86 protein-coding genes, 1 tRNA gene and 1 pseudogene (2 of these 88 only partly in view) are annotated in these 115,343 nt (G+C 65.8%); 46 read left to right on the forward strand and 42 right to left on the reverse strand.

The annotated features are described in order from the left end of the window. Nucleotides 1-1,636, forward strand: the end of a protein-coding gene (gene mfd, locus GGR90_RS01995) for a transcription-repair coupling factor (RefSeq protein ID WP_209023529.1). Its footprint begins 1,853 nt before the window's first position; the window shows 1,636 of its 3,489 coding nt (coding positions 1,854-3,489); the start codon falls outside the window, past its left edge; it ends in the stop codon at nucleotides 1,634-1,636. On the opposite strand, the gene GGR90_RS02000 is transcribed toward mfd, so the two are convergent. The 3 genes from GGR90_RS02000 to GGR90_RS02010 form a co-directional block, all read right to left on the reverse strand. Then, on the reverse strand, nucleotides 1,578-2,786 hold the full coding sequence (locus GGR90_RS02000) for a GNAT family N-acetyltransferase (protein ID WP_167919000.1): 1,209 nt from the start codon (nucleotides 2,784-2,786) through the stop codon (nucleotides 1,578-1,580). The genes mfd and GGR90_RS02000 overlap by 59 nt on opposite strands. Then, nucleotides 2,783-3,640, reverse strand: coding sequence for a cupin-like domain-containing protein (locus tag GGR90_RS02005; protein ID WP_167919002.1), 858 nt, complete (start codon nucleotides 3,638-3,640; stop codon nucleotides 2,783-2,785). The genes GGR90_RS02000 and GGR90_RS02005 overlap by 4 nt, the downstream gene beginning before the upstream one ends. An 85-nt stretch (nucleotides 3,641-3,725) precedes the next feature. Next, the gene (locus GGR90_RS02010; RefSeq protein ID WP_167919004.1) at nucleotides 3,726-4,925 is read right to left on the reverse strand and encodes a GGDEF domain-containing phosphodiesterase; all 1,200 of its coding nucleotides are present in this window, start codon (nucleotides 4,923-4,925) and stop codon (nucleotides 3,726-3,728) included. Nucleotides 4,926-4,978: 53 nt separating this feature from the next. On the opposite strand from GGR90_RS02010, the gene moaA reads away from it, so the two are divergent. The 3 genes from moaA to GGR90_RS02025 all read left to right on the forward strand — a co-directional run bounded on the left by moaA (nucleotide 4,979) and on the right by GGR90_RS02025 (nucleotide 6,953). After that, nucleotides 4,979-6,001, forward strand: coding sequence for a GTP 3',8-cyclase MoaA (gene moaA, locus GGR90_RS02015; RefSeq protein WP_167919007.1), 1,023 nt, complete (start codon nucleotides 4,979-4,981; stop codon nucleotides 5,999-6,001). A 24-nt stretch (nucleotides 6,002-6,025) separates the two neighbouring features. After that, on the forward strand, nucleotides 6,026-6,796 hold the full coding sequence (locus tag GGR90_RS02020; RefSeq protein ID WP_167919009.1) for an NAD kinase: 771 nt from the start codon (nucleotides 6,026-6,028) through the stop codon (nucleotides 6,794-6,796). A gap of 82 nt (nucleotides 6,797-6,878) precedes the next feature. Then, nucleotides 6,879-6,953: transfer RNA gene (locus GGR90_RS02025), tRNA-Asn, on the forward strand. Between the two features lie 144 nt (nucleotides 6,954-7,097). On the opposite strand, the gene GGR90_RS02030 is transcribed toward GGR90_RS02025, so the two are convergent. Next, nucleotides 7,098-8,483, reverse strand: coding sequence for a spinster family MFS transporter (locus tag GGR90_RS02030; RefSeq protein ID WP_167919011.1), 1,386 nt, complete (start codon nucleotides 8,481-8,483; stop codon nucleotides 7,098-7,100). A gap of 181 nt (nucleotides 8,484-8,664) precedes the next feature. Here GGR90_RS02030 and GGR90_RS02035 point away from each other — a divergent pair, with 181 nt between their 5' ends. Continuing rightward, the gene (locus GGR90_RS02035; RefSeq protein ID WP_167919013.1) at nucleotides 8,665-10,806 is read left to right on the forward strand and encodes a TonB-dependent receptor; all 2,142 of its coding nucleotides are present in this window, start codon (nucleotides 8,665-8,667) and stop codon (nucleotides 10,804-10,806) included. A 69-nt stretch (nucleotides 10,807-10,875) separates the two neighbouring features. Continuing rightward, on the forward strand, nucleotides 10,876-11,346 hold the full coding sequence (locus tag GGR90_RS02040) for a DUF3237 domain-containing protein (RefSeq protein ID WP_167919015.1): 471 nt from the start codon (nucleotides 10,876-10,878) through the stop codon (nucleotides 11,344-11,346). 15 nt (nucleotides 11,347-11,361) lie between these two features. Here GGR90_RS02040 and GGR90_RS02045 read toward each other — a convergent pair whose 3' ends face one another. Genes GGR90_RS02045 through GGR90_RS02060 form a run of 4 tightly spaced genes read right to left on the reverse strand, consistent with a single transcriptional unit; the run spans nucleotide 11,362 to nucleotide 15,451 of the window. Then, nucleotides 11,362-11,646, reverse strand: a complete 285-nt coding sequence (locus GGR90_RS02045) for a hypothetical protein (RefSeq protein WP_167919017.1) — start codon at nucleotides 11,644-11,646, stop codon at nucleotides 11,362-11,364. 1 nt (nucleotide 11,647) lies between these two features. Beyond that, nucleotides 11,648-14,176, reverse strand: coding sequence for a cbb3-type cytochrome c oxidase subunit I (locus GGR90_RS02050; RefSeq protein WP_167919019.1), 2,529 nt, complete (start codon nucleotides 14,174-14,176; stop codon nucleotides 11,648-11,650). Next, the gene (gene coxB / locus GGR90_RS02055; RefSeq protein WP_167919021.1) at nucleotides 14,173-15,126 is read right to left on the reverse strand and encodes a cytochrome c oxidase subunit II; all 954 of its coding nucleotides are present in this window, start codon (nucleotides 15,124-15,126) and stop codon (nucleotides 14,173-14,175) included. The genes GGR90_RS02050 and coxB overlap by 4 nt, the downstream gene beginning before the upstream one ends. Further along, nucleotides 15,116-15,451: a c-type cytochrome gene (locus GGR90_RS02060; protein WP_245198358.1), complete on the reverse strand. Its 336-nt coding sequence runs from the start codon at nucleotides 15,449-15,451 to the stop codon at nucleotides 15,116-15,118. The genes coxB and GGR90_RS02060 overlap by 11 nt, the downstream gene beginning before the upstream one ends. Before the next feature lie 151 nt (nucleotides 15,452-15,602). Here GGR90_RS02060 and GGR90_RS19730 point away from each other — a divergent pair. Continuing rightward, a pseudogene (locus GGR90_RS19730) lies at nucleotides 15,603-16,115 on the forward strand (c-type cytochrome); the annotation flags it as partial. Between the two features lie 13 nt (nucleotides 16,116-16,128). Here the strand turns inward: GGR90_RS19730 and GGR90_RS02070 are convergent. Both GGR90_RS02070 and GGR90_RS02075 read right to left on the reverse strand, forming a co-directional pair. Then, nucleotides 16,129-16,791, reverse strand: a complete 663-nt coding sequence (locus tag GGR90_RS02070; protein ID WP_245198359.1) for a cytochrome b — start codon at nucleotides 16,789-16,791, stop codon at nucleotides 16,129-16,131. Further along, nucleotides 16,788-17,501, reverse strand: coding sequence for a cytochrome c oxidase assembly protein (locus GGR90_RS02075; protein ID WP_245198361.1), 714 nt, complete (start codon nucleotides 17,499-17,501; stop codon nucleotides 16,788-16,790). The genes GGR90_RS02070 and GGR90_RS02075 overlap by 4 nt, the downstream gene beginning before the upstream one ends. Before the next feature lie 159 nt (nucleotides 17,502-17,660). On the opposite strand from GGR90_RS02075, the gene GGR90_RS02080 reads away from it, so the two are divergent. Continuing rightward, nucleotides 17,661-18,221 (forward strand): protein-L-isoaspartate O-methyltransferase family protein, encoded by a 561-nt coding sequence (locus GGR90_RS02080; RefSeq protein ID WP_167919027.1) that lies wholly within the window; start codon nucleotides 17,661-17,663, stop codon nucleotides 18,219-18,221. Here the strand turns inward: GGR90_RS02080 and GGR90_RS02085 are convergent. Further along, on the reverse strand, nucleotides 18,218-20,887 hold the full coding sequence (locus GGR90_RS02085; RefSeq protein ID WP_209023530.1) for a sensor histidine kinase: 2,670 nt from the start codon (nucleotides 20,885-20,887) through the stop codon (nucleotides 18,218-18,220). The genes GGR90_RS02080 and GGR90_RS02085 overlap by 4 nt on opposite strands. Nucleotides 20,888-21,152: 265 nt before the next feature. On the opposite strand from GGR90_RS02085, the gene kdpF reads away from it, so the two are divergent. From kdpF to GGR90_RS02110, 5 genes are read left to right on the forward strand one after another with little or no spacing between them, the layout of a single operon-like run. Next, a complete protein-coding gene (gene kdpF / locus GGR90_RS19580; RefSeq protein WP_137753255.1) occupies nucleotides 21,153-21,242 on the forward strand; it encodes a K(+)-transporting ATPase subunit F in 90 nt (29 codons plus the stop codon). A gap of 13 nt (nucleotides 21,243-21,255) precedes the next feature. Further along, nucleotides 21,256-22,959 carry a potassium-transporting ATPase subunit KdpA gene (gene kdpA / locus GGR90_RS02095; protein ID WP_167919029.1) on the forward strand — a complete coding sequence of 568 codons (1,704 nt, stop codon included), beginning with the start codon at nucleotides 21,256-21,258 and terminating at the stop codon, nucleotides 22,957-22,959. Nucleotides 22,960-22,970: 11 nt separating this feature from the next. Then, entirely contained in the window at nucleotides 22,971-24,998 is a 2,028-nt protein-coding gene (gene kdpB, locus GGR90_RS02100; protein ID WP_209023531.1) for a potassium-transporting ATPase subunit KdpB, read from the forward strand. 9 nt (nucleotides 24,999-25,007) lie between these two features. Beyond that, nucleotides 25,008-25,595 (forward strand): potassium-transporting ATPase subunit KdpC, encoded by a 588-nt coding sequence (gene kdpC, locus GGR90_RS02105; RefSeq protein WP_167919033.1) that lies wholly within the window; start codon nucleotides 25,008-25,010, stop codon nucleotides 25,593-25,595. A gap of 9 nt (nucleotides 25,596-25,604) precedes the next feature. Then, nucleotides 25,605-26,297, forward strand: a complete 693-nt coding sequence (locus GGR90_RS02110) for a response regulator (protein ID WP_167919035.1) — start codon at nucleotides 25,605-25,607, stop codon at nucleotides 26,295-26,297. A gap of 37 nt (nucleotides 26,298-26,334) precedes the next feature. On the opposite strand, the gene GGR90_RS02115 is transcribed toward GGR90_RS02110, so the two are convergent. Continuing rightward, nucleotides 26,335-26,958: a hypothetical protein gene (locus GGR90_RS02115; protein WP_167919037.1), complete on the reverse strand. Its 624-nt coding sequence runs from the start codon at nucleotides 26,956-26,958 to the stop codon at nucleotides 26,335-26,337. Between the two features lie 56 nt (nucleotides 26,959-27,014). Next, entirely contained in the window at nucleotides 27,015-27,419 is a 405-nt protein-coding gene (locus tag GGR90_RS02120; protein ID WP_167919039.1) for a MarR family winged helix-turn-helix transcriptional regulator, read from the reverse strand. 70 nt (nucleotides 27,420-27,489) lie between these two features. On the opposite strand from GGR90_RS02120, the gene GGR90_RS02125 reads away from it, so the two are divergent. Genes GGR90_RS02125 through GGR90_RS02140 form a run of 4 tightly spaced genes read left to right on the forward strand, consistent with a single transcriptional unit; the run spans nucleotide 27,490 to nucleotide 33,198 of the window. Beyond that, entirely contained in the window at nucleotides 27,490-29,262 is a 1,773-nt protein-coding gene (locus tag GGR90_RS02125) for a chloride channel protein (protein ID WP_167919041.1), read from the forward strand. A gap of 32 nt (nucleotides 29,263-29,294) precedes the next feature. Next, a complete protein-coding gene (gene otsB, locus GGR90_RS02130; protein ID WP_167919050.1) occupies nucleotides 29,295-30,026 on the forward strand; it encodes a trehalose-phosphatase in 732 nt (243 codons plus the stop codon). After that, nucleotides 30,011-31,804 carry a glycoside hydrolase family 15 protein gene (locus GGR90_RS02135; RefSeq protein ID WP_209023533.1) on the forward strand — a complete coding sequence of 598 codons (1,794 nt, stop codon included), beginning with the start codon at nucleotides 30,011-30,013 and terminating at the stop codon, nucleotides 31,802-31,804. The genes otsB and GGR90_RS02135 overlap by 16 nt, the downstream gene beginning before the upstream one ends. Next, nucleotides 31,801-33,198, forward strand: a complete 1,398-nt coding sequence (locus GGR90_RS02140; protein WP_167919052.1) for an alpha,alpha-trehalose-phosphate synthase (UDP-forming) — start codon at nucleotides 31,801-31,803, stop codon at nucleotides 33,196-33,198. The genes GGR90_RS02135 and GGR90_RS02140 overlap by 4 nt, the downstream gene beginning before the upstream one ends. 30 nt (nucleotides 33,199-33,228) lie before the next feature. Here GGR90_RS02140 and GGR90_RS02145 read toward each other — a convergent pair whose 3' ends face one another. After that, nucleotides 33,229-34,944 (reverse strand): sulfatase-like hydrolase/transferase, encoded by a 1,716-nt coding sequence (locus GGR90_RS02145; protein WP_167919054.1) that lies wholly within the window; start codon nucleotides 34,942-34,944, stop codon nucleotides 33,229-33,231. Between the two features lie 213 nt (nucleotides 34,945-35,157). Between GGR90_RS02145 and GGR90_RS02150 the strand changes: the two genes are divergently transcribed. Then, nucleotides 35,158-37,983, forward strand: coding sequence for a TonB-dependent receptor (locus tag GGR90_RS02150; RefSeq protein ID WP_245198365.1), 2,826 nt, complete (start codon nucleotides 35,158-35,160; stop codon nucleotides 37,981-37,983). Between the two features lie 102 nt (nucleotides 37,984-38,085). Here GGR90_RS02150 and GGR90_RS02155 read toward each other — a convergent pair whose 3' ends face one another. From GGR90_RS02155 to GGR90_RS02165, 3 genes are read right to left on the reverse strand one after another with little or no spacing between them, the layout of a single operon-like run. Then, nucleotides 38,086-39,549, reverse strand: coding sequence for a sulfatase-like hydrolase/transferase (locus GGR90_RS02155; RefSeq protein WP_167919056.1), 1,464 nt, complete (start codon nucleotides 39,547-39,549; stop codon nucleotides 38,086-38,088). A gap of 16 nt (nucleotides 39,550-39,565) precedes the next feature. After that, complete coding sequence (locus GGR90_RS02160) at nucleotides 39,566-41,569, reverse strand: glycoside hydrolase family 2 protein (RefSeq protein WP_209023534.1); 2,004 nt, start codon at nucleotides 41,567-41,569, stop codon at nucleotides 39,566-39,568. Between the two features lie 32 nt (nucleotides 41,570-41,601). Continuing rightward, entirely contained in the window at nucleotides 41,602-42,906 is a 1,305-nt protein-coding gene (locus GGR90_RS02165) for an MFS transporter (RefSeq protein ID WP_167919058.1), read from the reverse strand. A 174-nt stretch (nucleotides 42,907-43,080) separates the two neighbouring features. On the opposite strand from GGR90_RS02165, the gene GGR90_RS02170 reads away from it, so the two are divergent. Next, entirely contained in the window at nucleotides 43,081-44,232 is a 1,152-nt protein-coding gene (locus GGR90_RS02170) for a cellulase family glycosylhydrolase (RefSeq protein ID WP_167919060.1), read from the forward strand. Then, entirely contained in the window at nucleotides 44,229-45,170 is a 942-nt protein-coding gene (locus GGR90_RS02175; RefSeq protein ID WP_342449875.1) for a family 43 glycosylhydrolase, read from the forward strand. Before GGR90_RS02170 ends, GGR90_RS02175 begins: the two co-directional genes overlap by 4 nt. 1 nt (nucleotide 45,171) lies before the next feature. Here GGR90_RS02175 and GGR90_RS02180 read toward each other — a convergent pair whose 3' ends face one another. Then, nucleotides 45,172-45,903, reverse strand: a complete 732-nt coding sequence (locus tag GGR90_RS02180; RefSeq protein WP_342449876.1) for a FadR/GntR family transcriptional regulator — start codon at nucleotides 45,901-45,903, stop codon at nucleotides 45,172-45,174. Nucleotides 45,904-46,037: 134 nt separating this feature from the next. On the opposite strand from GGR90_RS02180, the gene GGR90_RS02185 reads away from it, so the two are divergent. The 3 genes from GGR90_RS02185 to GGR90_RS02195 all read left to right on the forward strand — a co-directional run bounded on the left by GGR90_RS02185 (nucleotide 46,038) and on the right by GGR90_RS02195 (nucleotide 50,111). Further along, nucleotides 46,038-47,531 carry a sulfatase-like hydrolase/transferase gene (locus tag GGR90_RS02185; protein WP_245198366.1) on the forward strand — a complete coding sequence of 498 codons (1,494 nt, stop codon included), beginning with the start codon at nucleotides 46,038-46,040 and terminating at the stop codon, nucleotides 47,529-47,531. 97 nt (nucleotides 47,532-47,628) lie between these two features. Continuing rightward, complete coding sequence (locus GGR90_RS02190) at nucleotides 47,629-48,549, forward strand: formylglycine-generating enzyme family protein (protein ID WP_167920774.1); 921 nt, start codon at nucleotides 47,629-47,631, stop codon at nucleotides 48,547-48,549. Between the two features lie 2 nt (nucleotides 48,550-48,551). Beyond that, nucleotides 48,552-50,111, forward strand: coding sequence for a sulfatase (locus GGR90_RS02195; protein WP_245198367.1), 1,560 nt, complete (start codon nucleotides 48,552-48,554; stop codon nucleotides 50,109-50,111). A gap of 71 nt (nucleotides 50,112-50,182) precedes the next feature. Here GGR90_RS02195 and GGR90_RS02200 read toward each other — a convergent pair whose 3' ends face one another. The 6 genes from GGR90_RS02200 to GGR90_RS02225 form a co-directional block, all read right to left on the reverse strand. Continuing rightward, nucleotides 50,183-51,271 carry a glycoside hydrolase family 43 protein gene (locus tag GGR90_RS02200; protein ID WP_342449877.1) on the reverse strand — a complete coding sequence of 363 codons (1,089 nt, stop codon included), beginning with the start codon at nucleotides 51,269-51,271 and terminating at the stop codon, nucleotides 50,183-50,185. A gap of 17 nt (nucleotides 51,272-51,288) precedes the next feature. Next, entirely contained in the window at nucleotides 51,289-54,087 is a 2,799-nt protein-coding gene (locus GGR90_RS02205) for a TonB-dependent receptor (RefSeq protein ID WP_167919062.1), read from the reverse strand. 199 nt (nucleotides 54,088-54,286) lie between these two features. Further along, on the reverse strand, nucleotides 54,287-55,708 hold the full coding sequence (locus tag GGR90_RS02210; protein ID WP_167919064.1) for a sulfatase-like hydrolase/transferase: 1,422 nt from the start codon (nucleotides 55,706-55,708) through the stop codon (nucleotides 54,287-54,289). Nucleotides 55,709-55,734: 26 nt separating this feature from the next. After that, nucleotides 55,735-56,364: a 2-dehydro-3-deoxy-6-phosphogalactonate aldolase gene (locus GGR90_RS02215; RefSeq protein WP_167919066.1), complete on the reverse strand. Its 630-nt coding sequence runs from the start codon at nucleotides 56,362-56,364 to the stop codon at nucleotides 55,735-55,737. Beyond that, a complete protein-coding gene (locus tag GGR90_RS02220) occupies nucleotides 56,361-57,239 on the reverse strand; it encodes a 2-dehydro-3-deoxygalactonokinase (protein ID WP_167920777.1) in 879 nt (292 codons plus the stop codon). The genes GGR90_RS02215 and GGR90_RS02220 overlap by 4 nt, the downstream gene beginning before the upstream one ends. Next, entirely contained in the window at nucleotides 57,230-58,864 is a 1,635-nt protein-coding gene (locus GGR90_RS02225) for a sodium/sugar symporter (protein ID WP_167919068.1), read from the reverse strand. Before GGR90_RS02225 ends, GGR90_RS02220 begins: the two co-directional genes overlap by 10 nt. A gap of 126 nt (nucleotides 58,865-58,990) precedes the next feature. Here GGR90_RS02225 and GGR90_RS02230 point away from each other — a divergent pair, with 126 nt between their 5' ends. Then, the gene (locus GGR90_RS02230; RefSeq protein ID WP_167920778.1) at nucleotides 58,991-59,731 is read left to right on the forward strand and encodes a FadR/GntR family transcriptional regulator; all 741 of its coding nucleotides are present in this window, start codon (nucleotides 58,991-58,993) and stop codon (nucleotides 59,729-59,731) included. A gap of 15 nt (nucleotides 59,732-59,746) precedes the next feature. On the opposite strand, the gene GGR90_RS02235 is transcribed toward GGR90_RS02230, so the two are convergent. From GGR90_RS02235 to GGR90_RS02245, 3 genes are read right to left on the reverse strand one after another with little or no spacing between them, the layout of a single operon-like run. Then, entirely contained in the window at nucleotides 59,747-60,892 is a 1,146-nt protein-coding gene (locus GGR90_RS02235; RefSeq protein ID WP_167919070.1) for an aldose epimerase family protein, read from the reverse strand. Between the two features lie 13 nt (nucleotides 60,893-60,905). Beyond that, complete coding sequence (locus GGR90_RS02240; RefSeq protein ID WP_167919072.1) at nucleotides 60,906-61,760, reverse strand: SMP-30/gluconolactonase/LRE family protein; 855 nt, start codon at nucleotides 61,758-61,760, stop codon at nucleotides 60,906-60,908. After that, nucleotides 61,760-63,571 (reverse strand): IlvD/Edd family dehydratase, encoded by a 1,812-nt coding sequence (locus GGR90_RS02245; protein WP_167919074.1) that lies wholly within the window; start codon nucleotides 63,569-63,571, stop codon nucleotides 61,760-61,762. The genes GGR90_RS02240 and GGR90_RS02245 overlap by 1 nt, the downstream gene beginning before the upstream one ends. A gap of 112 nt (nucleotides 63,572-63,683) precedes the next feature. On the opposite strand from GGR90_RS02245, the gene GGR90_RS02250 reads away from it, so the two are divergent. Then, on the forward strand, nucleotides 63,684-64,601 hold the full coding sequence (locus tag GGR90_RS02250) for a Gfo/Idh/MocA family protein (protein WP_381448610.1): 918 nt from the start codon (nucleotides 63,684-63,686) through the stop codon (nucleotides 64,599-64,601). Nucleotides 64,602-64,714: 113 nt separating this feature from the next. On the opposite strand, the gene GGR90_RS02255 is transcribed toward GGR90_RS02250, so the two are convergent. The 4 genes from GGR90_RS02255 to GGR90_RS02270 all read right to left on the reverse strand — a co-directional run bounded on the left by GGR90_RS02255 (nucleotide 64,715) and on the right by GGR90_RS02270 (nucleotide 70,539). After that, nucleotides 64,715-66,622 carry a family 43 glycosylhydrolase gene (locus GGR90_RS02255; RefSeq protein ID WP_167919078.1) on the reverse strand — a complete coding sequence of 636 codons (1,908 nt, stop codon included), beginning with the start codon at nucleotides 66,620-66,622 and terminating at the stop codon, nucleotides 64,715-64,717. Continuing rightward, nucleotides 66,619-67,740 carry a hypothetical protein gene (locus GGR90_RS02260; RefSeq protein ID WP_209023535.1) on the reverse strand — a complete coding sequence of 374 codons (1,122 nt, stop codon included), beginning with the start codon at nucleotides 67,738-67,740 and terminating at the stop codon, nucleotides 66,619-66,621. Before GGR90_RS02260 ends, GGR90_RS02255 begins: the two co-directional genes overlap by 4 nt. Nucleotides 67,741-67,762: 22 nt before the next feature. Then, nucleotides 67,763-69,343: a sulfatase family protein gene (locus GGR90_RS02265; RefSeq protein ID WP_245198368.1), complete on the reverse strand. Its 1,581-nt coding sequence runs from the start codon at nucleotides 69,341-69,343 to the stop codon at nucleotides 67,763-67,765. Nucleotides 69,344-69,405: 62 nt separating this feature from the next. Next, complete coding sequence (locus GGR90_RS02270) at nucleotides 69,406-70,539, reverse strand: hypothetical protein (RefSeq protein WP_209023536.1); 1,134 nt, start codon at nucleotides 70,537-70,539, stop codon at nucleotides 69,406-69,408. A gap of 141 nt (nucleotides 70,540-70,680) precedes the next feature. Between GGR90_RS02270 and GGR90_RS02275 the strand changes: the two genes are divergently transcribed. Both GGR90_RS02275 and GGR90_RS02280 read left to right on the forward strand, forming a co-directional pair. Beyond that, a complete protein-coding gene (locus GGR90_RS02275) occupies nucleotides 70,681-72,105 on the forward strand; it encodes a sulfatase-like hydrolase/transferase (RefSeq protein ID WP_245198369.1) in 1,425 nt (474 codons plus the stop codon). A gap of 85 nt (nucleotides 72,106-72,190) precedes the next feature. Further along, nucleotides 72,191-74,929, forward strand: coding sequence for a TonB-dependent receptor (locus GGR90_RS02280; RefSeq protein WP_167919082.1), 2,739 nt, complete (start codon nucleotides 72,191-72,193; stop codon nucleotides 74,927-74,929). An 86-nt stretch (nucleotides 74,930-75,015) separates the two neighbouring features. Here the strand turns inward: GGR90_RS02280 and GGR90_RS02285 are convergent, their stop codons facing one another. Next, nucleotides 75,016-76,767 (reverse strand): arylsulfatase, encoded by a 1,752-nt coding sequence (locus tag GGR90_RS02285; RefSeq protein ID WP_167919084.1) that lies wholly within the window; start codon nucleotides 76,765-76,767, stop codon nucleotides 75,016-75,018. Nucleotides 76,768-77,006: 239 nt separating this feature from the next. Between GGR90_RS02285 and dgcN the strand changes: the two genes are divergently transcribed. The 7 genes from dgcN (at nucleotide 77,007) to GGR90_RS02320 (ending at nucleotide 87,490) form a co-directional block, all read left to right on the forward strand. Further along, nucleotides 77,007-78,044: an N-acetyltransferase DgcN gene (dgcN, locus tag GGR90_RS02290; protein ID WP_167919086.1), complete on the forward strand. Its 1,038-nt coding sequence runs from the start codon at nucleotides 77,007-77,009 to the stop codon at nucleotides 78,042-78,044. Next, nucleotides 78,002-78,991: an N-acetyl-D-Glu racemase DgcA gene (gene dgcA, locus GGR90_RS02295; RefSeq protein WP_167919088.1), complete on the forward strand. Its 990-nt coding sequence runs from the start codon at nucleotides 78,002-78,004 to the stop codon at nucleotides 78,989-78,991. Before dgcN ends, dgcA begins: the two co-directional genes overlap by 43 nt. 38 nt (nucleotides 78,992-79,029) lie before the next feature. Next, on the forward strand, nucleotides 79,030-80,664 hold the full coding sequence (locus GGR90_RS02300) for an N-acyl-D-amino-acid deacylase family protein (RefSeq protein ID WP_167919090.1): 1,635 nt from the start codon (nucleotides 79,030-79,032) through the stop codon (nucleotides 80,662-80,664). An 80-nt stretch (nucleotides 80,665-80,744) separates the two neighbouring features. Next, the gene (locus GGR90_RS02305) at nucleotides 80,745-83,585 is read left to right on the forward strand and encodes a TonB-dependent receptor domain-containing protein (protein WP_245198370.1); all 2,841 of its coding nucleotides are present in this window, start codon (nucleotides 80,745-80,747) and stop codon (nucleotides 83,583-83,585) included. A gap of 14 nt (nucleotides 83,586-83,599) precedes the next feature. Beyond that, complete coding sequence (locus GGR90_RS02310; protein WP_167919092.1) at nucleotides 83,600-85,174, forward strand: N-acyl-D-amino-acid deacylase family protein; 1,575 nt, start codon at nucleotides 83,600-83,602, stop codon at nucleotides 85,172-85,174. A 73-nt stretch (nucleotides 85,175-85,247) separates the two neighbouring features. Continuing rightward, nucleotides 85,248-86,132 carry a LysR family transcriptional regulator gene (locus GGR90_RS02315; protein ID WP_167919094.1) on the forward strand — a complete coding sequence of 295 codons (885 nt, stop codon included), beginning with the start codon at nucleotides 85,248-85,250 and terminating at the stop codon, nucleotides 86,130-86,132. A gap of 113 nt (nucleotides 86,133-86,245) precedes the next feature. Beyond that, complete coding sequence (locus GGR90_RS02320; RefSeq protein ID WP_167919096.1) at nucleotides 86,246-87,490, forward strand: dicarboxylate/amino acid:cation symporter; 1,245 nt, start codon at nucleotides 86,246-86,248, stop codon at nucleotides 87,488-87,490. A 135-nt stretch (nucleotides 87,491-87,625) separates the two neighbouring features. On the opposite strand, the gene GGR90_RS02325 is transcribed toward GGR90_RS02320, so the two are convergent. The 5 genes from GGR90_RS02325 to GGR90_RS02345 are packed head-to-tail and all read right to left on the reverse strand — an operon-like array spanning nucleotide 87,626 to nucleotide 97,411. Beyond that, a complete protein-coding gene (locus GGR90_RS02325) occupies nucleotides 87,626-89,671 on the reverse strand; it encodes a glycoside hydrolase family 97 protein (RefSeq protein ID WP_381448603.1) in 2,046 nt (681 codons plus the stop codon). Beyond that, entirely contained in the window at nucleotides 89,664-91,307 is a 1,644-nt protein-coding gene (locus GGR90_RS02330) for an alpha-amylase family glycosyl hydrolase (RefSeq protein WP_167919100.1), read from the reverse strand. Before GGR90_RS02330 ends, GGR90_RS02325 begins: the two co-directional genes overlap by 8 nt. Continuing rightward, nucleotides 91,304-93,088: an alpha-amylase family glycosyl hydrolase gene (locus GGR90_RS02335; protein ID WP_167919102.1), complete on the reverse strand. Its 1,785-nt coding sequence runs from the start codon at nucleotides 93,086-93,088 to the stop codon at nucleotides 91,304-91,306. The genes GGR90_RS02330 and GGR90_RS02335 overlap by 4 nt, the downstream gene beginning before the upstream one ends. After that, on the reverse strand, nucleotides 93,085-94,602 hold the full coding sequence (locus GGR90_RS02340) for a tryptophan halogenase family protein (RefSeq protein WP_167919104.1): 1,518 nt from the start codon (nucleotides 94,600-94,602) through the stop codon (nucleotides 93,085-93,087). Before GGR90_RS02340 ends, GGR90_RS02335 begins: the two co-directional genes overlap by 4 nt. A gap of 49 nt (nucleotides 94,603-94,651) precedes the next feature. Then, nucleotides 94,652-97,411 carry a TonB-dependent receptor gene (locus tag GGR90_RS02345; RefSeq protein ID WP_167919106.1) on the reverse strand — a complete coding sequence of 920 codons (2,760 nt, stop codon included), beginning with the start codon at nucleotides 97,409-97,411 and terminating at the stop codon, nucleotides 94,652-94,654. Nucleotides 97,412-97,729: 318 nt separating this feature from the next. Between GGR90_RS02345 and GGR90_RS02350 the strand changes: the two genes are divergently transcribed. Continuing rightward, a complete protein-coding gene (locus tag GGR90_RS02350) occupies nucleotides 97,730-98,764 on the forward strand; it encodes a LacI family DNA-binding transcriptional regulator (protein ID WP_167919109.1) in 1,035 nt (344 codons plus the stop codon). A 358-nt stretch (nucleotides 98,765-99,122) separates the two neighbouring features. Continuing rightward, a complete protein-coding gene (locus GGR90_RS02355; protein WP_167919113.1) occupies nucleotides 99,123-100,625 on the forward strand; it encodes an MFS transporter in 1,503 nt (500 codons plus the stop codon). Here the strand turns inward: GGR90_RS02355 and GGR90_RS02360 are convergent. From GGR90_RS02360 to GGR90_RS02370, 3 genes are all read right to left on the reverse strand, one after another. After that, complete coding sequence (locus GGR90_RS02360) at nucleotides 100,601-101,617, reverse strand: formylglycine-generating enzyme family protein (protein WP_167920783.1); 1,017 nt, start codon at nucleotides 101,615-101,617, stop codon at nucleotides 100,601-100,603. The two genes, GGR90_RS02355 and GGR90_RS02360, sit on opposite strands and share 25 nt — an antisense overlap. Before the next feature lie 61 nt (nucleotides 101,618-101,678). Continuing rightward, on the reverse strand, nucleotides 101,679-102,359 hold the full coding sequence (locus GGR90_RS02365) for a histidine utilization transcriptional repressor HutC (protein WP_342449879.1): 681 nt from the start codon (nucleotides 102,357-102,359) through the stop codon (nucleotides 101,679-101,681). Beyond that, the gene (locus GGR90_RS02370) at nucleotides 102,356-103,705 is read right to left on the reverse strand and encodes a formimidoylglutamate deiminase (RefSeq protein ID WP_167919118.1); all 1,350 of its coding nucleotides are present in this window, start codon (nucleotides 103,703-103,705) and stop codon (nucleotides 102,356-102,358) included. Before GGR90_RS02370 ends, GGR90_RS02365 begins: the two co-directional genes overlap by 4 nt. Before the next feature lie 29 nt (nucleotides 103,706-103,734). On the opposite strand from GGR90_RS02370, the gene hutI reads away from it, so the two are divergent. The 10 genes from hutI to GGR90_RS02420 all read left to right on the forward strand — a co-directional run bounded on the left by hutI (nucleotide 103,735) and on the right by GGR90_RS02420 (nucleotide 113,559). After that, nucleotides 103,735-104,946 (forward strand): imidazolonepropionase, encoded by a 1,212-nt coding sequence (gene hutI / locus GGR90_RS02375; RefSeq protein ID WP_167919120.1) that lies wholly within the window; start codon nucleotides 103,735-103,737, stop codon nucleotides 104,944-104,946. Continuing rightward, nucleotides 104,943-106,472 (forward strand): histidine ammonia-lyase, encoded by a 1,530-nt coding sequence (hutH, locus tag GGR90_RS02380; RefSeq protein WP_167919122.1) that lies wholly within the window; start codon nucleotides 104,943-104,945, stop codon nucleotides 106,470-106,472. Before hutI ends, hutH begins: the two co-directional genes overlap by 4 nt. Then, complete coding sequence (hutG, locus tag GGR90_RS02385; protein WP_167919124.1) at nucleotides 106,472-107,275, forward strand: N-formylglutamate deformylase; 804 nt, start codon at nucleotides 106,472-106,474, stop codon at nucleotides 107,273-107,275. Before hutH ends, hutG begins: the two co-directional genes overlap by 1 nt. Further along, nucleotides 107,272-108,951, forward strand: coding sequence for a urocanate hydratase (gene hutU, locus GGR90_RS02390; RefSeq protein ID WP_167919126.1), 1,680 nt, complete (start codon nucleotides 107,272-107,274; stop codon nucleotides 108,949-108,951). Before hutG ends, hutU begins: the two co-directional genes overlap by 4 nt. 66 nt (nucleotides 108,952-109,017) lie before the next feature. After that, nucleotides 109,018-110,181, forward strand: a complete 1,164-nt coding sequence (locus GGR90_RS02395; RefSeq protein ID WP_167919128.1) for an acyl-CoA dehydrogenase family protein — start codon at nucleotides 109,018-109,020, stop codon at nucleotides 110,179-110,181. After that, entirely contained in the window at nucleotides 110,181-111,020 is an 840-nt protein-coding gene (locus GGR90_RS02400; RefSeq protein ID WP_167919130.1) for an HTD2 family dehydratase, read from the forward strand. The genes GGR90_RS02395 and GGR90_RS02400 overlap by 1 nt, the downstream gene beginning before the upstream one ends. Nucleotides 111,021-111,237: 217 nt before the next feature. Beyond that, complete coding sequence (locus GGR90_RS02405; protein ID WP_167919132.1) at nucleotides 111,238-111,756, forward strand: hypothetical protein; 519 nt, start codon at nucleotides 111,238-111,240, stop codon at nucleotides 111,754-111,756. 78 nt (nucleotides 111,757-111,834) lie between these two features. Further along, entirely contained in the window at nucleotides 111,835-112,242 is a 408-nt protein-coding gene (locus GGR90_RS02410) for a hypothetical protein (RefSeq protein WP_167919135.1), read from the forward strand. Nucleotides 112,243-112,258: 16 nt separating this feature from the next. Further along, nucleotides 112,259-112,984, forward strand: a complete 726-nt coding sequence (locus tag GGR90_RS02415; RefSeq protein WP_167919137.1) for a C39 family peptidase — start codon at nucleotides 112,259-112,261, stop codon at nucleotides 112,982-112,984. 8 nt (nucleotides 112,985-112,992) lie between these two features. Next, nucleotides 112,993-113,559, forward strand: a complete 567-nt coding sequence (locus GGR90_RS02420; protein ID WP_167919140.1) for a hypothetical protein — start codon at nucleotides 112,993-112,995, stop codon at nucleotides 113,557-113,559. Between the two features lie 102 nt (nucleotides 113,560-113,661). On the opposite strand, the gene GGR90_RS02425 is transcribed toward GGR90_RS02420, so the two are convergent. Both GGR90_RS02425 and GGR90_RS02430 read right to left on the reverse strand, forming a co-directional pair. Then, complete coding sequence (locus tag GGR90_RS02425) at nucleotides 113,662-115,101, reverse strand: porin family protein (RefSeq protein ID WP_167919142.1); 1,440 nt, start codon at nucleotides 115,099-115,101, stop codon at nucleotides 113,662-113,664. Beyond that, a protein-coding gene (locus GGR90_RS02430; RefSeq protein WP_167919144.1) for a helix-turn-helix domain-containing protein crosses the window boundary here: on the reverse strand, nucleotides 115,098-115,343 show its final stretch. 435 nt of this gene lie beyond the right edge of the window; the window shows 246 of its 681 coding nt (coding positions 436-681); its start codon lies beyond the right edge, outside the window; its stop codon occupies nucleotides 115,098-115,100. Before GGR90_RS02430 ends, GGR90_RS02425 begins: the two co-directional genes overlap by 4 nt.

A 115,343-nucleotide genomic window follows, 5' to 3' on the forward strand; every position in this document is an offset into this window, starting at 1 on the left:
CCGCGCGATCGGCGACGTGCTCGCCGATATGGCCTCAGGGCGCCCGATGGACCGGCTCGTCTGCGGCGACGTCGGTTTCGGCAAGACCGAGGTCGCGCTGCGCGCGGCTTTCGTCGCCGCGATGGCGGGGGTGCAGGTCGCGCTCGTCTGTCCGACCACGCTGCTCGCGCGTCAGCATTACACCAATTTCGTCGAACGCTTCAAAGGCTTCCCAGTCAACATCGGCCGCCTGTCGCGCCTCGTCCCCGCTGGCGAAGCGCAGAAGACGCGCGACGGTCTCGCCAGCGGCCAGATCGACATCGTCGTCGGCACCCATGCCGTCATCGCGAAATCGGTCGAATTCAAAAACCTCGGCCTCGTCATCGTCGATGAGGAACAGCGGTTCGGCGTCGTCCACAAGGAGCGGCTGAAGCAGCTCAAGACCGACGTCCATGTGCTGACGCTGACTGCCACGCCGATCCCGCGCACGCTGCAGATGGCGATGTCGGGGCTACGCGAGCTCAGCGTGATCCAGACGCCGCCTGTCGACCGCCTCGCGGTCCGCACTTACGTGGCACCGTGGGATCCCGTGGTGATCCGCGAGGCGCTGCTCCGCGAACATGATCGCGGCGGGCAGAGCTTCTTCGTCACTCCACGCATCAAGGATCTGCCCGATATCGAGGAATTCCTGCGCACGCGGGTGCCCGAGGTTAAATATGTCGTCGCGCACGGCCAGATGGCGCCGGGCGAGGTCGAGGAGCGGATGAGCGCCTTTTACGACCGCAAATATGACGTGCTCGTCTCGACGACGATCGTCGAAAGCGGGCTCGACATTCCGAGCGCGAATACGCTGATCGTCCACCGCGCCGACCGCTTCGGCCTCGCGCAGCTTTACCAGCTCCGCGGCCGGGTCGGGCGGTCGAAGACGCGCGCCTATGCTTACCTCACGACGCCCGACACCGGCGGGATCACCGATACGGCGGAGAAGCGGCTCAAGCTGCTCGGCGATCTCGACACGCTGGGCGCGGGCTTCCAGCTCGCGAGCCACGACCTCGACATTCGCGGCGCGGGCAACCTCGTCGGCGACGAGCAGTCGGGGCATATCCGCGAGGTCGGCTTCGAACTTTATCAGTCGATGCTCGAGGAGGCGATCCTCGTCGCCAAGGCCGAGGGAATGGGCGCCGCGCCGCCGCGCGAAGCCTTGTCGCCGGTCATCACCGTCGACGCGCCGATCCTCATCCCCGAGGATTATGTCCCCGACCTGCCGCTGCGCATGGCGCTGTATCGCCGCCTCAACGACGCCGACGACCGCCCGGCGCTCGACGCCTTCGCCGCCGAGATGATCGACCGCTTCGGCCCGCTGCCGCCCGAAACCGCGAACCTCGTCCAGCTGATGGAGATCAAGGCAAACGCCAAGCTCGCGGGCATAGCGAAGCTCGACGTCGGCACCAAGGGCGCGCTCGTCAGCTTCCACGGCGATGCGTTCGCCAACGTCCCCGGCCTCATCGCCTATGTCGAGCGGCTGAAAGGCCGCGCGCGCATCCGCCCCGATAATAAATTGTCGATCAGCGGCGACTGGGTCAGCACGGGCGCCCGCCTCAACGGCGCGCTGCAACTATCGAAAGGTCTGGGGAAGCTGGCGCGGCAGAAGAGTTGACCGCGAGGAGATAGACGTCGCGGGCGCGCATCAGCCCGGCGAAGGCGAAGCGGCGAACCGGCGATCCGATCGCGACGACGCAATCGACGATCGTCCGGCTGTCGCCCCACAACGACCGGCATGCCCCGGCGCCCGCCGAGGTGCAGGTGTCGAAATGGATCGGCGGGCGCAGCCCGGCGACGTGATCCGCGACATGGCGCATCAGCAGCTGGCCCGGCGCATAGCTTCGAAATGCTTCGTCGAAAGCCATCTTGAACCCGAAGCCCCGGTCGCCGGTCACGAACCAGGACGACATGGCGAGCGGCCGCCCCGCCGCCGTCAGAGTCGCCCGGCCCAGCCGGCCGCATTCCCACCCGGCGCGCACCACGTCGCGGAACAGTTTCTCGGTCGCCGAATGGCAGGCGAGCGCGCTGCCCGCCCGGCCTTTCCAGCCCGCGCGTTCCATCGCCAGGAATGCCTCGACCCAGCGATCGCCATCGCCGTTCGCCGTGTGCAGGTCGACCGCGACCGGACCATGGTCGCGCGTCAGCCGCCGTTCGAGGCTGCGCAGGCGCGCGCGCGCCTTGATGCCCGCTCGCCCGCCGACCGCATCGCTCCCCGGCGCGCGGGCGGGGCGGTCGAAGCGGTCGACGATGCGAAAGCCCCGCCCCTCCCCCTCGCAATGCGCAAGCAGCGCGGCGCAGATGGGATCGTCCCACGCGAGCTGACGGCACTGGAGCCCGATTTCGCGACCTGCGTGGGCGTCGAGGAATGGCAGCAGCAGCGCCCAGAAGCGGTCTTCGGCGCCCGGCCGCACCAGCGGCGAGCCCAGGAACTGATTCGTCGCCAGCCAGCCTTGCCAATGCGGCGCCGGCCACCGCCCGAAACGCGCGCGCCGCACCAGCGGCAGGACGCCGACCCATTCGCCGCCGGCGCGCTCGACGATCGCCAACCGGATGAGCTGATCGTCACCCCCATGACGCAACGCCGCATCCATGAACCAGTGCTGCGCGAAGACGTTCGCGGCGCCGGCGCGATCGGACAGGTCCGCCCAACGTGCGCGATCGGCAGCGGTCAGGTCCACCGGCCGCTGGAAGCGAACGGCGTGATCGCCCTGCACGCCGAAGTGGCCGCCGGGACGGGCGTCGATGTGGAATGCCTGATGCCTCATAGCAATCCCGCGCGCCGCGCCGCGCGGGCGGCGAGCGCGTGCAATGCCGGCCGCTGCGGCCACACCGGCGGGCGCGACAGGCCGAGGCCGACGGCGCGCAGCAGCGGATTGACCGCCAGCGCCTCGCCGGTCGCCAGGCTCCAGTCGCTCTGCCAGGTCAGCGACAGCGACACCGACGGCCGCGACCCCGCCCGCACCCAATGCGGCGCGGCATGGGGGACATAGAGCGCGTCGCCGGGCGCCAGCCGGTGCACTATCGCCCGCGCTTCATATTCGGGACGCCACGGCAGCATATTGTCGCCGTCGCGATGGTGGGCCTCGCGCCGGTCCAATGGCAGGAAGGGCGGTTCGGGCGGATAGGTCGCGAAATCCTTGTCCCCCGCGATCTGGAACAGGATGTTATATTCGGCATCGAAGTGAAAGGGCGTCAGCGTCCCCGGGGCGGAGATGAAGACGAAAGCCTTGAGCGTCCGCCACGGGCCGGTCTTCGCCCCGACCACGCCTTCGATCTCGGCCATCAACGCGTGCAGAAACTCGCGATAACGGGGTATGTTCTGGACGAAGCGCAGCATGATCCAGTTGCCGTTGGTCCCGATCGCGCGGATCGTATCCGCAACCGGCGCCCGAGCCGTCCCGTCCATCGCGAACTCGCCGCCGTTGACGGCGTTGGCGATCCGCCTTTCGACATGCCCGGCGGGCAGCTCGCCCGCCGCGTCGGCCAGCGCCGGCAGAGTCAGCAGCGGATGATCGGTCAGCGCGTGTCGCAACACCGTGGGCGCGAGCGGATAGGCGCCGGACAGCCGGTCCAGTTCCGATGGCTCGAAAAACGCCCTGCCGGGCCTGTCAACGCACATTTCAACCCCCGGCCCAGCCCTTAGCCAGCGAGTTTGAAAGGCGGGTTAATGGCCCGATATGGGGATTTCCGCGCGGGCGGGCGGGTCAGTCGGCCAGCAGCGCCGGCAGTTCCTCCCCTGGCACCGGGCCCGATTTCAGGAAGCCCTGCCAGGTCGCGACGCCCAGTTCCTTCAGCCGCGCGAGCTGCGTCTTGTGCTCGATCCCCTCCGCCACCACGAGCAGCCCGAGCGCGCGCGCCAGGTCGACGATCGCGCGGACGACGATACGGTCGCGGTCGCTGCCGTCGATCGTTCGCGTAAAACCGCTGTCGATCTTCAGATAGTCGATCGGCAACCGCGCGAGCAGCGACAGGCTGGAATAGCCGGTCCCGAAATCGTCGATCGCGACCGCGACGCCGAGCGCGCGAATCTGCGCCAACTGGTCGGCCGCGCTCGCGGGATCGCTCAGCATCGCCTGTTCGGTGAGCTCGAGCGTCAGCCGGTCCGGATCGATCTTCGCCGCTTTCGCCATGGCTGCGAAGCGCCCAGCGAATTCGGGGTCGCCGAGGTCGGCGGCGGTGATGTTGAGCGAGACGCGCAGCTTGGCGAGCGCCTTGGGCCACGTCGCCATTTCGGCGAGCGCGACGCGGTGCGCATGTTCGGTGAGCTCGCATTCGAGCCGCGCCGCGCGCGCCGCGGTCACCAGCGGCCCCGCGCCGAGCAGGCCGAGCTCGGGATGCTGCCAGCGCAGCAACGCCTCGACCCCGGTCATCGCGCCGGTCGCAACGTCATATTGCGGCTGATAATGGATCACGACCTCGTTCTGCGACAGCGCGGCGTGGACCATCACACCGTCGCGGGCAGACGCCGGCCGGGCGAGCTGATCGCACGCAGCACGCAATTGCTCGGCGACCGATTCGCCCCGCGTGATCAGCGCGGCGGCGATGCGGATCGACAGGCGGCCGTTCGGATCGCCAACGATCGGTTCAGCGAGCGCGACGTGCAGTGCCCGCTCCTGCGCGCGGAGCGCCCCGAGCGACAGCGGCGTCGCGGGCACGATCAGAAAGCGCGGCCCGTCGAGCCGGTCGACGCACGATCCCTGCCCGAATTCGTCGCTCGCGAAATTTTCCAGCCGCCGCCCGATTTCATCGAGCACCGAATCGCCCGTCGCCGTCCCCGCGCTGTTGTTGATCCGCGCCATCTGGTCGACCTGGACCAGGATGACGCCGGCGTCGGCGTCGTGGCGCGCGTGCAGGACTTCGAGCTTGTGGGCACAGGCGGAAAGGGATTCGGACAGGCGATTCATCGGGCGTTCCTAGCAGGCTTTCCTTGCCAAGTTCGTGCCTTTTGCACCACAATATGTCCGTGGCTGTCCCATTATCTCACCCCGCCGCGTCGTCGGCGCCCCTGATCGACGGACTTGGCCGGCGGATCAGTTACTTGCGCCTGTCGGTTACCGATCGCTGCGACTTGCGCTGCCGCTATTGCATGGCGGAAGACATGATTTTCCTGCCCAAATCGGCGGTGCTCAGCATCGAGGAGATGGGCGAGCTGGCGGCGCGGTTCGTCGCGCGCGGCGTCCGCCGCATCCGCCTGACCGGCGGCGAGCCGCTCGTGCGGCGCGGTATCGATACGCTCGCGATGCGATTGGGCGCGCTGATCGGCCACGGCCTCGACGAGCTGACGCTGACCACCAACGCCATGCGGCTCGCCGAACATGCGCCGATGCTGGCGGCGGCCGGCGTCCGCCGCATCAACGTCAGTCTCGACACGCTCGATCCGGCGGCGTTCCGTCATATCACGCGCGTCGGCGATCTGGCCGTCGCGCTGCGCGGGATCGAAGCGGCGCGCAATGCGGGACTGGCGGTCAAGATCAATATGGTCGCGCTCGCCGGGCTTAACGAAGACCAGCTGCTCCCGATGCTCGATCATTGCGCCAGGGCCGGCTGCGACCTCACCCTCATCGAAACGATGCCGCTCGGCGAGATCGCGGACGACCGCAGCGATCATTATATCCCGCTTCACCAGTTCATCGCGCCGCTGCGCGAGGCGCGCGCCATCTATCCGGTCGACAAGCGGACCGGCGGCCCCGCGCGCTATTTCGCGGTCGAAGACAGCCCGGTGACGCTCGGCCTGATCACGCCGCTCAGCGACAATTTCTGCGCGACGTGCAACCGCATCCGCCTGACCGTCGAAGGCCGCGTCTATATGTGCCTCGGCAAGGATGACCATGTCGACCTGCGCGCCGCCCTGCGCGACGGCGGCGATGTCAACGGCTTGATCGATGCGGCATTGGCTGGCAAACCCCGCGCGCATGACTTTCATATCGAACGAGAGTCCAAACCGGCGGTCGCGCGTCATATGAGTGCAACGGGCGGCTGACAGGCTGTCCGGGAGGGGACCAAGATGCAACGCAAGATCGCGCTCGTCGCGTCGAACGCGCCCGCGGCGATGGAAGCGGAAGCCGAACTTCGCCCGCTCTACGACTTCGTCGACCTCGCGGAGGCCGACCTCTTGATCGCGCTCGGCGGCGACGGGTTCCTGCTGCACATGCTGCATCAGCTGCTCGACCAGCGGCGCAGCCTGCCCGTTTTCGGGATGAACCGCGGCACGATCGGCTTTCTGATGAACGAGTTTCGCGTCGAGGGGCTGCTCGATCGCATCGCCGCCGCGCGCCCCTATCTGATCCACCCCTTGTCGGGCGATATCACGACCATCAGCGGAGAACGGCACATATTGCCCGCGATCAACGAAATCTCGCTGCTCCGCGAAACGCGCCAGGCGGCAAAGCTCGAGGTGATGATCAACGAAAGGACGATGCTCGAGGAACTGGCGTGCGACGGCGTGCTCGTCTCGACCCCCGCCGGATCGACCGCTTACAATCTCAGCGCCAATGGCCCGATCCTGCCGCTCGATTCGGCGATGCTCGCACTGACGCCGATCAGCCCCTTCCGCCCGCGGCGTTGGCGCGGCGCGCTCGTCCCCGAATCGACGAGCATCCGCTTCAACGTCCGCGAAGCCGCCAAACGCCCGGTCAGCGCGGTCGCCGACCAGCGCGAGATCCGCGATGTGAAGACCGTGTTGGTGACCACCGACCGCAGCCGGCCGCTGACTTTGCTGTTCGATCCCGACCAGGGCCTCGACGAACGCATCGCGATGGAACAATTTATCGCCTGAGAGACACAAAGCCGCCAAAACCCTCTTGATAATTATATCGGTTGGCGGCAAAGGGGCCGCCTTATCCGCTTCGGCGGCGTGTTCCTCGGTAGCTCAGCGGTAGAGCAGTCGACTGTTAATCGACCGGTCGTAGGTTCGAATCCTACCCGGGGAGCCATTCTTTCAGACCTGCGAAAAGGCTACGCCAAAGCATTCTGGCTTTGCGCGATATTCGCTCGCAGTACCGCCCATATCCTGCGCACTTTCCGGTTACACCGGCGTAGCCACCCGAACCATAGGCCCATGGCAACGAGCGCACAGGTCAGCGGGCGGGATCCCCCGTCTCAGCCAGATCGCGAGCGAAGGCCGAAAAGCCCGCGGTCAGGGCGATTGCCGCAAGCGGCAGCGCCACGCCCGTCACCAGCGCGATCGAATAGCGCAGCGCGCCATCGTCGCCGAACAGATGGTCGGTGAGCAGCGCGATCAGCATCGGGCCGAAGCCGAGCCCAATCAGGTTGACGACGAAGAAATAGAGCGCGGTGACGCGGGCGCGATATTCGTTCGGCGTAATGAACTGCAGCGCCACCGTGCCGACGCCGTGCATCGTCAGCATGGGAAAGGCGAGCGCGAGCATGGCGAGGGCAAGCGTGGCGTCGGGCATCAGCACCGCGGCGAGCAAAGGCGGCCCGCCAAGCAGGATCGACAGGCGCATCACGCGCAGATGCGCATCGGCGACCCCTTTTGCGAACAATCGGTCGGCGAGCGTTCCGCCCGCCACCAGCCCCGCGGCGCCGCCCGTCGCCATGATGATACCGAACCACAGGCCGGCTTGCGAAACGTCCATGCCATAGGTGCGCGCGAAAAAGGTCGGCACCCACGCGATCACGCCATACATGACGAGCCCGATTAGCGACATGCCCGCGAACAGCGCCCCGAGCGAAGCCCGGTGTCCGGCCAGATGCGCCATAAATCCGGGCGCCGGCGGCGCCGCGTCGCCGCGCACGGCCGCAGGCTGTCGAACGCCGTGGCGTCGCGGCTCGCGCACCGTCAGCAACAGCAGGCACACGAGCAGCCCTGGCGCCGCGACCCACAGGAAAATCGTGCGCCACGCTTCGACCGGCCCGATCAGCGGCAGGTCGACCATCGGCGCCGCGAGGACCGCCTGAACGACGAACGAGCCGAGGATCAGCGCAACGCCCGAACCGAGCGGTACGCCGATCGAATAGACCGCCATCGCCCGTGCCAGCCGGTCGCGCGGAAAGGTGTCGCTGAGCATCGAATAGGCGGCGGGCGACAGCGCCGCCTCGCCGACCCCGACCCCCATGCGGGCCAGGAACAGCGTCGCATAGCTTCCCGCGAAGCCGCAACCGGCGGTCATCGCGCTCCAGAGCGCCACCCCGACGAGAATGAGATTCCGCCGGTTCCACCGGTCGGCGATCCACGCGATCGGCAGGCCGAGCACGGTATAGAATAAAGCGAAGGCGAGCCCGATGAGCAAGCTGACTTCGGTGTCCGAAATGTCCAGCGCGGCGCGGATCGGCGCGACGAGCAGGGTGAGGATCATCCGGTCGATGAAGGACAGCGTATAGGCGAGCAAAAGAACGCCGACGACGTACCAGCTGTAGAGGGGGCGCGGCCAGCCCTGCCCCGCTTCACCCGCGGCGGCCGCCTCGTCTTGCGATGCGCCTTTCGCGATGTCCGTCGCCATCGACCCCGTCCTCCCAATCGCCGCTCGCTCTTGCGCCGCAAGCCGGCCTGTTATATAGAAACAATTACTTAGAAGACTAAGTAAATTTGCGGCCGAGTCAAGCATGACCGGAACGTACGAAAAACAAAGTGTTGGGAGACGCGAGATGACAAATTTCCGAAGGAAGCAGTCTGTCCTCTTCTTGGCGGTCGCCGCGCTGCCAGCGGCCGCCACGGCGCAGGATTCGGCCGAAGATGCGAGCGGCGACATCATCGTCACGGCGCAGCGACAGGAACAACGGCTTCAGGATGTCCCGGTCTCGGTCACCGCTTTCGGCGCCGAACAGCTTCGCGACAACAGCATCGAAACCGTGCAGGATATCGCGCTCCGCACACCGGGCCTTGCGGTCAGCGCGGTCGATCCGGTCAACACCAACTTCGCGATGCGCGGCATCGGCAGCGCGCCGGGGATCAGCCAGAACGCCGGCGGCGACCCCTCGGTGGTCGTCTTCATCGACGGCGTCTATGCCGGACGCGGCGGTACGCCCGATCTCGACGCGCTCGACCTCGAACGCGTCGAGGTGCTGCGCGGTCCGCAAGGCACATTGTTCGGCAAGAATGCGATCGGCGGCCTCGTCCAGTTCATCAGCCGCAAGCCGACCGATGAGGAGAGCTTCTTTTTCGAGGGCACCTACGGCAATTACGACCGCTTCGGCGTGATCGCGCGCGGCAATATGGCGCTAACCGACAAGGTCTATCTGTCTGCAGGACTGTCGCACAAGCGGCGCGACGGCTTCGAATATAACGAAACCACGGGCAACGACGTCAACGACCTCAACCTGACGACGGGCCGCATCGCGCTGCGTTTCGTGCCCACCGACACGCTCGACATCATCCTGCGCGCCGACATCTCGCATCAGGACCAGAAGGGCAATCCGCGCCACAATAATTGCGACGCCAGCTTTCAGGGCGGCATCCACTGCGTCGGCATCAACCCCGATCCGCGCGTCGTGAACGCTTATATCGACGGCGAGGTCAAACGGACGATCCAGACCTATTCGGCCGAGGCCAACCTCGACCTGCCGTTCGGGACGCTCACTTCGCTCACCGCGCTGCGCAAGGTGAAGTTCAACTTCGTCACCCCCTTCTTCAGCAATCCGGTCAACCCGCCGGCGCAGATCGAATCGACGAGCTTCGGTGAAGAGGACAACAGTCAGTTCAGCCAGGAGCTGCGGCTTTCGTTCGATGCGTGGGACGGCCGGTTGAAGGGCCAGACGGGCGTCTATTTCCTGAAGGAGAACAACGACCGTATCGAAGGGCAGATTCAGGATTTTCCGACCCCCGCAAGCTCGGGGACGGGCATCTATCCGCAGTCGGTCGATGCGCGCAGCTTCGCCATCTTCGGTCAGGTCGATGTCGAGGTCGTGCCGTCGCTGACCGCAACGGTGGGCGCGCGCATGACATGGGAGCGCAAGAGCGGCCGCTTCGCCGGGTTCAAGGCCGACGACGGCCCGGGCCTGCCCCCGCCGCTGGGGTCGCTCGCCGGCTATGACGTGACCGGCAAGAAAAGCTGGAAGGCTTTCACCCCGCGCTTCGCGCTCAACTGGAAGGCGACCGACGACGTACTGCTCTATGCCTCGGTCGCGCGCGGTTACAAGAGCGGCGGTTTCCAGGGATTGTCGGGAACCGCAGCGGGCGCCTCCACCCCCTATGACCCCGAATTCGCCTGGGGCTATGAGGTCGGCGCGAAGACCGACTGGCTCGACCGCCGCCTGCGGCTCAATGTCGCGGCGTTCCGCACCGACTATTCGGACCTCCAGATCTCGCAGCTCATCCCGCTGTGCTGCGTCGTCGTCAGCAACGCGGCGAAAGCGCGGATCAAGGGAATCGAAGTCGAGGCCGTCGCGCGGCCGTTCGACGGGCTCCAGATCGACGGCAGCTACGCCTATCTCGATGCGAAGTTCACCGAATATACCATTCCCGGCCAGGATTATGCGGGCAATCGCCTGCCGCGTTCACCGAAGAACAAGTTCAACATCGGCGGCCAGTATGAAACCCCGATCGGCGACCTGTCGGCCAAGCTGCGCGTCGATTACAGCTGGGTCGACGATGCCTATTTCGAGGCGTCGAACATTCCGCAGCAACTCTGGCCTTCGCACGATAATCTGGATGCGCGGCTGTCGCTTTCTGGCCCAGACGAGCGCTGGGAGCTGTCGCTGTGGGGCAAGAATCTGACCGACGAGCTGACGCCGACCTATGTCACCTATTTCGGTCCCTTTCGTCAGATCCTGACGCCTTATGCGCCGCCGCGTACCTATGGCGTGACGGTCGCGTTCCGGATCTGATCGGGCACGCGCGGCGGCATCCCTTGCGCCGCCGCGCTCCCCTCCCCCTTTTTACCGAAAGGACGACCGATGGAAGAGCCCCGTTTCCGCCATCTTTGCTCATATAAGGCCAGCTTCACCGAGCCGCAGCAGATGATCGGCAAGGCGCATTTCGGGCGCCGGATGATCGCCGCGCTGACCGGCGGCGAGGTCGAGGGCGAGCGGCTGCACGGCCGCGTGATGCCGAGCGGGGGCGACTGGGCGACGATCGACGACAATGACACGTTGCGGCTCGACGCGCGCATCACGATGGAAACCCACGATGGCGCGCTGATCTATGTCTCCTATCGCGGCGTGCTGCGCCCGCTGTCGGTTGCGCACAAGCACGCACGGAAAGGCGGGCCGCAGACTCCCGAAGAAAAGGCCGAGGTCTATTTCCGCACGACGCCGATGTTCGAGACCGGCGACGACCGCTACCTGTGGCTCAACGACATCGTCGCCGTCGGGCTCGGCGCCAGCATCGGCGGCGCGGTTCGCTACGACGTGTTCGAGCTGCTTTAGCCGAGATATACGGCGCTAGCCGATCAGTGCGGGCAGCGCCTGCCAAACGATGGCGAGCGCGCTCAACGCAAGGCCGCCCAGCGCGACGCGCGCGCGCCAGCGCATGAATTCGCCCGCGCGGGAAAGCGGCAGCAGCCGCCAGGCGAGGACGGCGTCGGCCGCCAGACCCGACGCGGTGAGCAGCAAGACGGCGCCCCGCGACGCCGCGCTCTCCCCGGCAAATTCCCCGATGCCGTACAGCGCAAAGAAATGCCCTGCCCAGACCAGCAGCCCACCGAGCAGGATCGCCCATGTCCGCATTTCAGGTCATGCCGATCGCGCGGCCGAACAGCGCACCGGTCAAGCCCTGGGCGGCGGTGTAACAGAGGAAGAGCATCGCCAGGTCGACCGTGTTGCTGCGCGGCTGCGTCATCAACCCGCGCGCCACGCGCGCCGCGCAATAGGCCGCCATGAGCAGCCCGGTGCCGACGGCAAAAGCCTGGAGCGCCTGCAACGCCGCGATCACCGCACCCTGACCGCTCGCCTGCGGCGCGAGTCCCGCCGCGCTCCAGCCGGTCCAATCGAGCCAGAGCGCGCTCCCTGCCGCGAAGGCAGAAGCGAAGAAAAGGCCGACCGGCCAGCGCGCGTCGCGCTTGAGGAGCGGCCTCGCGGCGAGTGCCGCGAGAAAAGCGGCGCCATAGAGGAAATATATCGGCAGGCCCGCGGCCATCGACGGCGGCGGCGCCCAAAAGGCTGGCTGGTTCGAGGCGAGAAAGGCAAGGCTGAAAAGCGCCATGATGAAGATCATCGCCATCACGACGAGCAGGATGACCATCGTCCACCAGCCGTGGCTCGCAGGGCCTGTGACATAGGTCGGCACCATGATGCCCGCCCCGATATCGACCTCCTCATCCCTTACCGGTCGATCGGTTTCCCAGAGCCAGCGCAGTATCGAGACGACGGCGAGTATCGCGCTGACCCACGCGAAGCTGTAGGCCTGCACGGTCAGGGCGAGAAAAAAGCCCGCGGTGAAGACCGCCGCCGCGAAGGGCCAGGCCGAGGGGCCGGGCATGATCTGCAGATATTGGGGCTCGGCGAGCAAGGGGCTGGTGACGATCGTCTCGCGATGACCCGTCGCCGAGCCGGGAAGGAAATGGCGCCCCTTTGCGACATCCCCGGCGAGCCTGGGATCGTCACGCAGCGGCTCGCGGCTGCGCACGACGGGGATCGAACGCGCCGAGTAAAGCTCGCTCGGCAGCCATTCGAGCGTCGCGCCGTCATAGACATTGCCCGCGTTGCCGCCGCCGGGCGCGAGGCGGAAGTTGCGCGCAAGGTCGATCAGAAACAGCAACACCCCCAAGCCAAGCATGAACGCCCCGATCGTCGAAACGAGGTTCGGCAGCTCGAACCCCTGCCCCGGCAGATAGGTATAGACGCGCCGCGGCATGCCCTGGAGACCCGCGAGGTGCATCGGCAGGAAGGCGATATTCATGCCGGCGAACATCAGGGCGAACACCCATTTGGCGAGCCGCTCGGACAATGCGCGCCGGCTGACCATCGGCATCCAGTAATAGAAGGCGGCGAACAGCGGGAAGACCATGCCGCCGATCAGCACATAATGGAGGTGCGCGACGATGAAATAGCTGTCGTGCGCCTGCCAGTCGAAGGGCACCATCGCGACCATCACCCCGGTGAGCCCGCCGGTCACGAAGATGACAATGCTGCCGACAACGAACAGGCCCGGCGCGTTGAAGCTGCGCTGGCCGATCGCGAGCGTCGCGATCCACGAAAAGACCTGGAGGCCCGCGGGGAGGCTCACCGCCATTGAGGCGGCCGAGAAGAAGCCGGTCGTCATCGGCGGCATGCCGGTGGTGAACATATGATGCGCCCATACGCCGAAGCTGATGAAGCCCGTCGCGAGCATCGCGAGCACGATCAGCCGGTAACCGACGAGTTCGGTCTTGGCGACGGTCGCGACGATCATGCTCATCATGCCGGCGGCGGGCAGGAAGATGATGTAGACCTCGGGATGCCCGAAGAACCAGAAAAGATGCTGCCATAAAAGCGGATCGCCGCCGCGCGCCGCGTCGAAGAAGGGCCAATTGAACGCGCGCTCGATCTCGAGCAGCAAGGTGCCGAGAATGATGCTGGGAAAGGCGATGACGATCATCACCGCGAACACGAGCATCGCCCAAGCGAAGATCGGCATCTTGTCGAGGCTCATGCCCGGCGCGCGGGTCCGGAGCACCCCGACGATGATCTCGATCGCGCCGGCGATCGCGCTGATCTCGATGAAGCCGATGCCGAGCAGCCAGAAGTCGGTGTTGATCCCGGGGGAATAGGCTTTCGAGGTGAGCGGCGGATACATGAACCAGCCGCCATCGGGGGCAAGGCCGACGAAGATCGAAGCGAAGAAGCAGAGCCCGCCGACCGCATAAGCCCAGAAGGCATAAGCCGAGAGGCGCGGAAACGGCAGGTCGCGCGCCGCGAGCATCTGCGGCAATAGCAGCACCCCCGCCGCCTCGACCGCGGGCACCGCGAAGAGGAACATCATCACCGTGCCGTGCATGGTGAAGACCTGATTATAGGTCGCCTGCGGCAATATCTCGAGCATCGGTGCGGCGAGCTGCGCGCGCATCAGCAGCGCGAGGACGCCCGCCATCAGGAAGAAGAGAAAGGCGGTGCCGAGATAATAGATGCCGACATAATTATTGTTGACGACGGTCAGATATTCCCAGCCCTTCGGCTTGCACCAGATGCGCCGGAGTTCCTCTTCCTCACCCTCGGGGCGCGGCTCCTTGGTGGGGAATCGATCGTAGAGAGCGGGATCGAAGCCGGTCTCGGACCTCATTTCAGCGTCACCAGATAATCGCTGACGGCGCGCAGCTCGTCGCCGCTGAACTGGTGATAGGCGGGCATGCGGTTGCCCGGCTTGATCGCCTGGCTGTCGGCGATCCAGCCCGCCATCGTGCCGGGATTGTTCGGCAGGATTCCCGCGCCGAGCGTCCGGCGCGAACCGACATGGGTGAGGTCGGGGCCCGCCAGACCGTTCGCGGGGGTGCCGCGAATCGTGTGGCATGCCGCGCAGCCGCTCGACAGGAAAAGCGCGAGCCCGCGCCCCGCGCCAGCGCTTTCCGGCAACCGCGAGGCCCGCCAGCGCGCGAAATCCGCGGGGCTGTGCGCGACGACGATAAAACCCATCAGCGCGTGCGGCCCGCCGCAATATTCGGCGCATTGCCCCTTGTAGATGCCGGGGGCGTCGGCCTGGATGAGCAGCCGGTTGGTGCGCCCGGGAATCATGTCCATCTTGCCGCCGAGGCGCGGCACCCAAAAGCTGTGGATCACGTCGGCCGCCTCGAGTTCGAGCAGCACCGGCCTGCCGACCGGGATGTGCAACTCGTTCGCGTCGCGCAGCATCTCGCGGCCGTCGGCGTCCTGATAATGGACGCGCCACCACCACATTTCGCCGATGATCTTGACGCGCATCGCGTCACCGGCGACGCGCGTCGCCGACAGCGAGCTGGTGAGCGTCAGGCCCCAGATCAGCAATCCGGTGAGCACGACCGCCGGAAAGGCGAAGCCGAGCGCCCAGATCGCGCGCTCGCCGCCGAGCCGCGTCTTGAGCCTTGGCGGGCCGAAAAGCGCGATACCCAGCATCGCTAGCACGATCACCAGCACCGCGCCGCCGCCGAGCAGCAGCACCCAGGCGAGTGTCGTCACCGACTCCGCAAAAGGTCCGGCGGGGTCAAGCACTGGCGGCGGCCAGCCCCCGGCGGCAAGAGGCTCCGTCCTACTCGTCATGCAGGCTCGAAAGCCATGCGGCGATATCGCGCGCGTCGCGCTCGCTCATCGCGATAGCGGGCATTGTCGTTCCCGGTATCAGCGCCGGTGCGTCGCGGACGAAGCGGGCGAGCGGCGCGGGGCGATTGGGCAGCTCGCCCGCGATCAGCGCGCGATCGCCAAAACCCGCAAGCGGCGGTCCGACTCGTCCTTGGGGCCAATCGATACCGGGCATGGCATGGCAGGCGCCGCAGCCGAGGCGGTAGGCGGCGGCTTTGCCGCGCGCGATCGCGTCGGGGTCGGCGGTGCCGCTATCGATCGCCGGAGGGCTGCAGGCCGTCAGCATCATGCTCGTCAATCCGATCAAACCCCCTGCCCGGCGCATGGCCCTTCCTTCGTTTGCCCCCATCCTTCGCTTGCCTCCAAGGGAACCACCCCGCGGCGACAATGGTTCCCACAGGGTGCGCGCGCTGCCCCTCTTCCTTCTGGCCCCCTTGATGGGGTGCGGCGCGCCGCCGCATCAAAGCCCGTTCCGCGCGACGGGCGAGGTGATCGCGTTCAGTGGCGGCGACGGCGGGGCCAAGGCCGCCTGCGCGACGTGTCACGGGCTGGCGGGAGAAGGCGACGGCCGCGAGACCCCGCGCCTCGCCGGGCTCGACCCCGGCTATCTGCACCGCCAGCTCGACGATTATGCCAATGGCCGGCGCGATCACCTGGTGATGCGGACGATTGCGCTGCGGTTGGGCGACCGCGATCGCGCGAAAGTCTCGGCCTATTATGCGGGGTTGGCGCCGCCGCCGATGGAAGTCGGTGGCCGAAACGCCGCCGGCGAACGCCTCTACCGCCTCGGCGATCCAGGGCGCGGGCTAGCGGCGTGCGCGACGTGCCACGGCGCGGGCGGCGAAAGCGTCGGCGCGGGCAATCCGCCGCTCGCTGGTCAGCCCGCCGCCTATCTTGCCGCCCAGCTTCGGGCTTGGCGCGAGGGAAAGCGGCGTAACGATCCGCTCGGCGAGATGCGCGAAATCAGCCGCCGGCTTTCACCTTCCGAGGTCGCGGCGGTTTCGGCCTATGCGGCGGGGCTTTCTCCGCATCGCCCTCCAGATCGGGCAGCATCCCGCGCAACACATCGTGGCGATCCCAGAAATGATGCTTCAGCGCCGCCCCCACGTGGATCGGGATCATCGCCACCAGCAGGAGGATGAGCAGCGCGTGGATGCCCTCGCCCCAGTCGAGGATCCACCACTGGATCGCGGGCGCGAGCGTATCGAACGGCATATAGGGAAAAGGGACGATACCGGCGATCTTGAGCGGCTCGCCCTCGACCGCCGACCACATCGCCCAGCCGCTCAGGGGCAGGCCGAAAAAACAGACATAGAAGAGGATATGCGTGACATAGGCCGCCGCGGTCTGCCAGCCGAGGCGGTCGGCGTCGTTGATCGGGCCCGGAACGATCAGCCGCCAGAGCGCGCGCAGCACCGCAAGCACGAGCATGAGCAGCCCAAGCTCGGCGTGGACGCGAAAGGCCTCGAGCTTGTCCCCGCCCGCGGGAATCCGGCTCATCCACCAGCCCCACCCGAGCTGGAACAGTATGAGCGCCGCCATCGTCCAATGGAAAATCTGTCCGACCGGGGTATAACGCCGGTCGTCGGCGTAGCGCGCGGCCCAGGCCTGGATCGCCTCGATCATGCCCGTGCCTGCTCGGGCGTCAGCAGGCGCCAGCCGCGCCAGAGCGTCGCCGCGAGATAGAAGACCGCGGCGGGCGCCCACATGATGAGGCCGGCGAGTTGCTGGTCTTCGAGCGGAGTCAGATCCCACGCCATCGTCGTCGCATAATGCGGCGCATAAAGCGGCGCGCCGGCGAAAGTGATCAACGCGCCGAGCAAGCCCATCTGAACCATCATCGCGAGCAGCAGCAGGATCGCCGTGGGCGAGGACGCGCGCCGCAGCACGCCCCAGAAGGCGGCCGCGCTTGCGAGCAGCGACAGCTGCATCGTCCAGAAGAAGAGGTCGGTTGAAAGCGCCGCCGTGTAGGGCGCAGGCGCGTGCCAGAACCAGAACAGCAGGATATGCAACGCCGCCCAGAGCGCCGCGCTTCCGCGAACGACGAAGCGCGGTATGCCCCACAGCAGCAGCGGAGCCGCCACAGCGGTCAGCAGAACATGATGCGCGACGCGCACCGAAAAGAGCGCCGAGGACAGGGCGCAGAGCGGCGATATGAAGAGGAGGATCAGCATGCCCATCGCGGCCCAGAAGGGCGGCGCGACATCGCGGTGCAGGCCAAGAAAAGCGATCAGCCCGAGCACGAGCAGGAGCCAGGGATCGCCATTCCAGCGCGCGAGCCAGTCGCCCGGCAACGGCGCCGCGCCGCAATAGGGGATCCAGCTTCGCTCCATCATGCGCCTTTCTCCACCTTCGAACGTCGCCCGCCCGTGCGGGTTCCGCGCCCGCGAAACCAATCGCCATGCAGCGCATTGTTCGGGGAGGGCGGCACGAAGAAAGGCGGGGAGGCGCCCCCGCCGGCAGGAAGGGGACTGAACGCACCGGAGGAGGTCGCGATGGCCGATGTCAGTGATCGCCGCAACGCCATGGTCGACCATCAGATTGTGGCGCGCGGCGTGCGCGATGCGCGAGTGCTGGACGCGATGCGCGAAGTCCCGCGCGAACGCTTCGTTCCCGGCACCCTCGCCGAATTCGCCTATGAGGACACGCCGCTGCCGATCGAGGCGGGGCAGACGATCTCGCAGCCCTATATCGTCGCGCTGATGCTTGAGGCCGCGAAGATTCAGCCCGAGGACCGCATCCTCGAAATCGGCGTCGGGTTGGTGGCCGCCGGCGGTCCCTCGGTTCCCGACCCGCTTCGCCGGCAGCTCGCGCCTGGCGGCCGTCTCGTCATCCCGATCGGCGACGCCGACGAGCAACGGTTGATGCGGGTAACCCGCATAGGCAAGGACGGCTTCGTCGAGGACGACCTCGGCACCGTCCGCTTCGTCCCGCTGATCGGCGAGCATGGTTGGCGGAATAGCGAGCGTCGCCCCGACGATGAAACGCCCGCCGCGATCGAAAGGCGCGGCTTTCGCCGGGATGACGATTCAGTCAAAAATGGGTCCTGGCCCTAATCGCCGGGAACCACGGCTACGATCAACTCCGGAGGAAACCGCAGCGTAAAGACGGCGCCGCCTTCGGGGTGATTGGCGGCCTCCAGCCCGATACCAAGCGCGTCGGAAAATCCTTTCGCGATGGCGAGGCCCAAACCGCTCCCCCCGTGGCGATCGCTACCCTTGCCTCGCGCAAAGGTGTCGAAGATCATTGGCTCGGCGCCCGGCTCCAACCCTTCGCCTCGGTCCCGAACCGCGAGCAACACGGCGTCGGGGGTCCGGCGTCCGATGATCGAGATCGGCCCGGCATTGCCGCCATGCTGGACGGCGTTGGCGACCAGGTTGAGCAGAATATGATGAAGCAGCCGCTCGTCGGTCCTGACGAACGGCAGGCTGGCGGGAACCTGAAAATCGATATGGTGGCCGCGCAGCACATCCTTGAGGTCGTGGACGACGCCGGCGACCGCATCGGTCAGGTCGACCGACGCCATGCTGAGATGGACGCCCCCGGCGTCGATTCGCACCAGTTCGATCAGATTGTCGAGAAAACGGCGCAGGCGCGACAGCTCGGCGCGCGCGGTCAGCAGCGAGCGGGCGTCCGGATACTCGGCGCCGATCGCTTCGATCGCGGCGGTCACCCCGGTCAGCGGGGTGCGCAGATCATGGCCGATCGACGACAGCAACGCCGCACGCAACCGGTCGCGCTCCTCGAGCACCGACAGACCGCGCATCTCGTCCTCGAGATGGAGGCGTTCGTGCGCCAGCGCGGCCTGCCCGATCAGGGTCGCGAGCAGGGTCGCCTTGTCGGCGGCGACCGGCGCGCCGTCGTCGTCGCGCGCGATGCCAAGCACCGCGAGCACGCCGAGGCTGGTCTTGAGCGGATGGAATTGCCAGTCGGACGCGAGCAAGGTGCCGGTGCCGCGCCCGGCGGGTTCGCCGCTGGTCCACGCCCATTCGGCCGCGGCCTGATCGATCGGCGACATCGCCGCCTCACGCGGGCGCGCCACGATGGGGCTCAGAACGCCGTCGGTTTCGGCGAGCATGACACAGCGCACACCGAGCAGCCGCGACACTTCGTCGCAAGTTGCGATCGCGGTCGCTTCGCGATCCGCCGCACGCGCCAGCATTTGCCCGAACGCCGCGAGCGCGGCATTTTCCTCGGCGCTGCGCACCCCGATCCGGGCGCGGGTCCTGAGCCGACCCGCGAGGTTGCTGGTAACGGCCGCAACGCCGGTCAGCACCAGCATCGTCAGCACGCTTTGCGGATCCGCAATGGTGAAGGTGTGGATGGGGTCGAGGAAAAAAAAGTTGAACGCCAGTGCCGCGACGATGCTGGCGAACAGCCCGGAGCGGAGGCCATAGAGCGTCGCGGTGACGATCACCGGGACGAGATAAATCAGATCGACCGCGCCGCCCCCGATCAGCGGTTCGATGAGCTTTGCAAGCAGCGTCGTCGCCGCGATCAAAGCCAGCGCACCCGCATAGGCGGCCGGCTGGCCCCAGCCGCGCAGCCATGCTTTCCACCCGGCCTCGCCGGTCGCCGCCTCAAGCGATGGAATGACGTGGACCGCCAGATCCTTGGACCCGCGGATCAGCGTTTCGACCACCGACCCGTGGCGCAGCTCGAACCACCAGCTGCGCTGCGAACGGCCAATGATCAGCTGCGTCGCGCGCTGCGCCTCGATCTGACCGCGCAGCCCGGCGATGACATTTTCGGACGGGATGGTGGCGATCGTCGCGCCGAGAGTGGCGGCGAGCGATAGTGCCGCGGCAATCCGCCGCTTGGCATCCTCGTCGAAATTCTGGCTGCGCGGGGTCTCGATATGGACGGCGGTCCATGGCGCGTTGAGCCCGTCCGCGAGCCGTTTCGCGGTCCGAACCAGCGCATCGGCGCCCGGTTGTTCGCTGATCGCCACCAGGATGCGCTCGCCCGCCGCATAAGTCCCCGCGACCCCGCCGGCGTCGAGGTCCTGCAGCATCTGGCGATCGACGCTGAGCGCGGCGCGGCGCAGCGCCATTTCGCGCAGCGCCGACAGATTCGGCTTTGAAAAGAAATGACCGAGCGCCCGCGACGCTTCCTGCGGCACATAGACCTTGCCGTGCTTCAGCCGGTCGATCAATTCATCGGGCGGGAGGTCGACGAGCTTGATCTCGGCGCCCTCGAACACGCTGTCGGGCACGGTCTCGCGCACCCGGACGCGGGTGAAGCTCGCGACCACGTCGTTGAGGCTCTCGACATGCTGGATGTTGAGCGTCGTATAGACGTCGATCCCCGCATCGAGCAGTTCGGCGACATCCTGCCAGCGTTTCGGATGGCGGCTGCCCTCGACGTTGCTATGCGCATATTCGTCGACCAGCGCGAGCGCGGGCGCGCGCCGGAGCACGGCGTCGAGGTCCATTTCGGTCAGGCGGTGGCCGCGATATTCGATTTCGCGCCGCGGCACGACCTCCATGCCGTCCAGCAAGGCTTCGGTTTCGGCGCGGCCGTGCGTTTCGGCGACCGCGACGACGACGTCGACACCTTCGCGCTTCAGCGCGGCGCCCTCGGTGAGCATCGCAAAGGTCTTGCCGACCCCCGGCGCCGCGCCGAGGAAGATTTTCAACCGCCCGCGCTCCTCGCGCCGCGCCTGACGCAGCAAGGCGTCGGGCGATGGTTTTTTACCGGACGAAGGCAGGGCCGGTGGCATGGCGCGGGCTTAGCGCAGCGAAGGACGGCGCGCCACGCCGCACCGCAGATCTTTACGGAAACTTTATGCCGATCGCCGGATTCGCCCGCGAAACTTTATGGCGAAGGGGCGTAGCGGGGCCACATCCCGTCGGTCCAGCGGCCATCGCCCGCCGGCCCGACCTTGCCGGAGAAACCCTATGTCCGATCTATTGTGGCTCGGCCTCATCGCCCTGCTGTTCGCCGCGACGCTCGCTTACGCGCGCCTGTGCGACGGAGCCTGACGCGTGTCGACTTCGCTGATTCTCGCCGGCGTCACTGCCGCCGCGCTGCTCGTCTATTTGCTCGCCGTCCTGCTGCGGCCCGAGCGCTTCTGATCGGAACCCGACGATGACCGTTTCCGGCTGGGCCTTGATCCTGCTTTTCGTCACTATCCTCGCCGCGCTCGCGAAGCCGATGGGGCTCTGGCTGTTCGCGCTCTACGAAGGGCGCTCCACCCCGCTGCACCGCTTGCTCGGTCCGGTCGAGCGCGGCTTCTACCGTCTCGCCGGAATCGATCCGGGCGCGGAACAGGGCTGGCGCCGCTACGCGCTGCACATGCTGCTCTTCAACCTCGCGCTGGCGATCTTCACTTATGCGATTCTGCGATTGCAGGGGGTTCTGCCCGGCAATCCGCGGGGTTTTGCGGGCGTCGGCGCCGACGGCGCGTTCAACACCGCGGTCAGCTTTACCACCAACACCAACTGGCAATGGTATGCGGGCGAGACGACGCTGTCGAACCTGTCGCAGATGCTGGGGCTGACGATCCAGAATTTCCTGTCGGCGGCGACCGGCATCGCCGTCGCCTTCGCGCTGTTCCGCGGCTTCGCGCGGCGCGAAATGAAGACGATCGGCAATTTCTGGGCCGATATGACGCGCGCGACCCTCTATCTCCTGCTTCCGATCTGCGTCGTTTATGCGGTCTTCCTGATCGCGAGCGGGGTGCCGCAGACGCTCGCCGGCTGGGTCGACGCGACGACGCTCGAAGGGGTGAAGCAGACGATCGCGCTCGGCCCCGTCGCGAGCCAGGAAGCGATCAAGATGCTCGGCACCAACGGCGGCGGCTTCTTCAACGCCAACAGCGCGCATCCGTTCGAGAATCCGACCGCGCTCACCAACCTTGTCCAGATGCTGTCGATCTTCGCGATCGGCGTCGGCATGCCTTGGTGCTTCGGCAAGGCGGTCGGCGATACGCGCCAGGGCTGGGCGATCCTCGCCGCGATGGGCGTGCTGTTCATCGCCGGGATCACCGTCGCCTATTGGCAGGAAGCCACAGGCAATCCCCTGCTGCACCAGCTCGGTGCCGGCGGCGGCAATATGGAGGGCAAGGAGGTGCGCTTCGGCATCGCCGCCTCGGCCCTCTTCGCGGTCGTCACCACCGCGGCGTCGTGCGGCGCGGTCAATGCGATGCACGACAGCTTCACCGCGCTCGGCGGCATGATCCCGCTGTTCAACATGCAGCTCGGCGAGGTGATCGTCGGCGGCGTCGGCGCGGGCATTTACGGTTTCCTGCTGTTCGCCATCCTCGCGGTGTTCGTCGCCGGCCTGATGGTCGGGCGCACTCCCGAATATGTCGGCAAGAAGATCGAGGCGCGCGAGGTCAAGCTCGCAATGCTCGCGGTCGCGGTGCTGCCGCTCGTCATTCTGGGGTTCACCGCGCTCGGCAGCGTGCTGCCCGCCGGCCTCGCAGGACCGCTCAACAAGGGGCCGCACGGCTTTTCGGAGATCCTCTACGCCTTCACCTCGGGCGCCGGAAACAATGGCTCGGCCTTCGCCGGTCTCTCGGCGGGCACGCCCTTCTATAACGGTCTGCTCGGGATCGCGATGTGGCTCGGACGCTTCTTCGTGATCGTCCCCATCCTCGCCATCGCGGGCAGCCTCGCCGCCAAGCGCCACACCGCGGCGACCAGCGGCTCCTTTCCCACCACCGGCGGATTGTGGGTCGGCCTGCTCGTCGGAGTGATCCTGATCCTCGGCGGCCTCACCTTCCTGCCCAGCCTCGCGCTTGGTCCGATTGCCGATCACCTCGCGGTGGCCGGCGGCCGGCTTTTCTGAGGGATATGTCCATGAACGCTCCCACTTCGATGTTCAGCGCCGCCCTTGTCGTGCCCGCGATGCGCGATGCGGTGCGAAAGCTCGATCCGCGCCAGCTGATCCGCAATCCGGTGATGTTCGTAACCGCCGTCGTCGCGACGCTGCTGACCCTGCTGCTCGCGCTCGGCGAACCGGGCCTGTCGATCGGCTTCGAGTTTCAACTGGTGATCTGGCTGTGGCTGACCGTATTCTTCGGCACCTTCGCCGAAGCGCTCGCCGAGGGCCGAGGGCGCGCGCAAGCAGCGTCGCTGCGCAGGGCCAAGGCCGAACTCAGGGCCAAGCTGATGCTCGGCGTCGGCGACACCTATGAGATCGTGGCGGCGAGCCAGCTCGAAAAGGGCGAGATCGTCCTCGTCGAGACGGGCGACCTCATCCCCGCCGACGGCGAGGTGATCGAGGGCGTCGCGTCGGTCAACGAGGCCGCGATCACCGGCGAAAGCGCGCCGGTGATCCGCGAAGCGGGCGGCGACAGGTCGGCGGTCACCGCGGGAACCCGCGTCATTTCGGACCGCATCAAAATGCGCGTCACCGCCGAACCGGGACAAGGCTTCCTCGACCGCATGATCGCGCTCGTCGAGGGCGCCGAACGCCGCAAGACCCCGAACGAGGTCGCGCTCACCATCCTGCTCGTCGGGCTGACGATCATTTTCCTGATCGCGGTATCGACGATCCCCGGTTTCGCTTCCTATGCCGGCGGCTCGGTGCCGGTCGCGCTGCTCGCCGCGCTGCTGATCACCCTGATCCCGACGACCATCGCCGCGCTGCTGTCGGCGATCGGCATCGCGGGCATGGACCGGCTCGTCCGTTTCAATGTGCTCGCCAAATCGGGTCGCGCGGTCGAGGCGGCGGGCGACGTGGATGTCCTGCTGCTCGACAAGACGGGCACGATCACCGTCGGCGATCGCCAGGCGAGCGAGTTCCGTCCGCTCGCCGGAATCGAGATCGACCGTCTTGCCGAGGGGGCGCTGCTGTCGAGCCTCGCCGACGAGACGCCCGAGGGCCGGTCGATCGTCGCGCTTGCGCGCGAACGCTATGCCATCCGCGTCGAGACGTTGCCGGCGGGATCGGAGGTCATTCCCTTTACCGCGCAGACACGCCTGTCGGGCGTGGTTGTCGCCGGGGTGACGATCCAGAAGGGCGCGGTCGATTCGGTGCTGAATGCACATCCGCAGGGCGAAAACGCCGCGGTGATCGAACTCCGCAAGATCACCGAGGAGATCGCGCGCTCGGGGGGCACGCCGCTCGCCGTGATGCGCGAGGGGCGCCTGCTCGGCGCGATCCACCTCAAGGACGTCGTCAAGGCGGGGGTGCGCGAGCGTTTCGGCGAGCTGCGCAAGATGGGTATCCGCACCGTGATGATCACCGGCGACAATCCGCTCACCGCGGCGGCGATCGCCGCCGAAGCCGGGGTCGACGATTTCCTCGCGCAGGCGACGCCCGAGGACAAGCTGGAACTCATTCGCCGCGAACAGGCCGCGGGCCGCCTCGTTGCGATGTGCGGCGACGGCACCAACGACGCGCCAGCGCTCGCCCAAGCCGACGTCGGCGTCGCGATGAACACGGGAACGCAGGCAGCGCGCGAGGCGGGCAATATGGTCGATCTCGACAGCGATCCGACCAAGCTGATCGAGGTCGTCGGGCTCGGCAAACAGCTGCTGATGACGCGCGGCGCGCTCACGACCTTCTCGGTCGCCAACGACGTCGCCAAATATTTCGCGATCATCCCGGCGATTTTTGTCGTCCTCTATCCGCAGCTCGGGGTGCTCAACGTGATGGGGCTGGCAACGCCCGAAAGCGCCGTGCTGTCGGCGATCATCTTCAACGCGCTAATCATTCCCGCCCTCGTCCCGCTGGCGCTCAAGGGCGTCCGCTATCGCCCGATGCCCGCGGGGCCGCTGCTCGCGCGCAACCTGTCGGTGTTCGGGCTCGGCGGGCTCGTCGCGCCGTTCATCGGCATCAAGCTGATCGACCTCGTCGTCTCCACCCTCCACCTCGCCTAAGGACACATCATGCTTTCCGACCTCAAAACCGCCGTCCGCCCCGCGCTGGTGCTGACGCTGCTCTTCGCCGCGCTGCTCGGCATCGCCTACCCGCTCGCCCTCACCGGAATCGGCCAGACGTTTTTCCCCGCGCAGGCGAACGGCAGCCTGATCCGCGACGGGGACAAGGTGATCGGTTCCGAACTGATCGGACAGAAATTCGCGAGCGCCGCCTATTTCCATGGCCGCCCGTCGGCTGCCGGCATCGATGGGTATGACGCCGCCGCTTCGGCGGGCTCGAACCTCGGCCCGGCAAGCCAGACACTTATCGACCGCGTGCGCACCGACATCGCCGCGCTTTCCCGAACGGCACCGGGCCGCCCTGTCCCGCCCGACCTGGTGACGACCTCCGCCTCGGGGCTCGACCCCCATATCAGCCCCGAGGCGGCTTTTTCGCAGACAGACCGCGTTGCTGCTGCACGGAATCTTCCCGCCCCACAGGTCCGCGCGCTCGTCGAAACCGCCGTCGAGCAACCGGCGCTCGGCTTCCTTGGCGAACCGCGGGTCAATGTGCTGCTGCTCAATCGCGCGCTCGACGCGCGCTTTGGACAAAAGTAACAAGGCACTATGTCGCAAGGCGCAAAAATCCTGATTGTCGAGGACGATCCCCACATTCGTCGATTGCTGCGGGCCACGATGCACCGCGCAGGGCACGCGGTTGTCGAGGCAGCGGATGCGCGCCAGGCGATTGCCCTGCTCGATATCGAGCGGCCCGATGTCGTCCTCCTCGACCTCGGCTTGCCCGATCGCGACGGGCTGGAGCTGATAGGGCTCATCCGTCTGCGCTCGGCCGCGATCGTCATCGTGGTGTCGGCGCGCGACGACGGCGCGGAAAAGGTCACCGCGCTGGACCTTGGCGCCGACGACTATGTCACCAAACCCTTCGACACCGACGAATTGCTGGCGCGGATCCGCACCGCGCTTCGCCACTTGCGGACGGCAGCCGCCGGCGAACCGGTCAGCATCGTCGAAGCGGGAGCCGTGCGGATCGACCTCGAACACCGGCGCGTACTCAAGGATGAGCGGGAAGTTCATCTTACGCCGAAAGAATATGCGGTTCTCGCCGAACTGGCGCAGCGTCCGGACCGTGTCCTCAGCCATACCCAGCTGCTGAAATCGGTGTGGGGGCCGGCGCACGTCGAGCGCGTGGAATATTTGCGGATCGCGGTGCGCGGTTTGCGCCAGAAACTTGAGGTAGACCCCGCCCAGCCGAAGCTCATTATAAACGAGCTGGCTGTCGGCTATCGGCTTCGCGCCTGAACCCCTTCGACTTGCCCACACCAGAATGAGCGGTCGGTTATCGGCTCTGCTCGGCGGCTTTCTTCTGCGCGCGCGCCGCCCTGACGCCCGCGACGAACTGCTCTTTGGTGACCTTCACGGCCAATCCCTTGTCCGACAGGAAAAACGCCGCGCGCGGCATCGTGATATTGCCATCGCGGGTGGTCAGCACCGCGCCCTGCGGCGCCATCGCCTTGACCTTGCCAAGCACCGCCGCGCCATCGGCGCTGCGCACCTCGGCGCCTGGTTTCAACGCTCCCTCGACCGCCGCCGCATCAGCTTCCGCCTCCTTCAGCACCGCGAAGATTTTCGCCTTCGGCGCCTTTAGCGCCGGCCCCTTTTTGGTCATCAGAAAGGCGCTCTTCGATACCACCAGCCCGCTGCCGTTGACCGCGATCGCGATCTTGTCGCCCTCCACCTTGACGATCTGGCCGATCTCTTGACCGTCCTGGTCATAGACTTTGGTGCCGGGAGCCAGGGAAGCCGACCGCGCCGCCTCTTGGGCTTGCACGGCAGGGGCGACGGACAGCGCCGCACCGACAAGGCACAGCGCGGCAAGAATGCCGGAAGATTTGGGCATAAGAAGCTCCTGTCGAACAGCAATGCCCCGTGCCGCATCGTGCGGCCTTGCGCCAAATGGCATGTTGCCCGGCCGTGCCGCGGACACGGCGAGCCGACGGAGCGGAGGAGCCGTTGCGCTTATGTCAAGCGTGTCAGATGCTCGACAAGCAACGGCTGGAGCCGGCGTATCTCTTCCCGATGCGCCGAGGAAAGGTCCGACAATATGCCGGTCGCCTGGGACGTGAGCCGAAGCAGCGCGCGCCGCCGATCCGATGGGGCGGGCTCGCGCCGGACGAGGTCGATCGCTTCGAGCCGGTCGAGCAGTTCGGAAGCGGTGTGCGGCTTCACGATCAGGCGCTGCGCCACATATCCGACCGTCGCCTCGTCGGGAGCGGCGGCCCGGATCGCGAGCAGCACCTGATGCTGCTGCGGCGTCAGCCCCGCTTCCCCCGCCTTGGTTTCGCTGAACATCTGAAACCGCCGCAGCGCGAAACGAAATTCCGCGAGCGCGGCATAATCGATGTCGGTCAAGTCTGAAGCCATGCAATCCTCGGGTTGAATTATATCGCATCACGATATAATTGGCCGCTCCCCAATTTTATGAGGCACTGTGTTGAGCCTTCTTTCTGCCCGAGTGATCCCCGGCCATCAACTGGCTGACCATAGTGTCGATCGCCGAATGATATTGCTCTGTTTCATGGCGCCGGTCATCGGGACGGGCGGCGCGTTCGGCGCGTGGCTCCTGCTCAAATCGATCGCGATCGCTACCAACGCCTTCTGGTTCGGCCGTCTGTCGGCGCAGGAAGTCGAAATCACCGATGCCGCCGTGGGCCTCGCCATCGTGGCAATTCCGGTGATCGGCAGCCTGATCATCGGCGTGATGGCGCGTTTCGGATCGGAAAAGATCAGGGGTCATGGCATTCCCGAAGCGATCGAGACGATCCTGTTCGGCGAAAGCCGGCTGTCGCCGAAAGTCGCGATCCTCAAACCGATCTCGGCGGCCATCTCGATCGGAAGCGGCGGACCGTTCGGCGCCGAAGGTCCCGTCATTATGACGGGGGGCGCGATCGGATCGCTCTTCGCCCAATGTTTTCACCTGAGCGCCGCCGAACGAAAGACGTTGCTGGTCGCCGGCGCGGCGGCCGGCATGGTCGCCATATTCGGCACGCCGATGGCCGCAATCCTTCTGGCGGTCGAAGTTCTCCTGTTCGAATGGAAGCCCCGAAGCTTTGTGCCCGTCGTGATCAGCGTGCTCGTGGCCGCGGCGTGGAGGCCGGAGTTGATTGGTCATGGGCCGATGTTCCCCGCGATCTGGCCGCTTCCGACCGATGGCTGGATCGTCGCCGCGGCCGCGGGAATCGGCGTGATCGTCGGGTTACTCGCGGCGCTCCTCTCCAGCCTTCTCTATCGGATCGAAGACCTGTTCCACCGCCTTCCCGTCCACTGGATGTGGTGGCCGGCGATCGGCGCCCTCGTCGTCGGTGTGGGCGGATTGATCGATGCGCGTGTCCTTGGTGCCGGCTACTCCAATATCCAGACGCTGGTCGACGGCTCCATGGCCTTGCGCGCGGCAGTCATCTTGCTGGCGGTGAAAGCGGTCGTCTGGCTTGTCGCGCTGGGCTCCGGAACGTCGGGCGGCGTGCTCGCCCCGCTCCTGATACTCGGCGGAGCGGCGGGTTGCATCGCGGGCCTGTGGCTGCCGGGCTCGACGGGTTTCTGGGCCATGATAGGCATGGCGGGGATCATGAGCGGCGCCATGCGCGCGCCGCTCACGGGAGCCATATTCGCCGCCGAGCTGACGGGCCGTTTCGACGCGCTTCCCGCGGTGATCGCCGCATCGGGATTTGCCTATGCGATCAGCGTGCTTTGTATGAGGCGCTCGATCCTCACCGAAAAGATCGCTCGGCGCGGGCGGCATATCCTGCAGGAATATACCGTCGACCCGCTCGATCTGCAGCAGGCGGGCCAGCTGATGACGCCCGACCCGGCGACCTTGCCGGCGGACATGACGGTGCATGCCGCCTTGCGCTTCTTTACCGAGGAGGCGACCCATCGCAGCTATCCGGTGGTGGATGCCGAAGGCCGTCTGGTCGGGCTCGCATCGCGATCGGACGCCCTGCGATGGAAAGCGGGCGCATTCGACGAAGGGGCCACGCTCACCGAAACGCTTTCGGACGCGTCGCAAACCACCGCATATCCCGAAACCCCGTGCGGCGTTATTGCCGACCTGATCGTCGAGACGGGTGTCGCGCGCGTGCCTATCGTCGATCGGGAGACGCACAAGGTCGTCGGCATTCTCTCGCGCCAGGACCTGCTCAAGGCACGAAGGGCGCAGCGGACCTCGGAGACACGGCGAAGCAGATTCGGCCGGTCGGTCGATGGTTGACCCTCGCATCTTCGGACTCTAGCCTTGCTGCGATGCACAAAGAGGACAGCCTCCCGCCTCCTCCCCCACTTTCGGAATGGACAGCGCGGCAGCCGGTGGCGCTCTTCCTCGATTTCGACGGCACGCTCGTCGAAATCGCGGAAACTCCGGATGCCATTCTGGTTCCCGACGACCTCGCGCGGCGGCTCGAAGGTCTTGCGGCGCGCATGGATGGCCGCCTCGCGCTGATCACCGGACGGTCGCTTGCCGATATAGGCGGACATCTCGGGCGCGGCTCGATCCGGATCGTGGGTTCGCACGGCGCCGAACACGGCGATGCCGACGACCCGACCACTGGCATCTCCCACGATGCGACGGGGGCGATCGCGGCGCTCGCGGGCGCGTGGCCCGGTCTCCTCGTCGAAACCAAGCCGCACGGCATCGCAATTCATTATCGGCAGGAACCAGACGCCGAGGCAGCCGTCTTTAGGGTCATGGACGGCATTGCGGAGCACGAAGGCCTGGCTGTGCGGCAAGGCAAGATGGTTGTCGAACTGGGGCCGCCACAAGCCAACAAGGGACAGGCGGTGGCACGACTGATGAGCCAGCCGCCCTATGCGGGCGCCATCCCGATCTTCATCGGCGACGACGTGACCGACGAAGACGGTTTTGCGGCCGCCGCCGCGGCGGGCGGGCATGGCATTCTGGTCGGCCCACCGCGTCCGACCGCCGCCCACTATCGGCTTCCGGGCACGCGGGACGTCTATAATTGGCTGAACCTGTGAGCGACCTGTCGCTCTGGCCGATCGGCAATTGCCAGGTCAGCGCGCTCGTCGACGGCGCGGCGGGACTCGTGTGGGGATGCGTCCCGCGCGTCGACGGCGATCCGGTCTTCTGCGCCCTGATGAACGGCGAGCGGCAGGACGAGGGCGTGTGGCGCTTCGCGCTCGAGGGGCAGGTGCGCGCCATCCCCCGCTACAGCCGCAACACGCCGATCCTCGTCACGCGCCTCGAAGCCGAGGATGGCAGCGCGGTCGACATCATCGACTTCTGCCCGCGCGCCCAACGTTCGGGGCGCATGTACCGGCCGGTCGCCTATACGCGCATCGTTCGTCCCGTGGCGGGCAGTCCGCGCATCCGGATGAACTTGTCGCCGATGCGCGACCATGGCGCCGAACGCGCGCCGACGACGCGCGGCACCAACCATATCCGCTATCTGATCGGCAACCAGCCGCTCCGCCTGACCACCGACGCACCGGTCGGCTATCTCATGCAGGAGCTCGCCTTCCGCGTCGAATCCGACCTCCATTTCTTCCTCGGCCCCGACGAGCCTTTCACGGGCAACGTCCGCGAATCGGTGCGCGGGATGGAGGAGGCGACGGGCCAATATTGGCGCAGCTGGGTGCGCGGGCTCGCGACGCCGATGGACTGGCAGGACGCGGTGATCCGCGCCGCGATCACGCTCAAACTCTGTCAGCATGAGGAAACCGGTGCGATCGTCGCCGCGCTGACGACCTCGATCCCCGAGGCGCCGCACAGCGAGCGCAATTGGGATTATCGCTATTGCTGGATCCGCGACGCCTATTACACGGTGCAGGCGCTGAACCGGCTGGGCGCGCTCGACGTGCTCGAAAAATATCTCGCTTACTTGCGCAACATCGTCGACCGCGCCGCCGGCGGGCAGGTCCAGCCGCTCTATTCGGTAATGGGCGTCGCCGAACTCGACGAAGGCGTCGCCGAACATCTCGCCGGTTATCGCGGCATGGGACCGGTGCGCATCGGCAACGCCGCCTATCAGCAGATCCAGCACGACGCCTACGGCCAGATCGTATTGCCGACGGTGCAGGGCTTCTTCGACCAGCGATTGTTCCGCATGGCCGACGAGCGCGATTTCGAAAGCCTCGAAAGCGTCGGCGAGGTCGCATGGGCGATGCACGACCAGCCCGACGCCGGCTTGTGGGAATTTCGCACCAAACAGCTCGTCCACACCTATTCGGCGGTGATGAGCTGGGCGGCGTGCGACCGGCTCGGCAATGTCGCGGCGCGCATCGGCAAGCCCGACCGCGAAGCCTATTGGAACGACCGCGCGGCGAAGATTCGCCAAACGATCGAGCGCGAGGCCTGGGATGATGCGGCGGGCCATTATGGCGCCGCCTTCGGCCACGCCCACCTCGACGCCAGCCTGCTCCAGATGGTCGAGCTGCGCTATATCCGCGCCGACAATCCGCGTTTCCAGGCGACCTTCGCCGCGATCGAAAAGGCGCTGCGCCGCGGCGAGCATATGCTGCGATACGACAGCGAGGATGATTTCGGCCTGCCCGAGACCGCCTTCAACTTCTGCACCTTCTGGCTGATCGAGGCGCTGCACCTGTGCGGTCGAAGCGACGAGGCACGCGCGCTGTTCGAAAAGATGCTCGCGCATCGCACCCCCTCGGGCCTGCTCTCCGAGGATCTCGATTTCGAAAACGGCGAGCTGTGGGGCAATTTCCCGCAGACCTATTCGCTCGTCGGCATCATCCATTGCGCGGGGCTGCTGTCGCGCGGCTGGGACACGGTGCGATGAGCCGGTTGATCGTCGTCTCGAACCGCGTGTCTGTCGCGAAAGGGCGCGGCGCGGCGGGGGCGCAGGGCGGGCTTGCCGTCGCGATGAGCGCGGCGCTGCACAAGCGCGGCGGCATCTGGTTCGGCTGGTCGGGAAACGAGGTCGAACATTTCACCGGTCAGCTCACGATGGAACGCGCCGACGGCTTCACCACCGCGACCGTCGATCTCGAACCCCAAGACGTCGACGAATATTACAACGGCTATGCCAACCGCACGCTATGGCCGCTCTTTCATTACCGGATTGACCTCGCCGAATATGAGAATGAATTCGGCCGCGGTTATGAACGCGTCAACGAGCATTTCGCGAACAGCCTCCATCCGCTGATCGAGGAGGAGGACGTCGTCTGGGTGCAGGATTACCACTTCCTGCCGCTCGGCGAACGGCTGCGCGCGCAGGGGGTGCGGAACCGCATCGGCCTGTTCCTGCATATCCCCTGGCCGCCGACCCGCCTGCTCGTTTCGCTCCCGCATCACGAGCGGCTGGTCGCCGCGATGCTCCACTATGATGTCATCGGCTTTCAGTCGGTCGAATGGCTCGAGAGCTTTCTCCATTATTGCCGCAAGGAACATGGCGCCGAGGTCGACGAGGACAGCGGTACGGTCCGCATCGGCAATCGCAGCACCATCGCCCGCGCCTTTCCCATCGGCATCGACCATGATGAATTCATGGCGCTCGGCGAGACCGAGATTGCCAAGCGATCACAACAGCGGCTCGGCGGCAGCGCGCGCAAGCGCACGATCGCGATCGGCGTCGACCGGCTCGATTACAGCAAGGGGCTTCCCGAACGGATCGACGCGCTCGAACGGCTGTTCTCCGGCCACGACGACATGGTCAACCAACTGCTGTTCGTCCAGATCGCCCCGCCCTCGCGCGAGGACGTCCGGTCTTATCAGCAGATCCGCGCGACGCTCGAACAGAAGACCGGCCAGTTCAACGGCGCGCATTCGGACGTCGATCTCGTCCCGATCCGTTACGTCAACCGGGGCTTCTGCCGCGCCGAACTGTTCGGTTTCTATCGCGCCGCCAAGATCGGCCTCGTCACCCCGCTTCGCGACGGGATGAACCTTGTCGCCAAGGAATATGTCGCCGCGCAGGATCCCGAAGACCCCGGCGTGCTCGTCCTCTCGCGCTTCGCGGGCGCGGCCGAGCAGCTCACCGATGCGTTGCTCGTCAATCCGCACGACGGCGGCGAAGTCGCGCGTGCGATCTGGACCGCGATGCACATGCCGCTCGCCGAGCGCAAAGCCCGATGGGAAAAGCTCTACGCCGTCGTCCGCGACGCCGATGTGATTGGCTGGGCCGACGATTTTCTGGCGGCGCTCATGCAAGATCCGGCCCTGCCGGAGGCGTGAAAGGCGCGCGCCTCGTCCGCGCGGCCCGGCCTATTTTCCGACCAGCGCATGGGGCAATTGCGGAGCTTCGGCACCGCCCCAAACCTGACGTTCCCGCCCCTTGAGGTGCGGATCATAATCCTCGCTCCAGGCGTCGACATAGCTCCGCGCGGCCCAAGCGTCCCATTGTCCGGCCATCTTGCGCACCCGGTCGGGCTCCGTCGCCGCAAGGTTGTGCATCTCCGTGCGATCGGCGGTCATGTCGAAAAGCTGCCACGGCTTCTGAAAGCCCGCGACGAGTTTCCACTTGCCGTCGCGGACGGCGCGGTTTCCTTCATGCTCCCAAAAGATCGGCTTGCCGCGCGTCAGCGCCTCGCCGCGGAAGGCCGGCACCATCGAACGCCCCTCCATCGGCAGGATGGCATGACCATTGAAGGACTTTGGATAAGTGGCGCCGGCCAGTTCCACGAGGGTGGGCATGACGTCGATCAGATGCCCCGGCTCGCGCACGAGCGTGCCGCGCGCCTTCGCGGCGATCCCGCGTGGCCAATGCGCGATCAGCGGCGTCGCGATCCCGCCCTCATAAGTGTGGTGCTTATAATATTGGAAGGGCGCATTCTGCAGCGTCGCCCAGTTCATTCCGGTCCACACCACCGACTGTGCGCTGCCCGGCAGACCTTCACCCTTGAGACGGCCGTCAGGGCCGCTTTCGGCGGTGCCGCCATTGTCGCTCATCAAAAGGATCAGCGTATTGTCGAGTTCGCCCGATTGCCGCAGCCGATCGACGAGCGTACCGATCGAGCGGTCGACGCGGTGGATCACCGCGGCATAGACCGCCATCATCGTATCGAAACGGTCCTTCTCCCCGGCCGACAGCTTGTTCCAGTCGTAGCTCCCCGGCAGCGCGGCGGGCAGTTCGGCGTCGGCGGCGATGATGCCGAGCTTCTTTTGCCGCTCGAAGCGTTCGCGGCGGATGACCTCCCAGCCGCGCATATAATGGCCCTTGAATTTCGCCGCATCCTCGGGCGGCGCCATCAGCGGAAAATGCGCCCCGACGAAGGGCATATAGAGAAAGAAGGGTTTGTGCTGTTCGCGCGCCTCCCCGATGAATTTCGTCTGCCAGTCGATGAACATGTCCGACGAATACCAATAGCCCTGCCCGACGCGCGGCGAATTGGCGGGCACACGCTCGCCGTCGATATAGACCGATTGCGCGAGCCGCTGCGGCTGGTCGGGATAATAGAGTTCGCCCGAAGGCGAGGTGAGCGACCGGTCGAAGCCGCGCTGCCACGGGCCGACGCCGCGTGAGATGCCGAGATGCCATTTGCCCGCCATCGCGGTGAAATAGCCCGCCGATTTCAGCACCTCGGCCAAGGTGACGACGCGGTCCGAAAGCTTGCTGTGCAGTCCCTTCGAGCCCGGCACATGGACCGATTCGAGATGCCCCAGCCCCGCCTGATGCGGATAGGTGCCCGTAAGCAGCGACGCCCGCGACGGGCTGCAGCGCGCATTATTGTAGAATTGCGTGAAGGCGAGGCCGTTTTTCGTCAGCGCGTCGATGTTCGGCGTCGGGATTTCGCCGCCGAAGCTGCCCATGTCGGAAAAGCCGACGTCGTCGAGCAGGATCACGACGACGTTCGGACGGGTGGGTTGCGGGCGGGTCGGCGTTTCCGCTGCGCTGGCGGCCGACGGCAATATGCCCGCCGCCAGCGCCGCGGCGGCACAGCCCGCGCGGGCCAATCGACGAACGGTCTGTTTGATATTCACCCGACTCTCTCCCTATTCACCGATTTATCATATATATATTGACTTTATTCGATCCCTTGGTCAACTTCCGCCGTGAAGCGTCGACGAAACGGTACGGCTAGCTGCGTGAAATCGGGATTGAGGCCGGATGCGCCCCCGACTCTTCGACAGCCCTCCCCCTGTTTGGCGACGCCCAAAGGCAAAAATGCCTGCCGGACGTTGGGAGAGGACAGGATGAAAATGCAGACGCGTTTTTCGGCGGCGGTATCGGTGCTTGCGCTCGTCGCGAGCGCCCCGGCATGGGGACAATCCACCAGCGCAAATGACACCGCCGCGACCGATAGTGTCGCCGACGCGGCACAGGAACCGGAAGACGCCATCGTCGTCACCGGCGTCCGCCGCTCGCTCGAGCGCGCGGCCGACATCAAGCGCGAGTCGGTGCAGGTGGTCGATGCGATCGTCGCGCAGGACATCGGCAAGCTGCCCGATCCCACCACCGCTGCCGCGCTCCAGCGCGTGCCCGGCGTCCAGGTCTCCGTGAACCGCAACAACGAGCTTGGCGACGTGCGCGTGCGCGGCCTTCCCGATGTGCTCACCACGGTCAACGGGCGCGAGGTCTTTTCGACGATCGGCCGCAACTTCGACCTGCAGGATATGCCCGCCGAGGCGCTCTCACGCGTCAACGTTTTCAAGTCGCAGACCGCCGACCTGACCGAAGGCGGGCTCGCCGGGGTGATCGACCTCCAGCTCAACCGCCCGTTCAATTTCAGGGATCCGACCGTCGTTCTTGGCGGCCGCGCCAATTACGGCGACCGCGTCGACAAGATCAATCCGCAGTTCAGCCTGCTCGCGACCGACCGGTGGGATACCGGCATCGGCGAGATCGGGGCACTGATCAACGGCACCTATTCGAAGTCCGACTATTACCGCGCGTCGACGGTGCTGTTCCAACGGCGCAGCACCAACACCGGGCCGTTCAACACGCCGGGTTATGTCATCCCCGGCATCCTCCAGAACTTCCCGCAGCAAGGCTCTATCGAGCGGCATCAGGTCAACGGCGCGCTGCAATGGCAGGCATCGCCGTCGCTCGAAGTCTATGCCGAGGGCTTCTACACCTATTTCCGCGACCGCGGCAGCCGCAACGGCGCGAATATCCAGCCCTTTACCAACGGCACGACGATCACCGACGTTACGCCCGGCGCGAGTTGCATCGACACCTATGTTCGTTCGAACGGCAACAACCCGGTCATCCAGACCGACGCCGAGGGCATAGAGTCGTGGACGCTGACCCAAGCACAACTCGATAACCCGGTCGAGCTATGCCAGCCCGAAAGCATGACCTTCGCCAATCTGGTGTCGAACCAGACGACGCAGGCGCGCGACCTCAACCAGCGCAACAAGCAGTTCGCCGGCGGGCTGAAATATGAAGAGGGCCGGCTGAACGCGGTGCTCGACGTCGCGTATCAGACCTCGAAATTCGAGCTGCAGAATATCACCTCGGACATCGGGCAGCGGCTGCCCAGCCTGACCGTAACGATGGATAACGGCGGCCACGCCGAATATACGGTGCCGGGCGATGCGCTGCTCAGCCGCGACAATCTCTATATCCGCAACGCGCTGATCCAGAATTTCACCGAGAACCGCGGCAAGCTGTTCCAGGCGAAGGGTGACGTCGATTACGACCTCGACGGCTTCCTGTCGAATATCGCGGTCGGCGTCCGCTATGCGCACCGTTCGGCCGAGGAGCAGGCGGTCAATCTGAACAAGAGGATTCCGGGCGGCAATATCGGTACCGATTCCGAAGACCGGGCGGTGCTGGTTTCGGACACCGGCCTGCCCGACGATTTCCTCGTGCTCGGCTCGCGCGCGCCCGACCTCAACAATGGTTCGCGCTTCTATATTCCCAACCCCGACTTCCTGCTGTCCGAAGACGGGCTCGACGCGGCGCGCGCCTATTTCGGATTGCCGGCGGGGCGGCCCGACTATGATCCGGGACGCGCGTTCGACGCAAAGGAGGATACGCTCGCCGCCTATGTGCAGGGCAAATATGAAACCGACCTGTCGAACAGCATCACCTTGGATGGGGTCGTCGGGATGCGCTATATCCGCACGAGCCGCACGATCGGCACTTTCGTCGAGGCGGAGGGCGGCGAATATGACCGGCTGACCGCCGACTCGGTCGATCACGACTGGCTGCCCAATGCGACGGCGCGTTTCCGGATCGGCGACAATATCCAGATCCGCTTCGGCTATGCCAAATCGCTGCGCCGCCCGAACTTCGAAGCGCTCAACCCGGCGATCACGCTCAACCAGTCGAACAACCCGCTGGTTCAGAGCACCGGCAATGCCGGCAACCCCGACCTCAAGGCGCAGAAGTCCGAAAGCCTCGACGCGACCTTCGAATATTATTTCCCCAGCGGCTATGTGGCGATCGCGGGCTATTACCGCGACATCACCGATCGCGTCATCACGAGCGGCGCGGTCGAGATGATCGACGGCGTCGATTATTCGGTCGCGCGCCCGCGCAACGTCGGCCAGGCGACGCTGAAGGGTATCGAACTCAGCACCCAATATTTCTTGGACTTCCTGCCCGGCGCGCTGTCGGGGCTCGGGGTGCAGGGCGCCTTCACGCTTGCCGATTCCAAGGTCGGCGGAGACGATCCGCTGGCGGGTTATCCGCTACAGGGCGTGTCGAAATATAATTATACCGTCGGCCTGCTGTACGAAAAGAGCGGGGTCAACGCGCGGCTGGTTTATACCTATCGCTCCAAATATCTGGCACTCGACGCCACCGGCCAACCGACGCTGCGGCCCATGACCGAAGAGACGATCGCTTCGCTGGAGGTGCCGGCACTCGTCACCTATGCGCGCGGCGCCGGGCGGCTCGACTTCAACATCGGCTATGACATCACCGACGCTATCCGCGTCGACATCGGCGGCACCAACATCCTCGGGAACAACACTTCGACTTACTACGACTATCCCGGATATACGAATATCAACAACGAGATGTCGTACGACGAAACGACCTATTCGGTGGGCGTGCGCGTCAAATTCTAAAGCGAACGCGCGCGGCGGCCCTCCCCGCCCGTCGCCTCTCGCGCAGCACAAATAGGCCTCCTTGCGACCGCGCAAGGAGGCCTATTATTTTGGGCACAGTCCTTATCGGCGCAGCGCCGCCATCCAGGCCTTGAGTTTGGCGAGCAGGCGGTCGCGGACCGCGGGTTCGCTCGCTGCGACGTCATTCGCCTCGCCCGGATCGCGTGCGAGGTTGAAAAGCTGCGGGCTCGCCCCGCCCGCGTCCGCGAGCAGCTTCCAATTGCCTTCGCGGATCGCGAACGGCGGCGCCTGATCGCGCTCCAGTGCCGGCTGCGGCGTTTCCTTCGCCGCGCCTTCCTTGCCATAGGCCCAATAAAGATCGGGCCGCCCAGCGATCGCGCGTCCCTCGATCACCGGCGACAGGTCGATCCCGTCAGCGCCGGCGGGTATTCGCGCACCGACGATGCTCGCGAGCGTCGGCAAGAGGTCGACGCCCTGCCCCACCGTTTGCTCGTCGCGATAGCCGGCCTTGGAGTGGCCGCGCCAATAGAGGATCAGCGGCTGACGGATGCCGCCTTCGTAGAGGCTCCATTTGCGACCGCGCAGATTTTCGGTGCTGCCCGGCGCGACATGGCCGTCCTTGTAATAGCGCTGCGACGATGACGGCCCGTTGTCGCTGGTGACGATGACCAGCGTATTGTCCATCTCGCCCATCTGGTCGAGGCGGTCGAACAGGCGGCCGAGCGTCTTGTCCATCTTGACCAGCGACGCGAGCATCCGGTCGTCGTCGGAGGATGTGCCCTTACCCATGACATCCGACAGGCTTTCGTCGTCGGGCGCCCACGGATCGTGCATGTCGTTGAGCCAGAGGTTCACGAACCAGGGCCTCTCCGAATGCTGGGCGACGAAGCCGACCGTCATATTGGCGTAAAGGCCGGTGAGGTTGGTCTTGAGCTCCCAGAAGCGCGGCCCTTCGCCCAGTTCATCCGATTGTTCGGCGAGGAAGCGTTCCTCGTCCGAAACGAGCACGCGCGGCCCCAGCCCTTCGAAGGTCGTGAAACTATGGTCGAAACCATAAGCCGTCGGCCATGGCGCATCGGCAATGTCGCGCCCGCCGCCCAGATGCCATTTGCCGATATGCGCGGTGTCATAGCCCGCGCCCTTCAGCAGCCGCGCGATATTGGGCAGCTTGGGATCGAGCCAGTCCGCCTGCCCGATCGACCGATTATAGGCGCGGTCGCTGACATAGTTGATGAAGCCGACCTCGGCGGGAAACCGCCCGGTGAGCAGGCCGGCGCGCGACGCCGAACAGATCGGCGCCGCGTCGTAGAATTGCGTCATCAGCACGCCTTCGCGCGCGAGACGGTCGAGGTTCGGGGTCTGGACCTTTTGGTTCCCCATCACCGACAGGTCGCCGAAGCCCATATCGTCGACGAGGACGAACAGGATGTTTGGCTTGGCCGATGCGGTGGCCGGGGCCGGCGGAGCGGCGGCCGGTGCGGCCCCGCTCACGGGCGCCGCGGCGCCCATCAGCGCCGCGAGCATGGTGGTCGCGGCCCAGCGGGCCATCGCGGTGCGTCGTGCCATCGGCTTTCCCCTCGCCTTATTTATCCTCGAACAGCGGCTTTGCGATCTTCGCGAAATCCTCGACAGGCAGCTTCGATACCGCGCGGTCATAGGTGAGCAGGCCGTTCAATTCGCCCTCGACATCGCTCGTTTCGGTATAGACCGACGCCGCGAGCCCCAGTTCCTTCGCCTGGCGGATGATCTCGTCGAACTTGATCTTATAGCGGCGGCGATAATCTTCCTTGTCGGCGGCGAACTGATAGATGCGCGCGTCGCGATCGGTGAACCACAGATGCCCCGGGATCGGCAGCCCGACGCCGCCGAATTCGCCGGTCACGATCGGCCGGTCGGCCTGCGGCGCGGGTTCGACGGGCACTTCGTCATAGGTGTGGATGTCATAGACGTCCGACCCGCTGCCCGGAACGTCGAACCAGCCGCTCGCATTGTTGACGAGGCGGCTCGGGTCCATATTCTTGGCGATGCTGCCGACGGTCTTGACGTCATACTGGCCCCAGCCTTCATTGTTGGTCACCCACATCACGATCGAAGGGAAAGCGCGGAGCGCGCCGATCATCCGCGCCAGTTCGGCCTGATATTGCGCCATGCCCGCCGAGGTAAAAGTCGCCTCACGGTCGCTCGGGCGCCGCACCGCCTGATCGCCGAACGCGCCCGAGGGCATGTCCTGCCAGATCAATATGCCGAGCCGGTCGGCATCGTGATAATATTGCGCGGGCTCGACCTTGATATGCTTGCGGAGCATGTTGAAGCCGGCCTTTTTCAGGAAGATGATGTCGCTGCGCGCGGCCTCCTCCGACGGCGGGGTCAGCAGGCTTTCGGGCCACCAGCCCTGATCGAGCGTGCCGTTGTGAAAGAGCGGCTTGTTGTTGAGCAGCAGCGCCATCTTGCCGGTCTTGGGATCGACACCGGTCGAAATCTTGCGCATCCCGAAATAGCTTTTGACGCTATCGCTGGGTGCGCCGGTGACAGTCGCCGCGGCATAGGCCTGCACTTCGCGCCCGGTCATCGGCGGCAGCCCCGTGCGGTCGTTCCCCGCTCCCTTCGGCGGCGTCACTTTCACCAACTCGGCGGTCAGGTCATAGAGATAGGGATCGTCGGGCGACCAGAGCCGCGCGCCCGGAATCTTGAGCACCCCCTGCCGGTTGCCGCGGATGATCGTGCTCGCGATCAACTTACCCTTGTCGCGCGCAGTGATGCGGACAGCGTCGCTGGGGGTCGCGGTGTTGCTGAGCGCGACATCGACCGTCAGCTCGCCCTTGTCGATATCGGGCACCGCGCGGAGGTCGGCGATATGAAGATCAGCGACCGGCTCGAGCCACACCGTCTGCCAGATGCCGCTGACCGCAGTGTACCAGATGCCGCGCGGTTCGAGCGTCTGCTTGCCGCGCGGCTGGTCGCCGGTTGAGGTCGGGTCGGTGACCTGCACGACGAGTTCGTTGGCTCCGGAGCGGAGATAGCGGGTGACGTCGAAGCTGAACGGGTCCGACCCACCCTTGTGGCTGCCAACGACGACACCGTTGACGAGCACCGTCGATTCGAAATCGACCGCACCGAAATGCAGCAACGTGCGCTGACCCGGCCATTTCGCCGGCAGCGTGAAGCTGCGCTTATACCAGAGCCGGTCGTCGGGCATCAGCTTGCGCGCGACGCCCGACAGCCTCGATTCGACCGCGAAGGGGACAAGAATCTTGCCGTCCATCGTCGCGGGCTGCGGCTCGTTCGCCGGGCGGATCGCATAATCCCAATGCCCGTTGAGATTCATCCAGATGTCGCGTTCCATCTGCGGGCGCGGGTAGCTTCGCCACGCATTTTCGGGCGTCACCTTGCGGCCCCACTCGGTCATGATCGGGCCGACATAGGCGGGGCCGCCCTCCGTGCTGCCCGGCGCGGTGTAGCCCGCGGTGTTGGCGGTCGAATTGGCGGGCTTCTTGGGGGGCGGCGCGCCCGTCTGCGCATAGGCGGCAGTGTTGGCGCTGCCCGCCAGGAGCGCGGCAATCACAAGCAGCTTCGAAACGGACTTCATCGGACCCTCCCAATTTATATGATCAATGTGTTTTATAAAGAGTCGTCGGGCGTGGCAACCGGAAATCGGTCGCGACCGCTTCGCGGAATGCGGCGTTCGATCAGGAAGATCGCCGCCGCCGAGAACGCCAGCATCACAGCGAGAAAGATCATCGGCGCGAGATCGCTGCCCGTCGCGTCATGGATTTTCGGCACGACCGCCTGCGCGACGAACCCGCCGAGATTGCCGACCGAATTGATCGCCGCGAAACCCGCGGCCGCCGCCGCTCCGGTCAGGAACCGTCCCGGCAGCACCCAGAAAAAGGGCTGGCCGGCAAAGATCGCGGCGGCAGCGATACACAGCGCGGTGAACTGGAGCACGGGCGACGGCAGCACGACCGCCAGCACGAGGCTTAGCGCGCCGACGAGCGCGGGCCCCACGATGAAGCGGCGCGACCCGGTGCTCCGCGCGGCCCGGCGCGGAAGCCACCACAGCGCCGCTGCGACGGTAAGCCACGGGATGATGTTGAGCAGCCCGTTGACGGCATCGCTGACGCCGAAACCCCTGACGATCGTCGGAAGCCAATAGCTGAGGCCATAGGCCGACAGCGGAAAGCCGAGGAAAGCGATGCAGAGCAGGATCACGCGAAAATCGCCGAGCGCGCGCAGCGGGTTGGCATGCTCGCGCGGGCCGCCCTCCGCCGCGAGCGTTTTGGCAAGCCACGCCTTTTGCGCATCGGTAAGCCAGCGCGCTTCGGCTGGACCGCGCGGCAGGCGCGCGAGCACGACGGGAACGAGCAGCAATGCCGGGATCGCGGTGACGATGAACACCCATTGCCAGCCGCGCAGCCCGGCCAGGCCGTCGAGTTCGAGCAAAAGGCCGCCGAGCACCGCGCCTACCGCGTTGGCGAAGGCACTCGCGATCAGGAACAGCCCGATCGCCCGTGCGCGCTGCGCCTGCGGAAACCACAGGGTGAGCAGATAGAGGACGCCGGGGAAGAAGCCCGCCTCGGCGACCCCGAGCAGGAAGCGCAGGACATAGAAGCTCGTCGGCGTCCACGCGAAGCCGAGCGCCAGCGTGACGAGGCCCCACGCCCCGATGATCCGCGCGAACCAGATTCGCGGTCCCACGCGATCGAGGATCAGATTGCTCGGAATCTCGAACAGGCAATAGCCGATGAAGAAGAGCGCCGACCCCAGTCCATAGGCGGCTTCGCTGAGCCCCAGGTCACCGACCATTTGCAGCTTGGCATAGGCGACATTCTGCCGGTCGATATAGGCGACCAGATAGAGCAGGCAGAGCAGCGGCATCAGCCGCCAGGTGATACGCCGGACCGTCGCCGCGCCGATGTCGTCCATTCGAGCCTCTCCCGTCATCGCTTCGCGGCCATTGAAGCGATCGGATCGCCTCCAAGCTATTTATACGATATATATGCTTCCTATCGAAGCAAATCGAATCTATCAATGGCGCATCGGTTGTGACGCGGGGACGAGCCGTCTCCCGCCAAAGACGCCAAGAGAGGGAGAAGAGAGATGATCCGACGGAGCTTCCTGCTCACCGCCGCCGCTTTCACCATCGCGGCCACCGCCGCCCAGCCCGCCGCCGCGCGCGAGCAATGGTCGAAGGAGCAGGCGAATATATGGTATGACAAGCAGCCTTGGTTGGTCGGCGCCAACTATGCTCCCGGCTCGGCGGTCAACGAGCTCGAAATGTGGCACGAGCCCACTTTCGATCCCGCGACGATCGACAAGGAACTCGGCTGGGCGGCTGGCATCGGCATGAACACGATGCGCGTCTTCCTGCACAATCTGCTGTGGGAAAACGATCCCGAAGGCCTGAAAAAACGGATGAACGAGTTTCTCGCCATCGCCGACAAGCACAAGATCAAGATCATGTTCGTGCTGTTCGACAGCGTATGGGATCCGAACCCGGTCTATGGCCTGCAGAGCCCGCCGATCCCCGGCGTTCATAATTCGCGCTGGGTGCAGGCGCCGGGCGAAGCGAGACTGAAGGATGCAAGCCAGTATCACAAGCTCGAAGCCTATGTGAAAGACATCGTCGGCACCTTTGCGAACGACAAGCGCGTCATCATATGGGATTTGTGGAACGAACCCAACAACAAGGGCGGCGGCAATTACGAGCACGTCCCCGACAAGAACAAATATGTCGCGCTGCTGCTGCCGCAGGTCTACGAATGGGCGCGCAGCGCCGATCCCAGCCAGCCGCTGACCTCGGGCGTGTGGATCGGCGAAAATTGGGACAATCTGGACAAGGTCGACGCGGTCGAACGCACCCAGCTGACCCAGTCGGACATCAACAGCTTTCACGATTACAGCTGGCCCGAAAAGTTCGAGAAGCGCGCGAAGCAGATGCTGAGCTATGGCCGCCCGGTGCTGTGCACCGAATATATGGCGCGCGGCAACGGGTCGACCTTTGACGGCTCGCTGCCGATCGGCAAGAAATACAACATCGGCATGTATAATTGGGGTTTCGTCGACGGCAAGACGCAGACGCGCCTCCCGTGGGACAGCTGGAAAAAACCCTATACCTATGACGAGCCGACGATCTGGTTCCACGAGGTTTTCCGTGCCGATGGCAAGCCCTATCGCCAGGCCGAAGTGGATCTGATCAAGCGCCTCGCCGCCGCGCCGAAGGGCGTGGTCCCGATGGCGAACGCCAAGTGATCCGGCGGCCGGCGCTCCGCCGCGCCCTGCTCGCCGCGCTGCTCGCCGGTTCGGCGGCAGCGATGGCGGAAGCACCGGCCCCGCTCTCGTTCGACGGCGCCGATCCCGACATCGAGGCCGCCGACGGGCGCTATTTCATCTATCCGACCAATTCGGGCGGGACCGGACAACTGCACGTCTGGACCTCGCCCGACCGCCAGCATTGGCAAAAGGGCGCCGAACTGATCGCGCTCGACCGGATCGGCTGGATCGGCAACGACGGCGCGCCGCGTCACGCGCTATGGGCGCCCGACATGGTCGCGGCGAACGGCCGCCATTATCTCTATTTCTCGGTCGGGCCGCAGAACCCGACGCCGAGCCGCATCGGCGTCGCGACCTGCGCGGGCCTCGAAGGCCCGTGCACCGACAGCGGCAAGCCGCTGATCACCGGGGGCAAGGGGTTCGAGGCGATCGACCCCGCGGTCTTCGTCGACCCCGCGAGCAAGACGCGCTACCTCTACGCCGGCGGCAGCGCGGGCGCGAAGCTGCGCGTCTGGACGCTGGGGCCCGACATGGTGACGATCGACCGCGAGATTGCGGTCGAAACGCCGCCGCATTTCACCGAAGCCGCGTTCATGCACGAACGCGGCGGCACTTATTATCTGTCCTATTCGTCGGGCAGCTATCGCCACGACAGCTATCAGGTCCATTATGCGACCGCGTCCTCGCCGACGGGCCCCTGGATTTATCGCGGCAAGATCGTCGAGAGCGACGCGCGCTTCAAGGGTCCCGGCCATCACGCCTTCCTGCACGATCCCGCCGACGGTGGCTGGTACATCGCCTATCACCGCTGGGAAGGACAGACCGGTCCCGGCCCCTATAAGGGCAGCCGCAAATTTACCGTGCAACCGATCACCTATCGCGCCGACGGCACGATCGCTCCGCTCGAGATGCGCTAGGTTATTTCTCCGCGTCGTCGATCAGCGTCAGCACATCGCCGATCAGGTGACGCATCGCACTGCGCGCCGCGTCGGGATCGTGCGCCGCGATCGCATCGCGGACCGCGGCATGATCGGCGACGCTGGCGGTGCGCCCCTTGATCCGGTTGGTAAAGCGGATCGAGGTGCGCAGCGCGGTGCTGACGACATCGCGGAACTGGGCGTAGAAGGGGTTGTTCGACGCGCGCAGGACGGCGACGTGAAAGGCGATGTCGGCCTCGAGCGTATCGTCCTCGCCACGCTCGGCCGCCGCCATGCGATCGAGACCGTCGCCAATCCGCGTGAGTTCCTCGGCGCGCCCGAATTGTGCGGCGAGCGCCGCCGCCTCGGGCTCGATCGCGACGCGCAGCTGGTTGAACTGTTTGAGCAGCTCGATCGAAAATTGCCGCTCGAGCAGCCAGCGCAGCACATCGGTGTCGAACAGGTTCCACGACGAGGTCGGCTGTATCACCGTCCCCTGCCGCGGCCGCGCGCTGAGCAGCCCCTTGGCGGTCAGCATCTTCACCGCCTCGCGCGTTACCGACCGGCTGACGCCGTGGCGCTTGGTCAGTTCGGCCTCGGTCGGAAAGGCTTCGTCGTCGAACTGGCCGGTGACGATCGCGCGCCCCAGATTGTCGAGCAGGCCATAGGTCAGGTTGCGCCCGAGCGACGCGGGGGCATCATCCTGTCCCAGTCCCGGTTGTTCTAACGACACGGTCCTCGCCTCCTTTCGAGAAGCCGCGAAGCGGCCTTGCGCCAATGTTTAGGCCGAACAGAAAAGTAGACAAGCTTAATTAATACGATAAATATGTATTCATGCCGACGGGGAATCGGGAGTTGGGAGAGAATATGTTCAATCGGTCATCCACCGCCCTGCTCCCGGCCGCCAAAAGATTTTTCGCGACGGCCGCAATGAGTTTGGCGGCGATCGCGGCCGTGCCTCCCACAGCGGCGTTAGCGCAGGGATCGTCCCCGGCGCGCGCCGCCGAAGCCGGCAAGCAGACCGAGCGTCGGCCCAATATCCTGTTCATCCTCGTCGACGACATGGGCTTTGGCGACCTGTCGGTGATGGGGAACCGCAAGGTTCAGACCCCGAACCTCGACCGCCTTGCGCGCGAAGGGGTGCTGCTCACCAATTTCTACGACGCCGCGCCGATCTGTTCCTCATCGCGCGCGGGGTTCCTGACAGGGCGCTTCCCGGCCGATGTCGGTTTCGTCGGCATCACTGCAAGCCGCGCGCGCAACGCCGAGATCGGGCAGGTCGACTGGCTCGATCCGAAGCTGCCGACGATCGCCCGCCTGCTCCAGCAAAATGGATATAAAACCGCGCATATCGGCAAATGGCATCTCGGCGGCGGGCGCGACATCGGCGATGCGCCGTGGCCGACCGCTTATGGCTTCGACAAGAGTTTCACGACCTTCGAAGGGCTCGGCCCGCGCGTGCTCGTGTCGGACGAGGAACGCTTCCTTGCCCAGCAGTCGGACAAGCTGGGCGAAGGCCCGCGCTTCTGGGAACTCAAGACCAACCTCACCGGGCTTTATGCCGACATGACGGTCGATTTCGTCGCCCAGAATTCGGAGAAGCCATGGTTCGTGAACCTGTGGCTTAACGATATCCACGACCCCTGGGCGCCCGACGATGAAAGCCTCTCCGACGTCATGGGCAAGGGCGAATCCTCCGACGACGACCGGATGCTCGCGTCGCTGGTCAAGATGGACAAGACGCTCGGCCGGCTGGTCGAGCGCCTCGACCAGATGGGTGAAATGGACAATACGCTGATCCTCTTCACGTCGGACAATGGCCCCTCCCCGCTCGCGCGCTATTACGAACGCGGCGAGACCGCGCCGGGAAGCACCGAGGGGCTGCGCGGCCGCAAGTTCAGCCTGTACGAAGGCGGCATCCGTCAGCCGCTGATCCTATACTGGCGCGGCCATATGAAAGCCGGGACGCGCGACGAGCAGACGGTGGCGCAGGGCGTCGACCTCTTGCCGACCTTTGCCGGCATCCTGGGCGTCAAGAAGCCTGCGGGCAGCGTCGGGATCGACCTGTCGCCGGCGCTGCGGGGCCAGCCGGTCGCCAAGCGCCCCGACCTGTTCTGGGCCTATGGCAAGGAAGGCCGCCCCCTGTTGGGCAAGCCCAGCCAGCCGATCGACGTGTCGCCGCGCTTCGCCGTGCGCGAAGGCGACTGGAAACTGCTCGCCAACGATGGCGGCGCCGATGTCGAGCTCTACAATCTTGCGCGCGATCCGATGGAAAAGCAGGATATGGCGGCGAACGAGCCCGAAGTGCGCGGGCGCTTGCTGGCAAAGCTCAAGAAATGGCTTGCCCAGTTGCCCCAATGAGCGTGCAGCGAAGCGCCGAGCCACCACCGAACGAGATGAGTCCCCGACCATGAAAGCCGCATCGCGCCCCGCCGCCTCTGTCCCGTCGCTCGACGGCATGCGCTTCATCGAGGGCGGCAGCTTCACCATGGGGTCGGACCGCTTCTATCCCGAGGAGCAGCCGCTGCGCCGCGTCAAGGTCGACAGCTTCTGGATCGATGAAACGCCGGTGACCAATCGCGCCTTCGCCGAATTCGGCGCGGCAACGGGCTATCGCACCCTCGCCGAACTGCCGCCCGATCCCAAGCTCTATCCGGGCGCCGACCTGGAGGGCGTCGAGCCCGGATCGCTGCTGTTCCAAAAAGCCGATGGCCTCGTCCCGCTCGACGATCCATCGGGGTGGTGGGCCTTTGTCCCCGGCGTCGACTGGCGCCATCCGACCGGCCCCGACAGCTCGATCGAAGGAATGGAGGACCACCCCGTCGTCCATGTCGCCTACTCCGATGCCGAGGCCTATGCGAAATGGGCCGGCAAATCGTTGCCGACCGAGGCGGAGTGGGAATATGCCGCGCGCGGCGGCGTCGACGGACAGGACTATGCCTGGGGCGACGAGCTGGCGCCCGATGGCGCGATTCTCGCCAATTACTGGCTCGGCCTGTTTCCCGTCTCGACAACGAAGGCCGACGGCAATTACCGCACGACGCCGGTCGGCAGCTTTCCGGCCAATAGCTATGGCCTAATCGATATGATCGGTAACGTCTGGGAATGGACGCGCGACTGGTATGCGGCGCCCCAGGCGGCGAAGACCAAGTCGCCCTGCTGCGCGATCACCAATCCGCGCGGCGCGACGCTCGCGCAAAGCTATGACGATGCGACGCCCGGCGCGCGCATCGGCCGCAAGGTCATGAAGGGCGGATCGCACCTGTGCGCCGTCAACTATTGCCAGCGTTACCGCCCGGCGGCGCGGCATCCGCAACATGTCGACAGCGCGACGAGCCACATCGGCTTTCGCTGCGTGTCGCGACGAAAGGGAGAATGACTATGCGGCGCACCGCGCACTGGACCCGGCGGGCGATGCTCGCCTTGCTGATCACCGCGACCTCGGCCTGCTCGCAAGCGCCCGCGCCGCGAGCGGGCGTGAAACCGACGCCCACGACAGCGCAGCGCCCCAATGTCCTGCTGATCCTCGTCGACGATCTCAAGCCCGCGCTCGGCGTCTATGGCGACCGCACCGCGATCACCCCGAACATGGATCGTCTTGCCGAGCGCGGGGTGCGTTTCGATCTCGCCTATGCCAATCAGGCCGTCTGCGCGCCGAGCCGCATCAACCTGATGACCGGAGCGCGCTCGACGAGCAGCGGCATCTATAATTTCGGGATGAACCTGCGCGACTATGTGCCGGACGCGGTGACCCTGCCGCAATATTTCATGCGCGCGGGCTATCACACCGAAAGCATGGGCAAGGTCTATCACATCGGCCACGGCACCGTCGGCGACACCGCTGGCTGGTCGGTCCCGCACCACAAGGAAAAGGTGATCGAATATGTCGATCCCGCCAGCACCGGCGGCAAGCCGACGCAGGAAGAGGCGCTGTTCGAAGAGATTCCGGTGCCCGAGGGCAACCCCTTCGCCTATGCCCGCACGCTCGCGCGCGGCGCGGCGTGGGAAATGCCCGACGTCGCCGACGAAGCCTATGCCGACGGCCGCACCGCCAAGCGCGCCGGGGAACGGCTGAAGGCGCTGAAAAACAGCAAGCAGCCCTTCTTCCTCGCCGTCGGTTTCGCGCGTCCGCACCTACCCTTCTCGGTCCCGAAACGTTATTGGGACATGTATGATCCGGCGAAGCTGCCGATGCCCGACTTCGAACAGCTGCCCGAAGGCGCGCCCGCCTATACCGACAAGCAGGGCGGCGAGATCAACGCCTATCGCGAGCCGCCGCGGAACGTCCGCGGCGACCAGTTTCCGCCCGAGCTCAAGCGCCAGTTGCTGCACGGCTATTATGCCGGCGTTTCCTACGTCGATGTCCAGATCGGCAAGGTGCTGAAAGCGCTCGAACGCGAAGGGCTTGCCGACAACACCGTCGTCGTCCTGTGGGGCGATCATGGCTATCATCTCGGCGACCATGGCATCTGGACCAAACACACCAATATGGAGCAGGCGACGCACATCCCGCTGATCTTTGCGGGACCAGGCATCGTCGAGGGACGTTCGACGGACCAGCTTGCCGAGACGGTCGACATCTATCCGACGCTTGCCGCGCTCGCCGCCCTGCCCGCCCCCACCGGCCCGCAACCGATCGACGGCATCTCGCTGGCGCCGGTGCTGCACGACCCCGCGGCGCGCGTGCGCGGCTATGCCTATCACGCCTATCCGCGCCCCGGACGGCTCGGGCAGGCGATCCGCACCGACCGCTATCGGCTCGTCCGCTGGACGCAGGAAAAGACCGGCGCGCGCGACTATGAACTTTATGATCTGGTTGCCGACCCCCAGGAGACGCGCAACCAGGCGGATGCGCTGCCCAAGATACGCGCCGAGCTCGACGCGATCCTCGACAGCCAGCCGGCGGCGCAGCCGATCAATGGCAAGCCCCGCAAGAACTGAGGAGGGTTCGAGGACAAAGAAAAGGCCGCGGAACTCCGCGGCCTTTTCTTTATGTGCTACGAACTGAGCGGTCAGCGTCCGCCCGACGGCACCGGAAGCGGCGTGCCGCTGGCCACCGGCTCGCCGAACTGGGGCCATCCCGCCTCGCTCCACCCGAAACGCTGAATATGCGGCGCTCGCGCGGGCGTGCATTTCATTCCCGGCCCCGGATTGGCGTGATAGATGATCCAGCTTTCCTTGCCGTCGGGCGAGGTGAAAAAGCCGTTGTGGCCCGTCGCATAGACGCCGTTCGCGCTCTTGAAGACGGGCTGGGCGGTCTTCGTCCAGACCTTGGGATCGAGTATGTTCGATCCCGCCGGCGCATGCAGCAGACCGAGCGCATAATCGTCGGACCAGCAGGCGCTCGCCGAATAGGTCAGAAACAGGTCGCCCTTGGGCCCGAGCAGGAATTCGGGGCCTTCGAGGATCTGGCGCCCGCCCTGTTTTTCCCATGCCTTGTCGGGCATCGCGATCACGCTTTCGGGCCCGGTGAGCGTCCAGGGATTGGCCATTTCCGCGATCGCCAGCCCGCTGTCGGAACCGATATAGGGCGAATAGGCGAAATAGCGTTTGCCGCCATGGTCGAAAACGGTGCCGTCGATACCCGCGCGCGCCGTGTTCACGCGCCCGCGGTCGACCCATTCGCCCCGCATCGGATCGGCGCCCGCGTTCTCGATCACGAAGACCGCGCGATGCTGGTCGTCCTTGAAGCCGCTCGCGGTCGCCGAATAATAGAGATACCATTTGCCGTCGAGGCGGTGGAGTTCGGGTGCCCAGATGCTGTGCGCGTTCGGCCCCTTCGCGGGCGGCGTCCACACGACGCGCTTCTCCGCTTTCGCGAGGTCGGCGATATTGTCGGTCCGCCACAGCATCAGGCGGTCGCCGAGCGTGTGCGTGTAATAATAGACGCCGCCCACTTGCGTGATCCACGGATCGGGGCCCGAGGTGAGCAGCGGGTTGGTGAAGGTCGCCGGCGGCGCGTCCTTCCCGCCCGCCGGAACGACCATGCCGGCAAAAAGCGCCGCCGCGAGCAGCGCGGCCGATCGCCGGATGCGTCCGCCATATGGCTTGTCGAGGCGGCGGATCGAACCCGCCGCCCCTTTCTTGCAGGCGACCTTCATTTGATTTCCTCGTCGGTTCAGAATTTTACGCGCGCGCCGATGCTATAGACCGTCTCGTCGCCGTGCAGCGCGAGGACGACCCGCTTGTCGCCCCAATAGGTCGAGGTCTTGTTGCGCAGGATATTGGTGCCGCCGATGTCGAGCCGCAACGCGTCGGTCACGTCATAGCCGATGCTGAAATCGAGACGGCCGGCCGGGCGGACGTAGGACAGGAACACCGGGAGATAGGGATCGTCGATCGGCCGGCTTTCGTCATAGGGCCGTACCGCGACGCCGCCCGTATTGTCGCCGTTGATATATTTGGAACGGAAGGTCCAGATCAGGCGGCCGCTCAGGCCCTTTTTGTCATAGAGGAGGCCAGCGGTATAATTATATTTGGACACGCCGACCAGCGGCTTGCCCGCGAGTGTGTCATCGCCCTTGACCTTTGAATCCGCCAGCGTGAACGCGCCCTGCACGCCGAATCCCGACAATGCGCCCGGCAGGAAGTCGAAGAAATATTGCGCGCTGACCTCGATACCCTTCAAATCGACCGATCCGACGTTGCGCGGGGTGGAGATCAGGTAATTTTCGCCCGCGATCTCCTCCTGCCGGTTCGACGTGACGACGCGGTCCTTGATCGACCGATAATAGCCGGTGACCGCGACATAGCCGCTGTCGAAATAATATTCGGCGGTCAGGTCGATGCTGTCCGATTTTTGCGGGCGCAGGTCGGGGTTGCCGCGCGTGCCGTTGTTGATCAGGAACACATTGCCCACAACAGTGAGCGATTCCGCCGGGTTGAGCGAGCCGAAATCGGGGCGCCGCATCGAGCGCGAATAGGTCAGGCGCGTCTGGAACGATCCCGGGAACTTCAGCCGCGCGGTCGCCGACGGCAGGATGTCGATGTCGGACCGTTTGGCGACAATCGGGCTGAAGACATCGCTGCCCTCGACGCGCTCAAAGCCCGAAATGGTGCGGTCGGTCTTGACGACGCGCGTTCCGACTACGCCGTCGAGCGTGAGCGCACCGATCGGGATTTCATAGCTGCCTTCCATATAGGCCGCGTACGTCGCCTCGTCGGCGTTGAATTCCTTGGTCGGGTCATAAGCCGGTGCCGCAAGCGTCAGGCCGAACAGGTCGCGCAGCTCGTTGCGCCCGCGTTCGGACCGCAGATAGGCGGGGTTCACGCCCAAAAACGCCTGCCCGCCGTTGAGCCGCGGCGCGACGCCGATGACGCCGAGGAAATCGGGCGATAGCGGCAAAGAGGAAATCAGCCGCGCATTCGCTTCCGACGGCGTGCCGATATTGCCGAAACCGATCGACCCCACCGTGTTGGTCTGCCGCACCTGCTGAAACCGCGCATCGCGCTTGGCATAGCGCAGGCCGCCGCGAAGCTTGGTCAATATGCCGTCAAATTCATATTCGCTGTCGAGCCGCGCCTGGAACAGGCTGCCCTCGCGGGCCGAGAAATTCTGGTTGATCGAATTGCGCAGCGACACATTTTCGGAACTGAGCGGGATCGACGGATCGAGGGTGAAGGACGGACCATCATTGTCGTCGAATTCGACGAAGACCGTCGGCACACGTTGGCCGACTTCGGCGTTAAAATTCTCGGTCACCGAGCGCGACGTCTGATAGGCGACATCGACCTTGAACACGCCGCGATCATGTTCGAAAATCAGGCCGCCGGCGACCATCTTGTTCCGCTGCGTCACCTCTTCGGACGAGCTGTTCTGGTTGACCACGACATTGTTGAAGCGCGCGCTCTTGAGTTCGCACATGGTCTGGACGGTCGCCGGCTGGAGCGTCACATCGCCGTCGGCGCCGGTCACGAGCTGCGGGTTGGTGCCGTTGGCGTTGACGCGCGCGTCGATGCAATAATCGCTGACCGTGATGTCCGAAATCTGCGAACCATTGGTGAACGGCTGCGGATTGAATCCGGCAAAGCCCGTCGTGCTGTTGAAATAGGTATACAGGCCGTCGGCATAGAGTTGCAGCGACGGGGTCGCCTGCCATTGCAGCGCGGCATTGGCCTGAAAGCGTTTGATGTCGCCGACATCGGGCATGTTGCGCAGCACCTGCGGCACCATGATTCCCGGCGTGCCGAGCGGCGCACCCGCGGCGTAGCGTCGTTCGCCCAGATTGGTGACGCTGCGGATATTCTTCGCCTGCGACCAGGTTACATTGACCAGCGCGCCGATCTCGCCGATCGAGGTGTCGGTCTTGGCGGCCGCCAAGGCCCCGAGCTGCGGATTGCTCGCATCGGCGATCGTCGCGTAATTCTGGCGCGCCGTCAGAACGAAGGTCGGGTCGCGAAAGTCGAAGGGGCGGTTGAGCCGCAGGTCGAGCGCGCCGGCAACGCCGCCCTCGATCTGGTCCGCCGTCTGCGATTTGAAAGCGTCGATCCGCGCGAGGGCTTCGGCGGGCACATCCTGCAAATCGAAGCCGCGTCCGGTGGTGGTCACGACCTCGCGCCCGTTCACCGTCGTCAAAATATCGGTGAGGCCGCGGATGCGGACGGTCGACAGCTCATTGTTGCGGTCGTTCTGAACCTGAATGCCGGGGACGCGTTGCAGGGCGGCGGCGACGGTCGGGTCGGGCAGCTTGCCGATGTCGGTCGCGACGATCGAATCGACGACCTGCGTCGCGTTGCGCTTGACCTCCGCCGCGCGTTCGAGCGACTGGCGCACGCCGGTGACGACGATATCGCCATCGGTGCTTTCCGCTTGCGGGGACGGATCCTGTGCGACGGGCGCCGCTGTATCCTGAGCAACCGCCGGCATCGAAACAAACACAGCCGTCGCCGACACAGCGCCCAACAAAGTCTTACGCATAACTCTCTCCCTGTTCGACGCGTTTCGCGCGTTCGTCACCAACCTCCGATCTCGGAGCGATTCTTAGACGATAAATAATATAAAACGGAGAATAGGGCAATGCGCGGATAGCGACATGCGGCCACAATCGACAAAAAAAAATGCGCCGGAGTCAGGCTCCGGCGCATCATCATCTTGTCGGATGGATCGGTAATGGTCCTCAGTCGCTCTCGCCGCTCATCGGGCCGCGTTCGAAACGGGGCTTCACGGGCACCGCCCCGCTATCGCCCTGCGCCTTGCGCCAAGCGGCGAGGCGGCTGCGAAGCTCCGACAATGGCTTGGCATAACGCGGATCGCTCGCGAGATTCACCTTCTCGTCGGGGTCCGCCTGCAGGTCATAGAGTTCCTCGGCGGGGCGCTTGTAATAGCTGTCGACGATCGCCTTGGCAGCGGGATCTTTGTCCGTCGCCTCGCGCCACGAAGGGAAATAGGCGCCCGAGTCGGTGCGCATCACCTTCAGGTCGATGTGCGTCGTATAGGTCCAGTCGGGATGGAGATTCTCGATATATTTCCAGCGGTCGGTGCGAATGCTGCGCATCGGATAGACATTGACCCGGCCGTCATTGTTGTGGGTGGTGAAGATTTCCTTCCGCCCCCCGGCCGCCTTGCCGACCCCCAGCAGACCGGCAAAGGAAAGCCCGTCGATGCCGTCGGGCGTTTCACCGCCGGCAAGCTCGACCAGCGTCGGCAGGACATCGACCCAGCTGACCATCGCATCGGTGCGGGTTCCCGCCTTTACATGGCCGTTCCAGCGCACGACCATCGGCACGCGGGTGCCGGTGTCATAGAGGTTCCACTTGCCGAACGGCCATTGGGTGCCATGGTCGGTCGAATAGAGGACGAAAGTGTCCTTCCCCAGCACCGCATCGACGGCGTCCATCGTCGAAGCAAGGTCCTGATCCATGCGCGTCACCGCGGCATAGAAACGCGCGCGCGCATCGCGGGTGATCGGCGTATCGACCGTCTTCGGCGGCAGCTTCATCGCGGCGGGATCATAACCCTCGGTCGTCCGGGGCCACGGCACATGCGGCCAGTTGGAGCCGACGAACAGCGCCAGCGGGCGCTTGTCCTTGCGCGCCTTCAGCCATTCGGCGGCGGCCGGAATGCCCTTGTGATCGTGGAATGTGTCGTTCGCATAATAGTCAAACCCGTAAGTGCCCGTGTGCTGGTAATGCGCGACCTTGCCGAAGGCGACGACCTCATAACCCTGTTCCTGCAGATAGGAGGGTAGTTTGCGGATCGCCGCGTTGGCGCGGTCATGGTTCGCTTCCGCCCCGTTGCGCGCGGGCATCATCCCGGTGAGCAGCGCGGCGCGGCTCGGCGCGCACGCGGGCGAAGCGACGAAAGCACGGTCGAACGACAGGCCTTCGGCAGCGAGGCGCTGCAAAGCGGGAGTGCGGACATTGCCGTCGCCGCCGAGCGGCACGTCGGCATAGCTCAGGTCATCGGCCAGGAAGATCACGATATTGGGCTTCGCCGGCGACTTGGCGGCGCCCCGCGCATAGCCGGGCATGGCAGAAGCGAAGGAAAAGGCGAGGATGCTCGACGCGAGCACCAAGTTGCGCCGGTTGAATTCAGGCATGGGTTGTCTCCCGGATTATGAAGTTTTTATCGGCCGAGTGCCGCGATGAAGGCGCGCGCGCGGTCGCCGACCTCGCTCGCCGCCATGCCCGGCTTGTAGAGCGCCGACCCGAGACCGAAGCCCGCCGCGCCCGCCGCAAGCCATGGCGCCATATTGTCGGGCGCGATGCCGCCGACGGGCAGCAATCGCGTTCCCCCCGGAACCACCGCGCCCAGTGCCTTGAGCACCGCCGGACTGGCGGCCTCCGCCGGAAAGAGCTTCAGCGCCGACGCGCCCGCCGCCAGCGCGGCGAAAGCCTCGCTCGGCGTCGCGAAGCCCGGCAGCGACACGAGGCCCGCGCCGGCCGTCGCGGCGACGACCTCGACATTGGTGTTGGGCGAAATGATCATCGTGCCGCCGACGTCGGCGACGGCGACGACATCGGCAGTCGCCAGCACCGTGCCGGCACCGACGACCGCGCGTCCCTTCAACCGCCTGGCAAGGCGGCCGATGCTGTCCAGCGGGTCCGGCGAGTTCAGCGGGACTTCGATCAGCGTAAAGCCCGCCTCGACCAGTGCGTCGCCGATCGCCTCGACCTCGTCCGGCTTCACGCCGCGCAGGATCGCGATCAGCGGACAGCGCGCGAAGGCGGCGTCGAAGGCGGCAACATGGGTCATAGGGCTTTGTCTCCGATGGCAAGGACGCCGCGCGCAAAGGCGCTGTGGCTGTCGACGATCACCGGCTCGCGGCCGGTCGCCGCGACGGCAGCGGCGTAAAGATTGCCGAGCCCGGGGTCGGCGAGAATATGGATCTGTTCGAATGCGCAATCGTCCATGCGCGCGGCAACGTCGGCGCCGATCAGCACCCCGCTCGCAAAGGACGCCGCGTCGGCATCGCCGCGAACGCCGAGCACCGATGCCGCGCGGATGCCAAACAGCGACGCCGCGAGATCACGCCGCGCGCCTTCGGCGAGCCCTTCGCGAAACGCGTCGCCATCCGTAACCTCGGCGGTCAGCGCCCGCGCGAGCAGACTGTGCCCGCGGAGCAGCGCGAACAGCTCGCCGGTCATCGCGGTGGTGAAGCCGCCAATCCGCCCGTCCTTCATCGTCGCCCATTTGCAATGGGTTCCGGGCTGAGCGAGCAGCGCGTCGGACGGCACCATCCAGCCCGCGACCGCGCCGAGCAATTGCACTTCCTCGCCGCGCATCACGTCGGCGCGTCCGCCGGCGGAACAGGAAACGCCCGGCACGATCGCGGTGCGGTCATCGATCCAGTCGAGCCCAGCCACCAGTTCGTCGATCCCCGCCGGCACCGCAACATAGGGCACGACGCGCCAGCCGACGGTCGAGCCGACCATGCCCGCGAGCAGCATCGGCAGATCGCCGAAGCGTTCGCGGATCGCCGCAACCTCGCCCGCGAAGTCGGTAACCGACGCGGCCCCGCGATCGTCGCGCTCGGTATGCACGACCGCGCCGTCCTCGAACCGGAACACGCGCCGGTTGGTCGTGCCCCAGTCGACGGCGAGAAAGGCGGACGGCGCGCTCACCACCAGGTCGCGTAGAGCGCGATGAGGATCAGGATCACCAGCACGCCCGCGATATTGAAGCCCTTGGTCGTAGCGAAGGAGACGCCTTGCATGACGATCCGGTTGCTGTCGGCGCGCGCGGGGCGCGCGAGCGACACGATCACCGCCAACGCGAGGCTGGCGAAGAAGACGATGAGCATGCGATCCATGAAAGGCACGGCGTTGAGCGCGGCGATCCCGCCCCATTCGGCAGGGAACCAGAAAATGAGGCTGAACACCACCGAGGCGACGGCGCCGACCAGCGCTCCCGCTTCGGTCGCGCGGGGCCAGAACAGACCGAGCAGGAAGATGACGGTGATGCCCGGCGTTACGAAACCGGAGAATTCCTGGATATACTGGAATGCCTGGTCGAGGCTGCCAAGCAACGGGCGCGCGGTAAAGATCGCGAGAAGCGTTGCAACAACGGCGGTGATCCGACCCACGAATACCAGCTGGCGTTCGTGTGCGCTGGTGAGGTCAGCGTCCTGCCCGGCCTCTTGCGCCCGCGACTGCACCCCTTTCATCTTGGCATAGAGATCGAGCGTGAAGATGGTGGCGACCGAATTGATCTTGGACGCGGTCGAGGCGATGATCGCCGCCACCAATGCTGCGAAGACGAGGCCGAGCAGGCCGACCGGCAGCAGTCCCATCATCGTCGGATAGGCCTGATCGGGCTTTGCCAGATCGGGCGCGAGAAGCACCGCCGCGATCCCCGGAAGAACGATGATCACGGGCATCAGCAGCTTGAGGAACGCGGCGAACACCACGCCCTTTTGCGCCTCGCCAAGGTTCTTGGCCGCCAGCGCGCGCTGGATGATATATTGGTTGAACCCCCAATAGCTGAGGTTGGCGATCCACATGCCGCCGATCAGCACCGAAAGCCCCGGCAAATCCTTGTAAAAAGGATTGTCCTGCGAGAGGATCATGTCGAACTTCTCGGGCAATTCGGTGGTCAGGCGGGCAAAGCCGCCGAGCACGCCTGCATCGCCGCCGATCTGACTGAGCGTGAGATAAGAGATGACGAGGCCGCCGAACACGAGCAGCGTCACCTGGACGATATCGGTCAGCGCCACGGCCTTAAGCCCGCCCCGAAGCTGATAGACTAGTGCAAAGGCACCCAGGCCGAACAAGGCGATGTCTTGGTCCACCCCAGCCACTTGGGTCACCGCGATCGAGCCCAGCCAGAGGATCGACGTCAGGTTGACGAAAATATAGAGCGCCAGCCAGAACACAGCCATCACGGTGCGGATCGTCGGTCCGAACCGCTGTTCCAGGAACTGCGGCATGGTGTAGATTTCATTTTTCAGGAAGATCGGCAGGAACCATTTGCCGACGATCAACAGCGTCAGCGCCGCCATCCATTCGTAGGAAGCGATCGCAAGCCCGATCGCGTAGCCCGATCCGGACATGCCGACGATCTGCTCCGCCGAAATGTTCGCGGCGATCAATGATGCGCCGATCGCCCACCAGGGGAGCGATTTTGAGGCGAGGAAATAGTCCGACGAGTCTTTCGCATGGCCCGCTTTTTCGCGGCTGACCCATTGCGCGAGGCCGAAAATGCCGATGGCATATATGACGATGACGATGATATCGATTTGCGACAGGCCCGACATCGGACTCTCCCCTTGGCTGTTCGTTGAAATCACATTTATCTGATTTAAACGGCTTGTCTAGCTTCCTGTGCGGAATCGGTGATAAGGCCGGTCAAAATATAGTGTGTGGAGACGAACGTGGCGAACATGTCGGGATTGGGAATTGAGGATACGGGGCCGCAGCTTGGACGCAATCTGACTTATGGCATGCTCGACGCGATCGGGCGCGCGATCGTCGTCGGCGATTACGACGGCGCGACCTTTCCGACCGAAGCCGAACTCGCCAAGCAGCATGGCGTCAGCCGCTCGGTGACGCGTGAAGCGGTGAAGATGCTGACCGCGAAGGGGCTGCTCAGCGCGCGTCCCCGCCAGGGCACGACCGTCCAGCCGACCACCTCCTGGAACCTCTTCGACACCGACGTCCTGCGCTGGCTGCTCGAGCGGCAATTCTCGATCGACCTGCTGCGGCAGTTCAACGAGCTCCGCGTCGCGATCGAACCCGAAGCGGCGGCGCTCGCCGCGCGCGTCGCGACGGTCGATGATATCGAACGGGTGAACGCGGGCCTCAAACGGATGGAACGCGCCGAACGCGGCGACGACGATGCACTGGAAAGCGACATCGCCTTTCACGTCGCCGTTCTGCGCGCGTCACGAAACCCGTTCTACGCCCAGTTCCGCGACGTCGTCAGCACCGCGCTGCGGACCTCGATCCGTTTCACCAACCGCGTCAAGGGTCGTACCGCCAATGTCGCCGACCACGCCGCGGTGCGCGATGCGATCGCGGGCGGCAATCCCGAGAAGGCGCGCAAGGCGATGCGCGCGCTGATCAGCGATGTGCTCGAATTGATCGACACCGCCAAGCCCGATGGCGCCGCCGCCGGGCGGTGACGGCGCCGGTCCGGCCTATCGCTTCGCCTTCGCCCTCGTCGTGAAGCGATAGGTCATCACATTGCGATAGGTTTCGCCGGGGGCGAGGCGCGCGTTCGGAAAGTTCTTCTGGTTCGGCGCGTCGGGGAAAATCTGCGGCTCCATGACCAGCGCATCACCCATGCGATAGATTTTCTTGCTCTTGCCATGGCTCGTCGCGTCGAAGAAATTGCCCGAATACATCTGCAAGCCCGGCTGGTTCGACCAGAGTTCGAATCCGCGCCCCGAGGCCGGATCCTCGACCCGCGCCATCAGATGCTGGTCGGCGGTGACCTTGCGGCCGATCACCCAATTATGGTCATAGCCGCGGCCGAAGACGATCTGTTCGTCGCTGGCATCGCGGACGCGCTCTCCAATGACGGTCGGCTTGCGGAAATCGAACACCGTGCCGGCGACCGGGCGATATTCGCCGGTCGGAATCGCGCCCGAATCGGTCGGGAGATAATGGTCCGCCGGGATCGTGACGACATGCCCCATCGCGCCGTTCGCCGAGCCTTCGCCCGACAGGTTCCAATAGGCATGGTTGGTGATGTTCGCGATCGTCGGCCGGTCGGTGGTCGCGATATATTCGATCCTAAGGTCGTTCTTCTCGTCGAGCGAATAGATCGCATCGACGGTCATCGTCCCCGGATAACCCTGATCGCCGTCGGGGCTGACATAGCGCAGCGTGACCGACGCCGTCGGCCCGCTCTTGACCGAAGTCACCTCCCACAAGACCTTGTCGAAGCCAAGCGTGCCGCCGTGCAGCGCGTTGGCGCCATTGTTGATCGGCGTCTGCCACGTCTTGCCGTCGAGCTTGAAGCGCCCGCCCGCGAGCCGATTGGCGAAGCGGCCGACGGTCGAGCCAAAATATTGCGGAACCTCGATATAATCGGAGAGATCGTCGTAACCGAGCGCGACATCGGCCTTCTTGCCGTCGCGATCGGGCATCACCACCGATTGCAGCGTCGCGCCGAGCGCAATGACCTTTGCCGAAATGCCGTTGGCGTTGGTCAGCGTCACCGCCGGCACGCCACGCCCGTCGGGCATCTTGCCAAAGGTCGATTGCGATGCCTCCGCGCCTATCGCGGGCGTTGCCGCGACCAAGGCCGCCGCGGCGGCTCCCCAAGCCAGTTTCGTCATCTTCTTCACTCCTCTAACCCTTGTATTTCTGAGCCGGCAGACCGCGGCAGCCCGGATCGACTTCGAACAGGGCGCCGCCATGTTCTTCGGTCACGCCATCGGACGCCGAAGTGACGAACATCCGGTCGAGGCCGGGTCCCGCGAAGGTGCAGCTGGTGATTTGCGACGCCGGCAGCGCGATATGGCGATCGGGCGTGCCGTCGGGCGCGAAGCGCATGACGCGCGAAGCGCCCCAGCAAGCGACCCACAGGCCGCCTTCGGCGTCGAAGGTCATGCCGTCGGGATTGCCCCATGCTTCCTCGAACAGGATGAAAGGCGCCGCATCGCCGAGCGATCCGTCGTCGTGGATATCGAAGCGAAAGATCGTCCCGCGCGCGGTATCGGTGTGCAGCAGGAAAGCGCCGTCCGGATCGATCGCGGGACCGTTGGCGATCGTATAGGGGCCGTCGACCTGCGTCAGCGTGCCGTCGGGATCGAGGCGATAGAATGCGCCCGACGGCCGGTCGCAAGTGACGGGCATCGTCCCGGCCCAGATCCGGCCCATCGCGTCCGCCTTGGCATCGTTCAACCGGTTGCCGGCGTTGCGCGGATCGACCGAAACGATCGCCTCGCGCATATCGGTATCGAGGTCGATGCGAACGATGTCGCGGCCAATCCCCGCAACAAGGCCTCCCGCCTCGCGCTCGATGATCCACGCGGCATAATGCGGCTGTTCGAAACTTTCGACCCGCCCATCCGCGACCGCCATGCGGTTGATCCGGCGGCCCAATATGTCGACCCAGAAGAGCGAGTCATCTCGCGCCGACCACAGGGGGCCTTCGCCCAAGCGGTCGCGCCGCTCGCGCGTAATCACCCGCACATCGGACATCAGTGGCTGTCCCGCGGCAAGCCGCGCGTCTGCGCGATGCGCTGATATTTGACCGCCATTTCGAGCACCGCGCCGCTGTCGAATTGCCCCGTCAGCGCACGGTGGATTTCCTGCCACGGCGTCTGCGCAGGCGGCATATACTCGGGCTCGGCCTTGAGCTCGGCGCGGCGCCGATCGAGTTCGGCATCATCGACGAGCATGTTCGCGGTGCGCTTGGCCAAGTCAATGCGAATGCGGTCGCCGGTGCGCACCAGCGCCAACCCCCCGCCGATGACGGCTTCGGGCGCGGCGTTCAGGATCGACGGACTGCCGCTTGTCCCCGACTGGCGCCCGTCGCCGATGCACGGCAGCGCATGAACGCCCGTCTGGATCAGCGCCGCGGGCGGACGCATGTTCACAACCTCGGCGCCGCCGGGATAGCCGATCGGCCCCGCACCGCGCATGATGAGGATCGAATTGGCGTCGGCGCCGAGCGCCGGATCGTCGATGCGGCTGTGATAATCCTCGGGCCCGTCGAATACGACCGCGACGCCCTCGAACGCGTCGGGGTCGGCCGCATTGCTCAGATAACGTTCACGGAATTCGGGCGAAATGACGCTGAGTTTCATCACCGCATTGTCGAACAAATTGCCGCGCAGCACGGTCAGCCCCGCCGCGGGCTTCAGCGGCGCGTCGAGCGTGCGGATGACATCGATATCCTGTGTATCGGCCTCGCCGATGTTCGCCGCAACCGTCTGACCATTGGCGGTCAGCGCGTCGCCCTCGATCAGCCCGGCGCGCAGCAATTGCCCCATCACCGCGGGAACGCCGCCGGCGCGATAGAAATCCTCGGCCAGATAGCTGCCCGCCGGCTGCAGATTGACGATCAGCGGCACATCGGCACCCTGCGCCTCCCAGTCCTCGAGCGTCAGTTCGACGCCGATATGACGCGCGATCGCGTTGAGGTGGATCGGCGCGTTGGTCGACCCGCCGATCGCCGAATTGACGCGGATCGCGTTCAAAAAAGCGGTGCGCGTCAAAATATCGCTCGGCTTGCGGTCGGCGTGGACCATCTCGACAATCTGCATGCCCGTTCGATAGGCGCATTCCTGCCGGTCGCGATAGGGCGCTGGGATCGCCGCCGACCCCGGCAACGACATGCCGAGCGCCTCGGTGAGCGAATTCATCGTCGTCGCGGTTCCCATCGTGTTGCACCAGCCGGTAGACGGCGCGGACGAGGCGACGAGTTCGAGGAAGCCCTTGTAATCGATCTCGCCCGCCGCGAGCATTTCGCGGGCTTTCCACACGATCGTGCCCGATCCGGTGCGCTCGCCCTTGAACCAGCCGTTGAGCATCGGGCCGACCGACAGCGCGATCGCCGGGAGATTCACCGTCGCCGCCGCCATCAGGCACGCCGGCGTCGTCTTGTCGCAGCCGACCGTCAAAACGACGCCGTCGAGCGGATAGCCGTGGATGGCTTCGACGAGGCTCAGATATTGGAGGTTGCGGTCGAGCCCCGCGGTCGGGCGCTTGCCGGTTTCCTGGATCGGATGCGTCGGAAATTCGATCGCGATGCCGCCCGCGTCGCGGATTCCGTCGCGCACGCGCTTGGCGAGTTCGAGGTGATGACGATTGCACGGGGTCAGATCGCTGCCGGTCTGGGCGATACCGATGATCGGCCGCCCCGACTGCAGCTCATCGATGCTGAAACCATAGTTCAGATAGCGTTCGAGATAGAGTGCCGTCATATCCGGATTATCCGGATTGTCGAACCAGGCACGCGACCGCAGCCCTCTCTTGCCTTCTGGCCGCGTTTTCGCCCCTTCTCCCATATATATCCTTCTCGATGCGCAATTTAAGGCCATGGCCGGAATCGGTTGATAACGCGATCCGCGACAGATAGGAAGCATATATATCAGATAAATAAAAATAGGATGAAGAATGATGATTCGCTTGGGATTGGTCGGAATCGGAAAAATCGCCCGCGACCAGCATCTTCCCGCTATCCGTGCGGACGATCGATACGAACTTGTCGCGACCGCCAGCCGTCATGCGCAGCTCGATGGCGTGCCCGGGCATGTCGATATCGCCGCGATGATCGCGGGCGACCACCGCCTCGGCGCCGTGTCGATCTGCACCCCCCCGGTCGGCCGCCACGCGATCGCGGCGGCGGCGATCGACGCGGGACTGCATGTCATGCTCGAAAAGCCGCCCGCCGCGACCACGACCGAGATCAGCGCGCTCGCCGATTACGCCCGCGCACGCGGCGTCACGCTGTTCGCGACCTGGCATTCGCGCGAAGCCGCCGGTGTCGGCCCGGCACGCGACTGGCTCAGCGACAAGCGGATTCGCGCCGCGCATATCCGGTGGAAGGAAGATATCCGTCGCTGGCATCCGGGTCAGGAATGGATTCTCGACGCCGGCGGTTTCGGCGTCTTCGATCCCGGTATCAACGCGCTGTCGATCATGGCCGCGATCCTCCCCGCACCGCTATTGCTCGACGCGGCGCAAATCGACATTCCCGAAGGGCGCGGTTCGCCCATCGCCGCAACGATGGCGATGCGGAGCGGCGATGCGGAAGTGACCGCCGACCTCGACTTCCTGCAAACCGGTCCGCAAAGCTGGGATATCGAGGTCGAGACCGACGCGGGCACCTTGCGCCTGTCGATGGGCGGCAGCGTGCTCGAACTGCCGGGCGGCGAGCCGGTCACCCGCGAAGACCGCGAATATCCGCGCCTCTACACGCGCTTCGCCGAGCTGATCGCGGCAGGCAAAAGCGACGTCGACATCCGCCCGCTCCAGCTCGTCGCCGACGCCTTCCTCGTCGCCGAGCGGCGCACCGTCGCCCCCTTCCAATTCTGAGGAATTTCTGACCAGTCGCGCGCGCCGCACCCGCGAACTCCCCAAAAAAAAGCCCGCCAATCCCAAAGGGGACGGCGGGCTGTGGGAGAGTGGAGGAAATCAGAACGCATCGTCTAATCGCGCACGGCGTCGATCCGCGGGATGCCAATCGATTCGGCGTCGCCGATGTCGATCGGCACGAGTCCGAAGTGCATGCGCCACGGCGCTGTCGGGTCGTTGCCGAACATCGTGTACCAGAAACGCCCCTCCTTATCGCGGAACGCGGTGCCATGGCCGCCGTGCGGCGCGCCCATGCGGCGCTGCGTATAAGGGCCGAACAGGTTCTTGGAGGTTCCGTACATCATGTCATAGGTGCCGTGCGTACGGAGCGGACCGTGCCATTCGGCGCCGGTCAGGAAGTAGACGCCGTTCGCCTTGATCAACCCGTTGCCTTCGTAACCGACATGATCGCCGTCGGCATCGACAAGCTGGCGCACCGGTCCCTCGAAGCCGCTGCGCGCGGCGTCGAGCTTGGCGATGTTCCCGCCGCCCCACAGGAAATAGAGGCCATCGTCGTCCTCGAACGGGAAGCCGTCGATGCCTTTGACGAAGTAGCTCTTGGTGACATTCTCATAGGGGCCCTCGGCCTTGCCGGTCTTCGAACGATAGAGCCAGGTCTTGCCCCCAACGCCCTTCTCCATCACCGAGAAGGCGAGGTAATAGGTCTTGTCGCGCGCCGACCACATGATTTCGGGCGCCCAGAGTTCGGCAATATTCTTGCCGAAATCATAGCCCATACCCTCCCATCTCCATATGAAGCCGACCTCGTCCCATTGCTTGAGGTCCGACGAGCGCCACAGCTTCACGCCGCCGTCGGGCTTGTGATAGCCATAGCCGTCGAGCGTCCCGACAAGATAATAGAAGCCGTCACCGCCGAGCGCGACCGACGGGTCGCGCATCGTCTCGCTGGTGATCAGCGCCCCCCGCGCCGCGACCGCGCTGTCCTCGGTGATCACCGACGCCGCCTGCCGCAACCGTCCATCGGGAGCGCGTTCGAGCGGCACCAGCCCGACCTGCTCGCAGAACATCGCGAAGCCGTCGTCGCATTTCGGGTTATAGGCCGCGGCGAGCTTGCCGTCGTCCAACCGCACGATCGAACCGCGCCCGGCGTGCGGCACCGTGAGCGCGCGCATCGTGAACGGACCATAGGGCGTCGGCGCCTCGGCCACGAACAAATCCTCGGTCGCGGTGCGCATCCGCCCCGTAACCTCGCTCGCGGCAAGGACATAGTGCTCGCCGTCGCGGACCATCGCCGCGCCGCGCGTGCCGACGCGCGTGCGCACCGGCCAGTCCTTGCCGACGGGCGGATGCTTGGCGAACAGCGACTGGTCGGGTTTCAGGAAGCGCGGCGCCTCGGCGAGCTTCGCAAAGCCGGGTGCGAGCTTCGCGATCGAGCCGCCGCCCCAGAGAAGATAGCCGGTGCCGTCCTCGTCGACGAACAGCGACACGTCGGACGCGCCCTCGACGAGGCAGCGCGAAGCCTTGAATGCGCCGCCCGGCTGTGCCGCCCGCCCCGTCGCGACGCGCGCGCACCCTGTCTTGTCGGAGAAGGCGAGATAAAGCTTGTCGCCCGCGACCGTCACCGAAGGCGCGAGATAGCGTTCGGACACATCCCCCGGCGCGATGCCATCGCCCGAAATCTTGGCCGGTCCGATGCGCGTCCATTTTTTCGCATCGGGTGAGGTCCAGAGTTCGACGCCGTGCCGCGCCCCGCTGCGCAAACTGGTGCCGGTGAGGATCCAGCCGCCCCCCGGCAGCCGCGCGACCGACGCGTCGCCGATCGGCCGTTCGGAGAAGATGGGCGCCACGGGTTTCGCGTCAGGAGCGGGCATCACCGTCGCATTCCTGTCCATCGACGGGTGATCGGCGAAAATATCGTCGGCGACGGCGGTCTTCAGTTTCTGCTGCGCGTCAGCGGCCGGTGCGAACGACAGTGCCGCCAGTATCAGGCCGGTAATCCAGGTCTTCGTCTGCACTTTCATTTACCCTTCTGGAGCGCCTTGAAATCTTCGAATATCGCATAATTGGGCGCGGCGCTGCCGTCCGCATTCCTGCGGATCGTCGCGGGCGCGAAAACGCTGTTGATCAGCCAAGGGGTCTTGTCGGGGCCGAAATTCTTCGACATCGAACTGCCCTGCTTGAACCCATAGGTCGCAACCGCGAGGCGGCCGGTGTCGCGAAACATCTTCATCTGGTTCGCGACATAATGTTTGCGGTTCTCGAACCACGGGCTCATCCGCAGAAAGTCGTCCCATTGCTCCTTGGGGAACGGCGTTTCGAGCGCGGCCTTGATGATCTGCCAATTCTGCGCGTTGCGCGGCGCCGCATATTTATCGGCAAAGGCGGGCGCCACGACGCCCTTCATATTCCGCTGCCACCACCAGACGAGCGAGAATTCGGTGACGATGAACGTCTGTTCGGGGCGCATCCGCGGCAGGATATAGTCGAGGAAGGGTTTCGATGCCTGGATCGCCGGGATATGCGGATGGATGTTGACCCCGTCGAGTTCGGGTGTCGCCTTGACGAAAGCCATCCAGCGTTCGGTCGATGCGGTCTGGTTCTTCTTGAGGTCCAGCCGGTTGAGCGCGCCCATATACAGGTGCGTCGTGCATGTCCCCGGGCACGCCTTGGTCCGATAGTCGATCACGCGCTTCGCCATCGCTTCGTAAAAGGCGTTGAGGTCGAGGTCGCGGTCCTTCTCGCGGCTTTCGATATAGGGTTCGTTGCCGACGACAAGGATATCGACCTTGCCGATCGCGAGCGGCAGCACCGCATCGACGCGGGCGAGTTCGCGCTCGAATGCGGGCGTGCCCGCCTTCGGAAAGTCGCCACGGTTATAGGGGAATTTCAGCGTCAGGATCGTTTTGTAACCGCGCGTGTGCGCGTCGAGGATCGCCTTGACCGCGCCATGCTCGGCGGCGCCGCGGTCGAGCTGCGGCATCGGCACGAACAGACGGACCCAGCGCGCGTCGGCCTTTTCGAGGTCGCGATAATCGACGTCCTCATAATGCTCGTTGAAATTCGCGCCGAGCGCGCCCTGCGCCTGCGCAATGCCCGGCAGGCAGCCGATCGCCGCAGCGGCGGCCAATAATCCCCGCATTGTCATCTCCTTCAAATCCTGATCACGGCCGGCTGCGGCCGTCCTTTTCGATTTTTTCGAGCCGCGCCGCGAGCTTGGCGGTCAGATCGGGCATCTTCGCGGCCAGATCCGCGCGCTCGCCGGGGTCGCGCGCGAGATTGTAGAGCTGATGCCGCGGCAGCGTGCCGATCGCATTGCCATGAAACTCGTGCGGTTCCACGCTGCCGCGAATGAACTTCCAGTCGCCGGCGCGCAGCGCCAGAATGCGCGCGCCGCTGCTCGCGACGGTCGATCCCGTCGTGACCATCAGCTTGGTATCCTCGACCACATACTCGCGCCCGCGTTCGCTGCGTCCCATCAGCGGGATGAGCATGTCGAAGCTGTCGACCGCGGCACCCTGCGGCAGCGCCTGCCCGACCAGCGCGGCGAGCGAGGCGACCATGTCGACATGATCGACCAGTGCCTCCGAAACATGAGCTTCACGCACGTGCCCCGGCCAGCTGACGATCATCGGCACGCGCGTGCCGCCTTCATAGATGCTGTATTTGCCGCTCCTATAGGGCCCCGACGGCTTGTGACCGCCCGCAAGCTCGACCGCCTGGTCCTCATAACCGTCGAACAGGATCGGGCCATTGTCGCTGCTGAGGATGACGAGCGTGTCGTCGGCGATGCCGAGTTCGGCGAGCTTGTCCATCAGCGCACCGACGGTCCAGTCGAACTGGACGATCGTGTCGCCGCGCGGCCCCATGCCCGATGCCCCGGCGAAGCGCGGATGCGGCGCGCGCGGGACATGCGGCTCGTTCATCGCGAAATAGAGGAAGAAGGGCTTATCCTTCCGCTCGGCCACGAAATCGATCGCCTTGCCGAGGAGCTGGTCGGTGAGCTCTTCATCCTTCCAGCGCGCCGCCTTGCCACCGGTCATATAGCCGATACGGCTGATGCCGTTGACGATCGTGTTCGAATGTTCGGGGTCGGCGCCGAACTTCAATCGTTCGGGATGCTCGGCGCCGGTCGGCTCGTCGCCGACCTTGGCCTTGTAATCGACGCGGATCGGATCGGTGGGGTCGAGGTTCACGACGCGCCGGTTCTCGATCAGCACCGTCGGAACGCGGTCGAGCGTCGCGGGCATGAAATAGCCATAGTCGAAGCCGATATCGAGCGGCCCGGGCGCGATCGCTCCGTTCCAGTCGACCTTGCCGTCGCCGAGGCCAAGGTGCCATTTGCCGACGACGCCGGTGGCATAGCCCGCCTTCTTCAGCATATGCGGCAGGGTGAATTGCCCCGGCCGGATCAACGCGGGGGCATCGCCGGGCAAGATCTGCGTTCCCGACGCGCGCCAGGCATAATCGCCGGTCAGCAGGGCATAACGCGAAGGCGTGCAGGTGGCCGAGGGCGAATGCGCGTTGACGAAGCGCGTCCCGCGCGCCGCGAGGCGATCGACATGGGGCGTCTTGAGCGCCGTCGCCCCATAACAGCCGAGGTCGCCATAGCCGAGATCATCGGCATATATGACGATGATATTCGGCTTGAGGCGTGCCGCAGCGGCCGATGCCGCGACGCGCGGCATGACGGCAGCCCCCGCGCCCGCCAGCAGGAGCGCCCGACGTGACAACGCAAATTTCAACCGCCCCTCCTATCCGCCCGGGTCCATATTCGAACGATTATGCGAATTAGATAGGATATATCTTATTTATTTGGATCATGCAACGCGGAGGCTATTTTCGCCTGCATCCGCCGGAAATCATCGATCCACGCATAGTTGAATGCCGCAGTGCCATCGGCATTCGGCCGGATCGTGCGCCCCGCATAGACGCTGTTGAGCAGCCAGGGCGTCTTCTTCGGGCCGAAATTGTTCGACATCGAACTGCCCTGCTTGAAGCCGTATGTCGCAACCGCGAGCCGCCCGGTGTCGCGGAATATCTTCATCTGGTTGGCGAGATAATGTTTGCGGTTTTCGAACCACGGGCTCATCCGCAGGAAATCGTCCCATTGCTCCTTGGGAAAAGGCGTCTCGAGCGCGGCGTGGATGATCTGCCAGTTCTGCGCGGTGCGCGGCGCCTGATATTTATCGGCGAAGGCCGGGGCGACCGGCTTGGTCAGATTTTTCTGCCACCAGCCGACGAGCGAGAATTCGGTGACGATGAACGTCTGCTCGGGGCGCATTCTCGGCAAAATATAGTCGAGAAACGCCTTCGATAGCTCGATTTTGGGAACATGGGGGTGGATGTTGACGCCCTCGATCGCGGGCGTCGCTTTCACGAACGCCAGCCAGCGTTCGGTCGACGGCGTGATATTTTTCTTGAGGTCGAGCCGGTTGAGCGCCCCCATATAGAGCCTCGTCTTGCAGTCGCTGCCGCAGTTCGCGTTGCGATAGGCGATGATGCGCCCCGCCATCGCTTCGTAAAAGGCATTGAGGTCGAGGTCGCGGTCCTGCTCGCGCGTTTCGAAATAGGGCTCGTTGCCGATCACCAATATATCGACCTTGCCCATCACCAGCGGCAAAACCGCATCGAGCCGCGCGAGTTCGCGTGCGAACGCCGCGCTTCCCGCCTCGGGAAAATCGCGGTCCTTTTGCGGCCATTTGAGCGTGAAGATCGTCTTGTATCCGCGCGCGCCGGCTTCAAGCGTCGTGCGGATGGCGCCATGTCCGGCCGCCCCGCGATCGACCTGCGGCATCGGCAGGAACAGACGGATCCATTTCGCCCCCGCGCTATCGAGTTCGCGATAGTCGACATCTTCGTAGTGCTCGTTGAAATTGGCGCCGAGCGCCCCCTGCGCCGCGGCAGCGACCGGCTGCAACGCCAGTATCAAACCTGCCACTCCAACCCATTTCCTCAGCATTTCATCCTCCCCCTCACGCCGCAAACTTGACTCATCTTAATTATACGATAATACAGATATAACGAAAGATGAGCAAGGGAGGGATAGATGAAATCGGCACGACGTACGCGTCGATGGGCGATGGGGGCGGCAGGAGCCGCCCTTTTCGCGATGCTCGGCACCGCGATCGTCCCCGCCCACGGTTTCGCGCCGAGCCTCGCGCCAGCAGACGCGGCTCCGCGCGCACCGGCGCCGGAACCGAACATCCTCTTCATTCTGATCGACGACATGGGATTTGCCGACCTCTCGCTGACCGGCAACAAGCTGGTCGCCACGCCGAACATCGACGCCCTCGCGCGCGACGGCATGGTGATGACGCAATTCTATGACGCGGCGCCGATCTGCTCGCCCTCGCGCGCCGGGTTTATGACCGGCCGCTTTCCCGCGCGCGACCGCTTCGTCACCTATATCGACGGCCGGAAGCGCAACCGCGCCTTCGGCCAGGCCGACTGGCTCGACCCGTCGCTTCCGGTGCTGCCGCGCTTGATGCGGCAGGCGGGCTATGCCACCGGCCATTTCGGCAAATGGCACCTCGGCGGCGGCCGCGACATCGGCGACGCGCCGCTCCCCTCGGCCTATGGCTTCGACGAAAGCTATACGCAGTGGGAAGGCCTCGGCCCACGCGTCCTGCCGACCGATCTCACCAACCGGCTCGGGCAGCAAAGCGCCGAACTCGGTCAGGGCCCGGTCGAATGGCTGCCGCGCGCGAAGATTACCGGTCGCTTTGTCGACAAGACGCTCGATTTCGTCGGGCGCAGCAAGGACCGTCCGTGGTTCGCGCAGCTGTGGCTGACCGACATGCACACACCGTGGGTGCCCAGCGCCGAGCAGCTCGCCGCCACCAAGGGCAAGGGCGCGACGCCGCGCGAGGACCAGTTCCTTGCCGTGCTCGTCGCGATGGATGCCGAGATCGGCCGGCTCATCGACGGGCTGCGGCAGGCGGGCGAACTCGACGATACGCTGATCGTCTTCACCTCGGACAATGGCCCCACCATCGGCGCCAACGCGCCGGGGTCGGCGGCGCCCTACCGCGGCCGGAAAGCGAGCCTCTATGAAGGCGGCATCCGCCAGCCCTTGATCATCCGCTGGCCCGGCCATATCGCCGCCGGCGGCCGCGATGCGCAGAGCGTGGCGCAGGCGGTGGACCTGCTGCCGACGCTCGCCGCGATCACCGGCGCCCCCACGCCTGCGGGGATCGACGGCATCGACATGTCCGCCGCATGGCGCGGCCGGCCGATCGCGTCGCGTCCCGATATTTACAGCCATATCGCCCGCCCCGGCGGCGAAGCTTTCGGACCGCTCTATTCGATCCGGTCAGGCCCTTGGAAACTACTGATGAACGCCGACGGCGGCAGTGCAGAACTCTATAATATCGAAGACGATCCACGGGAACAGCGTGACCGGCAGGCCGATGCCCCCGCGATCGCGGCCAAGCTGTCGGCAAGACTTTCAAAATGGATCGCCGGCCTGCCGCCGCCGGCCTTGCCGCGACGCCGCGCGATGTAGCGCGCTCCCGCGAGGCTAGAAACGCGCACACTTTATTTTATCATATTAATTATATATATAACCAACAACCAAGGGGGAGAGTTTAATGCGAAACCGAATAATCCTGGCGTGCACCACGTCGGCCTTGGCGCTTGTCGCCATGCCGTCGGCCGCACTGGCGCAGGACCAAGATGGACAGGTCACCGTCGAGTCGGCGCCCGAGGACCCGACGGCGGACGACGCGATCGTCGTAACCGCGATCCAGCGCAGCCTCGCGACGTCGCAGGCGATCAAGCAAGACTCCGACCAGATCGTCGATTCGATCGTAGCCGAGGATATCGGCAAGCTGCCCGACGTGACCGCGACCGAGTCGCTCGCCCGCATCACCGGCGTTCAGGTCGATTATGCCAACGGCACCGCCGCCGGCACCCGTGTTCGCGGCCTGCCCAACATCGCCACCACCTATAACGGGCGCGAACTCTTCACTGGCCAGGGCCGCGCGGTCGCGCTTCAGGATTTTCCATCGAGCAGCATCGCGCGCATCGACGTCTATAAATCGGGCAGCGCCAATCTGCTCGAACCCGGCGTTGCGGGTCTGATCGACGTGCGCGCGCGCAAGCCGCTCGACTTCAAGGGCGACCGCATCGCCGGCGGCGTCAGCGGCGTACACTGGAAACAGTCGCAGAAACTGGGCGTCGACGCGAACCTTCTGCTCAGCAAGCGGTGGGAAACGGGTATCGGCGACATCGGCTTCCTGATCGAGGGGTCCTATACCGACCTCAAATTCCTCGATTCCTCGCGCAACGTCGCGCAGGCGATTCTCAGCCGCAACGTCGCGGGCCTCGGCACGATCCGTTACCCTTCGTTCGTGAACATCAACTACAATACCGCCGACCGCTACCGGCCGTCGGTGGCAACCGCGCTGCAATGGCGCCCGAGCAACGAACTCGAACTCTATGCCGACTTCCTGTTCCAGGGCTATCGGAGCAGCGGGTACGGCAGCAACCTTCAGATCAACTCGGGCGTCCAGGCCAACCTGACCGACATCGAGCTGTTCCCCGGCACCAACAAGGTCAAGAGCATGACCGCAAGCGCCGGCGGCGTTCCGACGGGCAACCAGAATGTCGTCACTGGCAAGACCGACACCTATCAGGCGGGCACCGGCTTCATCTGGAAGCGCGACGGCCTGAAGATCACCGGCGACGTCGCCTTCACCGATTCGACCTACACCCGCGAAACGACGCAGTTCAACTATTCGCTCGTCGTGCCGCAGCCGACGCGTACCTATGATTTCGACACCGACATCGGCGCCGGCGGCGGCGGGGTCGTCGTGTCCAATTTCCCCGTCAACGATCCCGCGCGCTATCGCATGGTGGCGCTCGGCGAAAATGGCGAGCAGAGTCACGGCCGCGACTGGCAGGGGCGACTCGACCTCGACTACCGGATGGGTCCGACGGGCATCACCAACGTCCAGGCGGGTGTCCGCTTCAACAGCCGCGATTTCGACTTCGCCAACTATTCGGAAAGGGGCAACGCGCCCGCCGGTCAATTCTATTCGCTGCTGCCGCTCGACTATCACACCGTCGCCCCGGGTTTCCGCGGCGACAAGGTGCCGATCACGCGCGTCTTCCTGACCCCGACGGCCGACAGCATCATGGGGAATCTGGACTTCCTGCGCGATCTTACGGGCGACCGCACCGAAGTCCCGCCGTTCGATCGGGTCTTTTTCGGGAATGAAAAGGGATATGCGGGCTATGTCCAGGGCCGCTATGCCTTCGACCTCGGCAGCATGACGGTCGATGGCCTCGTCGGCCTTCGCGCCGTGCGCACCGAGACCGAGATCAACGGGTTCGACCGGGTGACCGAGGGTGGTGAGACGATCTTGCGGCCGGTATCGCGCAGCAAATCCTATACCGATTTCCTGCCCAACGTCAGCGCGCGCCTGCGCCTGACGCCCAAGCTGCAGCTTCGCCTCGCCTTCACGGAGACACGGACGCGGCCCGGTTTCGGAGATCTGAATCCCTCGCTCACGATCGGCGCCCCGGCCACGATCTGCACGCCCAGCCCGGACGATCCGGAGGCAGGGCCGGACAATCCCAATTGCGTCCGCACCTCGAACGGCGGCAACGCCGATCTCGAGCCGATCAAGTCGCAAAACTACGACGCGTCGCTCGAATGGTATTTCTCGCGCGGCGGCTCGCTCACGCTCGGTCTTTTCCAGCGCGACGTGACCGGCTTCATCTCCGACTTCACGACCGATGTGGAGGACGCCGAATTCGGCCGCCTGCGCGTCACGCGGCCGTTCAACGGCGGCAAAGGCCGGCTGCGCGGCATCGAGGCGGCGTTCCGCACCTTCCTCCGCTTCCCGCAACTGCCCGAATGGCTGCAGAATTTCGGCGTCCTCGCAAACTACACCTATATCGATCATGGAACCGAATTGCCCGAGGCGCTGGCCGAAAGTCTGCCGGGCCAGCAGCGGATCGCGGGGGTGTCGAACCATATTGCGAACGCATCGGTCTTTTACGAGAACCAGTCCTTCTCGGCGCGGCTTTCGTATAATTACCGGTCGGATTTCGTGGTCGTCTATAACCGCGTGAACGACCCGTCGCTCGGCGCAGGGGTGCTTGGCCCGACGCTTCCCGTGGTCGAAGACGGCCGCGGCAGCCTCGACTTCAACGCCACGCTCGATCCGACGAAGAATGTCACCATCGCGTTCAGCGCAACGAACTTGCTCGGCGCGGCGGCGACCAACCACCGGCAATATGACGCCGAGGGCAACACCTATCCGTGGCAGACGCGTTTCCTCGAGACGATCTACCGCGTCGGCGTCCGTTTTCGTTTCTGATCCCATCCTCCAAGGGAACATCGGCCCGCAATCGCCATCCGGCGATTGCGGGCTTTCTTTTTGGGGCGAGGCGCGCCCCGGCTGCATCATGCGCCGGCCGCGGCCTGCGCGGCACGCTTGCGTTTGCCCTTGCCGTGCTTGCCCTTGCCCGGCGCCTTGCCGCCCTCCAGCCGGCCCTTGATCACGCCGCCGTCGACCTTGTTCGGCCACGGATCGACGAAGCTCTTCGCGGCCCAGTCGTTCCATTGCTGCGTCATACGCGCGGCGATGTCGGGGTGCGCGGCGGCAAGATCGCGGGTCTCGGTCCGGTCGGTGCTCATGTCGTAAAGCTGCCAGGGGGCGCCGAACTGCGCGACCAGCTTCCACTTGCCGTCGCGCACCGCCTTGTTGCCCTCATGCTCCCAGAATATCGGCACGCTGCGCGTCAGCGGCTTGCCATCGAATGCGCCGGCGAAGCTGCGCCCCGACATCGGACGGATGTCGTGCCCGTCGAAGCGCGCGGGATATTTGGCGCCGGCGAGTTCGGCCAGCGTCGGCATGACATCGACCAGATGGCCGGGCTCGCGCACCATCGTGCCGCGGACCTTCGCGTCGATCCCGGCGGGCCACGAGGCGATCAGCGGCGTCGCGATGCCGCCTTCCTCGGCATAATGTTTGAAATAGCGGAACGGCGTGTTCTGGAGCGTCGCCCAGTTGAGCCCGACGAAGATGTTCGAATATTTGCCGCCCCACGGCGCCGCGCCGGTGCGGCCGTCAGGGCCGCTTTCGGCGTTGCCGCCATTGTCCGACATGAAGAGAATGAGCGTATTGTCGAACTCACCGCGCGCCTTCAAATCGGCGACGAGCGTTCCGATCGCCTTGTCCATGCGCGAGATGGCGGCGGCATAGACCGCCATGATCGTGTCGAACCGCTCCTTGTCGGCGGCGGGCAGCTTATCCCAGTCATAGGCTTCCGGCAGCACATCGGGCAGCGTCGCGTCAGCCGCGATCAAGCCCGTCTTCTTCTGGCGCTCGAACCGGTCGCGGCGCAGCTGATCCCAGCCCGCCATATATTTGCCTTTGAATTTCGCGATCTCGTCGGCGGGCGCCATCACCGGAAAGTGGACCGCGGTGAACGGCAGATAGAGGAAGAAGGGTTTGCCCGCCACCTTCGCCTCGTCGACGAAACGCACGGTCCAGTCGACGAGCATGTCCGACGCATACCATTCGCCCTTCCCCACTTCGGGCGAATCGAGCCGCGCCTGCCGGCCGTCGATCGTAACGAAGGTCCGCCCCTTGCCCGGCTGATCGGGGAAATAGGTTCCGCCTTTCTGGAACATCGACCGGTCGAATCCCACCGCTTTCGGCGGCGTGCCATGCTGTGCGCCGACATGCCATTTGCCCGCCATGCCGGTGAAATAACCTGCGGGCTTCAGCACCTCGGCGATCGTGACCGCGCGGTCGGCGAGCCGTCCCTGAAAGCCGCCGAGACCGGGACGCACGATGCTGTCGAGGCCGCCCATCCCCGCCTCGTGCGGATAGAGCCCCGTCAGCAGCGACGCACGCGACGGGCTGCAGCGCGCTGAATTGTAGAATTGCGTGAAGCGGAGGCCGTTCGCGGCCAGCGCGTCGAGATTCGGCGTCGGGATCTCGCTGCCATAAGGGCCGATGTCCGAAAACCCCATGTCGTCGACGAGGATGACGATCACATTGGGGCGCTTTGCCTGCTGGGCGGCCGCCAAGGCGGCGGGCCGGGCCGGGGTCTGCGCGGTCGCGGGAAGCGCGCATGGGCCGGCGAGCAGGGCCAGCGCGGTTGCGGTCGTGGCGGTGGCGCGCAGGACGGACTTCACGATGTTCATACATATTCCCCTGTCGACGATTGAATTGACCTATTTATCCTACAATAATTGTCGCAGAAGTATGTTAGTCACTGTCGGGTGCGCTGGCCCGCTCGAAAGCCGACGCGATCCCTCGCCGGTCGGGCTGGCGACCATGGTCCGGAGATATAGCTTATAGTTATGGGCCTGCCTCGCCTTTGAAGACGCGCGCGCCGGGGGCTTCGAGCATGATGCCCCTGTCCCCACCTGAGAGGCCTTTCATGATCGCCAGCCCCTACCTCCTCTATCTTGGCCATGTGAACGACGAAGTCGGCATCAAGACTTCGCGCGGCCTCGCGGTTTTCCGGCCCGACGATTGCGTCGGCGAATTTCGCCACGACGATTGCGAGCTGACGCTGGGCCTCCCGCGCATGGGCTTTGCCGAAGCGGTCGCCGCGGGCGCCCGGACGCTCGTGCTCGGCATCGCCAATGCGGGCGGCAAGATGGGCGACGATCTGGTTCGCGACGCCGTCGCGGCGATCGAGGCCGGGCTCGACGTCGCCTCGGGCCTCCACAACCGGCTGCGCGACGAGCCGGCACTGGTCGAAACGGCCGGGCGCCACGGCCGCACGCTCCACGACGTGCGCGATCCGCGCCCCGACATTCCGATCGGCAACGGCAAGCCGCGCGCCGGCAAGCGGCTGCTCGCCGTCGGCACCGATTGTTCGGTCGGCAAGATGTACGCGACCCTCTGCCTCGAACGCGCGATGCACGCGCGCGGCATGAAGGCCGATTTCCGCGCGACGGGCCAGACCGGCATCCTGATCGCGGGCAGCGGCGTGCCGCTCGACGCGGTGATCGCCGATTTCATCTCGGGCGCGATCGAACAGCTGTCGCCGCCGCGCGACGATGATGGCTGGGACCTGATCGAGGGTCAGGGCTCGCTCTTCCACCCCTCCTTCGCCGGGGTTTCGACGGGCCTCCTCCACGGCGCGCAGCCCGACGCGCTGTTACTGTGCCACGACCCCGTGCGCCCGCACATGCGCGGGCTGCCGCATTATCCGATGCCGGGTCTTCGCGAGACGCTCGACGCGAACCTCCAGGTCGCGCGGCTCACCAACCCCGACGTCCGCGCCGTCGGCGTCGCGCTCAACACGTCCAAGCTGTCCGCCGCCGAGGCCGAACGGCTGTGCGCCGAAACCGCCGACGCGCTCGGCCTGCCCTGCACCGACCCCTTTTCCATGGGCGTCGACCCCATCATCGACTGGATCGTCAAATGCTTCGAACCCTCGCCGCGCAAAGCGACGCTTTCCCTCTAGCCCGGCCGTTCCGCATCTCGCGCGGGGTCAAGACCGTCGCGGATGTGGTGACGGTCGAAATCGGGCACGACGGCCTCACCGGGCGCGGCGAAGGCGTGCCCTATCCGCGCTATGGCGAATCGATCGCGGGCGCGCTGGCGGCGATCGAAGCGGCGCGCGGCGCGATCGCGGCGGGTGCGACGCGCGAAGATCTGGCCGAAATCATGCCCGCGGGCGCCGCGCGCAACGCGGTCGATTGCGCGCTGTGGGATCTCGAAGCGAAAACATCGGGACAGAGTGTCACCGACCGCCTCGGCCGCCCGCCGCTTGGCGCCACCCCGACCGCGATCACCGTCGGCCTCGACGATCCGGCCGCGATGGGCGCCGCCGCCCGCGCGCTCGCTCGCGTCCCGCTGATCAAGATCAAGGTCGACCGCAGCGATCCCGAAACGCAGATCCGCACCGTGCGCAATGCGGCGCCCGCCCCGCGCGTCATCGTCGACCCCAATGAAAGCTGGACCTTCGCCGAGGTCGAGCGGCTCCAGCCCCTGCTCGCCGAACTGCGGATCGACCTTCTCGAACAGCCGCTGCCGGCGGACGACGACGACGCGCTCGCGGGCTTCGCCCCGCTCGTGCCGATCGCCGCCGATGAATCGGCGCATGTCGCGGGCGACGTCGGCGCGCTCGCGGAGAAATATCAGGTCGTCAACATCAAGCTCGACAAGACGGGCGGGCTGACCGGCGCGCTCGCGCTCGCCGATGCCGCCGCCGCCGCCGGGCTCGGGGTGATGACCGGCAGCATGATTTCCTCGTCCCTGTCGATCGCGCCCGCGCTGATAATCGCGGCGCGATCGGCCTTCGTCGATCTCGACGGCCCCTTGTGGCTGGCGAACGATCGGCCGGGCGGCGTCGAGCACGGCACGGGTGTCTTGACGCCGCCCGCACGAGGCTTTTGGGGAACGGTATAAAGTCCTTAGCTATGTAAGAAAAAAAAGGGGAGTCGCACATGATCCGTTCTTTGAGGACAAGCAGCGCGATCGTCGCGCTTTTCGCCGCGAGTGTTGTCATGGCATCGCCGGGGACCGCGCAGCCCGATGGCGGCGCCGACCTGATCCTGCGCGGCGGCACCATCTATAGCGGCGAGGCCGCGCCCTTTCGCGGCGACGTCGCGATCCGCGGCGACCGCATCACCTATGTCGGCCCGAAAGCCCCGGGGACCGCGGCGCGGACGATCGACGCCACCGGGCTGATCGTCGCGCCCGGCTTCATCGATCCCCATACCCATGTGGGCGAGGCGCTTGCCTCCTCCGATCCCGCCGCGCGGCTTGTCCTCCCCTTTTTGACGCAGGGCGTCACCACCGCCTTCATCGGCGTCGATGGCGGCGGCGATCCCGATATCGCCCGTATCTTCGGCACCGCAAAGGCTGGCGCGGGCGGCGAAGGCGAAGCGGGGCTGGGTCAGTCGACGCGCGACTTCGGGATCAATTTCGCCGCTTATGTGGGCCTCGGCGCGGTGCGTGCGAAAGTCGTCGGCGCCGCCGACCGCGCGCCGACGCCCGCCGAACTCGGCGAGATGACCGGCCTGGTCGACAAGGCGATGTGCGACGGCGCGCTCGGCCTTTCGACCGGGCTCTTCTATGCCCCGCAAAGCTTCGCCAAGCGGGGCGAAGTGGTCGCGCTCGCCAAGGCCGCGGCGGCGAAGGGCGGCATCTACGACAGCCATTTGCGCGACGAATCGAGCTATACGATCGGCCTGACCGCCGCCGTCGACGAAGCCCTGTCGATCGGCCGCGACGCGAACATTCCCGTGCATATCGCGCATATCAAGGCGCTCGGCGTCGATGTCCACGGTCAGGCTCAAGCCGTGATCGCGCAGATCGAAAAGGCGCAAAAGGCCGGACAGATCGTCCACGCCGACCAATATCCCTGGTCGGCATCGGGCACCGGCCTGTCGGCCGCGCTGCTCCCGCGCTGGGCGCAGGACGGTGGGCGCGCGGCGATGCTGAAGCGTTTCGACGATAGCGCGGCGATGGCGCGGATGCGGCCCGAGATCGCCGAAAATCTGCGCCGCCGCGGCGGCCCCGCATCGCTGCTGATCACCTCGGGTCCGGGCGGAACCGAGAACAAGACGCTCGAAGACGTCGCCAAGGAGCGCAGCGTCGATCCGGTCGATGCCGCGATCGCGATACTCCGCCAGCGCGAGGCCGGGGTCGCCTCGTTCAACCAGACCGAGCCCGACATCGCCGCCTTTATGACGCGTCCGTGGGTCGTCACCAGTTCGGACGCCTCGCGCGGCCACCCGCGCTACTACGCCTCCTACGCGCGCAAATATGCGACCTATGTGAAGGACAAGCGGGTGCTCGACCTTCGCAGCTTCATCGCGCAGAGCACGGCGGTCCCCGCGCGGCTGTTCGGGCTGGAGGGACGCGGCGAGCTCAAGGCCGGCGCCTTCGCCGACGTCATCGCCTTCGATCCCGCGACCTTCGCGCCGCGCGCCGACTATGCGCATCCCGCGCTCTTTTCGACCGGGATGCGCTTCGTGCTCGTCAACGGGGTGCTCGCGCTCGAGAATGGCGAGCCGACGGGCGCCGCGGGCGGGACGCCGCTGCCGCGCACACCGGCGGCGGGCAGCTGCACATAATTCAGGGAAATGCGCCGGCCGCGCCGGCGGAACGGAGGCGTCCTTCACGCGAAACAAACAGATAAAAAAGGGGAAGACAGATGACCAGATCAATGCCGATCGTATCGACCACGGCGCTCGCCACCGCGCTGCTTTGGAGCGCACCCGCGCTGGCGCAGGACGCGGCCGACGCATCCGCCGCGCCGCCCGCACCCGCCGCCGAAACTTATTCCGACGCGGCGATCACCGTCACCGGCAGCCGCATCCAGCGCGACGGTTTCCGCGCCCCGACCCCGCTCACCGTGCTCAATGCCGAGGATATCGAAAGCTCCGCGCCGGCGAACATCGCCGACTATGTCAACGACATCCCCTCGCTCGTCGGCAGCGTCACGCCGGCCAGCTCGAACCTCAACATCAGCGCGGGCACCGCCGGGGTCAACGCGCTCAACCTGCGCGCGCTCGGCACCGCGCGCACGCTCGTGCTGCTCGACGGCCAGCGTTCGGTCGGATCGACGATGACCGGGCTGGTCGACGTGAACACTTTTCCGCAAGGCCTGATCAAGAGCGTCGAGATCGTCACCGGCGGCGCATCGGCGGCTTATGGCTCCGACGCCGTGTCGGGCGTCGTCAACTTCATCCTCGACAAGGATTATACGGGGATCAAGGGATCGGCCGAATATGGCATCACCACCTATGGCGACGCGCCCAATTATCGCGCGACGCTGACCGCGGGCACCGCCTTCGCGGGCGGGCGCGGGCATTTGCTGCTCAACGGCGAGATCGCGATCAAGGACGGGCTGCACAGCGTGCCGCGCGACTGGAACCAGCAGGGCTGGTACATGATCCGCAACCCCGCGTATGTGGCGGGCAACGGCGCGCCTGAACGGCTCGTCGTGTCGGGCGCGGGGCTCAGCCTCGCGACCCCCGGCGGGATCATCACCGATACGGCGCTGCGCGGCACCGTTTTCGGGCGCGACGGCGCGGTCGGCCAGTTCGATTATGGCACCGTGCGCAACCCGTGGATGATCGGCGGCGACTGGGAATCGACGCAGGTGAACAGTTTCCAGTCGCTCGACCCCGCTGAAAACCGCAAGAGCCTGTTCGGGCGCCTCAGCTTCGAAGTCTCCGACGGGCTCAACCTCTTCGTCCAGGCCTCCTATGCCAAGTCGAAGAATCGCGGGAACCTCGGCATCCAGCTCAACCAGGGGAATGTCACGATCCAATCGGACAATGCCTTCCTGCCGCAATCGGTGCGCGACGAGCTGGCGCTGCGGGGTATCGACGAGTTCAAGCTGGGCACCACCAACGCCAATCTGCCGGTCCGCAAGAATGATACGCGGCGCGAACTGCAACGCTACGTCGTCGGCGCCAACGGCGAGTTCGACCTTTTCGGATCGAGCGCGCGCTGGGACGTCTATTATCAGAAGGGGATCAGCCGCACGCGCGAAATGGCGCGCGACATCAGCAACAATGCGCGCCTCGCGCTCGCGCAGGACGCGGTGTTCGCCCCTGCCGGCAATTCACTCGGCGTGGCCGAGGGCACGATCGTCTGCCGCTCGTCGCTCACCAGCCCCGACAATGGCTGCGTGCCCTTCAACCGCATCGGCATCGGCACCGCGAGCCAGGAGGGGCTGGACTATGTGCTCGGCAACCCGTTCCGCAACCAGAAATTCCAGCAGGATGTGTTCGCCGCCAACCTGTCGTTCGACGCCTTCGAGCTGCCCGCCGGCCCGGTATCGGTGGCGATCGGCGGCGAGCACCGGCGCGAGAAAGTGTCGGGCGACGTGGCCGAAGAATTCCAGACCGGCTGGTTCGTCGGCAATTTCCTGCCCAGCTTCGGCTCCTACAATGTCAGCGAGGCCTATCTCGAGCTCGCGGTGCCGGTGTTCGATGGGCTCGACCTCAACGGCGCGGTGCGCGCCACCGACTATTCGACCTCGGGCTATGTCACGACGTGGAAGGCGGGGCTGACCTGGGAACCGGTTCCCGACATCCGCTTCCGCGCGACGCGATCGCGCGACATTCGCGCGCCCAATCTGGGCGAATTGTTCACCGCCGGCTCGACGCGCATCAACGTGTTGCTCGACCCGACGCAGAACAATGCCTCGGTGCAGTTCGCCGGAACAACGCGCGGCAATCCGCTGCTCGACCCCGAAAAGGCCGACCAATGGGGCGTCGGCGTCGTGCTGCGGCCGCGCTTCATCCCCGGCTTCGCGCTGTCGGCCGACTATTATGACATCAAGATCAAGAATGCGATCGGCACCGTCCCGGCGCAAAAGATCGTCGATCGCTGCGCCCAAGGCGTGCAGGCCTTTTGCGCGGCGGTCGTGCGCGGACCCAATGATTTCGACAACGATCTGCAGGTCTTCGAAACCCCGTTCAACTTCGCGGTCCAGCGCGCGACGGGGATCGATTTCGAGGGGTCGTATCGGATGCCGATCGGCAGCGGCGACCTGACGCTGCGCGCGATGGCGACGCGCTACATCAAGAATTATTTCGACAATGGCATCGATGATGCGACCGACACGGTGGGACAGAATGCACCCGGCGGAACGCCCAAGTGGCTGTATCGCGTCCAGGCCAATTGGGCGACCGACGGCTTCAACTTCAACCTGACGGGGCGCGGCATTTCGAGCGGCGTCTATGACACCAGCTTCGTCGAATGCGCCTCGGGCTGTCCGGCGTCGACCGTCACCAACCCGACGATCAACGACAATCATATCGCGGGCGCCTTCTATCTCGATACCTCGCTGACCTTCGACGTCGAAATGGCGGGCAAGGAGCTCGAACTTTATCTCGCGGTGAACAATTTGCTGAACAAGGATCCGGCGATCGTCGCGCCGGGGCCGGCGGGCAGCGCCTATGCGACGCCGGCGACCAACCAGTCGCTCTATGACCTGCTCGGCCGGACCTATCGCGTCGGAATTCGCTTCAAGCTGTAAGGAAAGGACGATCGATGAAACGCCTTACGCTCGCAATCGGAGCATTGCTCGCCACCACCGCGCCCGCCCTCGCCCAGCATTATGACGTGCTGATCCGCGGCGGCACGCTCTACGACGGCAGCGGCGGACCCGCGCGCACCGCCGACGTCGCGATCACCGGCGACCGCATCGCGGCGGTCGGGTCGATCCCCGATAGCGCGACGGCGACGACGCTGATCGACGCCGCCGGCCGGATCGTCGCGCCGGGCTTCATCGACCCCCATTCGCACGCGGCGCCGAACATCCAGACGAAGGAACTCGCCGCCGCGCTGCCGATGCTGCATCAGGGGATCACGACGCTGGCGATCAATCCCGATGGCGGCGGGCCGGCCGAACTCGGCCAGCAGATCGTCGACCTCAAGACCCATATCCCCGGGGTCAACGTCATCCCGCTGATCGGCCACAACGCCGTGCGCCGCGCGGTGATGGGCGATGTCGCGCGGCTCGCGACCGCCGACGAGCAGGCGAAGATGGAAGGGCTCGTCACCGCGGCGATGGCGGCGGGCGCCTATGGCCTGTCGGGCGGCCCTTTCTACATTCCCGGCAAATATTCGAACACCGCCGAAATCGTCGAACTCGCGAAGGCGGCGGCGCGCTTTCCCGGCGCCTTCTACATCAGCCATGTCCGCGACGAGGGCAATTACGACATCGGCGTCGTCGCCGCGGTCGACGAAGTGATCACCGTCGCGCGCGAGGCGAAGATTCCGGGCGTCGTCACCCATATCAAGGTGCTGGGACCGCAGGTGTGGGGCAAGTCGGCCGACGTCATCGCCACGATCGAAAAGGCGCGCGCCGAGGGGCTCGAAATCTGGGCCGACCAATATCCCTATACGGCCTCGGGATCGAGCCTGATGACCTCGCTCGTCCCCGGCTGGGCGCAGGAGGGCGGCGCGGCGGCGCTGGCGAAGCGGCTGCAGGATCCCGCGATGCGCGCGAAGATCCGCGCCGGGATGGTGCCGAACCTCGAACGCCGCGCCGGGGCGCATGCGCTGATGATCCGCAGCTTCGCGCCCGATCCCTCGCTCGAAGGCAAAAGGCTCGACGAGGTTGGCCGGATCAAGGGCATGGACCCGCTCGACGCCGCGATCGAGATGCTGATCGCGGGCGGCGCGCCGACGATCTCGTTCAACATGAGCGACGCCGATGTCGAGGCCTTCATGCGCCAGCCGTGGACGATGACCTCGACCGACGGCGGGCTGCCGCCTTTCGGCAAGACGTCCGAGCATCCGCGCGCTTATGGCGCCTTCCCGCGCAAGCTGCGCCGCTATGTGCTCGACAAGCCGGTGATCCCGATGGCGCAGGCGATCCACGCCGCGACCGGGCTGCCCGCGAAAATCCTCGGCGTCCCCGACCGCGGCCTGCTGCGCGAAGGCGCGTTTGCCGACGTGATCGTCTTCGATCCCGAGACCATCCGCGACCTCGCGACCTATGAACGGCCGCACGCCTATTCGGTCGGCGTGGATTATGTCTTCGTCAATGGAAAGGCCGCGCTCGCGAAGGGGAAACCCACCACCGATCGCCACGGCCGCGTGCTGCTCCGGCCGCGCTGACGCCGGGAGCCCCCGCCTTGCCGCAACGCAAAATATCTTGCCGCGAGGCGGGGCACCGCTAACCATGGCGGGGATGAACCTGCGCCATATCGAGATATTCCACGCGGTCTATACCAACGGATCGGTCAGCGCCGCCGCGCGCGCACTCAATATTTCGCAGCCGTCGGTGTCGAAGACGCTGCGCCACGCCGAATCGATCCTCGGCTTTCCGCTGTTCGAACGCTCGGCCGGGCGCCTCGTCGCGACCGACGACGCGCACGCGCTGTTCGCCGAGGTCAGCGAGATTCAGGACCGCGTCCACGCGCTGCGAGAAGGCGCGCGCAACCTGCGACGCGGTGCGGGCATGAAGCTGCGCATCTCGGCGCTCCCGTCGCTGGCGCTCGGCGTCCTCCCCGAAGCCGTCGCGCGCTTCCTCACCAGCCATCCCCATGTCAATTTCGACCTGCAGACGGTCCACCACGACGATCTGGTCCGCAAGCTCCACGAGCGCGAAACCGACGTCGCGATCGCGGTCGAGGTGCCGCAGAACGCCCCGATCGGCAGCCGCTGGCTCGGTGAGGGCGAGTTGGTCGTCCTCTATCGCGAAGCCGACATGCCCGAAGCGCCGCCGCGCCTCGCGCTCGGCGACCTGCGCGAACATCGCTTTATCAGCGTCGCGGCGAGCGGGCCGATCGGCGAGATATTCGTCGAGGAGCAGCGCCGGCTCGGGCTGGAATTCGACCATGCGATGTCGGCGCGCACATTCTATATCGCGACCGCGCTCGTTCGCGCGGGAGTCGGGTTGACCGTCGTCGACAGCTTCACCGCGCAGGCCGCGCTGGCGCCGGGCCTCGCGATCCGTCCGCTGACGCCGCCGCTGACCTTCGATCTTTACGCGATGTATTATCACAATCGCCCACCCACCGCGCTGACGACGGACTTTCTGAAAGTCGTGGCGGACGTCATCGACGGGATATAGCGACGGGTTATGGATAGACGCACATTCGCTATGCGGTCCGGGCCGCACGTCCGACTAGGCTCGCGGGCCATGACATATCTTCCACCCCATCGCGTCCGACGGGCGGCCGGGCGATGATGCGCCGCTGGTTCGCTATCCCGCTGTGGAAGCGCGTGCTCGGCGGGCTGGTTCTCGGACTGCTGCTCGCGCTCGTCTGGCCGGAGGCGGCGCCCAAGGTCGCGGTCTTCGGCGATCTGTTCGTGCGCGCGATCCGGATGCTCGTCGCGCCGATCGTGCTCGTCACCATCGCCGCGGGGATCACCTCGCTTGCCGACCCCAAGCGCCTCGGCCCGCTGGGCGGGCGCACGGTCGGGCTGTTCGCGCTGACGACCGCGATCGCAGTATCGATCGGCATGGCCGTCGCGCTGATCGTCGAGCCCGGCGTCGCCGCCCCCGTCGGCACCGCCGCGCCCAAGGCGCTCGGCGACCCGGTGCCGCTCTATGACCAGCTCGTCGGCATCGTCCCGCTCAACATCGTCGACGCCTTGGCGAAGGGCGACATGCTCGCGCTGATCTTCGTCGCGATCCTCGTCGGCGTCGGCACCGTCCTCACCGGCGAGGCGGGCAAGCCCTTCGCCGGCCTGTTGCAGTCGCTGTCGGCGGTGCTGCTGAAGATCGTCGGGCTGGTGATGGAGGCGACCCCGATCGGCGTGTTCGCGCTGATCGCCAACGCCGTCGCCGCCAACGGCGCGGCGGTCTTCGTCAACATCGGCTGGCTGGCGCTCGCCGTCGTCCTGGGGTCGGCGATCCAGATCATCCTCGTCCACAGCCTCATCCTGCGGCTGCTCGCACGCCTGCCCGTCTTCACCTTTTTTCGCGGCATCGTCGACGCGCTCGTCGTCGCTTTCTCGACCGCCTCGTCATCGGCGACCCTGCCCGTCGCGATGACCGTCGCGGGCAGGAACCTCGGCATATCGTCGAGCGTCTATTCGACTGTGCTGCCGCTCGGCGCCAGCATCGGCAAGGACGGCACCGCCATGTATGTCGGGCTGCTCAGCATATTCAGTCTGCAGGCGTTCGGCGTGCCGATCGATGCCGGAACGCTCGCGATCATTTTGCTCACCGGCGCGCTCGCGGCGTTCGGCACCGCACCCGTTCCGTCGGCGTCGCTCTTCATGCTCGCCGCGGTGCTTTCGGCGGTCGGCGTTCCGCCCGAACAGACCGCGCTGATCGTCGGCTTCGTGCTCCCCTTCGACCGGTTGCTCGACATGACGCGCACCGTGCCGAGCGCGAGCGCGAATCTGGTCGTCGCTACGACGGTGGCGCGGTGGGAGGGCGAGCTCGACCAGGCTGTCTATCGCGCGCCGCCGCGTCGTTAGAGCGTGATCATTCCTAATTGAATCGTCATCCCGGCGAAGGCCGGGATCTCGCCGGTGCGTCAGGGCGAGAGGGCGAGATCCCGGCCTTCGCCGGGATGACGACAATAAAATGACCGCTTTCCAGAGACTTTCGGCCTACTTTCCCCGCGCGACGCGCATCGCGGCTCCGCCGCCCGGCGCGAGCCAAAGCTTGTAGGTGTCACCCTTCTTCACCTTGATCGTGTCATAGGCGATGCGGTGCCGCGCGTCGGTCAGATAGGTGGCGCCTTCGCCATCCTTCCAGATCGTCGCGGTATAGGTCTTGCCGGGGTCGAGGAAATCGAAGCTCAGCGTCAGCGTGCGCGCGGTCGCGTCGTTGACCCCGCCGACATACCAGTCGGCGCTGTTCCGGTCCTTGCGCGCGAAAATCGCATAGTCGCCGACTTCGCCCGCGATCAGCCTGCTTTCGGACCAGTCGGCGGGGACCATCTTGATGAATTCGAGTTCGCGCGGATGCGCTTCCAAATTCTCGATAAAGTCCGCCGCCATCTGGATCGGCGAATAGAGGGCGAGATAGAGGCCGAGTTGCTTCGCGAGCGTCGAGGCGAGCGGCGCCCCGTTCGCGCCCTCCAGGCTGAGCACGCCGGGCGTATAATCCATCGGGCCCGACAGCATCCGCGTATAGACGAGCGTCGGCACATGATCGGGGCCGTTGGCGAAGGCGCCCCAGGCATTATATTCCATGCCGCGCGCGCCTTCACGCGCGACCCAGTTGGGCCAGGTGCGGCGAAGCCCCGTGTCCTTCACCGGTTCGTGCGGGTTGACCGCGACATGATATTTGGCGGCGGTCTCGACCACCTTCAGATGATGCCGCACCTGCCGCTGGCCGTCGTGCCATTCCATCGCGGTCGCCCCCGGCGTGCCGCCCGGCGCGATGATCCCGCCCGCGTCGGCGACATAGCCGGTCTTGACCGTCCCGACGCCGAGCCGGCCATAGAGCTTCATCGCGTCGTCGAGCTGCGCTTCGTAGACCGCGATATTGCCGCCGGTTTCGTGATGGCCGATCAGCTGGACGCCCTTTTTCCGCCCATAGTCCGTCACCGCCTTCAGGTCGAAATCGGGGGTCGGCTGCGTGAAGCTGAATTCGTCGCCATGGCCGAACCAATTGCCGTTCCAGCCCTTGTTCCAGCCCTCGACGAGCACGCCGCCGAAGCCGTGCTTCGCCGCGAAATCGATATATTGCTTTGTCCGCTCGGTCGTCGCGCCGTGTTTGGGGCCTTCGGCCCAGCTCCAGTCGCCGCGGATCATGCCCCACCAGATGCCGATATATTTCATCGGCTTGAACCAGCTGACGTCGCCGAGCTTGTTCGGCTCGTTGAGGTTGAGTTCGAGATCGCTTTCGACCAGCCCCGCCGCATCGCCCGCGATGCGGATCGTCCGCCACGGCGTCGCGAACGGCAGGTCGCGGATGACGCGCGGCCCCTGCGACGACGGCGACAGGGTGGCGCGGAACTTCTGTCCCTCGATGCGTTTGAACCACATGCCCGCATAATCGACGAGCGCGGCTTCGTGGAACGCGAGGTGGGTGCCGTCGTCGAGGCGCATCGTGATCGGCGTGTGCGCGGTCGCGACCGCGTCGATCGGCGTTTGCTGATAGAGCTGCTCGTAGCGGTTCCATTCGCCGCCGGTGATCCACCAGGCGGTGCCCTTTGGCACGATGTCGAATTCGGTGATTTCGTCGGCGATCTTCGCGGTCTGGAGCCCCGCCTGCTCGGGGAGTTCATAGCGGAAGCCGATGCCGTCGTCGAACAGGCGGAAGCGAACGTTCATCGCATGACCGCCCCAGCTTTCATTCTGGCGGAAGCGGACGAGCAATTCATTGTGGCGGTCGCGCACGAAGCGGCGTTCGCCCCAAGGCTGTTCCCAGCGCGTGTCGGCGCTGGCACGCTCGGCGCTCTCGATCGCGAAACCGCGCTGGAGCGCGATGCCGTCGGTCAGCAGGAAGCCGAGCTTCGACGGCGCGATCAGCAGCTTGCCCTTGCGCGTCAGCGACCAGGTCGGGCGCTGATCATTGTCGGTCGACACGGTGAGCACGATGCTGCCGTCGGGCGATGCGGCGGTCTGCTGCGGCCGCGTTTCCTGCGCCGCAGCGGGAACGGTCGCGGCGGCGAGCAGCGGGAGAACGGCGAACAGGCTACGCATCATTTTTTCCTTCGAGTTTCAGCCAGAGGGCGCCGCACGGCGGCAAGTGCGCCGGATCGGCGCCGTTCAATGCGACGATCGGTTCGGCGCCGGCGCCATGGGACGCGATGTCGATCGCCGCGCCGCCGAGATTGAAGAGGCAGCGGACATGCTCGCCGCCCGCGACGCGATCGAAACCGAGGAGGTCGCCCTCGGCGATCCAGTGCGCGTTGGCGCCGAGCCGCAGCGCCGGGTGCGCCGCGCGCAGCGCGACGAGATGGCGGGTGAGGTTGAGCAGCGAAGCGGGGTCGTCGTGCTGCCGGTCGACCGCGAGATCGCCATGCGCGGCGCCGACCGGCAGCCACGGATCGACGCTCGAAAACCCCGCGTGATTTTCGCCCGCCGCCCAGGGCAGCGGCGTCCGCGCACCGTCGCGCGACAGCGTCAGCGGCCAGTTCTTGAGCGCCTCGGGATCCTTGACGAGTTCGAACGGAATCTCGACCTGGTCGAGCCCGAGTTCCTCGCCATTATAGATGATGATATTGCCGCGCAGCGCGCAGAGCAGCGCCATCTTCATGCGCGCATAAGCCGCCGGATCGACGCCCTCGGGCGTCCAGCGCGATAAAGCGCGCGGCGCGTCGTGATTTTCAAACGCCCAGCTCGGCCAGCCCATGCCCGGCGCGTCAGGCCATTGTTCGGCCGCCTCGCGCACCAGCTGCGGCGTCAGGCGGTCCGCATAGAGGAAATCGAAGCCATAGGCGCTGCTCAGCCGGCGGTCGCCCGCGGTGAACAGCTTCATCTCGCGCACCGCGTCGTCGCCGCCGACTTCGGCGACGGTGAAGCGGCCGGGATATTGATCGGTCAGCGCGCGGATGCGTTCGAGGAACAGCGGGATGTCGGGGTGCGACTGGTTGTAGATTTTCTGCTGGAAATCGAACGGCCGGGTACGCGGCTTGTTCGACGGCAGCGCCGGCGGATTGTCGCGAAGTTCGGGATCGTGCATCGAAAAATTGATCGCATCGATGCGGAAACCATCGACGCCCCTGTCGAGCCAGAAGCGCACCGCGCCGAGCAGCGCGTCCTGCACCTCCGGGTTGTGGACGTTGAGCTGCGGCTGCGACCCCAGGAAATTGTGCAGATAATATTGGCCGCGCCGCGCGTCCCACGTCCAGGCGGGACCGCCGAACACCGACTGCCAGTTGGTCGGCGGCGAGCCGTCGGGCTTGGCATCGGCCCAGACGTACCAGTCGGCCTGATCATTATATTTGTTCGCGCGGCTCGCCGCGAACCAGGCGTGACGGTCGGAGGTGTGCGCGAAGACGAGGTCGGTCGTGACTTTCAGCCCCAGCGCATGCGCGCGCGCCACCAGCGCGTCGAAATCGTCGAGCGTGCCGAAGATCGGATCGACGTCGCAATAGTCGGCAATGTCATAGCCGAAATCGTCCATCGGCGAGGGGTAGAAGGGCGACAGCCAGATCGCGTCGACGCCCAGGGAGGCGATATAATCGAGCCGTGCGGTGATGCCGGCAAGATCGCCGATGCCGTCGCCGTTCGAATCGGCGAAGCTGCGCGGATAGACCTGATAGATCGCCGCGCCCTTCCACCAGACATGCGGCGATTGGCGGACGGACGACGGCAGGGGAGAGAGTTCGTTCATTGGGCTTTGCAGATCATATATCCGAGCGGCGGCAGTTTGATGGCGAGCTGTCCCGGCGCGGCGGACCTCGCCGGGCAGTCGCCGTAAAGCGCCGTGTAGTTATTCTTCAGGGGATCGACGGCGACATTGGCGCTGAGCGGCGCGTTCGACGTGTTGAACGCGAGCAGGATTTCCTGCCCCGACGCCGCGTCGATGCGCGACACGGCGAACAGCCCCGGCTTTTCGGCATAGGTGCGGATGCGTTGCTCTCCGCGCCGAAGCGCGACATGATCCTGCCGCAGCTTCGCGAGCCGCGCGAAGGCGCGGTAGAGCGGATGGTCGGGGTCGAAATTGCTCCGGGCCGTCGTCGCATCGGTGCCGATCAGCTCATTGTCGTTATAGACCGCGACCTTTGAGGGGAACATGTCCTCGCGCGCATCCTGGTCGCCGCCGTCGCCGGTGAAGCCCTGCTCGTCGCCCGAATAGAGCACCGGCACGCCGCGCAGCGTGAGCAGCATCGCGTGCGCAAGCTCGGTGCGGCGCAGGATTTCCTGATCGCTCGCCGCGGGAAAGGCCTTGCGCGCGAAGTGGGCGAAGCGGCCGAAATCATGGTTGCCGGTGAAAGTCGGAAGCCGGAGCGCCGTCCGGTCGTCGCCATAGAGCGGATCGGCCGAGAACAGCTTTTCCAGCCAGTCGGGCGCTTTGGTCCCGCCGGCGACGTCGCGAACCGCGGCGAAGAAGGGGAAATCGAGGCTCGACGGCAGCCCCGCGACCCGCGTGCCCTGCGCGGTGATAGTCGGGTCCATATCGCCGGTCGCATATTCGCCGAAGATGTGGAAGTTCGGGATGCCATTCTTCGCCGCGCGATCGAGCATCGCGGGGGCGAAGGCGCGCCAGAATTCTGGGTTCACATGCTTGGCGGTGTCGATACGGAAGCCGTCAACCTTATAGCGGTCGATCCAGTCGCCATAAATGTCGACGAAGCCCTGAACGACGCGGGGATTTTCGGTCATCAGATCGTCGAGCCCGACGAAATCGCCCATCGTCGAGCTTTCGCCGGTGAAGGTCGAATTGCCGCGGTTGTGATAATAGATCGGCTCGTTGAGCCACGCCGGGACCTTGATGTCCTTCTCGTGCGGCGCGACCTTGACCATATAGGCGAAATTCGGGTCGGTCAGGCGGGCGAAATTCTCCGTGGTCTGAACATCGTCGCCGGCGAAGCCGTCGTTGACCGACGCCCCGTCGGCGGCGCGGCGCGCATAGGGATAATCGGCGCGGCTGCGATAGGGGCAGTCATAGCCCTTGCATTCGGCCATCTCGATCACGTCGGCGGTATGGTTGATGAGAATGTCCATATAGACCTTCATGCCCTTCGCGTGCGCGGCATCGACCAGCGCCTTGAAATCCGCGTTGGTGCCGAGGTGCGGATCGACCCGGGTGAAATCGGTCACCCAATAGCCGTGATAACCCGCGCTCTCCTGTCCCTTCGGGCCCTGCACCACCTTGTTCTTGAACACCGGCGACAGCCAGACCGCGGTCGCGCCGAGCGACTGGATATAGTCGAGCCGCCGGATCACGCCTTTCAGGTCGCCGCCGTGGAAAAAGCCCTTCGATGCGGGGTCATAACCCGTCGCGAGCCGATCGCCCTCCAGCCCGCCCTTGTCGTTGCCGGCATCGCCATTCTCGAACCGGTCGGGCAGCAGGAAATAGACGATCTCGTCCTCGGGCGGGCGCTGCCGGTAATCGGCGGCGGGCGCGGCGCCCGCCATGCTCAGCGCGATCAAGGATGCGAACAGGCTCATGCGGGCACTCCTGCCGCGCAATGCTGCGCGATGAAATCTTCGTGGGTAGGCAAATGCGACGCGGTGCGCGCGACGATCGTTTCGATGTCGGCGAAAAAGCCCGCGAGTTCATCGCGCGTGAGCTGGTCGGCCATCGGATGATGGGTCTTGGGCTCGATATTCTGCCCGGTCAGCACCTGGAACCAGCCGATTTCGACGAACAGTTCGTCGGCTTCGCGCACGATCTGGCCCTGACTGCGGAACAGCTCGATCTTGTGCGCGAGCGTTTCGGGGATGCCCATCTCGCGGCAGCGGATCCAGAAGGGCGAGTCGGTGCGCTGGTTGGCGTGATAATGGAGGATGATGAAGTCGCGGATGCGTTCATAATCGAAGCGAACGCGGCGGTTATAGGCGTCGATATTGGCGGCATCGAAATCGCGGTTCGGAAAATGCGCGAGCAGCTTGGCGATGCCGTTCTGGATCAGGTGGATGCTCGTCGATTCGAGCGGTTCGAGGAAGCCCGAGGCGAGGCCGAGCGCGACGACATTGGCGTTCCACGCGCGCCGCCGCATCCCGGTACGGAAGCGCAGCGTCCGCGGTTCGGCGAGCGGGCGCCCTTCGACGTTCGCGAGCAGGGTCGCCGTCGCTTCATCCTCGCCGATGAAGTCGCTGCAAAAGACATGGCCGTTGCCCGTCCGGTGCTGGAGCGGGATGCGCCATTGCCAGCCGCTCTGGTGCGCGATCGCCTGCGTATAAGGGCGCGCCGGGCCGGCATTTTCGCTCGGCACCGCGATCGCGCGGTCGCACGGGAGCCAGTGCGTCCAGTCTTCAAAGCCCGTTTCGAGCGCCTCCCCGATCAGCAGCGCGCGAAAGCCCGAGCAGTCGATGAAGAGTTCGCCTTCGATCGCCGTGCCATTTTCGAGGACGACGGCTTCGACATGGCCGCTCGCGCCATTGCGCCGCACGCTTTCGATCTTGCCCTCGATCCGCACGACGCCTGCATGTTCGGCGATTTTGCGCAGATAGGCGGCATAGAGCGCGGCATCGAAATGAAAGGCATGGGCGATGCCGTCGAGGCCCGTGTTCGCGATTTGCGGCAGCCGCGCGAAGCGGTTCGCGCGCGCGGCACTTTCGTTCAGCGAATAGTCGCCGAGCCGCCCCGCGATGCCCTCGGCCCGGCCGCGTAGCCAATATTGCGGGAACTGGAGCATGCCGAGGCTGCGCCCGACCTGCCCGAAAGCGTGCATATAGGTATCGCCGAGCCGGCCCCAGTCGCGAAACTCGATGCCGAGCTTGAACGTCCCGCGCGTTTCGCGGACGAATTCATCCTCGTCGATGCCGATCAGCGCATTGAACAGGCGGATCGCCGGGATGGTCGCTTCGCCAACGCCGATGGTGCCGATTTCGTCGCTTTCGACCAGCCGGATCGACAGATTGTCCATCGTGCGCGACAGCGCCGCGGCGGCCATCCAGCCCGCGGTGCCGCCACCGACGATCACCACCTTCGTGATGCGGTTCTCACCCACGCTGCCCATTCCTCTCGTCCGGAAGCGGACGGGCTTTTCGGCCCGCCCGCGCATTCCGTCAGAACTTGTAGGTGACACCGGCCATGAAGTTGCGACCATAATTCTGATAGTCGCGGATCTGGCGCGGATCATTGTTGTAATAGGTCACGAACGGCTCGTTGGTGAGGTTCGACGCCTGGAGCAGGATGCCGAGCCCTTCGAGCGCGCCGCTCTGGAAGGTATAGCCAACCTGCGCATCGACGACCATCTCGCTCTTCGCCGTCACCAGGTCGCGCTTCAGGCTGAGACCCGACACTTCGGCGAGGAACTTCGAGCGATAGCGGCCCGATATGCGTGCCTGGAAACCGGCCTTTTCGAAATAGGCGGTGCCGTTCACGACCCAGCGCGACAGGCCGGGCATGGCGATCGGGTCGGCGCTGCCTTCGCGGACGCGGCTCTTCGTAAAGGAGCCGCTGGCCAGCACGCCGAATCCGTCGAGCGCCTGGGTGAAGGTCGCGAAGGGCAGCGAGAGCGCGGCTTCGGCGCCATAGACGCGCCCGCCATTCCCGTTGCGCCACTGGTTGGCCAAACCCTGATAGGTCGCGACCGTTCCGCCGTCCGGAATTTCAAAGCCCGTGAAGTCGAACGCGTCGCTTTGGCGGTAGATGTAATTTTCGAGATATTTGTAGAAACCGCCCAGCGACACATAGGCGCCCTGACCGAAATATTTCTCGAGCGAGACGTCGACCGTGTCGGCCATCAGCGGCCGCAGCTTCGCATTGCCGAGGTCGAGCGACCAGGGCGACGCTTCGATGTCGGTGTTGTTACGCCTCGACGCGTCGAAATTGACGCCGCCGCCGGGCTTCAGCTGATCCATGCGCGCCCGCGCCAGCATCCGCGCGGCGCCGAAGCGCAGGAAGGTGTTGTCGGCGAATTCGACCGTCAGGTTCATGCTGGGCAGGAAGTCGGTATAGGTCGCGCCGTCGGTCACCGGCGTCGATTGCACCTGCCCACCGACGACCTGCGCAAAAAAGCTCGACGCCGACTGGTCGGTGTGGACGATCTGGATACCGACATTGCCGCGGATGGGGGTGCTGCCCGTGTCGGCGTCGAAATTGGCCTGGACGAAGCCCGTCAGCACCTTTTCGCGAACATTATAGTCGTTGAAGATGCGGCCCGGCGTCCAGCCCGCTTCGTCGGTGAGCACATAGTTTCCGTCGTTGTAATAGCGCCAGCTGTCGAACGCGACCATGCCGGGAATGCCGATGAAGTCGAGCGACACGGGGTCGTAGAGATAGTCGGCGGGCACCGCGGTATTCGCCGGATAATCATTGCTGGTCAGCACGAAACCGCGATCGTCGAGGCTCTTTTCGCGATCCGAATAATTGGCGCCGACGCGAATGCTGCTGAGCACGCCGTCCAGTTCCTGCGTCGCCTGCAGGCGCAGCGATTTGAGCTCGTCCTTGATCTTCGGCGTGTTGACGAAGCCGTCCTGGCAATTGGGAACCGCACCGCCGCAGCTGTTCCAGCCCTGCGGATCGGTGATCAGGAACAGGTTCGGATCGGCATAGTCGAGCGACGGGTCGAGGATGATGCCGCCCTTTGGCCGCAACTGGAACCCGAGCGCGGTTTCGCGCGCGCCGACGCCCGCGCCGCGGCCCGTGCCGAGATAGATTTCCAGATTTTCCTCGGTCTTCTTGAGCCGCGAATAGCCGAGGTCGAGTTCGAGCGTCAGCCGGTCGTTGGGCTTGAACTGGCTGTTCCAGCCGCCGGCGATGATCGTCGAGGTGCGGTGGACGACGTCGTTGCGCATCACGGCTTCGGTGCCCGACCAGGTGCCCGAGGTCACCAGCCCGTCCTCGATCGTGAAATCGGTCAGCGTGGAATTGCCCCACGCCAGCGGCAGTTCGATGCCGCGCAGCCGCTGGTCGTCCTTGAATCGCGACCAATAGGCGTCGATCGTCGTGTGGAACTTGTCGCTCGGTTCCCATTCGACCACCGCCATCACGCCGTCGCGCTTCAGCTCGTTCGATTTCACATAGGGCTTGGCGCCGCCGATCAGGAAGGCGGTGTTCGTCCCGTCGGTCAGCTCGGGATAGCCCCAGGCGTTGAACCGCTCCTCGGCGGTCGGCGACTGCATGCGCGCATAGCCGATCGCCCAGCCGAGCGTGCCGTCGGCATTCTGGTCGATATAGGAGATGTTGGCACGATAGCCCTTGTTCGAAATATCGGGATTGAGCTCGCCGAGATCGTTGATCTCGAACCGCGCGCCGGCCGCGATCGCGCGCCGGCCATAAGCGAGCGGACGCACCGTCCGCATGTCGATCGTGCCGCCGAGCGCCTGCCCGATCAGCGACGCGTCGGGGGTCTTGTAGACGACCGCGCCGTTGAGCAGCTCCGACGGATATTGGTCGAGCTCGACACCGCGATTGTTGCCCGCCGAAACCTGTTCGCGCCCGTTGAGCAAGGTCGTGGTGAAATCGGGCGCGAGGCCGCGGATCGACACGACATTGGCGCGGCCATCGAGGCGCTGGGTGGCGAGGCCCGGCAGGCGCGACAGCGATTCGGCGATCGACAGGTCGGGCAGCTTGCCGATGTCCTCGGCCGAGATCACTTCGACGATCGAGGTGTTGTTTTTCTTCGCCTGCACCGAATTGTTGATCGCGCCGCGGATGCCGGTGACGACGATGGCGTCTTCGGCCGGCGCTGCATCGACGGGTGCGGTGCTCGCGTCCTGCGCCATCGCGGCGCCGGGCAGGAAGGCGGTCAAGGTGAGGCCAAGCGCGATGGCGCTGGCACCCCGGCTAAGATTGGGGCGAAGATTGGTCGGCATGGTCATTTGTGGCTCCCCTGGCACGGACGGGCGGTCTTGCCCGCGCATCGGACCGGGGACGCGAAGCGTCCGTCAGGCTCCTCTCCGATGCGTGGGCTTTCCCATCTTGAGCCTCGCAATTGAAACCAATCGCGGCGGGCCGCCATAGGGTATACGTATACGCATAATATGCACGAGCGGGCGCTGTCGCAGAAATGTCACGCTTTCGCCGCGCTATGAACCACGGCCGGCGTCATGCAAATTCTTGGCAGCGACCGGACCAATCGTTAGGTTGATGCCATGGAACGGCGCGCGACACGACGGCCGTGACGGGGAGAGACGAGCATGGGGCGCCAGCCCTCCGCCAAGCCGACGAGCTTCGACATCGCCTATCTGGCGGGCGTCTCACAGCCCACGGTGTCGCGCGCGCTGCGCGGCAGCAAGTCGGTCAGCGCCGCGACCCGCGCCAACATCGAACGCATCGCGCGCGAGCTCAACTACACCGTCGACAAGAACGCCTCGAGCCTGCGCTCGCAGCGCACCCACACGCTGGCTTTGCTCTTTTTCGAAGATCCGACCCCCGACGAATCGATGATCAACCCCTTCTTCCTGTCGATGCTGGGGTCGATCACGCGGCAATGCGCGCTCAAAGGCTATGACCTGCTCATCAGTTTTCAGCAGATGCACAACGACTGGCACGTCGCCTATCAGGACAGCCACCGGTCGGACGGCATCATCCTTTTGGGTTATGGCGATTATCAGCTTTACCGAACCAAGCTCGAGCATCTGGTCGAGATGGACACGAAATTCGTGCGCTGGGGATCGGTTTCGGATGACAGCATCGGGCTGACCGTCGGGTCGGACAATGTCGGCGCGGGCGAGCTGGCGGGCGCGCATCTGGTCGAGATCGGGCGGCGGCATATCGCCTTCCTCGGCGACGCGTCGGACCATGCTCCCGAATTTCAGGACCGCTATACCGGGCTTTGCCGCGCGATGCGCGCCGCGGGGATCGCCCCCGACCCGGGATTGCAGCAGGGTGCGGTGTCGTCGGAGGCGTCGGGCTATGCCGCAGCGCGGTCGCTGCTCGCGAGCGGACAGCCGTTCGACGCGATTTTCGCCGCGAGCGACCTGATCGCGATCGGCGCGATGCGCGCACTCGCCGAAGCGAAGCTGCGCTGCCCGCCGGACGTCGCGCTGATCGGCTTCGACGATATCCCCGCCGCCAGCCAGACTTCGCCGACGCTGACGACGGTGATGCAGGATATGAAGGGCGCGGGCGAGTTGCTCGTGGACGCGCTGCTCCGCCGCATTGGCGGCGCCGACGCCGAGCGCACGATGCTGCCGGCGAAGCTGATCAAGCGGCAGAGCACGGCGGTTTAGAGAGGCTTCGAAGATCGCTTGGGGGGTGGGGAGCGGGCGTTGATCAACCCCCTCCTCTTCAGAGGAGGGGCAGTGAGACTTGGTCCGGCGCAGCCGGGCCTTTAGTCGAGCGGGGTGGCGGCGGGACCGCCCATCCTCGGCGAACACCACCCCGCTGCGACTAACGAACAAGTTCGTAAGTCTCGCTACCCCTCCTCTGAAGAGGAGGCGCTGACCGATGGTCTCCGACGGTAACTTCCGGCCAAAACACCCGCCACGTATTCGTATACACGCCGCCCGCGCGCTTGCTCTCTCCCGCCCACGCTGCGACACCCGGGCGCGACGAGAGCCGCCGACCGGCCGCAAGGGGAGAGACGCGATGGACAAGCCGCGACAGGGTTTCGCCGGCCTGTGGAATATCAGCTTCGGCTTTTTCGGCATCCAGATCGGCTTCGCGCTGCAGAATGCGAATATGAGCCGCATCTTCCAGTCGCTGGGCGAGGATATCGAGAAGCTGCCCGGCCTGTGGGTCGCCGCGCCGCTGACCGGGCTGCTCGTCCAGCCGATCATCGGCCATATGAGCGACAGGACCTGGCTCGGCCGCCTCGGACGCCGCCGTCCGTACTTTCTCGCCGGCGCGATCCTCGCCGCGATCGCGCTGTTCGTCATGCCCGAAAGCCCGGCGATCTGGTTCGCGGCGATGATGCTGTGGCTGCTCGACGCGTCGCTCAATATTTCGATGGAGCCGTTCCGCGCCTTCGTCGGCGACATGCTGGGCAAGGATCAGCATAGCGTCGGCTATGCGGTGCAGACCGCCTTCATCGGCGCCGGCGCGGTCGTCGGATCGCTGTTCCCCAGCCTGATGGAAGCGATGGGCGTCGCCAATGTCGCGCCGCCGGGGCAAATCCCCGACACGGTGCGCTACGCCTTCTGGTTCGGGGGGCTCGCGCTGTTCCTCGCGGTGCTGTGGACCGTCGTCGCGACGCGCGAATATAGTCCCGAACAGATGGCCGCGTTCGAACCACCCGCCGCCGCGAACGCGCCCGCCGTTCGTCCGCTCGCTTCGCACGGTTATGCGGTCAGCGTCGGCTGGGTCGCCGCGGGGATCGCCGTCGCGCTGGTCCAGATGCGGTTCGCGCTGCTGCGCGAGGTGCTGCTGCTCGGCGCGCTGCTCGCCGGATATGGCCTCGCGAGCGCACTCGCGATCACGCTGGCGCGGCGCGGGAACGACCGGAACATGCTGTCGAGCATCGTCGGCGATTTCGCCGGCATGCCGGTGCTGATGAAGCGGCTGGCGCTGGTGCAATTCTTCAGCTGGTCGGCGCTGTTCATCATGTGGATCAACACCACGCCGATCGTCGCCCAATATCATTATGGCGCGACCGACGCGGCGAGCGCCGCCTATCAGGACGCGAGCAACTGGGTCGGCGAACTGTTCGCCATCTACAACGGCGTCGCGGCCGTCGCCGCGCTGACCCTGCTTCCCTGGCTCTCCCGGCGGCTGGGGCAGGCACGGACGCATATGGTCGGGCTCGCCTGCGGCGCGATCGGCTATGCGAGCTTCTTCCTGCTCCGCGACCCGGCGCATCTGATCGCGAGCGAGATTTTCATCGGCATCTTCTGGGCGTCGGTGCTCGCCATGCCCTATGCCATCCTCGCCTCCAGCCTGCCGCAGGCGAAGCTCGGCATCTATATGGGGCTGTTCAACATGTTCGTCGTGCTGCCGCAATTGCTCGTCGCGACGGTGATGGGCTCGATCATGCAGGCGCTGTTTCCGGGCGAGCCGATCTATACGATGGCGTTCGCCGCGGTGACCCTGCTGCTTGCCGTGCTCGCGATGACGCGCGTCGCCGCCGTTCAGCCTGCGGGTGCCTTGTCATAGACGAGGCGGAAGCCGACATTGCTCGTGCCGAGGCCGGGATCGCGGCCCTGGCGTGAGGCGGGGCGGTAGCGTTGGCAATAATTGGGGGCGCAGAGGTAGCTGCCACCCTTCACCGTGCGCGACGGCATGCCGGGATTGAAAGGGTCATAGGCGTTGTTTTCGCTGGGGCCCTTGGGATTGTCCCTGTCGTCGGGATCGTGGCCCGGCCGGAAAAAATCCGATGTGACCTCCCAGACATTGCCGACCATGTCGTAGAGGCCGTTGGCGTTCGGCTTGTAACAGCCGACCGGCGCGATGCCCTTGAAACCGTCGCTTTCGGCATTGTAATTGGGGAAGGCACCCTGCCAGCTGTTCGCCTCGGCGGGTTGGACATTCTTCGACCGCTCGCCCGCGCTCGCGGCATATTCCCATTCGGCCTCGGTCGGGATGCGCCCGCCCGCCCATTTGGCATAGGCGACCATATCGTCCCACGCGAGATGGACGACGGGCTCGTTCTGAACCTGATCGGGCCCGGTCGGGCCATAGGGCTTTTTCCAGTTCGCGCCGGGGAGATATTTCCACCAGTCGGCATAATTGTTCGACGGGAAATCGGGCGGGGTGAACACCGCCGAACCCGCTTTCAACATGTCGGGCGGGATCTGGTCGGCGGGGACCTGAAACTGCTTGGGGTCGACGGGCTTTTCGGCGATGGTGACATAGCCGGTCGCCTTTACGAAGGCAGCGAACTGGCGGTTGGTGACCTCGTGCGGGTCGATCCAGAAGCCGGCGACCGTCGTTTCGCGAACCGGGCCTTCCTCGGCATAGACATCGTCCTCGCCCATTGCGAAGGTCCCGCCCGCGAGCTTGACCGGCGTGTCGGCGATCGCCGGGCATTGACGCGGAGTTGCGGCGGCGACCTGTTTGTCCTCGGTCTTGTCGCCGCTGCACGCCGACACAAGGCCCAGCAGCGCGGCCGCGCCGAGAACGGGAAACAGCGTCGAACGGATCATCATCTTCTCCACCGGGCCGCGTTGACGGCCATCGGCGCGCGGGTCAAGAGCCCGCGCTTGCCTGTCACGGCCCCGCATTGAACTCCGCGACCAGATCGAAGCGATCACCGCGAAACAATTGCCGGACGTGGGTGACGACGCGCCCCGCGCGCCAGGTCGTGCGGTCGAGTTCGAGACAGGCGGCCGCCGCCCCTGCCCCCAGCAGTCCCGCCTCCTTTCGCGTCGGCGTCACTGCGCGGATGACGTGCCGCGCCTGCGTCCACGGAATATGGCCGAGCAGCCACGTTCCCGGCGCTTCGGCGGCAAAATCCGCGCCCAGCGCCTCGGGCACTTCGTCGAGCGCGATGAACCGCCGTTCGAGCGCGAAGGCTTCGTCCGCCGCCATATGCACGCCCTCGATGCGGAGCGCGGGACCGGGGCACGACGCCTCGCCGACATCGTCTGTATCGGCCAAGAGGAGGTCCCAGCGATAGGCCTCGCCCCGCGCGGCGATGAGTTCGGCGAGATCGGGCACCGTCATCACCGCCGAATGAACCGGCGGATGCGCAACGAAAGTCCCCGCCTTGCGCCGCCGCTCGACCAGGCCCGACGCCGCAAGCTCGCCGAGCGCCTTGCTGACCGTCGCGCGCGCGCAGCCATAGCGCGCGGCGAGTTCCTGCTCGGTCGGCACCCGGTCGCCGGGGCGCCATTCGCCCGACCGGATCGCGGCCGCGATCTCGTCCCGGATGCGCCGCGCCGGGTTCACGCGAGCAGCCGTGCGATGCAGGCGCGATAGGTCGCGGCGATCGCCTCGGCGTCGACATGGCGCCCCTTTTCGACGCGCTTCACGCCCGCGCGCCATACGCTGTCGATCGCGCCCGCGCGCGCCGCGAAAATCCAGCGGTCGAGGAGCGTCGCATCGTCGCTGCCGGCGAAGGACGGGTGATCGAGGTCGAGCGAGACGATGTCGGCGGCATGGCCGACGGCGAGGCCGGCGGGGACGCCGAGTGCCTGCGCGCCGCCGTCGAGCGCGCGCGCGAAGAGGTTGGCGCCGACGAACGGCGCCTCCTCGCCCGCCAGCAGGGCGCGGGCGCGGTGCGCGAGCCGCTGCGAATATTCGAGCGCACGAAGCTCCTGCGCCGCATCGACGAGGATATTGCTGTCGGTGCCGACCCCGAAGCGCCCGCCCGCGGCGAGATAGTCGATCGCCGGAAAGATGCCGTCACCGAGATTGGCCTCGGTAACCGGACACAGCCCGGCAACCGCGCCGCTCGCGGCGAGCCGCGACACTTCATGTTCGGCAAGATGGGTCGAGTGGATCAGACACCAGCGCGCATCGACCCCGGCGTTGCCCAGCAACCATTCGACCGGCCGCGCGCCGCTCCACGCGACGCAATCGGCGACTTCCTTTTCCTGTTCGGCGGCATGGATATGCACCGGCCCCACCGGCGACATGTCGAGCAACGCCTCGAGTTCGTCGGGCGTGACCGCGCGAAGCGAATGCGGCGCGACGCCGATATTCGCGTCGCCCGAAAGCTTGGGCCGCGCCGCGTCGAGCAGTTTCGCAAAGCCGTCGATGTCATTGAGAAAGCGCCGCTGGCCCGCGCTCGGCGGCGCGGCGCCGAAATTGCCATGCGCGTAGAAGACGGGGAGCAGCGTCAACCCGATCCCCGTCGCCGCGCTCGCCCGCGCGATTGCGCCCGCCATCTCGGCCGGATCGGCATAGGCGGCGCCCGCGGGATCGTGATGGAGATAGTGGAACTCGCCGACGCGCGTGAAGCCCGTCTCGAGCATCTCGGCATAGGCCTGCGCCGTGATCGCCGCGACATCGTCAGGCGTCAGCCGGTCGAGGAAGCGGTACATGATCTCGCGCCAGCTCCAGAAATTGTCATCGGGGCGGCTGCGGCGTTCGGACAATCCCGCCATGCCGCGCTGGAAGCCGTGGCTGTGGACGTTGCACAGGCCGGGCAGCGCGACACGGTGGCGTTCATCGCCGGCTTCCTCCACGGCTCCGGTCTCGACCGACGCGATCCGGCCGTCGGCGATCCGCAGCCTTACGCCCTTTTCCCAACGATTGCCGATCCATGCGCGTTCGAACCAGAGCGAAGTCATTATCCGTCCTCATATTATGTCTAGACATAATGACGCATCGGCGCGAGACTGTCCAGATGGAGCAACGCTGGACGAACGCCCGACTCGCGACGATGGCCGATGACACCCTCGGCCTGATCGACGATGGCGTGGTGATCTCGAAGGAAGGCCGGATCGTCTATGCCGGTCCGGCCGACGGCGCGCCGACGACCGATGCGAAAGTCCATGATTGCGAAGGCCGGCTGATCACGCCCGGGCTGATCGATTGTCACACGCACCTGATCCACGGCGGTAACCGTGCGAACGAATGGGCGATGCGGCTTCAAGGCGCGAGCTATGAAGAGATCGCGCGTGCGGGCGGCGGAATCGTGTCGACGATGCGCGCGACGCGCGAAGCGAGCGAGGAGGAACTGGTCGAAAGCGCCCTTCCCCGCCTCGACGCGCTGATCGCCGAGGGCGTGACGACGATCGAGATCAAGTCGGGCTATGGTCTATCGACCGAAGATGAGATCAAGATGCTGCGCGCCGCGCGCGCGCTCGCCGATCGCCGCGCGATCCGCATCGAACCGACCTTCCTCGGCGCGCACGCGCTGCCCCCCGAATACAAAGACAACAGCGACGCCTATATCGACCTCGTGGTGGGCGAGATGATTCCCGCCGCCGCGCCGTTCGCGACCGCGGTCGATGCCTTTTGCGAGGGCATCGGCTTTTCGCCCGACCAATGCGCGCGGGTGTTCGCGGCGGCCGAAGCGCATGGGCTCAAGGTCAAGCTCCACGCCGAACAATTGTCGGCGCTCCACGGCAGCGCGCTCGCGGCAAAGCACGGCGCGCTGTCGGCCGATCATCTCGAACATGCGACCGACGACGACGTCCGCGCGATGGCCGAGGCAGGCACCGTCGCGGTTCTCCTCCCCGGCGCCTATTATTTCATGCGCGAGACGAAGCGGCCGTCGATCGACGCGATGCGCCGCCACGGGACGCGCATCGCACTCGCGACCGACAACAACCCCGGCACCTCGCCGACGACTTCGCTGCTGCTGATGCTCAACATGGGCGCGACCTTGTTCGGGCTGACGGTGATCGAGGCGCTGCGCGGCGTCACGGTGAACGCCGCCGCCGCGCTCGGCCTGTCCGCCGAAATCGGCACGATCGAGGCCGGCAAGGCGTGCGACCTCGCGATCTGGGACGTCGCCGACCCCGCCGAGCTTGTCTACCGTATCGGCTTCAACCCGCTTCACCAACGCATCAAGGACGGTCAATGAAAGCTGTGACGATCACGCCGGGCACGACGACGCTCGGCCGGTGGTTCGCGATCTACGAAGGCACCAGCGTCGCGCTCGATGCGGGCGCGTGGGATGCGATCGACGCCAGTGCCGCCGCAGTCGCGCGCATCGTCGCGAAGGGCGCGCCCGTCTACGGCATCAACACCGGCTTCGGAAAGCTCGCGAGCGTGCGGATCGCCGACGACGAACTGTCGACGCTCCAGCGCAATATCGTCCTCAGCCACGCCGCGGGCACCGGCGCGCCGTCGCCGGCGAAGATCGTGCGGCTGATGATGGCGCTGAAGCTCGCGAGTTTCGGCATGGGCGCGTCGGGAGTGAAGCGCGAAACTGTCGCGATGATCGAGGCGATGCTTGCCAAGGGCCTGACCCCCGTCGTCCCGTCGCAAGGATCGGTCGGCGCGAGCGGCGATCTCGCGCCGCTATCGCACATGGCCGCCGCGATGATCGGCGTCGGCGCGATCGAGGTCGGCGGCAAAACGCTTCCCGCTGCCGATGCGCTGAAGCAGGCGGGCCTCGCGCCGCTCGACCTCGGCCCGAAGGAAGGGCTCGCGCTGCTCAACGGCACGCAATTTTCGGCCGCCAACGCGCTCGCGGGCCTGTTCCGCGCCGAAACCGTCTTCCGCGCGGCGCTGATCACCGGCGCGCTCTCGACCGAGGCCGCCAAGGGCTCCGACGCACCGTTCGATGCGCGCATCCATGCGCTACGCGGCCACGCCGGGCAGCGCGAGGTCGGCGATGCGCTCCGCGGCCTGATGGCGGGGTCGGCGATCCGCGCCTCGCACGCGGAGGGCGATCCGCGCGTGCAGGATCCCTATTGCCTGCGCTGCCAGCCGCAGGTGATGGGTGCCGCGCTCGACCTGCTCCGCCAGGCTGCGACGACTCTCGGCATCGAGGCGAATGGCGTTTCGGACAATCCGCTGATTTTCGCCGACACCGATGAAGCCTTGTCGGGGGGCAATTTCCACGCCGAACCCGTCGCCTTTGCCGCCGACATGATCGCGATGGCCTTATGCGAGATCGGTTCGATTTCGGAGCGCCGCATCGCGATGCTCGTCGACCCGGCATTATCGGGCCTGCCCGCCTTCCTCACCCCGCGCCCGGGCCTCAATTCGGGCTTTATGATCCCGCAGGTGACGGCGGCGGCGCTCGTCAGCGAGAATAAGCAGCGTGCCTATCCCGCCAGCGTCGACTCGATCCCGACTTCGGCCAATCAGGAGGACCATGTTTCGATGGCCGCGCATGGCGCGCGCCGCCTGCTCGACATGGCCGACAATGTCAGCGTAGTGATCGGCATCGAATTGCTCGCGGCGTGTCAGGGCATCGATTTCCATGCGCCGCTCAAATCGAGTGACGCGCTCGAAGCCGCGCACGAGCATCTGCGCGCCGCGGTGCCCACGCTCGAAGACGACCGGCATTTCCATCCCGATATGGAAGCTGCGACCGCGCTGATCCGCTCGGGCAGCCTTGTCGCCGCGGTGCCAGCCGACCTGCCGGGCCTCGGCTGATGGACTGGCTGCGCGTCCACCGCGGCGACGCGCCGCTCGTCATCGCCTTCCCGCACGGCGGCACCGATCTGGCGGGCCTCGACGAGCAGTTCGTGTCGCCCTGGCACGCGCAGATCGATACCGACTGGTGGATCGCAGATCTCTATGCTTTCGCCGCCGATCTCGGCGCGACGCTGATCGCGACCGGCATTTCGCGCAGCGTCATCGACATGAACCGCGATCCGTCGGGCGCGTCGCTCTACCCCAGGCAGGCGACGACCGAGCTCTGCCCGACGACGACCTTCGACGGCGAGCCGCTCTATCGCTTTGGCGAGCCCGACGAGGCGTCGATCACCCAGCGGCTCAACCTCTATCACCGCCCCTATCACGACACGCTGGCGGCCGAACTCGACCGGCTGAAAGCCGCGCACGGCAGGGTCGTGCTCTACGACGCGCATTCGATCCGCAGCCATGTCCCGCGCCTGTTCGGCGGCGAGCTGCCGCAGTTCAACATCGGCACCAACGGCGGCGCGACCGCGGCGCCCGAGCTCGAAACGATCGTCGCGAACATTTGCGCCGCGAGCGGCCACGGCCATGTCGTCAACGGCCGCTTCAAGGGTGGCTGGACGACACGCCATTACGGCCGTCCCGACGATGGCATCCACGCGGTCCAGATGGAACTCGCGCAGCGCGGCTATATGGCCGAGCCACCCGAAATCACCCACGCCAACTGGCCCTCCCCCCTCGACCCCAAGCCCGCGATCCGGCCCGTGCTGGAGCAAGTGATCGCGGCGACCCTCGATTTTGCGAAAGGACGACCATGACCACCCGCCCCCTTAGTCCGAGGTTGGACAACAGCCGCGTGATCCGCCCGGCGACCGGGCCCGAGATCAGTGCGAAGAGCTGGCTCACCGAAGCGCCGATGCGGATGCTGATGAACAACCTGCACCCCGACGTCGCCGAGGCGCCGCACGAGCTGGTCGTCTATGGCGGCATCGGCCGCGCCGCGCGCGACTGGGAAAGCTATGACCGGATCGTCGAAACGCTGAAGCGGCTCGAGGGCGACGAGACGCTGCTGATCCAGTCGGGCAAGCCCGTTGGCGTGTTCCGCACGCACGAAAACGCGCCGCGCGTGCTCCTCGCCAATTCGAACCTCGTCCCCGAATGGGCGAATTGGGAGCATTTCCACGAGCTCGATAAAAAGGGCCTGATGATGTACGGCCAGATGACCGCGGGCAGCTGGATCTATATCGGCAGCCAGGGCATCGTTCAGGGCACGTACGAGACCTTCGTCGAAATGGGGCGCCAGCATTATGGCGGCAGCCTCGCCGGCCGCTGGCTGCTGACCGCCGGGCTCGGCGGCATGGGCGGCGCGCAGCCGCTCGCGGCGGTGATGGCGGGCGCGAGCTGCCTCGCGATCGAATGCCAGCCGAGCCGCATCGAAATGCGCCTCAGAACCGGCTACCTCGACAAGCAGGCGAACAGCATCGACGAAGCCATCGCGATGATCGAGGCGAGCCACGCCGAGGGGAAGCCGGTCTCGGTCGGCCTGCTCGGCAACGCCGCCGAAATATTGCCCGAGATGGTTCGCCGCGGCATCCGCCCCGATCTGCTCACCGACCAGACCTCGGCGCACGATCCGGTCAATGGCTATCTTCCCGCCGGCTGGACGCTCGACGAGTGGTTTTCGAAGCGCGAGAGCGATCCCGCCGCCGTCGCCAAAGCCGCCAAGGCGTCGATGGCGGTGCACGTCCAGGCGATGCTCGACCTCCAAGCCGCGGGCGTGCCGACGACCGACTATGGCAATAATATCCGCCAGATGGCGAAGGATGAGGGGGTCGAGAACGCCTTCGACTTCCCGGGTTTCGTTCCCGCCTATGTCCGCCCGCTCTTCTGCCGCGGTATCGGCCCCTTCCGCTGGGCGGCGCTGTCGGGCGATCCCGAGGACATCTACAAGACCGACGCCAAGGTGAAGGAGCTGCTCCCCGACAACGCGCACCTCCACAACTGGCTCGACATGGCGCGCGAGAAGATTCGGTTCCAGGGCCTGCCCGCGCGCATCTGCTGGGTCGGGCTCGGCGACCGCCACCGGCTCGGCCTCGCGTTCAACGAGATGGTCGCGTCGGGCGAGCTCAAGGCCCCTGTCGTGATCGGCCGCGACCATCTCGACTCGGGCTCGGTCGCCTCGCCCAACCGCGAGACCGAGGCGATGCGCGACGGGTCCGATGCGGTTTCGGACTGGCCGCTGCTCAACGCGCTCCTCAACACCGCGTCGGGCGCGACCTGGGTGTCGCTGCACCACGGCGGCGGGGTCGGCATGGGCTATTCGCAGCATAGCGGCATGGTGATCGTCGCCGACGGCACCCCGGAGGCGGCGAAGCGGCTCGAGCGCGTGCTGTGGAACGATCCCGGCACCGGCGTGATGCGCCACGCCGATGCCGGCTATGACATCGCGATCGACTGCGCGCGCGAAAAGGGCCTCGACCTGCCGAGCATCTAGAGGCTTGGCGCGTGAAGCTTCGTATTCTAAGGCTCTCCCCGACGATCAGGGGAGAGCCAGACGCCGATGTCCGAAGCCCAGCCGCAGAGCCATCCCGAAATCCGCGAGGCGGTGCGCCGCCTCTGCGCCGATTTCCCGGGCGAATATTGGCAGCGGCTCGACCGCGAGCGCATCTATCCGACCGAATTCGTCCGCACGCTGACCGAGGCAGGTTTCCTCTCGGTCCTGATCCCCGAACAATATGGCGGATCGGGTCTCGGTCTCGGCGCGGCGACCGCGGTGCTCGAGGAAATTCACCGTTCGGGCTGCAACGGCGGCGCGTGCCATGCGCAGATGTACACGATGGGCACCTTGCTCAAGCACGGATCGGAGGCGCAGAAACAGGCCTATCTGCCCGCGATCGCGCGCGGCGAACTCCGCCTGCAAGCCTTCGGCGTCACCGAACCGACCGCGGGCACCGACACGACGCGCATCCGCACCTTCGCCAAGCGGGTCGGCGACAAATATATCGTCAACGGGCAGAAGATCTGGATCAGCCGCGCCGAACATTCGGACCTGATGATACTGCTCTGCCGCACGACGCCGCGCGAGGATTGCGCCAAGCCGTCCGACGGGATGAGCGTGCTGCTCGTCGACATGCGCGAGGCGGTGGGCAACGGCCTGACGATCCGCCCCGTCCGCACGATGCTCAACCATGCGACGACCGAGCTGTTCTTCGACGACCTCGAAGTCCCCGCCGCGAACCTGATCGGCGAGGAGGGCAAGGGCTTTCGCTACATCCTCTCGGGCATGAACGCCGAACGCATCCTGATCGCATCCGAATGTATTGGCGACGGGCGCTTTTTCATCGACCGCGCGGCCGCCTATGCGAAAGACCGCTCGGTCTTCGGCCGCGCGATCGGGGAAAATCAGGGCGTGCAGTTCCCGATCGCCCGCGCCTATGTCCAGATCGCCGCCGCCGCCGAGATGGTCGACAAGGCGGCGCGGCTGTTCGACGCGGGGGCCGATGGCGGGACCGAAGCCAATATGGCGAAGATGCTGGCGTCCGAAGCCAGCTGGTATGCCGCCGATATGTGTATTCAGACGCACGGCGGTTTCGGATTCGCCGAGGAATATGACATCGAGCGCAAGTTTCGCGAAACGCGCCTCTATCAGGTTGCGCCAATCAGCACGAATTTGATCCTGAGCCATGTCGCGACCCACGCGCTCGGCCTGCCCAAGAGTTTCTGATGGACGATTACTCCGCCTGGGTCGGCCGCAGCGAAACGCGCGAGGATGTCGCGACCGCGGCGCCGCTTGCCGGCCTCGCCGCGCTGCTCGACCATGATGTCTCGCCATGGACCGCCGGCACCGTCCCGCCGCTCGGCCATTGGCTCTATTTCCTGCCCGCCGCGCGCCAGTCGGTGATCGGCGAAGACGGCCACCCGCGCCGCGACAGTCAGGGCCTGCTCCCGCCCGTTCCGCTGCCCCGCCGCATGTGGGCGGGCAGCCGCCTCGATTTCCTGACGCCGATCGCGGTCGGCGCGGCATTGACCCGCGTCACCACGATCGAGGCGATCAAGCCCAAGCGCGGCGCGAGCGGCGATCTGCTCTTCGTCACCTTGCGCCACGACATCGCGGCCGATGGCGTGCCCGCGATCCGCGAGGAACAGGATATCGTCTTTCGCGAACCCGCCCCGACATCACCCGCGCCGCAGGCACCGACCCCGGTCGCACCCGCCGAACCCGCCGATGCGACCCGCAGCATTTCGCCCGATCCGGTGCTGCTGTTCCGCTATTCGGCGCTGACCTTCAACGCGCACCGTATCCATTACGACCGCGACTATGCACGGGACGTCGAGGGCTATGCCGGACTGGTCGTGCACGGCCCGCTGATCGCGACGCTGCTGATCGATCATGCGCAGCGCGCCGCGCCCGATATCGTCCCGCGCCAATTCGCCTTCCGCGCCGAAGCGCCGCTGATCGACGGGGCGCCCTTCGACCTTTGCTTCGCGCGCGACGGCAACGGGGCGAGGCTGTGGGCGCGCGATGCCGCCGGACGTGCGACGATGCGCGCAAACCTCTCCTGAAACCGGGACTTCATCGGCCGGATTGATCCAAGCAATCCACCCACCGGGATCATCTGGGTATTTCCCCTCTCACGACATTGCCAATTCGCAAAGCGGCAAGGCCGGCCGCGGAGCATCATCGCCTTGTTCGCACCGATGCGGACGGAGTCGGGGAGGATCCGCATCAGCCATGCCATCCGGCATCGCGAGCCGTCCCCATGATTGAGAGGAAGATGTCATGATCAAGAAAGTCATGCTCGCGGTGTCCACGCTTGCGCTGGCAGCCACCGCAGCCCCTGCCATCGCGCAAGACCAGGACAACGACAACACCACGACCGGCGCCGCTGGCAACAACAGCGACACCGTCGTCGTCAACGACCTGATCGACCTGTTCGTCACGGACAATGCCGCCGATACGTTCAACGACAACGACCAGGACAATGACGGCAATGGATCGCTCAACGGCAACAGCCTGGTTGTCGCGACCCAGACGCTCAGCGCCACCAACACCAACCATGATATGGACGAACTCGTCGATCTGGACGGTGAAGACGGCACCGAAACGGCTGTTGGCTACAACAGCGGCAACAACTCGGTGCGCGGCAACGCTTTCGCGGCCTATGCCGGCATCCTGAACTCCGCATGGAACACGGGCATCAATGCCAACACCCAAGCGGCGACCAACATCGCGGCGAGCGGCACCGTCAGCTTCGGCGACAGCGCGCCCGCCGGCGGTGGCGGTGGCGGCGGCGACTGATCGGTCCCCCCGGATGGCCGGCCCGGCACCACTGGCGGGCCGGCCATTTCTTTCCGTTTCGCTTTCGAGGAGCGCATTATGAAACCCCCGATCGTCCCGGTTCTGCTGGTCATGGCGGGCTTGTCCGTGCCGGTATCGGCCCAACTGCCCCCACCCGATGCGGCGTTGCCCGTCGTGACGGTATCCGCCCCCGCCGAAGCCCTTGCGATACCGGCGATCCCGGTGCGGCCCGCACGCCAATCGCCGATGCTGAACGACAGCGAACTCGATACGCAACGCGGCGGCCAATCGCTCGTGATCACCAACCAGACGATGGATTCGATCGTCGCCGGCAATGTGCTCAATGGCGATTACACCGCGGGATCGGTCGCGCTCAGCGATTTCGCCCTGTCGAATTTCAACGGTGTCGGCAATCTGCTGATCAACACCGGCGCGCAGGTCAGCGCCCAGAGCGGCATGAACCTGACCATCAACCTCGGCGATTGAATTCGCCGTGCGGCCCATGCGAGCCTTGATCGCGGGGATGCTGTGCGCCCTCGCCGCGGCGCCCGCCGCCGCCGAGGTCCGGCTGACCGGGCCCGAAACCGGCGGCACCTACCAGCTTCGGGTGATGACCTGGTGGGACATTCCCTTCCGCTCGGTCATCCGCCAGCGGTATGATTTCAGCTGCGGCTCGGCGGCGCTCGCGACTCTGCTCACCTATCATTATGGCGCGCCGACCTCCGAAGCGATGCCGTTCCGCGCGATGTGGGAAAAGGGCGACCGCGAAGCGATCCGCAAAGTCGGCTTCTCGATGCTCGACATGAAGACCTATCTCGCCTCGCGCGGCTTTCGCGCCGAAGGTTTCCGGATCACCGTCGACCAGCTGAAACTGGTGAAGCGTCCGACCATCGTGCTGATGGATCTCAAGGGTTTCAAGCATTTCGTCGTGATCAAGGGCGTTCGCGGCGACCGTGTGCTCACCGGCGATTCGGTGCTCGGCCTCAACGAATATTCGCTCGAGGATTTCGAAAAGCACTGGAACGGCATCGCGCTGGCGATCGTCGAAGGCGGCAAGAAACGCCCGGAATTCAACCTCGCCGGCGACTGGGGTCCCTGGTCGCAAGCCCCGCTCGAAAAGGACGGCTCGCTCCACGTCTCGGCCGGCGATCTCACCACCCACCTCCCCCCGCAATATCAGCTGACCCCGCAGATCCTGCTCGATGTGCGCGTCGGCACCGTGAAATGAGAAAGACCATGTCCCCACGCATCCTCCTGCTCGCCCTCGCGCCCGTGCTCCTCGCGGCAAGCGAGCCCGGGGATGCCGATCCGCTGGCCGGCGCGCGAACCGTGCCCGACGAGGTGCTGGCCGCACAGCGTGGCGGCTTCGCCTTTCAAGGCATGGTGATCGCCTTTGGCGCCGACATCCGCAGCTATGTGAACGACGAGCTCGCGCTGCGCACGATCGTCAGCTGGACGCCCGAGGGACAAACGATCGAACGCTTCGTCTCGCCGTCGCTGACCGCGGTCGACGCGGCGCAGGTGCAGGGCGGCATATTGACCAGCGGCGGCATCTCCATGCGCGTCGGCGACGAGACGGTGTTCCTCGCGAACAACGGTCAGACCGCGCTGATCCAAAGCACCGACGCGATCCAGAATGTGCTGATCAACACCGCCAGCAACGTCTCGCTGAACCAGCAGGTCGATGCCGTGCTCGACATCAGCGGCTATGAAGGCTTCCGCGACGCGCTCGCGACGACCCGGCTCAGCGACGCGATCGGCGCCGTGATGGGCGCCCAGACCGTCGGAGCACTCGGCAACTAGGCTCTTTCCGAACGACCCCCCGCCCCCGTTTCGACAGGGACGGTTCACCTGGCCCCGCCATCACCGGCGGGGCTTCTTTCCATGTGGGCTTGCGGGCTGAGGCTATTTGCCGCCGAACGGCATGCGCAGCGTGATCGACACGTCGGGCGCATCCTCGGTCACCCCGATTTCAAAACCAAGGTTGAGCACGTCGCGCTGGGTCAGCCGGTACGACATGCCGAAATTGAGCGAGCCGACGTGGAGATAGTTGGACTTCTGATGCGTATCGCCGATTTCGGTCTTCGTCGGGAAGATATAATTGTGGCGATAGCCGAGCGAGAAGGAAAAGCGCGGGTTGAGGGCAAAGCCGAAGCCGATGTTGGCCGATACCGCGTCGCCCGGGTCGACGCGCCCGATCAGCACGTCGCCGACCATTTCATTCACGTCGCGCGGGATGTGATAGAGATAGGCCGCGCCGCCATAGATCACCGCGGGATCCGACGGCATCAGGAAGTTGAGCCCCGGCTGGACGGCCCAGAAACCCGACCCGGTGGCGAGCCCCGTCGCGACCCCGAATTCGTCATAGCCGATCTCGAACGGCCCCTTGCCCGTGTCCGATTTAACGCGCAACGTCCCGACGAAAATCGGCTTTTGCCCGACCGGCCGGTTGAATTGATAGCGAAGCGAGAATTCGGCGTCGCCGACCCCGTCCTCGCGCAGCGCGATCTGGCGGACGATGCCTTCGTCGCGCTGCTGCACCACCTCGATCCGGTCGTTGCGATACAGATAGGGCAGCCGCACTTCGGCTTCGAGGCGGTCGGTGATCCCGTAACGCAGCGACGCGGTGCCGACGAGCGTGTCGCGATCGGCATCGGTCGCCTCGATCAAGCCGATCTGGATGCCGGGGATCAGCTCGATCCCGCGGAACACGAGTCGATTGGTCGACGAGCGCGTATATTCGAACGAGGGTTCGAAAAAGAGCTCGCCGGCGCGCGTGAGCACGCCTTGCCCCTCGGGGACCGCCGCGACGCGTTGCTCGGGGGGCTCGCTGGGCGGCGGCGCTTCGCCGACGGGAGCATCGGGCAGCGCGACCGCGTCGCTGCCCGGGCCGGGAAGCGCGGGTCCGGCGCCGACGCCCTGCCCCCCCAACCCCGTGCCGCGGAAGAGGTCGAGCGGCGCTTCGGCGAGCGCGAAGGAGGACAGCCGGTCGACCTGCGCCTGCTGGGTCACGATCTGTTGCTGCAACGTCGCGATCTGCTCTCCCTGCTCGGCGATCATGGCGCTCTGCCGGTCGATCAGCGCGCGCTGCTCGGCGATGATCCGGCGCTGCGCGTCGACCTCGCTCTCGGCGCTCGCGGCGGGCTGGCCCTCGGCCGCGCCCGCCGATGCCAGCGCGGCCGCACGCCACGTCGGCGCGGTATCGAGGAACGGCAGCGTCTCGCACAGGCATTCGAGTGCCGGCGCTTCATGCGCCCGCGCCTGCGCGGGCATGAAGACGGCCGAGAAACCGGCGGCCGCAACGCTCAGATGGCGCAGCGCGGGCGGAGCCGATACGATGCTCATGCCCCAAGCTCCTGCCCGGCGAAGGGTCGCCGCATCGGCATCGCGCCCATCTTGCCGATCGCCACGCCCGCCTCTTCGCCGGCGATCGCGCGCAGCCCGCCCGGATCGAGCAGCCGGCACGATTGCGGCCCGTCGAGCTCGATCAGGCCCTGGCGGACGAAGCCCGATATGGTACGGCTGACCGTGTGGATCGTCAGCCCCAGATGATCGGCGATGTCGCCGCGCGTCATCGGCAGCGGAAC

Source organism: Sphingopyxis italica, assembly GCF_011926545.1.
GTDB classification, from domain to species: Bacteria; Pseudomonadota; Alphaproteobacteria; order Sphingomonadales; family Sphingomonadaceae; genus Sphingopyxis; species Sphingopyxis italica.

Coding starts and splice junctions, on each gene's coding strand:
- dgcA (WP_167919088.1), top strand. CDS start 78,002: ATGCTTCGAACCCTCGCCGCGCAAAGCGACGCTTTCCCTCTAGCCCGG.
- GGR90_RS02050 (WP_167919019.1), bottom strand. CDS start 14,176: ATGAGGTCCGAGACCGGCTTCGATCCCGCTCTCTACGATCGATTCCCC.
- GGR90_RS02285 (WP_167919084.1), bottom strand. CDS start 76,767: ATGAACATCGTGAAGTCCGTCCTGCGCGCCACCGCCACGACCGCAACC.
- GGR90_RS02250 (WP_381448610.1), top strand. CDS start 63,684: ATGATTCGCTTGGGATTGGTCGGAATCGGAAAAATCGCCCGCGACCAG.
- kdpC (WP_167919033.1), top strand. CDS start 25,008: ATGCTTTCCGACCTCAAAACCGCCGTCCGCCCCGCGCTGGTGCTGACG.
- GGR90_RS02320 (WP_167919096.1), top strand. CDS start 86,246: ATGATGCGCCGCTGGTTCGCTATCCCGCTGTGGAAGCGCGTGCTCGGC.
- GGR90_RS02010 (WP_167919004.1), bottom strand. CDS start 4,925: ATGAATCGCCTGTCCGAATCCCTTTCCGCCTGTGCCCACAAGCTCGAA.
- GGR90_RS02255 (WP_167919078.1), bottom strand. CDS start 66,622: ATGAAAGTGCAGACGAAGACCTGGATTACCGGCCTGATACTGGCGGCA.
- GGR90_RS02355 (WP_167919113.1), top strand. CDS start 99,123: ATGGACAAGCCGCGACAGGGTTTCGCCGGCCTGTGGAATATCAGCTTC.
- GGR90_RS02315 (WP_167919094.1), top strand. CDS start 85,248: ATGAACCTGCGCCATATCGAGATATTCCACGCGGTCTATACCAACGGA.
- GGR90_RS02360 (WP_167920783.1), bottom strand. CDS start 101,617: ATGATGATCCGTTCGACGCTGTTTCCCGTTCTCGGCGCGGCCGCGCTG.
- GGR90_RS02040 (WP_167919015.1), top strand. CDS start 10,876: ATGGAAGAGCCCCGTTTCCGCCATCTTTGCTCATATAAGGCCAGCTTC.
- GGR90_RS02080 (WP_167919027.1), top strand. CDS start 17,661: ATGGCCGATGTCAGTGATCGCCGCAACGCCATGGTCGACCATCAGATT.
- GGR90_RS02120 (WP_167919039.1), bottom strand. CDS start 27,419: ATGGCTTCAGACTTGACCGACATCGATTATGCCGCGCTCGCGGAATTT.
- GGR90_RS02395 (WP_167919128.1), top strand. CDS start 109,018: ATGTCCGAAGCCCAGCCGCAGAGCCATCCCGAAATCCGCGAGGCGGTG.
- GGR90_RS02190 (WP_167920774.1), top strand. CDS start 47,629: ATGCGCTTCATCGAGGGCGGCAGCTTCACCATGGGGTCGGACCGCTTC.
- GGR90_RS02300 (WP_167919090.1), top strand. CDS start 79,030: ATGATCCGTTCTTTGAGGACAAGCAGCGCGATCGTCGCGCTTTTCGCC.
- GGR90_RS02225 (WP_167919068.1), bottom strand. CDS start 58,864: ATGTCGGGCCTGTCGCAAATCGATATCATCGTCATCGTCATATATGCC.
- GGR90_RS02245 (WP_167919074.1), bottom strand. CDS start 63,571: ATGGGAGAAGGGGCGAAAACGCGGCCAGAAGGCAAGAGAGGGCTGCGG.
- GGR90_RS02310 (WP_167919092.1), top strand. CDS start 83,600: ATGAAACGCCTTACGCTCGCAATCGGAGCATTGCTCGCCACCACCGCG.
- GGR90_RS02420 (WP_167919140.1), top strand. CDS start 112,993: ATGTCCCCACGCATCCTCCTGCTCGCCCTCGCGCCCGTGCTCCTCGCG.
- GGR90_RS02155 (WP_167919056.1), bottom strand. CDS start 39,549: ATGGCACGACGCACCGCGATGGCCCGCTGGGCCGCGACCACCATGCTC.
- GGR90_RS02400 (WP_167919130.1), top strand. CDS start 110,181: ATGGACGATTACTCCGCCTGGGTCGGCCGCAGCGAAACGCGCGAGGAT.
- GGR90_RS02030 (WP_167919011.1), bottom strand. CDS start 8,483: ATGGCGACGGACATCGCGAAAGGCGCATCGCAAGACGAGGCGGCCGCC.
- GGR90_RS02170 (WP_167919060.1), top strand. CDS start 43,081: ATGATCCGACGGAGCTTCCTGCTCACCGCCGCCGCTTTCACCATCGCG.
- GGR90_RS02140 (WP_167919052.1), top strand. CDS start 31,801: ATGAGCCGGTTGATCGTCGTCTCGAACCGCGTGTCTGTCGCGAAAGGG.
- GGR90_RS02045 (WP_167919017.1), bottom strand. CDS start 11,646: ATGCGGACATGGGCGATCCTGCTCGGTGGGCTGCTGGTCTGGGCAGGG.
- GGR90_RS02165 (WP_167919058.1), bottom strand. CDS start 42,906: ATGGACGACATCGGCGCGGCGACGGTCCGGCGTATCACCTGGCGGCTG.
- GGR90_RS02325 (WP_381448603.1), bottom strand. CDS start 89,671: ATGCGTAGCCTGTTCGCCGTTCTCCCGCTGCTCGCCGCCGCGACCGTT.
- GGR90_RS02405 (WP_167919132.1), top strand. CDS start 111,238: ATGATCAAGAAAGTCATGCTCGCGGTGTCCACGCTTGCGCTGGCAGCC.
- GGR90_RS02230 (WP_167920778.1), top strand. CDS start 58,991: ATGTCGGGATTGGGAATTGAGGATACGGGGCCGCAGCTTGGACGCAAT.
- hutG (WP_167919124.1), top strand. CDS start 106,472: ATGGACTGGCTGCGCGTCCACCGCGGCGACGCGCCGCTCGTCATCGCC.
- GGR90_RS02060 (WP_245198358.1), bottom strand. CDS start 15,451: ATGCTGACGGCCTGCAGCCCTCCGGCGATCGATAGCGGCACCGCCGAC.
- GGR90_RS02370 (WP_167919118.1), bottom strand. CDS start 103,705: ATGACTTCGCTCTGGTTCGAACGCGCATGGATCGGCAATCGTTGGGAA.
- GGR90_RS02185 (WP_245198366.1), top strand. CDS start 46,038: ATGTTCAATCGGTCATCCACCGCCCTGCTCCCGGCCGCCAAAAGATTT.
- GGR90_RS02210 (WP_167919064.1), bottom strand. CDS start 55,708: ATGCCTGAATTCAACCGGCGCAACTTGGTGCTCGCGTCGAGCATCCTC.
- GGR90_RS02075 (WP_245198361.1), bottom strand. CDS start 17,501: ATGATGGAGCGAAGCTGGATCCCCTATTGCGGCGCGGCGCCGTTGCCG.
- GGR90_RS02000 (WP_167919000.1), bottom strand. CDS start 2,786: ATGAGGCATCAGGCATTCCACATCGACGCCCGTCCCGGCGGCCACTTC.
- GGR90_RS02410 (WP_167919135.1), top strand. CDS start 111,835: ATGAAACCCCCGATCGTCCCGGTTCTGCTGGTCATGGCGGGCTTGTCC.
- GGR90_RS02415 (WP_167919137.1), top strand. CDS start 112,259: ATGCGAGCCTTGATCGCGGGGATGCTGTGCGCCCTCGCCGCGGCGCCC.
- GGR90_RS02020 (WP_167919009.1), top strand. CDS start 6,026: ATGCAACGCAAGATCGCGCTCGTCGCGTCGAACGCGCCCGCGGCGATG.
- dgcN (WP_167919086.1), top strand. CDS start 77,007: ATGATCGCCAGCCCCTACCTCCTCTATCTTGGCCATGTGAACGACGAA.
- GGR90_RS02350 (WP_167919109.1), top strand. CDS start 97,730: ATGGGGCGCCAGCCCTCCGCCAAGCCGACGAGCTTCGACATCGCCTAT.
- GGR90_RS02205 (WP_167919062.1), bottom strand. CDS start 54,087: ATGCGTAAGACTTTGTTGGGCGCTGTGTCGGCGACGGCTGTGTTTGTT.
- GGR90_RS02215 (WP_167919066.1), bottom strand. CDS start 56,364: ATGACCCATGTTGCCGCCTTCGACGCCGCCTTCGCGCGCTGTCCGCTG.
- GGR90_RS02345 (WP_167919106.1), bottom strand. CDS start 97,411: ATGACCATGCCGACCAATCTTCGCCCCAATCTTAGCCGGGGTGCCAGC.
- otsB (WP_167919050.1), top strand. CDS start 29,295: ATGCACAAAGAGGACAGCCTCCCGCCTCCTCCCCCACTTTCGGAATGG.
- GGR90_RS02195 (WP_245198367.1), top strand. CDS start 48,552: ATGCGGCGCACCGCGCACTGGACCCGGCGGGCGATGCTCGCCTTGCTG.
- GGR90_RS02070 (WP_245198359.1), bottom strand. CDS start 16,791: ATGATCGAGGCGATCCAGGCCTGGGCCGCGCGCTACGCCGACGACCGG.
- GGR90_RS02150 (WP_245198365.1), top strand. CDS start 35,158: ATGAAAATGCAGACGCGTTTTTCGGCGGCGGTATCGGTGCTTGCGCTC.
- hutU (WP_167919126.1), top strand. CDS start 107,272: ATGACCACCCGCCCCCTTAGTCCGAGGTTGGACAACAGCCGCGTGATC.
- GGR90_RS02115 (WP_167919037.1), bottom strand. CDS start 26,958: ATGCCATTTGGCGCAAGGCCGCACGATGCGGCACGGGGCATTGCTGTT.
- GGR90_RS02425 (WP_167919142.1), bottom strand. CDS start 115,101: ATGAGCATCGTATCGGCTCCGCCCGCGCTGCGCCATCTGAGCGTTGCG.
- GGR90_RS02240 (WP_167919072.1), bottom strand. CDS start 61,760: ATGTCCGATGTGCGGGTGATTACGCGCGAGCGGCGCGACCGCTTGGGC.
- hutH (WP_167919122.1), top strand. CDS start 104,943: ATGAAAGCTGTGACGATCACGCCGGGCACGACGACGCTCGGCCGGTGG.
- coxB (WP_167919021.1), bottom strand. CDS start 15,126: ATGACGAGTAGGACGGAGCCTCTTGCCGCCGGGGGCTGGCCGCCGCCA.
- GGR90_RS02200 (WP_342449877.1), bottom strand. CDS start 51,271: ATGAAGGTCGCCTGCAAGAAAGGGGCGGCGGGTTCGATCCGCCGCCTC.
- GGR90_RS02275 (WP_245198369.1), top strand. CDS start 70,681: ATGGGGGCGGCAGGAGCCGCCCTTTTCGCGATGCTCGGCACCGCGATC.
- kdpB (WP_209023531.1), top strand. CDS start 22,971: ATGAACGCTCCCACTTCGATGTTCAGCGCCGCCCTTGTCGTGCCCGCG.
- GGR90_RS02110 (WP_167919035.1), top strand. CDS start 25,605: ATGTCGCAAGGCGCAAAAATCCTGATTGTCGAGGACGATCCCCACATT.
- GGR90_RS02235 (WP_167919070.1), bottom strand. CDS start 60,892: ATGACGAAACTGGCTTGGGGAGCCGCCGCGGCGGCCTTGGTCGCGGCA.
- kdpA (WP_167919029.1), top strand. CDS start 21,256: ATGACCGTTTCCGGCTGGGCCTTGATCCTGCTTTTCGTCACTATCCTC.
- GGR90_RS02260 (WP_209023535.1), bottom strand. CDS start 67,740: ATGCGGGGATTATTGGCCGCCGCTGCGGCGATCGGCTGCCTGCCGGGC.
- moaA (WP_167919007.1), top strand. CDS start 4,979: ATGTCCGTGGCTGTCCCATTATCTCACCCCGCCGCGTCGTCGGCGCCC.
- hutI (WP_167919120.1), top strand. CDS start 103,735: ATGACGCATCGGCGCGAGACTGTCCAGATGGAGCAACGCTGGACGAAC.
- GGR90_RS02340 (WP_167919104.1), bottom strand. CDS start 94,602: ATGGGCAGCGTGGGTGAGAACCGCATCACGAAGGTGGTGATCGTCGGT.
- GGR90_RS02085 (WP_209023530.1), bottom strand. CDS start 20,887: ATGCCACCGGCCCTGCCTTCGTCCGGTAAAAAACCATCGCCCGACGCC.
- GGR90_RS02005 (WP_167919002.1), bottom strand. CDS start 3,640: ATGTGCGTTGACAGGCCCGGCAGGGCGTTTTTCGAGCCATCGGAACTG.
- GGR90_RS02280 (WP_167919082.1), top strand. CDS start 72,191: ATGCGAAACCGAATAATCCTGGCGTGCACCACGTCGGCCTTGGCGCTT.
- GGR90_RS02330 (WP_167919100.1), bottom strand. CDS start 91,307: ATGAACGAACTCTCTCCCCTGCCGTCGTCCGTCCGCCAATCGCCGCAT.
- GGR90_RS02335 (WP_167919102.1), bottom strand. CDS start 93,088: ATGAGCCTGTTCGCATCCTTGATCGCGCTGAGCATGGCGGGCGCCGCG.
- GGR90_RS02305 (WP_245198370.1), top strand. CDS start 80,745: ATGACCAGATCAATGCCGATCGTATCGACCACGGCGCTCGCCACCGCG.
- GGR90_RS02160 (WP_209023534.1), bottom strand. CDS start 41,569: ATGAAGTCCGTTTCGAAGCTGCTTGTGATTGCCGCGCTCCTGGCGGGC.